The sequence below is a fragment of the Aggregatibacter kilianii genome, assembly GCF_003130255.1.
In the GTDB taxonomy this organism is placed as follows: Bacteria; Pseudomonadota; Gammaproteobacteria; order Enterobacterales; family Pasteurellaceae; genus Aggregatibacter; species Aggregatibacter kilianii.
Window position 1 is genome coordinate 115,343 of record NZ_NRCN01000002.1, and the last position, 115,343, is coordinate 230,685.

103 protein-coding genes, 3 tRNA genes and 2 riboswitches (2 of these 108 running past the window's edge) are annotated in these 115,343 nt (G+C 43.4%); of the genes, 60 read left to right on the top strand and 46 right to left on the bottom strand.

Annotated elements, in window-relative coordinates:
• The 11 genes from DK428_RS10275 to tilS form a co-directional block, all read left to right on the top strand.
• Nucleotides 1-944, top strand: partial view of a hypothetical protein gene (locus DK428_RS10275; RefSeq protein WP_109092235.1) — the 3' end only. Its footprint begins 6,757 nt before the window's first position; only the last 944 of its 7,701 coding nucleotides appear in the window; its start codon lies beyond the left edge, outside the window; the stop codon is at nt 942-944.
• A gap of 71 nt (nt 945-1,015) precedes the next feature.
• Complete coding sequence (locus tag DK428_RS10280; RefSeq protein WP_109092236.1) at nt 1,016-2,662, top strand: hypothetical protein; 1,647 nt, start codon at nt 1,016-1,018, stop codon at nt 2,660-2,662.
• Complete coding sequence (locus DK428_RS10285; RefSeq protein WP_109092237.1) at nt 2,659-4,635, top strand: phage tail protein; 1,977 nt, start codon at nt 2,659-2,661, stop codon at nt 4,633-4,635. The genes DK428_RS10280 and DK428_RS10285 overlap by 4 nt, the downstream gene beginning before the upstream one ends.
• 14 nt (nt 4,636-4,649) lie before the next feature.
• Nucleotides 4,650-4,973: a hypothetical protein gene (locus tag DK428_RS10290; protein ID WP_109092238.1), complete on the top strand. Its 324-nt coding sequence runs from the start codon at nt 4,650-4,652 to the stop codon at nt 4,971-4,973.
• Between the two features lie 46 nt (nt 4,974-5,019).
• A complete protein-coding gene (locus DK428_RS11895) occupies nt 5,020-5,373 on the top strand; it encodes a phage holin family protein (RefSeq protein WP_425266345.1) in 354 nt (117 codons plus the stop codon).
• Complete coding sequence (locus DK428_RS10300; protein WP_109092240.1) at nt 5,354-5,773, top strand: hypothetical protein; 420 nt, start codon at nt 5,354-5,356, stop codon at nt 5,771-5,773. Before DK428_RS11895 ends, DK428_RS10300 begins: the two co-directional genes overlap by 20 nt.
• A gap of 267 nt (nt 5,774-6,040) precedes the next feature.
• The gene (locus DK428_RS10305) at nt 6,041-6,739 is read left to right on the top strand and encodes a hypothetical protein (protein ID WP_109092241.1); all 699 of its coding nucleotides are present in this window, start codon (nt 6,041-6,043) and stop codon (nt 6,737-6,739) included.
• Complete coding sequence (locus DK428_RS11610) at nt 6,736-6,987, top strand: hypothetical protein (RefSeq protein ID WP_157952207.1); 252 nt, start codon at nt 6,736-6,738, stop codon at nt 6,985-6,987. Before DK428_RS10305 ends, DK428_RS11610 begins: the two co-directional genes overlap by 4 nt.
• 829 nt (nt 6,988-7,816) lie before the next feature.
• Complete coding sequence (gene accA / locus DK428_RS10315) at nt 7,817-8,770, top strand: acetyl-CoA carboxylase carboxyl transferase subunit alpha (protein ID WP_005700199.1); 954 nt, start codon at nt 7,817-7,819, stop codon at nt 8,768-8,770.
• Nucleotides 8,771-8,833: 63 nt separating this feature from the next.
• Nucleotides 8,834-9,691: a pyridoxal kinase PdxY gene (gene pdxY, locus DK428_RS10320; protein WP_109063823.1), complete on the top strand. Its 858-nt coding sequence runs from the start codon at nt 8,834-8,836 to the stop codon at nt 9,689-9,691.
• 44 nt (nt 9,692-9,735) lie between these two features.
• Nucleotides 9,736-11,046: a tRNA lysidine(34) synthetase TilS gene (gene tilS / locus DK428_RS10325; RefSeq protein WP_109063824.1), complete on the top strand. Its 1,311-nt coding sequence runs from the start codon at nt 9,736-9,738 to the stop codon at nt 11,044-11,046.
• A 52-nt stretch (nt 11,047-11,098) separates the two neighbouring features.
• Here the strand turns inward: tilS and DK428_RS10330 are convergent, their stop codons facing one another.
• Complete coding sequence (locus DK428_RS10330) at nt 11,099-12,430, bottom strand: NCS2 family permease (RefSeq protein WP_109063825.1); 1,332 nt, start codon at nt 12,428-12,430, stop codon at nt 11,099-11,101.
• Nucleotides 12,431-12,667: 237 nt separating this feature from the next.
• On the opposite strand from DK428_RS10330, the gene galE reads away from it, so the two are divergent.
• The 4 genes from galE (at nt 12,668) to adk (ending at nt 16,106) form a co-directional block, all read left to right on the top strand.
• Complete coding sequence (gene galE / locus DK428_RS10335) at nt 12,668-13,684, top strand: UDP-glucose 4-epimerase GalE (protein ID WP_109063826.1); 1,017 nt, start codon at nt 12,668-12,670, stop codon at nt 13,682-13,684.
• Nucleotides 13,685-13,689: 5 nt separating this feature from the next.
• Entirely contained in the window at nt 13,690-14,031 is a 342-nt protein-coding gene (hypA, locus tag DK428_RS10340) for a hydrogenase maturation nickel metallochaperone HypA (protein ID WP_005700194.1), read from the top strand.
• Nucleotides 14,032-14,034: 3 nt separating this feature from the next.
• Nucleotides 14,035-15,309 carry an MFS transporter gene (locus DK428_RS10345; protein WP_109063827.1) on the top strand — a complete coding sequence of 425 codons (1,275 nt, stop codon included), beginning with the start codon at nt 14,035-14,037 and terminating at the stop codon, nt 15,307-15,309.
• Between the two features lie 152 nt (nt 15,310-15,461).
• Nucleotides 15,462-16,106: an adenylate kinase gene (gene adk, locus DK428_RS10350; protein WP_109063828.1), complete on the top strand. Its 645-nt coding sequence runs from the start codon at nt 15,462-15,464 to the stop codon at nt 16,104-16,106.
• Between the two features lie 100 nt (nt 16,107-16,206).
• Here adk and DK428_RS10355 read toward each other — a convergent pair.
• The 6 genes from DK428_RS10355 to gloB all read right to left on the bottom strand — a co-directional run bounded on the left by DK428_RS10355 (nt 16,207) and on the right by gloB (nt 20,321).
• Nucleotides 16,207-16,281, bottom strand: a tRNA-Gln gene (locus DK428_RS10355).
• Nucleotides 16,282-16,309: 28 nt separating this feature from the next.
• Nucleotides 16,310-16,394, bottom strand: a tRNA-Leu gene (locus DK428_RS10360).
• Nucleotides 16,395-16,398: 4 nt separating this feature from the next.
• A tRNA-Met gene (locus DK428_RS10365) sits at nt 16,399-16,475 on the bottom strand.
• Nucleotides 16,476-16,713: 238 nt separating this feature from the next.
• Nucleotides 16,714-17,937 (bottom strand): ROK family transcriptional regulator, encoded by a 1,224-nt coding sequence (locus tag DK428_RS10370; RefSeq protein ID WP_109063829.1) that lies wholly within the window; start codon nt 17,935-17,937, stop codon nt 16,714-16,716.
• 62 nt (nt 17,938-17,999) lie between these two features.
• On the bottom strand, nt 18,000-19,304 hold the full coding sequence (gene hemA, locus DK428_RS10375) for a glutamyl-tRNA reductase (RefSeq protein WP_109063830.1): 1,305 nt from the start codon (nt 19,302-19,304) through the stop codon (nt 18,000-18,002).
• A gap of 315 nt (nt 19,305-19,619) precedes the next feature.
• Nucleotides 19,620-20,321, bottom strand: a complete 702-nt coding sequence (gene gloB, locus DK428_RS10380) for a hydroxyacylglutathione hydrolase (protein WP_109063831.1) — start codon at nt 20,319-20,321, stop codon at nt 19,620-19,622.
• Between the two features lie 20 nt (nt 20,322-20,341).
• Between gloB and DK428_RS10385 the strand changes: the two genes are divergently transcribed.
• Nucleotides 20,342-21,037: a methyltransferase domain-containing protein gene (locus DK428_RS10385; RefSeq protein ID WP_109063925.1), complete on the top strand. Its 696-nt coding sequence runs from the start codon at nt 20,342-20,344 to the stop codon at nt 21,035-21,037.
• Between the two features lie 93 nt (nt 21,038-21,130).
• On the opposite strand, the gene DK428_RS10390 is transcribed toward DK428_RS10385, so the two are convergent.
• Nucleotides 21,131-21,469, bottom strand: a complete 339-nt coding sequence (locus tag DK428_RS10390) for a YegP family protein (protein WP_109063832.1) — start codon at nt 21,467-21,469, stop codon at nt 21,131-21,133.
• Between the two features lie 202 nt (nt 21,470-21,671).
• On the opposite strand from DK428_RS10390, the gene manA reads away from it, so the two are divergent.
• From manA to DK428_RS10440, 10 genes are all read left to right on the top strand, one after another.
• Entirely contained in the window at nt 21,672-22,874 is a 1,203-nt protein-coding gene (gene manA, locus DK428_RS10395) for a mannose-6-phosphate isomerase, class I (protein ID WP_109063833.1), read from the top strand.
• A 97-nt stretch (nt 22,875-22,971) separates the two neighbouring features.
• Entirely contained in the window at nt 22,972-24,735 is a 1,764-nt protein-coding gene (gene ycaO / locus DK428_RS10400) for a 30S ribosomal protein S12 methylthiotransferase accessory factor YcaO (protein WP_109063834.1), read from the top strand.
• Nucleotides 24,736-24,903: 168 nt separating this feature from the next.
• Nucleotides 24,904-25,212 carry a YceK/YidQ family lipoprotein gene (locus tag DK428_RS10405; protein ID WP_109063835.1) on the top strand — a complete coding sequence of 103 codons (309 nt, stop codon included), beginning with the start codon at nt 24,904-24,906 and terminating at the stop codon, nt 25,210-25,212.
• Nucleotides 25,213-25,350: 138 nt separating this feature from the next.
• A complete protein-coding gene (locus tag DK428_RS10410) occupies nt 25,351-25,758 on the top strand; it encodes a Z-ring associated ZapG family protein (protein WP_005702690.1) in 408 nt (135 codons plus the stop codon).
• 177 nt (nt 25,759-25,935) lie between these two features.
• Nucleotides 25,936-26,598 (top strand): Bax inhibitor-1 family protein, encoded by a 663-nt coding sequence (locus tag DK428_RS10415; RefSeq protein WP_005702689.1) that lies wholly within the window; start codon nt 25,936-25,938, stop codon nt 26,596-26,598.
• Between the two features lie 85 nt (nt 26,599-26,683).
• Entirely contained in the window at nt 26,684-27,013 is a 330-nt protein-coding gene (locus DK428_RS10420) for a TusE/DsrC/DsvC family sulfur relay protein (protein WP_109063836.1), read from the top strand.
• A gap of 109 nt (nt 27,014-27,122) precedes the next feature.
• The gene (afeA, locus tag DK428_RS10425) at nt 27,123-28,004 is read left to right on the top strand and encodes an iron ABC transporter substrate-binding protein AfeA (protein WP_109059386.1); all 882 of its coding nucleotides are present in this window, start codon (nt 27,123-27,125) and stop codon (nt 28,002-28,004) included.
• The gene (gene afeB, locus DK428_RS10430) at nt 28,004-28,894 is read left to right on the top strand and encodes an ironABC transporter ATP-binding protein AfeB (protein ID WP_109063838.1); all 891 of its coding nucleotides are present in this window, start codon (nt 28,004-28,006) and stop codon (nt 28,892-28,894) included. Before afeA ends, afeB begins: the two co-directional genes overlap by 1 nt.
• A complete protein-coding gene (gene afeC, locus DK428_RS10435) occupies nt 28,894-29,751 on the top strand; it encodes an iron ABC transporter permease subunit AfeC (RefSeq protein WP_005703695.1) in 858 nt (285 codons plus the stop codon). Before afeB ends, afeC begins: the two co-directional genes overlap by 1 nt.
• The gene (locus DK428_RS10440; protein ID WP_109063839.1) at nt 29,748-30,596 is read left to right on the top strand and encodes a metal ABC transporter permease; all 849 of its coding nucleotides are present in this window, start codon (nt 29,748-29,750) and stop codon (nt 30,594-30,596) included. Before afeC ends, DK428_RS10440 begins: the two co-directional genes overlap by 4 nt.
• On the opposite strand, the gene DK428_RS10445 is transcribed toward DK428_RS10440, so the two are convergent.
• A complete protein-coding gene (locus DK428_RS10445) occupies nt 30,571-30,843 on the bottom strand; it encodes an acylphosphatase (protein WP_109063840.1) in 273 nt (90 codons plus the stop codon). The two genes, DK428_RS10440 and DK428_RS10445, sit on opposite strands and share 26 nt — an antisense overlap.
• A 154-nt stretch (nt 30,844-30,997) precedes the next feature.
• Between DK428_RS10445 and DK428_RS10450 the strand changes: the two genes are divergently transcribed.
• From DK428_RS10450 to yccS, 4 genes are all read left to right on the top strand, one after another.
• Nucleotides 30,998-31,669 (top strand): curli polymerization inhibitor CsgI-related protein, encoded by a 672-nt coding sequence (locus DK428_RS10450; RefSeq protein WP_109063841.1) that lies wholly within the window; start codon nt 30,998-31,000, stop codon nt 31,667-31,669.
• Between the two features lie 73 nt (nt 31,670-31,742).
• Nucleotides 31,743-32,201 carry a methylglyoxal synthase gene (gene mgsA / locus DK428_RS10455; protein WP_050693439.1) on the top strand — a complete coding sequence of 153 codons (459 nt, stop codon included), beginning with the start codon at nt 31,743-31,745 and terminating at the stop codon, nt 32,199-32,201.
• Between the two features lie 2 nt (nt 32,202-32,203).
• Nucleotides 32,204-32,665, top strand: a complete 462-nt coding sequence (locus DK428_RS10460) for a YccF domain-containing protein (RefSeq protein WP_109063842.1) — start codon at nt 32,204-32,206, stop codon at nt 32,663-32,665.
• A 22-nt stretch (nt 32,666-32,687) separates the two neighbouring features.
• The gene (yccS, locus tag DK428_RS10465) at nt 32,688-34,829 is read left to right on the top strand and encodes a YccS family putative transporter (protein WP_109063843.1); all 2,142 of its coding nucleotides are present in this window, start codon (nt 32,688-32,690) and stop codon (nt 34,827-34,829) included.
• Here yccS and smrB read toward each other — a convergent pair.
• A complete protein-coding gene (gene smrB / locus DK428_RS10470; protein ID WP_109063844.1) occupies nt 34,826-35,332 on the bottom strand; it encodes an endonuclease SmrB in 507 nt (168 codons plus the stop codon). The two genes, yccS and smrB, sit on opposite strands and share 4 nt — an antisense overlap.
• A gap of 64 nt (nt 35,333-35,396) precedes the next feature.
• On the opposite strand from smrB, the gene prmB reads away from it, so the two are divergent.
• On the top strand, nt 35,397-36,347 hold the full coding sequence (prmB, locus tag DK428_RS10475) for a 50S ribosomal protein L3 N(5)-glutamine methyltransferase (RefSeq protein ID WP_109063845.1): 951 nt from the start codon (nt 35,397-35,399) through the stop codon (nt 36,345-36,347).
• A 55-nt stretch (nt 36,348-36,402) separates the two neighbouring features.
• Here prmB and DK428_RS10480 read toward each other — a convergent pair whose 3' ends face one another.
• Nucleotides 36,403-37,428 (bottom strand): family 20 glycosylhydrolase, encoded by a 1,026-nt coding sequence (locus DK428_RS10480; RefSeq protein ID WP_204352436.1) that lies wholly within the window; start codon nt 37,426-37,428, stop codon nt 36,403-36,405.
• Between the two features lie 537 nt (nt 37,429-37,965).
• Nucleotides 37,966-38,010: riboswitch (PreQ1 riboswitch) on the top strand.
• Between the two features lie 103 nt (nt 38,011-38,113).
• Between DK428_RS10480 and queD the strand changes: the two genes are divergently transcribed.
• From queD to rnb, 5 genes are all read left to right on the top strand, one after another.
• Complete coding sequence (gene queD, locus DK428_RS10485; RefSeq protein WP_050693434.1) at nt 38,114-38,539, top strand: 6-carboxytetrahydropterin synthase QueD; 426 nt, start codon at nt 38,114-38,116, stop codon at nt 38,537-38,539.
• A gap of 5 nt (nt 38,540-38,544) precedes the next feature.
• Entirely contained in the window at nt 38,545-39,174 is a 630-nt protein-coding gene (locus DK428_RS10490; RefSeq protein ID WP_109063846.1) for a 7-carboxy-7-deazaguanine synthase QueE, read from the top strand.
• Between the two features lie 224 nt (nt 39,175-39,398).
• Nucleotides 39,399-40,154 (top strand): Nif3-like dinuclear metal center hexameric protein, encoded by a 756-nt coding sequence (locus DK428_RS10495; RefSeq protein WP_109063847.1) that lies wholly within the window; start codon nt 39,399-39,401, stop codon nt 40,152-40,154.
• A gap of 89 nt (nt 40,155-40,243) precedes the next feature.
• Nucleotides 40,244-41,032 carry an enoyl-ACP reductase FabI gene (locus DK428_RS10500; protein ID WP_005703676.1) on the top strand — a complete coding sequence of 263 codons (789 nt, stop codon included), beginning with the start codon at nt 40,244-40,246 and terminating at the stop codon, nt 41,030-41,032.
• A 125-nt stretch (nt 41,033-41,157) separates the two neighbouring features.
• Nucleotides 41,158-43,137 (top strand): exoribonuclease II, encoded by a 1,980-nt coding sequence (rnb, locus tag DK428_RS10505; protein ID WP_109082687.1) that lies wholly within the window; start codon nt 41,158-41,160, stop codon nt 43,135-43,137.
• A gap of 130 nt (nt 43,138-43,267) precedes the next feature.
• Here the strand turns inward: rnb and DK428_RS10510 are convergent, their stop codons facing one another.
• Nucleotides 43,268-43,750 (bottom strand): Dps family protein, encoded by a 483-nt coding sequence (locus DK428_RS10510; RefSeq protein WP_109063850.1) that lies wholly within the window; start codon nt 43,748-43,750, stop codon nt 43,268-43,270.
• A 201-nt stretch (nt 43,751-43,951) separates the two neighbouring features.
• On the opposite strand from DK428_RS10510, the gene DK428_RS10515 reads away from it, so the two are divergent.
• From DK428_RS10515 to DK428_RS10535, 5 genes are all read left to right on the top strand, one after another.
• Complete coding sequence (locus DK428_RS10515) at nt 43,952-45,115, top strand: EmrA/EmrK family multidrug efflux transporter periplasmic adaptor subunit (protein WP_109063851.1); 1,164 nt, start codon at nt 43,952-43,954, stop codon at nt 45,113-45,115.
• An 8-nt stretch (nt 45,116-45,123) separates the two neighbouring features.
• Nucleotides 45,124-46,641, top strand: a complete 1,518-nt coding sequence (locus tag DK428_RS10520) for a DHA2 family efflux MFS transporter permease subunit (RefSeq protein ID WP_109063852.1) — start codon at nt 45,124-45,126, stop codon at nt 46,639-46,641.
• Nucleotides 46,642-46,707: 66 nt separating this feature from the next.
• Nucleotides 46,708-46,809: riboswitch (TPP riboswitch) on the top strand.
• An 87-nt stretch (nt 46,810-46,896) separates the two neighbouring features.
• Nucleotides 46,897-47,952, top strand: a complete 1,056-nt coding sequence (locus DK428_RS10525; RefSeq protein ID WP_109063853.1) for an ABC transporter substrate-binding protein — start codon at nt 46,897-46,899, stop codon at nt 47,950-47,952.
• A 153-nt stretch (nt 47,953-48,105) separates the two neighbouring features.
• Complete coding sequence (locus DK428_RS10530) at nt 48,106-48,384, top strand: helix-turn-helix domain-containing protein (protein ID WP_109063854.1); 279 nt, start codon at nt 48,106-48,108, stop codon at nt 48,382-48,384.
• The gene (locus tag DK428_RS10535) at nt 48,384-49,664 is read left to right on the top strand and encodes a type II toxin-antitoxin system HipA family toxin (RefSeq protein ID WP_109063855.1); all 1,281 of its coding nucleotides are present in this window, start codon (nt 48,384-48,386) and stop codon (nt 49,662-49,664) included. The genes DK428_RS10530 and DK428_RS10535 overlap by 1 nt, the downstream gene beginning before the upstream one ends.
• Nucleotides 49,665-49,696: 32 nt before the next feature.
• On the opposite strand, the gene DK428_RS10540 is transcribed toward DK428_RS10535, so the two are convergent.
• From DK428_RS10540 to DK428_RS10565, 6 genes are all read right to left on the bottom strand, one after another.
• A complete protein-coding gene (locus DK428_RS10540) occupies nt 49,697-50,164 on the bottom strand; it encodes an HpaII family restriction endonuclease (protein ID WP_239493764.1) in 468 nt (155 codons plus the stop codon).
• Between the two features lie 177 nt (nt 50,165-50,341).
• Nucleotides 50,342-51,109 carry an HNH endonuclease gene (locus tag DK428_RS10545; protein ID WP_109063856.1) on the bottom strand — a complete coding sequence of 256 codons (768 nt, stop codon included), beginning with the start codon at nt 51,107-51,109 and terminating at the stop codon, nt 50,342-50,344.
• A gap of 67 nt (nt 51,110-51,176) precedes the next feature.
• The gene (locus tag DK428_RS10550; RefSeq protein ID WP_109090016.1) at nt 51,177-54,041 is read right to left on the bottom strand and encodes a valine--tRNA ligase; all 2,865 of its coding nucleotides are present in this window, start codon (nt 54,039-54,041) and stop codon (nt 51,177-51,179) included.
• A gap of 87 nt (nt 54,042-54,128) precedes the next feature.
• The gene (locus tag DK428_RS10555; protein WP_109063858.1) at nt 54,129-54,455 is read right to left on the bottom strand and encodes a YceK/YidQ family lipoprotein; all 327 of its coding nucleotides are present in this window, start codon (nt 54,453-54,455) and stop codon (nt 54,129-54,131) included.
• A 75-nt stretch (nt 54,456-54,530) separates the two neighbouring features.
• Nucleotides 54,531-54,845, bottom strand: coding sequence for a N(4)-acetylcytidine aminohydrolase (gene yqfB, locus DK428_RS10560; protein ID WP_109063859.1), 315 nt, complete (start codon nt 54,843-54,845; stop codon nt 54,531-54,533).
• 169 nt (nt 54,846-55,014) lie between these two features.
• Nucleotides 55,015-55,461, bottom strand: coding sequence for a DNA polymerase III subunit chi (locus DK428_RS10565; RefSeq protein WP_109063860.1), 447 nt, complete (start codon nt 55,459-55,461; stop codon nt 55,015-55,017).
• A gap of 216 nt (nt 55,462-55,677) precedes the next feature.
• Between DK428_RS10565 and fumC the strand changes: the two genes are divergently transcribed.
• On the top strand, nt 55,678-57,072 hold the full coding sequence (gene fumC, locus DK428_RS10570; RefSeq protein ID WP_109063861.1) for a class II fumarate hydratase: 1,395 nt from the start codon (nt 55,678-55,680) through the stop codon (nt 57,070-57,072).
• 90 nt (nt 57,073-57,162) lie between these two features.
• Nucleotides 57,163-57,771, top strand: a complete 609-nt coding sequence (locus tag DK428_RS10575) for a hypothetical protein (RefSeq protein WP_109063862.1) — start codon at nt 57,163-57,165, stop codon at nt 57,769-57,771.
• A gap of 39 nt (nt 57,772-57,810) precedes the next feature.
• Here the strand turns inward: DK428_RS10575 and ycfP are convergent, their stop codons facing one another.
• The 3 genes from ycfP to nfsA are packed head-to-tail and all read right to left on the bottom strand — an operon-like array spanning nt 57,811 to nt 60,006.
• Nucleotides 57,811-58,350 (bottom strand): alpha/beta hydrolase YcfP, encoded by a 540-nt coding sequence (gene ycfP / locus DK428_RS10580; RefSeq protein ID WP_050693986.1) that lies wholly within the window; start codon nt 58,348-58,350, stop codon nt 57,811-57,813.
• Nucleotides 58,347-59,264 (bottom strand): RimK family alpha-L-glutamate ligase, encoded by a 918-nt coding sequence (locus DK428_RS10585; protein ID WP_109090017.1) that lies wholly within the window; start codon nt 59,262-59,264, stop codon nt 58,347-58,349. The genes ycfP and DK428_RS10585 overlap by 4 nt, the downstream gene beginning before the upstream one ends.
• A gap of 7 nt (nt 59,265-59,271) precedes the next feature.
• Complete coding sequence (nfsA, locus tag DK428_RS10590) at nt 59,272-60,006, bottom strand: oxygen-insensitive NADPH nitroreductase (protein ID WP_109063864.1); 735 nt, start codon at nt 60,004-60,006, stop codon at nt 59,272-59,274.
• Between the two features lie 126 nt (nt 60,007-60,132).
• Between nfsA and DK428_RS10595 the strand changes: the two genes are divergently transcribed.
• Entirely contained in the window at nt 60,133-60,393 is a 261-nt protein-coding gene (locus tag DK428_RS10595; protein WP_050693989.1) for a GrxA family glutaredoxin, read from the top strand.
• Between the two features lie 80 nt (nt 60,394-60,473).
• On the opposite strand, the gene DK428_RS11720 is transcribed toward DK428_RS10595, so the two are convergent.
• The 14 genes from DK428_RS11720 to DK428_RS10665 form a co-directional block, all read right to left on the bottom strand.
• Nucleotides 60,474-61,871 carry a hypothetical protein gene (locus tag DK428_RS11720; RefSeq protein ID WP_204352435.1) on the bottom strand — a complete coding sequence of 466 codons (1,398 nt, stop codon included), beginning with the start codon at nt 61,869-61,871 and terminating at the stop codon, nt 60,474-60,476.
• 50 nt (nt 61,872-61,921) lie between these two features.
• Nucleotides 61,922-63,421: a vWA domain-containing protein gene (locus DK428_RS10605; RefSeq protein WP_109063865.1), complete on the bottom strand. Its 1,500-nt coding sequence runs from the start codon at nt 63,419-63,421 to the stop codon at nt 61,922-61,924.
• A gap of 50 nt (nt 63,422-63,471) precedes the next feature.
• The gene (locus DK428_RS10610; protein WP_109063866.1) at nt 63,472-64,968 is read right to left on the bottom strand and encodes a vWA domain-containing protein; all 1,497 of its coding nucleotides are present in this window, start codon (nt 64,966-64,968) and stop codon (nt 63,472-63,474) included.
• Between the two features lie 42 nt (nt 64,969-65,010).
• Complete coding sequence (locus tag DK428_RS10615) at nt 65,011-66,294, bottom strand: vWA domain-containing protein (protein ID WP_109063867.1); 1,284 nt, start codon at nt 66,292-66,294, stop codon at nt 65,011-65,013.
• A 100-nt stretch (nt 66,295-66,394) separates the two neighbouring features.
• Nucleotides 66,395-66,883: a hypothetical protein gene (locus tag DK428_RS10620; RefSeq protein WP_109063868.1), complete on the bottom strand. Its 489-nt coding sequence runs from the start codon at nt 66,881-66,883 to the stop codon at nt 66,395-66,397.
• Between the two features lie 9 nt (nt 66,884-66,892).
• On the bottom strand, nt 66,893-67,606 hold the full coding sequence (locus DK428_RS10625) for a hypothetical protein (protein WP_109063869.1): 714 nt from the start codon (nt 67,604-67,606) through the stop codon (nt 66,893-66,895).
• A gap of 33 nt (nt 67,607-67,639) precedes the next feature.
• Nucleotides 67,640-69,250, bottom strand: a complete 1,611-nt coding sequence (locus DK428_RS10630; protein ID WP_109063870.1) for an SUMF1/EgtB/PvdO family nonheme iron enzyme — start codon at nt 69,248-69,250, stop codon at nt 67,640-67,642.
• Complete coding sequence (locus DK428_RS10635) at nt 69,243-70,469, bottom strand: ABC transporter permease (RefSeq protein ID WP_109063871.1); 1,227 nt, start codon at nt 70,467-70,469, stop codon at nt 69,243-69,245. The genes DK428_RS10630 and DK428_RS10635 overlap by 8 nt, the downstream gene beginning before the upstream one ends.
• The gene (locus DK428_RS10640; protein WP_109063872.1) at nt 70,456-71,181 is read right to left on the bottom strand and encodes an ABC transporter ATP-binding protein; all 726 of its coding nucleotides are present in this window, start codon (nt 71,179-71,181) and stop codon (nt 70,456-70,458) included. Before DK428_RS10640 ends, DK428_RS10635 begins: the two co-directional genes overlap by 14 nt.
• A gap of 30 nt (nt 71,182-71,211) precedes the next feature.
• Complete coding sequence (locus DK428_RS10645) at nt 71,212-73,197, bottom strand: vWA domain-containing protein (protein WP_109063873.1); 1,986 nt, start codon at nt 73,195-73,197, stop codon at nt 71,212-71,214.
• Nucleotides 73,194-74,186: a hypothetical protein gene (locus tag DK428_RS10650; protein WP_109063874.1), complete on the bottom strand. Its 993-nt coding sequence runs from the start codon at nt 74,184-74,186 to the stop codon at nt 73,194-73,196. Before DK428_RS10650 ends, DK428_RS10645 begins: the two co-directional genes overlap by 4 nt.
• A 15-nt stretch (nt 74,187-74,201) precedes the next feature.
• Nucleotides 74,202-76,883 (bottom strand): putative virulence factor, encoded by a 2,682-nt coding sequence (locus tag DK428_RS10655; protein WP_239493765.1) that lies wholly within the window; start codon nt 76,881-76,883, stop codon nt 74,202-74,204.
• A complete protein-coding gene (locus tag DK428_RS10660; RefSeq protein ID WP_109063876.1) occupies nt 76,880-79,927 on the bottom strand; it encodes a virulence factor SrfB in 3,048 nt (1,015 codons plus the stop codon). Before DK428_RS10660 ends, DK428_RS10655 begins: the two co-directional genes overlap by 4 nt.
• A gap of 29 nt (nt 79,928-79,956) precedes the next feature.
• Nucleotides 79,957-81,654, bottom strand: a complete 1,698-nt coding sequence (locus DK428_RS10665; protein ID WP_109063877.1) for an SrfA family protein — start codon at nt 81,652-81,654, stop codon at nt 79,957-79,959.
• Between the two features lie 766 nt (nt 81,655-82,420).
• Here DK428_RS10665 and DK428_RS10670 point away from each other — a divergent pair.
• Nucleotides 82,421-83,635, top strand: a complete 1,215-nt coding sequence (locus tag DK428_RS10670) for an aromatic amino acid transporter (RefSeq protein ID WP_109090018.1) — start codon at nt 82,421-82,423, stop codon at nt 83,633-83,635.
• A 183-nt stretch (nt 83,636-83,818) separates the two neighbouring features.
• Here DK428_RS10670 and DK428_RS10675 read toward each other — a convergent pair whose 3' ends face one another.
• The 4 genes from DK428_RS10675 to DK428_RS10690 all read right to left on the bottom strand — a co-directional run bounded on the left by DK428_RS10675 (nt 83,819) and on the right by DK428_RS10690 (nt 90,485).
• Nucleotides 83,819-84,427: a DUF4112 domain-containing protein gene (locus tag DK428_RS10675; RefSeq protein WP_109063879.1), complete on the bottom strand. Its 609-nt coding sequence runs from the start codon at nt 84,425-84,427 to the stop codon at nt 83,819-83,821.
• A 63-nt stretch (nt 84,428-84,490) separates the two neighbouring features.
• Nucleotides 84,491-86,101 (bottom strand): HsdM family class I SAM-dependent methyltransferase, encoded by a 1,611-nt coding sequence (locus tag DK428_RS10680; RefSeq protein ID WP_109063880.1) that lies wholly within the window; start codon nt 86,099-86,101, stop codon nt 84,491-84,493.
• Between the two features lie 48 nt (nt 86,102-86,149).
• Nucleotides 86,150-87,352, bottom strand: coding sequence for a restriction endonuclease subunit S (locus DK428_RS10685; RefSeq protein ID WP_109063881.1), 1,203 nt, complete (start codon nt 87,350-87,352; stop codon nt 86,150-86,152).
• A gap of 127 nt (nt 87,353-87,479) precedes the next feature.
• Nucleotides 87,480-90,485: a type I restriction endonuclease subunit R gene (locus DK428_RS10690; protein WP_109063882.1), complete on the bottom strand. Its 3,006-nt coding sequence runs from the start codon at nt 90,483-90,485 to the stop codon at nt 87,480-87,482.
• A gap of 352 nt (nt 90,486-90,837) precedes the next feature.
• Here DK428_RS10690 and DK428_RS10695 point away from each other — a divergent pair, with 352 nt between their 5' ends.
• Nucleotides 90,838-91,299 carry a PTS sugar transporter subunit IIA gene (locus tag DK428_RS10695; RefSeq protein WP_109063883.1) on the top strand — a complete coding sequence of 154 codons (462 nt, stop codon included), beginning with the start codon at nt 90,838-90,840 and terminating at the stop codon, nt 91,297-91,299.
• Nucleotides 91,300-91,419: 120 nt separating this feature from the next.
• Here the strand turns inward: DK428_RS10695 and DK428_RS10700 are convergent, their stop codons facing one another.
• On the bottom strand, nt 91,420-91,755 hold the full coding sequence (locus DK428_RS10700) for a DUF496 family protein (RefSeq protein ID WP_050694006.1): 336 nt from the start codon (nt 91,753-91,755) through the stop codon (nt 91,420-91,422).
• 197 nt (nt 91,756-91,952) lie between these two features.
• Here DK428_RS10700 and serC point away from each other — a divergent pair, with 197 nt between their 5' ends.
• The 3 genes from serC to aroA all read left to right on the top strand — a co-directional run bounded on the left by serC (nt 91,953) and on the right by aroA (nt 95,549).
• On the top strand, nt 91,953-93,035 hold the full coding sequence (gene serC, locus DK428_RS10705; RefSeq protein ID WP_109063884.1) for a 3-phosphoserine/phosphohydroxythreonine transaminase: 1,083 nt from the start codon (nt 91,953-91,955) through the stop codon (nt 93,033-93,035).
• A gap of 80 nt (nt 93,036-93,115) precedes the next feature.
• The gene (hisC, locus tag DK428_RS10710) at nt 93,116-94,213 is read left to right on the top strand and encodes a histidinol-phosphate transaminase (protein ID WP_109063885.1); all 1,098 of its coding nucleotides are present in this window, start codon (nt 93,116-93,118) and stop codon (nt 94,211-94,213) included.
• Nucleotides 94,214-94,223: 10 nt separating this feature from the next.
• The gene (gene aroA / locus DK428_RS10715; protein WP_109063886.1) at nt 94,224-95,549 is read left to right on the top strand and encodes a 3-phosphoshikimate 1-carboxyvinyltransferase; all 1,326 of its coding nucleotides are present in this window, start codon (nt 94,224-94,226) and stop codon (nt 95,547-95,549) included.
• 162 nt (nt 95,550-95,711) lie between these two features.
• Here the strand turns inward: aroA and galM are convergent, their stop codons facing one another.
• The 3 genes from galM to galT all read right to left on the bottom strand — a co-directional run bounded on the left by galM (nt 95,712) and on the right by galT (nt 99,005).
• Nucleotides 95,712-96,743, bottom strand: a complete 1,032-nt coding sequence (gene galM, locus DK428_RS10720) for a galactose-1-epimerase (RefSeq protein ID WP_109063887.1) — start codon at nt 96,741-96,743, stop codon at nt 95,712-95,714.
• Nucleotides 96,737-97,891, bottom strand: coding sequence for a galactokinase (gene galK / locus DK428_RS10725; RefSeq protein ID WP_109063888.1), 1,155 nt, complete (start codon nt 97,889-97,891; stop codon nt 96,737-96,739). Before galK ends, galM begins: the two co-directional genes overlap by 7 nt.
• 70 nt (nt 97,892-97,961) lie before the next feature.
• Entirely contained in the window at nt 97,962-99,005 is a 1,044-nt protein-coding gene (galT, locus tag DK428_RS10730) for a galactose-1-phosphate uridylyltransferase (RefSeq protein ID WP_109063889.1), read from the bottom strand.
• A 252-nt stretch (nt 99,006-99,257) separates the two neighbouring features.
• Between galT and DK428_RS10735 the strand changes: the two genes are divergently transcribed.
• From DK428_RS10735 to mglC, 4 genes are all read left to right on the top strand, one after another.
• Nucleotides 99,258-100,283, top strand: coding sequence for a substrate-binding domain-containing protein (locus DK428_RS10735; protein WP_109063890.1), 1,026 nt, complete (start codon nt 99,258-99,260; stop codon nt 100,281-100,283).
• Between the two features lie 209 nt (nt 100,284-100,492).
• Nucleotides 100,493-101,485, top strand: a complete 993-nt coding sequence (gene mglB / locus DK428_RS10740; protein WP_012771653.1) for a galactose/glucose ABC transporter substrate-binding protein MglB — start codon at nt 100,493-100,495, stop codon at nt 101,483-101,485.
• Nucleotides 101,486-101,558: 73 nt separating this feature from the next.
• Entirely contained in the window at nt 101,559-103,097 is a 1,539-nt protein-coding gene (gene mglA / locus DK428_RS10745; protein ID WP_109063891.1) for a galactose/methyl galactoside ABC transporter ATP-binding protein MglA, read from the top strand.
• An 18-nt stretch (nt 103,098-103,115) separates the two neighbouring features.
• Nucleotides 103,116-104,126, top strand: coding sequence for a galactose/methyl galactoside ABC transporter permease MglC (gene mglC / locus DK428_RS10750; protein WP_109063892.1), 1,011 nt, complete (start codon nt 103,116-103,118; stop codon nt 104,124-104,126).
• A gap of 213 nt (nt 104,127-104,339) precedes the next feature.
• Here the strand turns inward: mglC and DK428_RS10755 are convergent, their stop codons facing one another.
• Together DK428_RS10755 and fabB are read right to left on the bottom strand one after the other, a co-directional pair.
• Complete coding sequence (locus DK428_RS10755; protein ID WP_109063893.1) at nt 104,340-106,190, bottom strand: ATP-binding protein; 1,851 nt, start codon at nt 106,188-106,190, stop codon at nt 104,340-104,342.
• 143 nt (nt 106,191-106,333) lie between these two features.
• On the bottom strand, nt 106,334-107,554 hold the full coding sequence (gene fabB / locus DK428_RS10760) for a beta-ketoacyl-ACP synthase I (RefSeq protein ID WP_109063894.1): 1,221 nt from the start codon (nt 107,552-107,554) through the stop codon (nt 106,334-106,336).
• A 169-nt stretch (nt 107,555-107,723) separates the two neighbouring features.
• Between fabB and mnmC the strand changes: the two genes are divergently transcribed.
• A complete protein-coding gene (gene mnmC / locus DK428_RS10765) occupies nt 107,724-109,742 on the top strand; it encodes a bifunctional tRNA (5-methylaminomethyl-2-thiouridine)(34)-methyltransferase MnmC2/FAD-dependent 5-carboxymethylaminomethyl-2-thiouridine(34) oxidoreductase MnmC1 (RefSeq protein ID WP_109063895.1) in 2,019 nt (672 codons plus the stop codon).
• A gap of 108 nt (nt 109,743-109,850) precedes the next feature.
• Here mnmC and grpE read toward each other — a convergent pair whose 3' ends face one another.
• Nucleotides 109,851-110,426: a nucleotide exchange factor GrpE gene (grpE, locus tag DK428_RS10770; RefSeq protein ID WP_109063896.1), complete on the bottom strand. Its 576-nt coding sequence runs from the start codon at nt 110,424-110,426 to the stop codon at nt 109,851-109,853.
• A 131-nt stretch (nt 110,427-110,557) separates the two neighbouring features.
• On the opposite strand from grpE, the gene DK428_RS10775 reads away from it, so the two are divergent.
• The 6 genes from DK428_RS10775 to DK428_RS10800 all read left to right on the top strand — a co-directional run.
• Complete coding sequence (locus tag DK428_RS10775) at nt 110,558-111,475, top strand: NAD(+) kinase (RefSeq protein ID WP_109063897.1); 918 nt, start codon at nt 110,558-110,560, stop codon at nt 111,473-111,475.
• 73 nt (nt 111,476-111,548) lie between these two features.
• Complete coding sequence (recN, locus tag DK428_RS10780) at nt 111,549-113,225, top strand: DNA repair protein RecN (protein WP_109063898.1); 1,677 nt, start codon at nt 111,549-111,551, stop codon at nt 113,223-113,225.
• A 228-nt stretch (nt 113,226-113,453) separates the two neighbouring features.
• Nucleotides 113,454-114,215 (top strand): beta-methylgalactoside transporter, encoded by a 762-nt coding sequence (locus DK428_RS10785; RefSeq protein WP_109063899.1) that lies wholly within the window; start codon nt 113,454-113,456, stop codon nt 114,213-114,215.
• Nucleotides 114,216-114,221: 6 nt separating this feature from the next.
• Entirely contained in the window at nt 114,222-114,773 is a 552-nt protein-coding gene (locus DK428_RS10790; RefSeq protein WP_109063900.1) for a septation protein A, read from the top strand.
• A 4-nt stretch (nt 114,774-114,777) separates the two neighbouring features.
• On the top strand, nt 114,778-115,239 hold the full coding sequence (gene yciA, locus DK428_RS10795; RefSeq protein WP_109063901.1) for an acyl-CoA thioester hydrolase YciA: 462 nt from the start codon (nt 114,778-114,780) through the stop codon (nt 115,237-115,239).
• Nucleotides 115,240-115,257: 18 nt separating this feature from the next.
• Nucleotides 115,258-115,343: the beginning of a YciI family protein gene (locus DK428_RS10800; protein WP_109063902.1), read on the top strand. It continues 211 nt past the right edge of the window; the window shows 86 of its 297 coding nt (coding positions 1-86); its start codon is at nt 115,258-115,260; its stop codon lies beyond the right edge, outside the window.

Consider the following 115,343-nt stretch of genomic DNA (forward strand, 5'->3'; position numbering starts at 1 on the left):
GCGTGATTCAGTATGGTGTAATTAGCAACAATATCGAGGGCATCTTCTCTGGCCGAAACCGCACAGAGGGCGCGCTCAACTGGACGGTGGACAAATACTTCCATCTGAATGCGATGCACGCGACGACAAAACTGTCCCGCATCATGGCGACTGCGGCAGCTATCGAGGACTTCCGTAACGGGAAAATCAATAAAGTCAGCCGCGAGCACCACTTAAAAATATTCGGTATTACTCAACAGGAGATTGATACTGCGTTCGAATTCTTAGCCGGCAAAGATGTAAATACCATGTTCGACGACGCATTCATGGAGCGTGCTACCCCTCAACAACAAGAAGCAGTGAACAAGCTCCGTAACGCTATCACCGAGTATGTTGACCTATACACACTCGACCCGAGCGAGATTTCTGACCCACTTATCGCCTCGAATCCGTGGTTTATGTTACTGACAAACCTCAAACGGTTTGCCTACGCATACCACCACACCATTCTCCGCGGGCAGTGGCAGGAGGTAAAAGCGCGCTTCGGTGAAAAAACCGGGCTCGCTAAAGTACCGCATATACTGGAGCCAGTCTTTATGACCGCACTATTCAGCCTACCGTTGGCGCTCGCCTCTATCTGGCTGCGTGAGTGGTTCCGTGACGGTGACATTGACAAAGGTAATCCATTCGATAAGGACCTAAGCGCGCTTAGCTGGGATGTAATCCAAAAATCAGGCTTACTCGGTGTTGGGGACATTGTCAATAACGCCGCTAACGCGACCGAGTACGGCACACCTTGGTGGCTGTCTGCAACGCCATCTGCTGCGGTGGTGTATAAAGCCGGCAGCCAGCTCGCTGACGAAAAATACGGGCAGGCGTTTAAGACTGTTGTACCACTCTACGGCAAAGTGCACCTATATACTCCGGATAAATGGGCAATGTTCGACGATAACGGCGAAGATTAATGGAATAACTCCGAAAGTTATAATATAATTAGACTATCCCAGCCCCACGCCACCTCTTACTGGGATAACTGATGAAACTGACCTACGACAAATGGGGCGGGACTGCGCCACGGCTAGACAAACGGGTTCTACCCGCCGGTTTCGCGACCGAGAGCTTTAATACACGGCCTGACCCGTACTCACTTAAACCGTGGCTACGCGAACAGCTAACCACAAGCCGCGTGAAACCGACAGCGAAACAAATCTACCGCTATCATAACGGACAGTGGTTCGAAACCGACCGCACTGAAACCCGTTTTGTGTCTGCGCCGATCATCAACGACCCAAACCACGAAGTAGTGTACTGTGACCATGAGGGAGTTAAGTTCACCCGTAACGACGTTGCTATCGGTCAGCCTCCGTACCCGTCAAATGGGCGCTTAATTGGTGTCCCCCAACCAGCAAAACCGGGGATTAAAAACAACAACCCACCTCCTGCTAGCGCCGACATACAGGCAATGGATATTGCCTACGTCGTGACGTTTGTTAATGAATTCGGCCGCGAAGGCCCAGCATCACAGGCGTCGTCCATCGTTACTACCGACAGTAAAAAGGTCAATATCACTATCACCCGTCCCGCGCTACCGACCGGGGCCTACGCTCTAGGTAACGGCTCGAAATGGCGGCTTTACCGCACCAATACGGCAAGCGACGGCGCAGGCATCTATCAATATGCCGGCGAAGCACCGATTACTAACAGCACGATGAATGACACCCTGCTCGCTGACGAGGTGCTTGAACAGCTATCCACTGCCGACTGGTTCGCGCCGGCTGACACCAACAAAACCCTATGGCCATCCGGGCCACTAAAAGGGCTTGTAAACGTTGCGAACTCGTTCCTTGCCGGATTCACCGGGCGCACACTGTGTTTTTCTGTGCCCGGCGTTCCGCACGCGTGGCCGCCTGCCTACCAGATAGTTGTCGAGTACGACATTGTCGGGCTCGCCGCTGTAGGTTCAGAGGTCGTTGTCCTTACTAAAGGCCATCCGTATGTGGTCTCCGGTTCTGCGCCGGGGAACTTAACCGCGACTAAACTCCCTGACCCACAGGCATGTATCAGTGCACAATCCATTGTCGCGTTCGAGGATAAGGTTATCTATGCTACCCCTGACGGCTTATGCGCTGTCACCGGCCAGCGGTCTGAGTTGCTGACATCCGACATTTTCGATGAGCGGTCGTGGAACGCCATTAAACCGACTACTATCCTTGCCGGCTACTATGAGGGGGCGTACATCGCAAAAAGTGATGTGACAACCTTCATTTATCTTCCCGGTGCCGGTACTAACAGCTATCGGACAATTAACTTCCGCCCCGTGGCGATGTTCAACGAGCTCGAAAGCGACACCTTGTTTTACCACGAGGGTGACGGCGTCATTAAGGCTTTCAATAAAGGTGGAGGCGCTTACCGCTACGTGTGGAAATCCGGGGTCGCCCGCAACCAGAAGAAGAACTGTTTTACGTGGGGCTGTGTGTACGCGTCCGATTACCCTGTTGAGATTACATTGACGAGTTCCTTTGATGGTGCACACGAGCGTAGCGAGACGTACACTGCCCGTAGTTCTGCACCATTCAGACTCAAGGGCGGTTATCTGGCGAACGAGTTCGTGCTCGGCATCACCGGCGATAAGACTGTGCACTCTGTTGAGTTCGCCAACAGCCTTGAGGAGCTCAGTCTATGACAATGATTAATCGCAATCAAACCGCTATCCCGTCAGTACCGACCTCCGTTAACGCTGACGTGCGTAACTTCCTACTGGCGATACGTAACTCAGTCGTCGTACTACAAGGTGGCGGTAACCAGAATGCGGCGCTTGACCGCGCGGTAACACTCCGCGAAGTGAAAGAGGGTAAGTTACAGCTGGCGGCGAGCAGTGTCGGTAAAGCTATTCAGGAACTGAAAAAGAACGGCGACGACTCTGTCAAAGGTCTCGGCGAAGACCCGGATAAGACAAAACGAATTGTCGAGGCCCCTACTGCACCGACACAGTTCAATGTTGACGTCGGTCTTACGACTGCGACTCTCACATGGGACTACCCTGCCTACCGCGGGCACGCGTTTACAGAAGTGTACCGCCAAGCGACGGCACTTACTGCAGATGGGCGCCCTGTAAACGGTCCGTCGTTCGCGGCAGCTAACCACATCCGCGGTTATGCAGTAGGGTCTGCTTACACTGACTCAGTAGACTATTACACCGGTTACTACTACTGGATTCGACACGTGAATGAGGACGGCGCTGTCGGCCCTCTTAGTTCAACTGATGGTGTGTTCGTGAAGTCATCACGAACAATAAAAGATGAGTTGCGAGAGCAGAATCTGAGCTACATTGAGCCGGTGGATAAGGTCCCAAGTAAAGGTACAAACGGCCAGATTGTCTACGACACCGTTAACCAACGACTACTGTCGTGGGACGGGAGTAAGTTCGCCCCACTTACGGGCAGTATCGCTGACGGCTCCGTAGGTATTGCGTCTTTCGCCAAGAATATCACCCCTGTCCAGCTCGTGAGCGGTGTCCCAAGCAGTCGTCAGGCGTCAGATGTGGTGATGGACACTACGTCAGGTAAGCTGTATCGATGGGATGGTCGCGGGTACACGGCAGCCGTCAATGCGTCCGACGTCATAGGGCAACTCACTGCTGGGCAGATTGCCGCCGGCGCCATCGGCACATCACAACTTGCAGCGGGGGCGATTACTGCGGACAAGTTGGCTATTGGTAGCGGAGTGAACTTGTTACCTAACCCAATCTTAGCCAACCGCGCTGCGGGATGGTTTACAGACGACGGTACAAAAGGCTCGTGGGTGGTGAACCGCGAGTACCTGACAAAATCCCCTAACAACTGGCAACCGAAAGACGCCCTACCAACTGAGTGCGTCGTCAAAATGACCTTAACAGGGGCTGGGCCAACAAACTTCTGGTGTGATGCGGCAGCAATCAACGTGAATGTGACCCCCGGTGAATGGTATATGTTAAGTGGTTATTACCGCGGGTATCAGTCCACATGTCAAATGCTAGTTGAAAAGTACTCCGAAAACCACGCGTCGTACCAAGGGTTAATCGCAAGCACACAGCTTGCCGGTGATGTCGGTAGCGGTAATCCGAGCGGATCGTTCGTCAACGGCTTCCGTAATGCGCCACGGTACTTTGTCAAGTTTCGCGCACCTGATACCGGATGTGTGTCTATTCACGTGAGGATGTTATCCGCGGCGCGGAGTGGTGCCCACATGTTCTTTGGACGCCCACAACTCGAGAAATGTTCTGAACACGCTACTCAACCCGGTGCATGGTCTAACGGCGGGGTAACCGAAATCCATGGCGGTAGCATTATCGCCGATACTATCACTACCGGGAAGATCGCAGCGGGGGTTATCGGCGCGCGGGAACTGGCGGCTGGGTCGATTACCGCCGAGAAGGTTCGAGCAGGTGCAATTACCGCTGACAAGATGGCTGTTAGTAAGCTCTCTGCCGTAAGCTCTAACCTTGGTGATATTACCGGGGGCAGCCTCAATATTAACAATCGCTTTAAGGTGGCGAGCGACGGAACACTGACAATGCGCTCAAGCACGTCAAATGTCGGTATGGTCGTGACAAATGAATCCATCATCGTATACGACGAAGCTGGTCGTGTGCGGGTGAGAATCGGTAAACTCAAATAACATAGGAAAAACGTATGAAGTATTTTGAAATTGAACTTGAAGACGAACAGACTGAAACCATGACTCGTGCACACGCGGTTAGTGGCATAAACGTGGACTTTTGCAATAAATACATGTCGGTTGAAATCAGCCACTGGACTAGTGCAAAAGCGTTGAAAGGTAGCAAAAAACCCGTGTCATGGTCCAGTTACACCTTCTATGGTGAGCAGCCACGCGGTGTTGTGTTAGAGGACTACGCCCTCGAAAAAGTTCGTGAGGCATCTGAATGCGTTGTTGACGGCAACATCATCATGAACCCATTAAAAGGTGTAGCAATCAGTGACACCGGAGAAGAGTAACCTCGTCTCGGCGGGTGTCGACTGGTTAGGCGCGGCGGTAGCGATAGTGTTCGCCGGCCTCGGCGGAGTTGTTCGGTACCTGTCAGACAACCAGGCGCGGGGCGAGAGTTTTTCCCCGCCTATGGCATTGTCCCAGTTCTTTATTGGGGCATACGCTGGGGCACTAGCTACCTTCTACCTACTCACTCGTGAAGTGGAGTACACCGTGTTGTTATGCGTGGCAGGTGGTGTAGGTTATGGGTCTGCGTCGGCGCTCCAGGCTATCTCACGGGTCGTAGTGCGGCACCTTGGCGGTAGTCTGGGCAAGCGAATAGGCCCGGCAGAAGATGTTGAGGACGAACAACCGGAGACACCGGCGAATGATAAGGGAGGAAAGCGCCGTGCGAAGAAAAGAAAGTAGAGACAAAGCTAAGCATGTGTGTAAGCTGCTAGCATACCTCGACCAGTTTTTTGTGGTGGTCGCTTTTATCGGATGCGTCGGGCTAATAAATGTCATCTCGGAACAAGGGCTGACTATTAAAGGTCTGGCGCAGGAGAACACGGCGGCGCTTTCGCTCGCCGACCAGCGCATGAAGCGGATTGAAGCGTTGCATACGGCTATTGACCAGCAGAACGAACGAATTTCACTACTACTTGACGACCAGCGAAGACAGCGGGGGGAGAACAATGCAAAAATTGACGCAATCGGGAAAATTATTAGAGCTAACAAACGCTGTGATAGCAGCGGGGTTTTGCGCGCTACTCTTAACCAGTTGCGCACCGAAAACAGCTACGAACCTGAACGCCACGACAGCGAGTAAGGCACAAAAGCGCGATGCACAATTACTAGGGCAGCTTGTTGTACCGGCTAAACCTCGACTAAAAGGTGATGACTACCCTGACGTGGTTGAATACGCGGTTGCAGTGACACGCTCGTTGGACCAGTGCATTAGCAGTGTGCGTGAGACACGTAAGTTGCTCATCCGTACGAGTGTAGACATCGACAATAGTGCTACCACTGAGCGTGGAGGGCGCCGCGGCGGGGGCAGAACTCCCAGTGACAAGAGATAACTAACAGGAGAAAATGAATGAGAAAACCTTTAGGCATTAGAAACAACAATCCAGGTAATATCGAGTGGGGTAGCCCGTGGCAGGGGCTCAAGAAAAGAGGGCCTAAGAGCGGGCGCTTTGCTGAGTTCGAGTCACCGGTCTACGGTATTCGTGCACTTGCCGTGTTACTGATTACGTACTACGACAAACGCAAAGCTAGAGACGGTAGTAAGATTGACACTATTCGCGAGGTCATCGAGCGTTGGGCTCCACCAAGTGAGAATGACACCGGTGCGTATGCGAAACAGGTAGCTAAATTACTGAAAATGACACCGTCTACGCGAATTAACATGCACGACTATGACACTATCCGTGGTATTGTTTGCGGAATCATTCGCCACGAGAATGGCCCTGGCCCGCTGAATAACGATAATACGTGGTATGATGACTCTGTCATTGATGAAGGTTTACGTCGCGCTGGGGTGGTTAAACCCGGTAAAAGCGTCGGACGAGTGCCGGTAACGAAAGAAGCTGTCGGGGCAACCACATCTGCTGCTGTTGGCGCGGGTCAGATTGCTGACGCCTTGCCGCAGGTACAAGACGCGATGACCGGTGCACAGGAACAGATTTCGAGCGGGTCTATTGTGCAGATTGTACTAGGCGTGCTGGCAATCGGCCTCGCTGCGTACATTGCCTATGCTCAGATTAAGAAACATCAGGACGGGGTCATCACATGATTGTTCGTTTGATTCTTTGGGTCAAAAGCCGTGGGTACATGCTACTCGCGGTGTTGACTGTCCTGCTCGGGGCCTATGGTCTCGGACACCGGTCGGCATCAAAGGCGGCGGAGGCACGCCGGGTGCGTGAAGAACGTGACACCCTCCGCGAGGCAGTGAACGTGAAGAAAAAGGTAAAACATGAAACGGTTAAAATGTCTCCTAATGACGCTCGCCGTCAGCTTGAGCGTGACTGGATGCGTAAATGATGGAACGAAGCAAAAAGTCGCATTTTGTGATGTCGCTACGCCGATTCTGATAGAAAAGTCGGACATACTATCGCCAGAAACGGCGAAGGAGATTCTCTCTCATAATCTCACCGGGCGCGAACTGTGTAGATGGTAACTGTCTCTGACGACGGTTCTTCTGTCGGTATCGTGCGGCTAGCTTGGACTACTCAACCGCCACAGAACGGTATTCAGCGGCTCTAGGAGATAATTGAGTGGGAATAACTTATTAAAAAAGCCTTGAATTTTCAGGGCTTTTTTATTTCTATAAAATACCTTTTTCAAGAATAGAAAAATAACGGTTCCAACATCTGTCAGAATAAATATCGAAATTAAGATTAACTAGAAATGAAACTTAGGATTGGGTGGTGAACTAAGCAGAATTGGTCTTAACAGTAAGCGGTATACTGCGTCGCATCCCTGCGGGTTTCTACCTAGTCCACCATTGACTGATGATGGTTTGTAGTTTGCGACATAAAACTCATACCAAAAGCGTTTTATACCTTTAGCCGCTTATTTCAGGAGACCAATCCTGACTTTCAAACATCTTACTTTAAAAGCAACTACATCATAAAATCGTTTTAGCCGATTGTCAATCTGCGCTTTAACATATATTTTGTTAATTTTTTTCATAGTTTATTTTTTGAATAATAACAATAAATTACTGTGATTACAGAGTGTTACCTGGTGTAACCAGATGAATTTTTATGACTTTTATAAAAAAAACACATAAAATAATCGGTCTAATTGCACCGCCTTTGAAATCTTGTTAAAGTGCGGTACAAATTTTTCACAAAATTAGGAATCACACATGAGTCAAGAATACTTAGATTTTGAATTACCCATTGCCGAACTCGAAGCGAAAATTGAATCCTTACGCTCCGTAGTTGACCAAGATAACGAAATTAATCTTGATGATGAAATTGCCCGCTTACAGAAAAAAAGTATTGAATTAACAGAAAAAACCTTTGCAAATTTAGATGCGTGGCAAGTTTCAAAAATGTCCCGCCATCCAAACCGTCCTTATACTCTTGACTATATTGAACATATTTTTACCGAATTTGAAGAACTTGCCGGCGATCGCGCCTTTGCCGATGATAAAGCCATTGTCGGCGGTTTGGCCCGTTTAGATGGCAAACCGGTAATGGTTATCGGCCACCAAAAAGGTCGCACGGTAAAAGACAAAGTGAAACGCAACTTTGGTATGCCGGCACCGGAAGGTTATCGCAAAGCGTTGCGCTTAATGCAAATGGCTGAACGTTTCAAATTGCCGATTATTACCTTTATCGATACCCCGGGAGCTTATCCGGGTGTGGGTGCGGAAGAACGCGGCCAATCTGAGGCAATCGCCCGCAACTTGCGTGAAATGTCCATGTTAAAAGTACCTGTAATCTGTACCGTGATCGGCGAAGGCGGTTCCGGTGGGGCATTGGCTATTGGTGTGGGCGATAAAGTCAATATGTTGCAATATTCCACCTACTCCGTTATTTCGCCTGAAGGCTGTGCATCTATTTTATGGAAAAGTGCCGACAAAGCATCAACCGCAGCCGAAGTTATGGGTTTAACTGCCACGCGCTTAAAAGAATTAGGCCTGATTGATAATATCATTACCGAACCACTAGGCGGTGCTCATCGCAATTATGCAGAAATGGCACAAAATCTGAAAAAACGTCTGCTTGCTGATTTAGAAGATCTGGAAGTCTTAGATGCCGAAAATCTGTTGGATCGTCGTTATCAACGTTTAATGAGCTACGGTTACGTATAGAAAATAATAAAAAAATAAACCGTATTTGCTGTTTTTAAAGGGATTTAAAAGGAGAAAATAACAATGAAAAACGTACTTTCAATTCAGTCTCATGTGGTTTACGGCTATGCCGGTAATAAGTCGGCAACATTCCCAATGCAGCTCCTTGGTGTAGATGTTTGGGCATTAAATACCGTGCAATTTTCTAATCATACGCAATACGGCAAATGGACGGGAATCGTCATTCCGAAAGAACAAATTGCAGAAATTGTGCGTGGCATTGATGAAATTGATGCGTTGAAAAGATGTGATGCGGTAGTTTCCGGCTATTTAGGCTCTGCAGAACAAATCGATGAAATCATCAAAGCCGTGCATAAAATTAAAGCCATCAATCCTAACGCGCTTTATTTATGCGATCCTGTTATGGGTCATCCGGATAAAGGTTGTATCGTTGCCGATGGTGTGCGCGAAGGCTTAATTAACATCGTATCGGAAGCTGATATCATTATGCCGAACTTGGTGGAGCTACGTGAATTAAGCGGTTTACCGGTAGAAAATTTTGAACAGGCACTGACTGCCGTTCAAGCCATCTTGGCGAAAGGTCCGAAAAAAGTGTTAGTGAAACATTTGAGCAAAGTAGGCAAAGACGCGTCTCAATTTGAAATGCTACTGGCAACCTCTCAAGGTGTATGGCATCTTTCCCGTCCATTACACCCGTTTGATCGTGAGCCGGTAGGCGTGGGCGATTTAACCGCCGGTTTATTCTTAGCCAATTTGCTGAACGGAAAATCAGATGTGGACGCTTTTGAGCACATGGCAAACGCAGTCAATGAAGTCATGCAAACCACGTTAGAACGTGGCGAATATGAATTACAAATCATTGCCGCCAGAGATCACATCATCAATCCGCGTAGCCACTACAAAGCACAAAAAATCGCGTAACGCTCAACTTCCTCCCGTGGAACGGGAGGAAATTTTATCCGCCTATGCTTCTTGAACAATTCTCACAGAGACTCCGACAACTCGCCCCGAACCAAACACAATTTCTTATCGGTTTCAGTGGAGGACTGGATTCCACTGCACTCCTCGCCTTATTCGCAAAACTCCGTGAAAATCAACCGCACTTTCAGTTGCGCGCCATTCATATTCATCACGGGCTAAGTTCAAACGCCGATGCTTGGGCAACTCATTGTGAAAATCTCTGCCAACAATTCCAAATACCGTTGTTGATCCAACGGGTCAACGTGAATATGGCGAACGGCATTGAAGCCGGTGCCCGTCAGGCGCGTTATGAAGCCATTGCACAACATATTTTGCCCCAAGAGTGGTTGGCCACAGCACATCATCTGCAAGATCAGACGGAAACTTTTTTTCTTGCCTTAAAACGCGGTAGCGGGTTGCAAGGCTTAAGCGCAATGCAAGCCCAAAGCACGGTTTACAACGTACCAATTTTTCGTCCGCTGTTATCTTTTAGTCGTCAGCAACTGCTCAATTTTGTGCAACAACAGGGAATCACGTGGATCGAAGATGAAAGCAACGCCGACAATCAATACGATCGCAATTTCTTACGCAATCAAATTCTGCCCGATCTACGTCAACGTTGGGGGCATTTTGATTCGGCCGTGCAACGTTGTGCACAACATTGTTACGAACAACAGCAACTGTTAAATGAATTACTGGCAGAGGAATATCAAAAAAACGTTGATAAAACTGACCGCACTTTTAAAGTGCAACACTTTGCCGATTATTCGGCAATTAAACAACGTGCCCTGTTGCGCTTGTGGCTACAAGAATGCGGCGTTGCCATGCCGTCATTAGTGCAATTAGAACACCTAATTTCCGATGTGGTTTTTGCCAAGCCTGATACACAGCCACAATTTCGATTAGAAAATAACATTGTACGTCGGTATCAACACAAGCTGTTTCTCACACCGATTTTTGCCGATATTTCATCAAACGATATTGAAGCGGAATTGGATAAACCCATAGCGTTGCCCGATAATCTTGGAACGCTTCAGTTGCACAAAACACCGCAGAAAATGACCGCACTTTGGCATGATGAAAACGGCAACATATATAAAGAAACCTTAGCGTTACCGTTAGAGGGAATGAAAGTTTGGATTCGTTTCGGTTATTCGGGCAAAGTGAAATTAACCCCAAAGGGTATGAATCAGGATATTAAAAAAGTGTGGCAGAATTTGAACGTTCCGCCTTGGCAGCGCCAACGGATTCCGCTGATTTTCTACGATGATAAGTTGCAAAGTGCGGTCGGTTTTTTTATCGTTTCCCAAGATTAAGGCAAACAAAAAGGCGCATACTCATGCGCCTTTGTTGTCTTTATCAAATGACTTAAATCGCCCAACCACAAGCGTAGAATGCCACTAAAACAACGGCAATCACCACTGTGCCGACATTTAAGCGTTTTGCATCGCCACTCACAATTCGACCGATAACTAACGTTGCAAAACCTAACATAATACCGGTGACAATATTGGCGGTTAATACGATGAACACCGCGCAAATTAAACCGCTGATAGCGCCGACAATATCATCAAAGTTTAACTTGCTCACGTTACTTAACATGAGTAACCCCACATACATCAACGCCGGTGCGGTAGCGTAATTTGGGACTAAAAAGGCTAACGGTTGGAAGAACAACATTAACAGGAACAATACGCCGACCACGATAGCGGTAATGCCAGTTTTGCCGCCTGCGGCAGTGCCCGCGGCAGATTCAATATAAACTGCGGCGGGCGCCGTGCCGAAAATACCGGAAAATAAGCTGCTTATGGAATCGGAGGTCAAGGCTTTTCCGCCATTGATAATTTGACCGCTTTTATCTAACAAACCTGCCTGGCCTGCCACCGCACGAATGGTGCCGGTAGCGTCAAAAACAGCAGTCATCACGAGGGCGAATACGACAGGTAAAATTGCCGGTTGTAACGCGCCAAGCACATCTAATTTTAAGAATAAGGATTCATCACCAAACGATGGCATTTTAAAAATTTTACCGTCAAAAGTCACATTCGGATCAAAAATTAAACCAATAATGGTAATGGCAATAATTACCCATAAAATACCACCTTTAACTTTTCTTTTTTCCAACCCAATAATCAACGCTAAACCAATTAATGACATCATGACAGGAAATGCGGTGAAGTTACCTAATTTCACCGGCAAACCATTTTGATTGCCAACCACTAAGCCTACGCCATTGGCGGCGATTAAAAGCAAGAACAAACCAATACCGATGCCCGCACCATGTGCAATACCTATCGGTAAATTACGCAAAATCCAAGCACGAATCCCCGTCGCGGAAATCAGAGTGAAAAAAACACCCATTAAAAAGACCGCACCTAACGCCACCGGAATACTCACTTTTTGCCCAATAACCAAACTAAAAGCAGTAAACGCAGTAAGGGAAATGGCACAACCAATTGCCATCGGCGCATTTGCCCAAAAGCCGATTAAAATGGAGCCAAGGCCCGCAACCAAACAGGTGGCGATAAAGACGGATTCCGCCGGAAATCCCGCCGCACTTAACATATTCGGCACGACAATAACGGAATACACCATGGCAAGAAAAGTGGTTAAACCGGCAACAATTTCTTTGCGCACGGTGGAGTCGCGTTTAGTCAACTCAAAACGTTGTTCTAACGCACTGGATTGTGAAGATGACATGAAAATTACCTTTAAAATGAAGGGAAGATTAAGGAGGCCGTATTTTACCGAAAGCAGGCGAGAAGTAAACGTTTGCGCAAATATTTTGCATAAAATTTACGTTATTTCGAAACGTTCGCAAACCAGTGTAGTCCAAAAGACTTGTATGCCTTGGATAGGGATAATTTTTTTCTGATTAAAATCAATCGGTGCTATACTGACGGGCAATTTAATCTTCATTATTTAAAAGGAAATAGAATGACTATTTTAGTAACAGGCGGTGCCGGCTATATCGGTTCACACACAGTCGTTGAATTATTAAATGCGGGCAAAGAAGTGGTAGTTTTAGACAACCTTTGCAACTCCTCACCGAAATCGTTAGAGCGGGTTAAAGAAATTACCGGAAAGACTGTGAAATTTTATGAAGGGGATGTATTGGATCGTGCATTGTTACAAAAAATCTTTGCCGAAAATACCATTCATTCCGTCATTCATTTCGCCGGCTTAAAAGCAGTTGGAGAAAGTGTGCAAAAACCTGCCGAATATTATTTAAACAACGTCACCGGCTCCCTCGTCTTGGTACAAGAAATGAAAAAAGCCGGCGTGTGGAATTTTGTATTCAGCTCTTCCGCCACCGTTTATGGCGATCCTGAAATTATTCCAATTACAGAAAGCTGCAAAGTAGGCGGCACTACCAACCCGTATGGCACATCTAAGTTTATGGTAGAACAAATCCTGCGTGACATTGCCAAAGCGGAGCCAAAATTCAGCATGACCATTTTACGCTATTTCAATCCCGTGGGCGCGCATGCAAGCGGCTTAATCGGCGAGGATCCAAATGGTATTCCGAATAATCTCTTACCTTACATCAGCCAAGTGGCAATCGGCAAGTTACCACAACTTTCCATCTTTGGTAGCGATTATGACACCCATGACGGCACAGGTGTGCGCGATTATATTCACGTTGTGGATTTGGCTATCGGTCACTTAAAAGCGCTGGATCGCCATCAAGACGATGCCGGTTTGCACATTTATAACTTAGGCACCGGTGTGGGTTATTCCGTGTTGGATATGGTAAACGCCTTTGAACAGGCGAACGATATTCAAATTCCGTATAAATTGGTTGATCGTCGTCCGGGCGACATTGCCACTTGTTATTCCGATCCGAGTTTAGCGGCGAAAGAATTAGGCTGGAAAGCGGAACGAGGATTAACAGAAATGATGAAAGATACATGGAATTGGCAAAAAAATAACCCGAAAGGTTATAGAGATTAATCGCCATGCACGAGCTCTCTTTGTGCCAAAACATCATCGAAATTGTTGAGCAACAATGCAAACAGCATAATGTCAACAAAGTGACCGACCTCTGGCTTGAGGTCGGCGCACTTTCTTGCATTGAACCGAGCGCCTTGGAATTTAGTTTTGAAATGACCGCTAAAGGCACTCCTGCCGAAAATTGCAAACTGCATTTAATTCCTATCCCGGCTAAGGCTTGGTGTTGGAATTGCAAACAATTCGTTGAAATTCAAGCCAATAACAGTACTTGCCCAAATTGCGGCGGTGTACATTTGCAACGCCAAAGTGGCGATGAACTACGAATCAAAGAAATTGCCGTTGAATAACCTATGACAACTCCAGCCTCTAACCCAACCCTTGCAAGCCAAATTTTCAGCCGTAACATGCTGATTTGTGTTTTTACCGGCTTTAGCTCAGGTCTCCCTCTATTTGTTTTATTGCAAATGTTGCCGGTATGGCTGACGGATAAAGGGCTTTCCGTTGAACTGATCGGCGTAGTGACGGGGGTCACCCTCCCCTACGGTTTAAAATTTTTATGGGCCCCCTTATTGGATCGCTATTTTCCAAACTTTCTAGGGCGGCGGCGGAGCTGGTTGCTTATTTCACAAATCATTTTACTGATTTTGCTCTATGCCATTAGCCAATTCGATCCAAGTTCACAATTAACTATTGTGGCGAATATCGCTTTTCTCATTGCTTTCTTCTCAGCAACCCAAGATATTGTACTTGATGCCTATCGACGTGAAATTTTAACGGATAAAGAACTTGGCTTGGGCAACACCATCCACATTAATGCTTATCGTGTCGCGGGCTTAATCCCCGGTGGGCTGTCTCTTTATCTCGCCACCCGCCTCCCTTGGGAAAGGGTTTTTTTATTGACCGCACTTTGTATGCTATTCGGTTTGTTTATGACCTTATTTCTCGCCAAAGAACCGAAAATTGCTGTTCAAGATCGCGACAAACCATTCTATCTTGCCTTTTGGATCCCGCTTCAGGAGTTCTTTCAGCGCAAAGGTGTGGCACAAGCCTTGGGCTTTTTGCTTTTCCTATTTTTATATAAATTTGGTGATTCTTTCGCTACCACGCTACAAACCAAATTTATCTATGATATGGGCTTTAGCAAAGATGACATCGCCATCGTAGTAAAAAGTACGTCACTCTGGGCCAGCATTTCCGCCGGACTCGTAGGTGGCGTAATCATGATAAAACTCGGCATTAACCGTGCGCTGTGGGTCTTTGGTTTCGTACAATTAATCACCATCGGCGGATTTGTTTGGTTGGCAGGATTCGGACATTTTGCACAAATTACCGCGGTCGAACTGTGGAAACTCGGCTTCGTGATTGCCGCCGAATACATCGGTGTGGGCTTGGGAACTGCCGCTTTCGTCGCGTTCATGGCACGGGAAACCAATCCGCTTTACACCGCTACCCAATTGGCGCTGTTCACCAGTCTTTCCGCGTTACCAAGCAAGGGATTCGGTATGTTGTCGGGCTATTTGGTCAAAGCGGTGGGTTACTATAATTTCTTCTGGATCTGTTTATTACTTGCTGTACCCGGAATGCTTTGTTTATTCTGGGTAGCTCCGTGGAATGAGAAAGAATAACTCTCCGGCTAGAAGGTTGACTTTTCAGGGGAATTAGGCAACCATACACGGCGATTTATAAAACATCTTCAAAACTCACCGCACTTTCTTACCATTCAACAAAAAGTGCGGTCATTTTTGAAACTGTTTTTTCATTTAAAAAAGAGGACAATATGAAAATTATTCTATTAGGCGCGCCGGGTGCAGGAAAAGGCACACAAGCACAATTCATCATGAATAAATTTGCCATCCCGCAAATTTCTACCGGCGATATGTTACGTTCCGCCATTAAAGCCGGTACCGAATTAGGCAAACAAGCCAAAACCTTAATGGATGCAGGTCAGCTCGTACCGGATGATTTAATCATTTCTCTTGTGAAAGAACGCGTAGCACAACCTGACTGCGCCAAAGGCTTCTTGCTTGACGGTTTCCCTCGCACCATTCCGCAAGCGGACGCATTGAAATCTGCCGGCATTGCTATTGATTATGTGTTGGAATTTGATGTGCCTGATGAAGTAATTGTAGAACGCATGAGCGGTCGTCGTGTACACCAACCATCCGGCCGTTCTTACCATGTTATTTACAACCCACCGAAAGTGGAAGGTAAAGATGATGTCACCGGTGAAGATTTAATCATCCGTGCCGATGACAAACCGGAAACTGTGTTAGATCGCTTGAAAGTCTATCACAGCACCACCAAACCATTAGTGGATTACTACCAAGCAGAAGCCAAAGCGAGCAACACCCAATATTTCCGCTTAGACGGCACCCAAAAAGTAGAAGATGTCAGCAAAGAATTAGATAAAATTTTAGCTTAATCAACAAGAAATAAAAAAAGGCCATTCCCAAAGGAATGGCTTTTTTGTCATTAAAAAAACAAGGAAAAACAAAAAAATTTAATTTTATTAATAGGGAATATGGCTGGGGTACTAGGATTCGAACCTAGGAATGCCGAGATCAAAACCCGGTGCCTTACCGCTTGGCGATACCCCAACTACTATATTGATATCAATGAAATGAATGGTGCGGGACGAGGGACTTGAACCCACACACCTCGCGGCGCCGGAACCTAAATCCGGTGCGTCTACCAATTTCGCCAGTCCCGCAATATGGTGGCTATGACGGGATTCGAACCTGTGACCCCAACATTATGAGTGTTGTGCTCTAACCAACTGAGCTACATAGCCATTTATTTGCAATCATCTCATTGACTTTGCGGAGCGTATTATGCGGATATCGACCCTACTCGTCAACCATTTTTTTATTAAAATAAATATTTTCGGAACATTCGAATAGAGATTAAACAAATCGTATTAATTTTATTCACAAGCTCGCATAGAAACCTACTCATTCCTTTGGATCTGTTGATAAAGCCAATATTCAAAAAACATTGTTTTTTGACCGCACTTTACAGCCTGAGTGTTTTTATTCCTCAATCAAACGACGCAACAAACTGCCGTCATACAATGCACGCTTAACCAAAGCAAAGGCACCGATGACATCTTCATTGTCTAATTCGGATGCTTCTAACGGCGTATTTTGCACAAATGCAGGTAATGCGTGACTTTCTAAAGTGCGACGAATCGCAGCAAATAACACGTTTTTCGCTCGGGTAATTTCACCGGAAATCACAATTTTTTCCGGATTAAACATATTTACGCTCATCGCCAACACACGCCCGATTTGCACGCCAACATGTTCAATTAACTCCGTTGCCACCGCGTCTTGTTTATTGCTGGCTTTACAAATCGCTTCAATATCATGAGCCTCTAAAGAAAGCCATTTGCTTTGATAGCCATCTTCCAATAACTCCGACATTTTATTTTCAATTGCAGAATTACTGACAACCGTTTCCAAACAGCCCACATTACCGCACATACAACGCTTGCCTAATGGATCTACCTGAATATGTCCGATTTCACCCACATTATTCTTATAGCCCAAAAAAACTTCATGGTTAATCACAATTCCCGCACCAACGCCTCGGTGAATACGCAACAACAAAGAATCATAACAATCTTTTGTCACGCCAAAATAATGCTCGGCAAGGGCTAAACTGCGCACATCATGGCCAATAAATGTTGGTAAGTTAAAACGTGCCGTAATATGATTGGCCAAATCCCAAGGCTCATTGAGCTCAAAATGCGGTACTTGTTCAATCATATTACTTTTCATGTCCACAAATCCCGGCACAGTAATCCCGATAGCAATGAATTCGCTACTCCGTTTTTGATTAGCTTGAATGAACGCTTCTAAATGTTGGAATAAAAACGCTTCAAATTCTTTCGGAGACTGATGGACAGGTAAATCAAACACCTCTTTTTTGAGTAGCTTGGTGGATAAATCCATAATCGCTAAAGTTAAGTGTTCACGTCCTAAGCTGATTAAAACGGCACGGAAAGCTTTATATTCAGCTACGATAGAGGTTGCGCGACGACCGCCGGTGGACTCTTGTTGTTCCACTTCTTTAATCAAACCACGTGCCAGCAAATGACGGGTAATTTTAGTCACACTTGCCGGTGCAAGTTGACTGGTTTCTGAAATTTGAATACGAGAAATAGGTCCTTGTTGATCGATAAGTTTATAGACCACCGCACTATTCATCTGTTTCACTAAATCAACATTTGCGATTTGATGATTTTCTCGCATTTTATTCTCCCACAAAATATGAATTGAACTATTTTAAAGCGGATTTCATAAATAGGAAATAGCTATTCCTGCTCCATGCCAAGAGCTTTGGAAAACATTTGTAAACCGGTAGCATTGCCGTTTTTTACCATCGTCTGCATGGCTTGCGTCGGCGAATGAATTAACTTATTCATTAGTTTATAGCTTAATTCTTGCACCACCAGTTCGGCATCTTCACCCTGTTGTATTGCGTTCAAGGCTCTTTCCAATAAAACTTGTCGGGTTTGATCGGCATTTTCACGGTATTTGCGAATCAAATTAGAAAATTGATGCAATTTTAACCACTCAAAGAAATCCTGACATTCCTGCCGAATAATCTCTTTTGCTTGCTCGGAAGCCTGTTCCCGCCGACTTAAGTTATGTTGGATAATATTTTGCAAATCATCCACAGTGTAATGATAAACGCTGTCTAATTCCGCCGCACTTTCTTCAATATCACGGGGCACCGCAATATCCACCAACAACATCGGTTTATAATCCCGCTGTTGTTGTGCCATTTCCACCATTGTTTGCGTAATGAGCACGGTTGGACTACCCGTTGAACTAATCACGATATCCGCTTGATTCAATCCTTCTTGCAACCGTTCCAGACCAATCGCCTGAACATTTTGCGGCCGCTCTAATTTGTCCAATAAGGTCTCCGCACGGGCTAAAGTGCGGTTAGCAATAACAATGTTTTTTACACCATGGCGCAACAAATGGCGGCTAACCAATTCAATCGTCTCACCTGCGCCCACTAACAAAATCGTTAGCTCGCGTAAAGACTCAAAAATCTGACGCGCCAAGCTACACGCAGCATAAGCAACGGACACTGCACTTTCGCCGATATTGGTCTCAGTGCGTACCCGCTTCGCCGTCGCAAAGGTTTTTTGGAATAAACGGGAGAGTTCGCCGGAAATGGACTGATGTTCGTCTTGATAATACTCTTCACTCATTTGATAGGCTTGTTTCACCTGCCCTAAAATTTGCGGTTCGCCTAAAATTAGCGAATCCAAGCCACAAGCTACTTCCATCAAATGATTTACCGCCGGCAGATTTTCATGAATATAAATACAACGATTAAGCTCAGCTAAATCCAACTGATGGATCGTCGAAAACCATTGCACTGCCTGTGTAATCCAACTTTGTGCTTCTTGCGGTGAAACACGTTTATTGTGTAAATAGACTTCTGTTCTATTGCAAGTGGACAAAATAACCGCACTTTCCGCCAATTCGGTTTGCTGAATATTACGCAAGGCAAAAGCGCGCTTTTCGTCAGAAAACGCAACTTTTTCCCGTAACGCGACAGAAGCGGTTTTGTGATTGATACCCAGAACTAAAATCGTCATAAAAAATACATGAAAAAATCACCGCACTTTCTCTTTAAAATACAAATGCGGCGAAATTTGTCCCACAGAAAAATAAAAGATAGAAATTTAAACGGGCATATTCTAGCTGAATTGCCAACTTTTGGGCAAATTGATGTAAGAAAAAAGCCATTAATCTGCAATTTTATTGCGTACCATCAAATAAGTGGGCACGGTCAAAACAGAAAAGCCGATTAACACGGTGATTGGTTATAAAAAATTCACTAATCTATTAAGGCATTTTGAGGTTGGTATTTGCCTCTTATCCGCCCTAAATTTTTATTTACCCTCAATTCGCTAAAACTTATCTTTTGCCTGGCGTAATTGGGTAAATTGCGCCAAGTTGGTTGCCGTTAAAAATGGATTAATTTGTTTTTCCAAGCCTATCGTGGTCGGTAGGCTTGGTTTATTTTCAGCACGTAACTGCGCCACCAAAACGCGATGATTTTCCACCGCACTTTTGTTTGCCCAAACGTTTTGCACAAACGCTAAATTGCTTAACGTATATTCATGCCCCGGGCAAACAATGGTGTCCTCAGGCAACGCCGCGAAACGCTGCATGGTGGCGAACATTTGCGCGTAATCACCGGTAAACACCCGTCCGCAACCGGCGGAAAATAAGGCATCACCGCAAAACAAATGCCCATCCACCCAATGACTCACATGCTGCGCCGTATGCCCCCCGCTGGGTAGCACTTGAATTTGGTAATGTTCGGTGATAAGGTCGCCTTCATTAATCACCTGCGTCAGCCCACAAGCAGTACACTCTGCCGGACCATAAATCGGTACTTGCGGGAAACGTTGTTTAAACGCCGCAACACCGTCCGTGTGATCCGCATGGTTGTGCGTGAGCAACAATGCTTCAACGGAAAAATGTTGTTCTTCCAACAAGTGAAATAGCTTGTCGGTTTCGGGCAAATCAACAATGAGCAACGGTAAATTTTCCCGTGCATAAAGCCAAATATAATTATCGTTTAACGCAGGAATCGGAATTAACATAGGACCTCGGAGTTACCATGATGTGGCGTGCTAAATATGAAAAGTCACTGGCGATGCCCACCGGTTGGCAACAACTGCCAAATGGGCGCGCTTATTGTAACGCATTAAACGCTTATTTTGCCCCTTGGTTTACAAAAATTTGTGGTTATCAGATTCTGAAAATTGGCGGGCTTAGCGCAGAAATTCAATGTGATTTGCCCTTGCGCCACCAAATTAGCCTCAGTGAAAAAATAACGGAAAATTTGACCGCACTTTTAGACGATCATCATTCTATTGTGCAAGCCAAGCTCACCGAACTCCCCTTTATTCAACAGCAGTTGGATGCTTGTGTGCTGACTAACACGCTGAATTTTGTCCAAGATCCCCATCAAGTTTTGCGCGAAACCCACCGCGTTCTCACCGATGACGGCTATTTGTTTCTCAGTCTGTTTAATCCGCTTAACGGCCTATTTTTTAAATCAAAAACGGGAGACTTCCCTTCACGTCATTATTGTATTTGGCGGATCATTGATTGGTTGGAATTATTAAACTTTGATATTTTGGAACAGCGGAATTTGGCGCTATCCCATCAAACCACCGGTTGGTTTGCCCCGTTAACGGTTATCGTGGCGCAAAAACGCACCTACCCATTAACGCTTAATCCGCAAAAAGTGCGGTCAAAAATCCCAGCGTTTTTACAACCGGCAGAAGCGTTGAAACAAGCGGAAGATCTTTAGAAGAATAAGAAAACCTGTTTTCTAATTAACACTCTGTTTTAGATAAAAAAAATCGGCACCGAAGTGCCGATAGTCTCAATTTATTACTGTATGTTATGCGGTAAGATCCCGAATATCTTCGCTAGACGCGTTATTCATCACGGATTCCATACCTTTTTGTGCCGCCGCCTGTGAGGAATAATATTGGCTACGACCGATTTCTTGGTGGTTGGCCGCTTTCAATACGAAATACGGTTGATCGCTTTTGGTAGTGCGAAACTCAAAGTTTTTCTCATCTACACCGTTTTTCTGCACAGAAGCAATACCATTTTGCGCAGAAGCTTTGGTTTTATAAAGCTCGCTGGTTAAAATGACTTGCCCGTTAGTGGCGATCAAGTTGAACATAAATTGACCGTCTTTTGCTATTTTTAATTCATAATGTCCTTGTGCCATTTTTATTCCTCCTAGGGTTAATTCAATGGTGTTAACCGTCTAAAATTTAATTCGACAAAGGAGAAAAATACCTTGCAAAATAGGAATTTTAGACATCGTTAAATGTATAAAAAAAGAACGTTTATAGCAACAGTCAAGAGTGAAAATGTGCTAAAATGCGCGCCCAATATAACGCGACAAAACACTGACGGAGGAAATTAACATGGCCGGTATTTATCAACTGAAAGGCTGTATTCAACCTTATGTTTGGGGTGGAAAACATTATATTGCGAACTTGCTAAATGTCACAAATGCTCAAGAACCATACGCTGAATATTGGTTAGGCGCACACACCTCAGCCCCGTCACAATTACTTATCACCAACGGTGAAATATCATTACTTGATTTTTTACACAAAAATCCCACCGCACTTGGTACACAAAGCCGTCAATTGTTTGGTGATAATTTGCCTTATTTGCTGAAAATTTTAGATGTTGCCAATCCCCTTTCCATTCAGTTGCACCCAACCAAAGAACAAGCTGAAATCGGCTTTGCGCAAGAAAATGCCGCCGGCATCCCGTTAAATGATCCGAAGCGCACCTATAAGGACGATAACCATAAGCCGGAAATGATGATTGCTTTGTCCGATTTTTGGCTTTTACATGCTTTTAAAACCAAAGCCAAAATTCTCGACACCCTACGCCAACGCCCGTCACTTGCGGATCTGGCAACAAAATTGGCCTCGCAGAATTTAGCGGATTTTTATGCTGACATTATGTTGGCAACACAAGAGCAATTAGCACAATGGCTCTTGCCGATTATTGATGACCAACAGGAGGCTTACGAGCAAAATCAACTTGCCATGCAGGATCCTGACTACTGGGTGCTTTACACATTGCACGCCATGAAGATTTCCCGAGACAAGTTAGATGCGGGGTTAATGAGTTTTTACTTGTTCAATATTGTGAATTTGCAGGTTGGCGAAGGTATTTTCCAAGCGGCCGGCGTGCCACACGCTTATTTACGCGGACAAAATCTTGAACTAATGGCCTGTTCCGACAATGTCATTCGTGGCGGTCTAACGCCAAAACACGTTGATATCGAACAATTGCTAAAAATCATCGATTACAGTGAAATTGTCCCTCAGATTATCGCGCCGGCACCTAAAAATCAGGTTTACACCTACCCGACGCCCATTGCCGATTTTGCCTTGAGCAATATGCCTTACGCAAAAAACACCGAGATTTCCGACCGCACTTTAAACGGCACGATTCTCTTAGTGATGGCGGGCGAAATCACATTGGAAGCCACACAACAAAAATTCACTTTGAAACAAGGACAAGCGGCGTTTATTGAAGCTGATACAGACTATCGCGTGCATGGCATGCAAGAAGGTTATGCCGTGCTCGCCGGGCTGCCGCTTTAAATTCAGTTTATCTTCCCCTCGCCCATTTACGGAAGAGGGGAAAAATTCATATTTTTATTGGTTATTCAAGAAAAAAGACGTCAAAAAAAGGAACATTATGACCAAACAAACCTTTATTCCCGGCAAAGATGCCGCCCTTGAGGAAAGTATTGAAAAATTTCAGCAAAAACTGACCGCACTTGGCTTTAACATTGAAGAAGCCTCGTGGTTAAATCCCGTGCCAAACGTGTGGTCGGTACATATTCGTGACAAAGACTCCCCGCAATGTTTCACCAACGGCAAGGGTGCCAGTAAAAAAGCGGCATTAGCTTCCGCATTAGGCGAATATTTTGAGCGTCTTTCCACCAACTATTTCTGGACGGATTTCTATTTAGGGCAAGATATTGCCAACAGCGATTTTGTGCACTATCCGAACGAAAAATGGTTCCCTATTGAAGATGAAGCCCTATTGCCCCGTGGTATTTTAGACGATCATTTATTTGAACATTTCGATCCGAATCAGGAGCTAACTCCTGAACTTTTAGTGGATTTGCAATCGGGCAACTATGAGCGAGGTATTGTCGCGCTGCCTTATGTACGCCAATCGGATCAACAGACGGTGTATATTCCGCAAAATATTATCTCTAACCTCTATGTTTCCAACGGTATGTCTGCCGGCAACAGCCAATTTGAAGCCCGTGTACAGGGATTGTCGGAAGTGTTTGAGCGCTATGTGAAAAATAAAATCATCGCAGAAGCGATCAGTCTGCCGTTAATTCCGCAAGACGTGATGGCGCGTTATCCTTCCATTCAAGCCTCTATCGACAAACTGGAACAGGAAGGTTTCCCGATTTTGGCGTATGACGCCTCTCTTGGCGGTAAATATCCGGTGATTTGTGTCATTTTGCTCAACCCGACCAATGGCACTTGCTTTGCCTCTTTCGGTGCACACCCAAAATTCCAAGTGGCATTAGAGCGCACCGTCACCGAATTATTACAAGGTCGCAGCCTAAAAGAGTTGGACGTTTTCGCCCCGCCATCATTCAACAACGATGATGTGGCCGAACACGCCAATTTGGAAACCCACTTTATTGATTCCAGCGGTTTAATTTCTTGGGATTTATTCAAAGACACACCGGATTACGAGTTCGCCGATTGGAACTTCTCGGGCAAAGATACCCATGAAGAATATGATAATCTCATGACGATTCTCCGCGAGGAAAGCAAAGAGGTTTACATCATGGATTATAACCACTTAGGTGTTTACGCTTGTCGCATCATCGTGCCGGGCATGTCCGATATTTATCCGGCGGACGACTTAATTTACGCCAACAGTAACATGGGCATGGACTGGCGCGAAATCCTGCTAGATTTACCGCACTTCCACCACGACCAAGAAACCTATCAAGAACTGTTGGAGGAACTGGATGAACAAGGCGTTGACGATGCCACCCGCGTACGCGAATTTATCGGCATCGTGGCACCGAAAGCCAGCGGTTGGACGACCTTGCGCATCGGTGAATTAAAATCCATGCTTTATCTCGCTTTAGGCGACTTGGCAATGGCGTTAGACTGGGCGAACTGGACATACAACATGAATAGCTCCGTATTCACCGCCGAACGCGCCAACTATTATCGTTGCTTAATCAGCAGCCTTGAATTATTTATGGACAGCAAACGCACGCCACAACAATACCGCATGGTATTCGAAAAAATGTACGGCAAAGACGCGGTGGAATTTGCGTGGGGTGCGATTCAAGGTGGAAATCCGTTCTATAACCTGCCAGCCAGCGACGAAACTCTCGCTAACTTTAGTGAACATCAAAAATTATTAGCAGCCTATGCTAAATTGCAAAAGGCAAAACGTGAAAATTGGCAGTAAAGTGCGGTCATTTTTTTCAGCGTTTTTATCAGGGTGAAGCAATTCACCCTTTTTATTTCTGTTAAGGGAATGTAGAAAAACCCATCAACTTATTGAATTAAAAAGGAAAAATACTATAATCGCAAACCTACACAACGCCTCACATATTCAATAACCTAGGAAAATTTTATGAAAAAAATACTTGCAACAATATCAATAACACTATTATTAAATGCTTGTTCCACTCTTGAAACCTTAGATAAACCTAAATTTTACAGTGGTACACGAACGGATATTGAGGCGCTTAATGATCGTTCTCGATCTCACGGAACATCGGCTGATTTAGCAGATGCATTCATAAAACCGTTGTATTTACTAGATTTACCATTTAGCTTTGTAGCCGATACTGCCTTTTTACCAATTAAAACCATTCAAGTTTTAGCTAGTGGCGATGAAGAAGATAAAACTCAACGTTCGGATGTGCCACCTCATCAATAACCCAAAATGACCGTTTAAAAACGAAGTTGTCATTTTTTTATGAAAAATTTTCGTTCTGTGATCTAACACATAGAAATACAAAAACGTTCAAGCTATGATCTAACCAATTGTTTCACATAAATTTAGAGGAGGTTATTTATGCAAAGTTGGACAACTGAAATGTGGCAAGCTGCGTTAATCGGTTTAGTGGTTGGTTTTGTTATCGGTTATTTTTTATTGCGGTTAACCAAAGAGTCCGCCAAAAAACAAGTGAAAACCGAAGCGGAATTACGCGCCGCAAAAGAACAGTTGGAAAATCAAAAACAACAATTGGAGAAACATTTTTCGGAAAGTGCCGATTTGTTGAAATCCCTTGCGCAGGATTATCAAAAACTGTATCAACACCTTGCACAATCCTCTAATCGGTTATTACCGGAACTCACTGACAAGGCATTGTTCCAACATAATTTATTGGATGACAAAGGGAATCCGTTGCCGACAAATTCAGACGACCAGCCGAAAGACTATTCCGAAGGATCTTCAGGGATTTTCAAGGCAGAAAAATAGTTGCTCCATCTTCGCGCAAACATAGAAAGTGCGGTCAGAAAAACAATCATTTTTTTGACCGCACTTTTATTCCTCTATCTAAAAATATTTATGCGGAATAATTGACATTTAGTGTCCTAGCCCTTACCTTACACAAAGGTTTCAACCTATTATTTTCTTTACACTAAAGGAGCTTTTATGCAATCTCGTATTATTGTTGACAGCAGAGAAGAATCGTTACTTAGTACGCACAAAGTACTGCGCAACACGTATTTCTTATTGGCGTTAACATTAGCATTTTCCGCCGTGGTGGCTTATGTTTCTATGGCAATGGATTTACCTCGCCCGGGGTTAATCGTTCTGCTTGTGGGTTTCTATGGTTTGCTTTTCTTAACGAACGCCTTGGCGAATAGTGGGTTAGGTATTTTGGCTGCGTTTGCATTCACCGGCTTCTTGGGTTACACCATTGGGCCAATTTTGAATATGTATGTAAGCGCGGGTTTGGGTGATGCTATCGTGTTAGCGTTAGCCGGTACGGCAATTACCTTCTTTGCTTGTTCCGCTTATGTGTTGACCACCAAGAAAGACATGTCTTTCTTATCCGGTACAATGTTGGCGTTATTCGTTGTATTGTTAGTTGGCATGGTAGCGAGTTTCTTCTTCCACTTCCCGGCACTTTATGTGGGTATCAGCGCGCTATTCATCGTATTCTCCACCATGGGGATTTTGTATGAAACCAGCAACATTATCCACGGCGGAGAAACCAACTATATTCGCGCGACCGTAAGTTTATTCGTGTCTATCTATAACCTGTTTATCAGCTTATTAAACTTGCTTTCATTCTTCTCTTCTAGAGATTAATTATTAATTTGATAGATAAATTCAACGCCCCTTCTTTGGGGCGTTTTTGTATAATCAAACCCATGAAAACAATAAGGTTATCACGATGTTGAGTGTAAATAATAAGCAAATTGAAACTGATGCGTCAGGCTATTTATTAAATATTAATGATTGGACCCCGGATGTGGCATTGGCTATTGCAACATTAGAAAATTTAGAACTCACCGAAGCGCATTGGGAAATTATCCATTTTGTGCGGGATTTTTATCAAGAATATAAAACCTCTCCTGCTATTCGAATGCTAGTAAAAGCCACTGCACAAAAACTGGGTGAAGACAAAGGGAATAGCCGTTATTTACAGCGTCTGTTTCCTGAAGGTCCTGCCAAACAGGCCTCCAAACTGGCAGGACTGCCAAAACCGGCAAAATGTTTATAAAATTCAAACATTTTATTTGATAATCATTTGCATTTAAAAACAAAAAGCATATAATGCCTTCGCAACTTATGTTGTTATTCTATAATTTAAAAAACTAAGGAGAAAAATCATGCGTTTACTCGCAACCCTCATCAGCGTACTGGCATTAAGTTTAAGTAGTAGCTTGGCTTATGCAAAATTCAAAGTAGTTACCACCTTCACCATCATTCAAGACATGGCGCAAAATATCGCCGGTGATGCTGCTACCGTAGAGTCCATCACCAAGCCCGGAGCGGAAATTCATGATTATGAACCGACACCAAAAGATATTGTGAAAGCCCAATCTGCCGACTTAGTATTATGGAACGGTTTAAATCTTGAACGTTGGTTTGAAAAATTCTTCCAAAATGTGAAAGATAAACCGGCAGTTGTTGTTACCGACGGCATTGAGCCGATATCCATTCATGAAGGTCCTTATACCGGCAACCCGAATCCGCACGCTTGGATGTCTCCTTCCAATGCATTGATTTACATTGAAAACATTAAAAATGCGTTGGTCAAATACGATCCGCAAAATAAAGAAACGTACGAAAAAAACGCCGCACTTTATGCACAAAAAATCAAAGAGTTGGATAAACCGTTACGTGAAAAATTAGCTCAAGTGCCGGAAACCCAACGTTGGCTGGTTACCAGTGAAGGCGCATTTAGCTATCTCACCCGCGACTACGGTTTTAAAGAAGCTTACTTATGGCCGATTAATGCCGAACAACAAGGTACACCACAACAGGTTCGTAAAGTCATTGAAACCGTAAAAGCCCACAATATTCCGGTAGTTTTCAGTGAAAGTACCATTTCACCAAAACCGGCAAAACAAGTGGCGAAAGAAACCGGTGCTAAATACGGTGGCGTGCTTTATGTTGATTCGCTTTCCAATAAAAAGGGCCCGGTACCGACTTATGTCGATTTGTTAAATACCACCGTTTCCACTATCGCAAAAGGATTTGAAAAATAATGTCATCTAATATTGCCTCGATCTGTGTTGAAGACGTGACCGTTCGCTATAACAACGGTCACACCGCCATCCACGATGTCACCTTTCACTTAGAAGGCGGCACCACTTGCGCTCTTGTGGGTGTAAATGGAAGCGGAAAATCAACCCTATTTAAAAGTCTAATGGGGTTGATTAATCCACAACGAGGCAATATTAAGTTGTGTCATTTGCCGATTAAACAGGCGTTAAAACAAAACCTTGTCTCTTATGTCCCGCAATCGGAAGAAGTGGACTGGCAATTTCCGGTATCTGTTTATGATGTGGTGCTCATGGGACGTTACGGCTATATGAATTTCCTGCGCCGCCCAAGTGAAACCGACAAACAAAAAGTGCGGGAAGCCATGCAACGGGTGAACATTGAGCACCTTGCCCATCGTCAAATCGGCGAGCTTTCCGGTGGACAGAAAAAGCGCGTATTTTTAGCTCGTGCGCTTGCTCAACAAAGTAAGATTATTTTACTGGATGAACCTTTTACCGGCGTTGATGTGCAAACAGAAAATGCCATTGTCGATTTACTCGGGCAATTACGTAGCGAAGGCCATCTCATTTTGGTCTCTACCCATAACTTGGGTGCTGTACCGGATTTTTGTGATCAGGTGGTGATGATTAATCGTACCGTAATTGCAGCCGGCTCAACGGACACGACCTTCAACCAACATAATTTGGAACTGGCCTTTGGTGGCGTATTGCGCCACATTAAGTTGCTCGGTTCAGACCTACACGATGACGAAGATCCGCGAGCAGTGACAGTGCTTACCGATGATGAACGGGCGGCGGTGTTCTATGGTAAAACCAAAGTCGATCCACCTGCGCCGATTGTGAAACACTGTAAATCAGAGGAAAAACCATAATGTTAGATCTCTTACTGGAACCTTTTTCCTATGATTATATGGTGAAAGCCATCTTGCTCAGTTCCGCAGTAGGTGGCGTATGTGCTTTTTTATCTGCCTATTTGATGCTAAAAGGTTGGTCGCTCATTGGCGATGCCCTTTCCCATTCCGTTGTTCCCGGTGTTGCCATCGCTTATGCGCTTTCCCTGCCTTATGCATTAGGCGCTTTCTTCTCCGGCATTTTAGCTGCTGTGTCCATTTTATGGGTAAAATCCATTACCAAACTACGTGAAGATGCGGTCATCGGCTTTATTTTTACCACATTTTTTGCTCTCGGCTTGCTGATCATTTCCCTCAACCCGACTTCTGTCAATGTGCAAGATATTGTGTTAGGTAACATCCTGGGCATTGCGGATGAAGATATTATTCAAGTGGCGATTATCATCGGTATTAGTCTGATTTTATTACTCATTTTTTGGAAAGATCTGTTATTAATTTTCTTTGATGAAGTCCATGCCACTTCCGTAGGCCTCACACCGATTTATTACAAAGTGCTGTTTTTTACTTTACTCAGCGCTTGTGTCGTTGCCGCCTTACAAACCGTCGGCGCTATTTTGGTTATCGCTATGGTCATCACACCGGGCGCAACCGCTTATTTACTTACCGATCGATTTAAAACCCTTGCTATCATCGCGACTATCCTAGGTATCCTTTCCAGCGCCATTGGGGTTTATATCAGCTATTTCTTAGATGGTGCGACCGGTGCCGTCATTGTCTGTATTCAGACCGCACTTTTCCTATTGGCCTTCATTTTCTCACCAAAATACGGCTTATTACGTCAACGTAAACCGATTACGCAAGAAGAGGTGCAACAATGACCGCCATTTATCAGTGGTTCACCGAGCCTTTCGCCTATCCGTTTATGCAAAACGCATTAATCACAGCGTTATTAGTCTCCATTATTTGCGCCATGCTATCTTGCTATTTAGTGTTGAAAGGCTGGTCGTTGATGGGAGATGCGATTTCTCATGCCGTTCTACCGGGCATTGTGGTGGCCTTCTGGTTAAGTTTGCCTTTAGCTCTCGGCGCTTTTGTCGCGGGATTGCTCTGTTCTGTCTGCGTGGGATATTTAAAAGAAAATAGCCGCATCAAAGAAGATACCGCCATGGGTATTGTCTTTTCAGGGATGTTTGCTCTTGGGATTGTATTGTTTACCAAAATTGAAACGGATCAACATTTAACCCATATCTTATTTGGTAACTTGCTTGGCGTGAGCGATGCAGAAATGCTTCAAACACTGGTCATAAGTGCGGTCATTTTTCTGGTTGTTTTTTTGCGTCGAAAAGATTTTTTACTTTATTGTTTTGATGCTACGCAAGCCAAAATCGTTGGTCTATCACCTCGACTCTTGCATTACAGCTTACTGATCCTCCTCGCCTTAACCATCGTCAGTGCAATGCAAGTTGTTGGGGTTATTTTAGTCGTTGCTATGTTAATTTCACCGGGCATTACGGCATTTATTTTAACCAAACGTTTTGATTACATGATTACCATTGCATTGGTGACCTCAATCAGCACAAGTATTTTAGGCACGATTATCAGTTATCATATTGACGGCGCAACCGGTCCTTGTATCATCTTGCTCCAAGCAGCAGTATTCTTAATTGCGCTTGTGTATAGCAAAATAAAACTCAGATTTAATGTAGCACCTGAAACTCGGTAAATTCCCGTTCGCTAAGGTAATCTTCCACAAAAACTTGCGTTACCTTAGCGGTACGCGGCCCGTGATGCAACCATGCAGAAAAGGTTTCAATTTGCTCCTCGGAACCACAAGCTATCACCTCCACAGAGCCATCCCATAAATTTCGCACAAGACCTAACACACCGATTTTTTGTGCTTCGTTCCAAGTAAAATAACGAAATCCAACACCTTGTACCCGACCATAAACAAGAAAGCGTTTTTTCTGCATTTTTGTCTCCTTAATGTTGTACAAAAGCAAAAAATCCCGATTAATCTGAATTTTCTGTTTTCATTTTGCCTAATTTGGAATAGCATACAGGCTACGCTTTATGCTATAAAGTGTCATCTAATTTTAATTAATGTCCTTCAAAACAGGAGTAAATATGAAATTTCGTTTCGCTGCATTAGCTGCAACACTTTTAGCCAGTACTGCGAGCTTTGCAGGTGTGGTAACAGGTTCATCAAACATTGATTTCTTAGCCATTGACGGCCAAAAACCGAGCAAATCCCTCTTAAAAGAAACCCGCTCTTTCAATATCAACGATATGCAAAAACACCAAGTGGTGGTACGTGTATCCGAAATTGTTCAAATGGGTTCTGACCGCTCTTTATTTGAATCAGATCCAATTGTGGTGACCTTCCAAGGTTCAAATGAAGACATCGCGATTTCTGCTCCGCGTTTGCAAAATGAACGCGACATTAATGCTTTCAAAAAATCCCCTGTTATCAGCGTAAAAACCCAATCAGGCGCGAATGTTGCTAATCAACAAGAATATTTAAAGCAGGAAGGTTTCTTCCCGGCAACGAGCTTAATCAAAGACTTAGGTGAATATAATGCCTCCGGCGCACCAGCCGCCGTACCGGCATTCGCAAGTGCAACCGCAGCACCTGCCGCAGCTGTTGTTGCCGGTGGTGCAGCAAGCGGTAAAGTTAATAAAGGTAAAGTGACTTTACAAGGTGGAAACGTCGCAGAACAAATGTTGCAATATTGGTATCAACAAGCCGATAAAGAAACACAAGCGCGTTTCATTGATTGGGCTAAAAAACAAAAATAATCGGTGATCTATTCCGTTACATTTATTTGCAAAAAGTGAGCCCGCCCGCTCACTTTTTATTTTAGGAGCAATTATGCAAACAACCTATCGCACATTACCGGCAAGTAAGCACATCGCATTAGTGGCTCATGACCACTGTAAAGCAGACCTCATAAACTGGTGTAAAACCCACCGCACTTTATTGGCCAATCACACTCTATATGGCACCGGCACCACCGGTAATCTCATTCATAGGGAAACTAGCTTAACGGTAAACAGTTTGCTCAGCGGGCCTATGGGTGGTGATCAACAATTGGGCGGATTAATCGCTGAAAATAAAATTGATTTGATGGTTTTCTTTTGGGATCCCATGAATGCGGTGCCACATGATCCCGATGTGAAAGCGCTTATGCGAATCGCAACGGTGTGGAATATTCCGGTGGCGATGAATATTGCCAGTGCGGATTTTTTAATCACCTCGCCATTATTTAATAGTAACAGCGATATCCGTATTCCCGACTATCAAGGTTATTTAGCTGAACGTTTGAAATAGTGATGCTTATGAACTTAAGTTTAATTTTAAATATTCTGAGCTTTGTCCTCGGGGGCTTTATAACGACATTAGGTTGGTTATTTGCTACCGTCATGAGTGCTGCATTGATTATCACGCTTCCCTACACCCGTAGTTGTTGGGAAATTTGTAAAATGTCGTTGCTCCCCTTCGGCAATGATTTGATTCATGTTAAATATTTAGAACCCAAAAGTGCGGTGGGAAATTCCATTGGATCGTTGCTGAATATTATTTGGTTTGTGTTTTTCGGTTGGTGGCTGTTTATCTTCCATATTCTTTGTGGCATTTCCCAATGCCTTACGATTATCGGCATCCCGACCGGGTTGGCTCATTTCAACATTGCCAGAATCGCATTATTTCCGGTGGGGCAACGGGTCATCCCTAAAGACATGGCAGAGCTAATTCGTCAACGAAACGCAACACAATACGATCGTTTTTATAAATAGTGCAGAAGAGCTAAGGTTAAGCATGAATCATTGGTTTAATGCAAAAGTCATCGCCTCCATTCCTATCTTTATTGCCGTGAATCTGGCAATGATTGCCATTTGGTATTTCAACATTTCCGAGCAAAGTATGCCGCTAGTGTTGGGTATTATCGCCGGTGGTTTGGTGGATTTGGATAACCGCTTAACCGGCCGAATTAAAAATGTGTTTTACACGCTTCTCGCCTTTTCTATTTCTTCTATCAGCGTTCAACTCAGCATTAATCACAACTGGCAATTTATGCTGTTAATGACGGCGATGACCTTTGCCTTTACAATGATCGGCGCTATTGGCCAACGTTATAGTACTATCGCGTTCGGCACCTTGGTTGTGGCGTTATACACGACATTAACCTATTTGCCTGAAACCGTTTGGTATATGAATCCGCTGATGATTTTGTGCGGAACATTGCTGTATAGCGTAACAACCCTATGTGTGCATTTATTTTTCCCTAACCGCCCCGTCCAGGAAAGCGTAGCAAAATCGTTTATTGCGTTAGCAAATTACCTTAATGCGAAATCCACCTTTTTCGATCCTGACGATATCGATCAGATTGAGAATAAGCATATCACCATGGCAATGAAAAACAGCGAGCTCATTAATGCGTTTAATGACGCCAGAACCGCTCTGTTTTATCGTATTCGGGGGCAACATCGTCACAGTCGTACCACGAAAATGATTCGCTATTATTTCTCCGCACAAGATATTCACGAGCGAATCAGTTCAAGCCATTTTAATTATCAAATGCTGGCTGAACACTTAAAAAATACCGATTTGATTTTCCGCATTCAACGCCTACTGGAGCTACAAGCACAGGCGTGTCGTGATATTGCGCTCAGCTTGCAACAAAACAAAACCTATCGTTACGACTCCCGCGTGGAAAAAGCCATTAATGGCTTAAACCAATCTTTTGAGCTTTACTACAACACACACGGCACAGAAAACGAGATCCTGATTAATATCCAAACCTTGTTGGATAATTTAAAAAGCGTGGACTATCAATTACGCCATATCGATCAAGAAATAAACGAGCTTGAACAAACCGACACGGCTCAAATTTATACGGAACAAATTACCGGCCTGAAAAATATTTTATTCACCATTCGTAGCCATTTTAATTTTAATTCACAACTGTTCCGCCATGCCGTACGTTTATCTATTGTGGTTTTTATTTGTTGTACGATCGGTGAGTTTTTACCGTTAGATCGCGGTTATTGGGTATTACTCACTGCAGTATTTGTTTGTCAGCCTAACTACACCGCCACCAAATTGCGACTTAAGCAACGAATCCTCGGTACTATTCTTGGTGTAGTGTTCGGTTCTTTACTCCCCTATGCCAACCCAACCTTAGAATTACAATTAGGGCTCATTGTCCTCACTAGCACCCTATTCTTCTTTTTCCGTACCAATAATTACAGTTTTTCCACCTTTTTCATTACGTTACAGGTAATTTTCAGTTTTGACGTGATGGGATTCGATGTGGAACAAGCGCTATATTCACGGGTGATTGACACGCTCATTGGCGCCACCATTTCATGGTTTGCCGTTTCTTATTTGTGGCCGGATTGGAAATATTTACAATTGGAGAAAGTGAGTCGTCAAGCGATAAAAAGCAATGCCAAATATTTGTTGCATATCGTCAGTCAACTACAATTTGGTAAAGGAGATAATTTAAAATATCGCATTGCCCGCCGTTATGCCCATGAATATGCGGCGGCATTAAGCGCGACAATATCCAACATGAACCACGAACCAAAAAAATACCAAGCACATTTGCAGGCGGGGTTTGAATTATTAAAAATTAATTATTCTTTGCTTAGTTACATTTCCACCCTCGGCGCTTATCGCAGCAAAATGAAGCGACAGCAACAAAGCACATTCTTTTTAGCCGAATTTTACCCGGCGGCGAAGAAAATTATTTATATTTTGGAACATATTGAACAGTTGCCACCGGCAATTTTTGACAAGCTACAACAAGCGATTGAAACCGCCTTAAAAGAGGCGCAAAACCACTTAGCGCAAAAAGATAAAGCCACGCAACAATCGTCCCATATTCCCATGCAACAGCTCAACATGATAAATCAGATTTTGCCCTCGCTTTATCGTGCGATTCGGCAGTTTGACTAAACATCAATTAACATCAAAATTGCCGCATCACCGCCCCACGCTTTTGGGGCTTGGTGCAAGGCGCGTACTTTAGGGTGTTGTACCAACCAACGAGGAATTTGACGCTTTAAGGTGTAAGTGCCGTATCCCGTCATCACACTGGCACAATAAATATGCTCTTTCTCACAAGTCTGAATTAATGCCGCCAATTCCAGCTTCGCCTGCTCGCGGGTTAAGCCGTGTAGATCCAAAAAAATCTCGGGCGAAAAATCCCCTCGCCGCAATTGTTTCAATAAATGGGAGTCTTCATTTTCACGCAAATATTTGACCGCACTTTCATCGTTTAACAGCGGTTCATATTCATCAGAAAAATAAAACAGCGTGTCCTGTTGTTCACGCATATCCTTCAAGGTAATTTGAGCTTTCTTTTTATTCTGCCGAGGCGACAAAAACGTATCTTGTTTTAACTTTTTAACGCCTTTCATTTCGGCGCGAAAAAGAGAAATGTCGTCTTCATCCAACATTTTCGCTTTCCTATTTCAAATATGATATAACTAGCCCCAATTTTAACATTGATAAGAGAAAATCATGAACGAAATTACCTTTAATCAGGAATTGATTGACGATATTTATTCCTCCAGCGTACAAAACGACCTACACAGCATTAAAGATTTTCTACGCTGGACTTACACTGTTTTCAACCGTGCCGATATTTTCTACGGACATGGCTATGACAACCCTTGGGATGAAGCACAACAACTCGTGCTGGCAACCTTACACCTACCGCCAGATTTTCCAAGCGAATTGTACGATGCCCGTTTAACCATGGCGGAAAAATCAGAATTAATTCGTTTAGTCATGATTCGTTTGGAAAAACGCGTCCCTATTGCTTATTTAATTCATCGTGCATGGTTCTGCGGTTTAGAATTTTATGTGGACGAGCGGGTCATCATTCCACGCTCACCGATTGGCGGTCTCATTCAACAGCGCTTTGCAGGACTCTTAAACTACGAACCAAAACGAATTTTAGACATGTGCACCGGTAGTGGTTGCATTGCCATCGCTTGCGCCGAACAATTCCCACAAGCTGATGTAGATGCGGTTGATTTGTCTATTGATGCACTCAATGTGGCGGAAATGAATATCGAACGCCACAATCTGAGCCACCGTGTTTTCCCGATTCAATCGGATTTGTTCTCTCATTTATTGGAAGAACAATACGATCTCATCGTTGCTAATCCGCCTTATGTCGATTTGGAAGACCTCTCCGATATGCCGGAAGAATTTCATTATGAGCCGGAAATGGCACTTGGTTCGGGCAATGACGGCCTGGACATTACCAAAGAAATTTTACGCATGGCACCTAAGTATCTCGCCGACAACGGTCTATTGATTTGCGAAGTCGGCAACAGCATGGTGCATTTAATGGAACAATACCCCGATGTCCCATTCCATTGGTTGAATCTCCCTAATGGTGGCCTCGGCGTGTTTGCCCTCACCAAAACTGAATTAATGGCACATCAAGCTGCATTTGCTTAATTGATAAAAAAAGTGCGGTCAGTTTGAAAAATGTTTTTTAAACCGACCGCACTTTTTATTTAATCTCACTATTCGTCTTTTGAATCACCGCCTCCAGTAAGCCTTTTGTATTTTTCTGAATGGCTTCACTTTTCAAGGCCTTGACATCTTCCCCCCAAATAGACAAGGCTGCACCGGCAATTTTATGGGTGTCTTGCACTTTATTTTCCGTATTTTGCCCATCCCAAACACTAAGATCCCAATGATTTAAAACGTCTTTTTGAGCAAAGCTCGCATCATGAGAAAGTGTTGAAGAGGTTTTAGGATTTATATAAAGATAATAAGAATTATAATTTAAAACGGTAAAACCTTTTTCGACCAATTCCGGCAAACTCACCCGCAAATGACGACGTCGATTTGCCTCGCCTTCATCTTCCGTATCACCGTCATAACTCCAGTAGGTAATTTCAATGTCAGAGTTTAATTGATCAACGGTATTTTTAATTAAACCATCGTTCCAAATTCGGGTTTTTAATCCTTTTTCTCTTAAAAAATCAGCCAATTTATTGGCATAGGTAATAAATTCATGATTACTATTTTCATCATAACCAAACTCATCACCGCCAATATGAAAATGCTTGGTACTATCGCTAAAGGCATGAATTACCTCAGCTAATAAAGATTGCATGAAGGCAATACTATCCGGATTGGTAATGTTAATTTCCTCATCATTTTGTGGTGATTTTAACGATTGAAGATAATTTTTTCCTTTTTCTTTTTTTAATAACGTAAAAATCGCCGTCATGTGATTCGGGCTATCTAATTCGGGAATTAGCTCAACGCCTTTTAATTTTGCATATGCTTTAATATCATCAAGCTGTTGGTAACTCAAAAATGGCTTATTGGTGTAAGGATTAATATAAATTCCTCTTTTATCTTGAATCGCATTTTCCACACGCTGATTCAGCAACCGACTTTCTAAAGCATAATTTTCGTGATCGGAAAAATGTAAATGCAGAAATGTCCCGCCCGACTGGCTAATAGTATCAATAAAAGATTTAATAACTTCAGGCGGATAAAAGTGCCTTGCAATATCCAGCATTAATCCGCTTTCTTTTAAAGCTGTTTTTTGCATAGATAGTGCATTGATATTGGAGGTATCAGAAGATGTCTTTACATCGGCAAGACTATTTAACGGGTTCAACAAAAGCAAAGATGGGAGTAAAAAGATAGTTTTTTTTATATTTTTCATAAAAGCCTCAAAAAAGGAAAGAATGCAATAAAACACCTTAATTTTTCACCGCACTTTAATTTATTTTAATATTATTTAGCTGACATAAAAATCTAATTTATTCAATGATAACTGCAGACCAAGTTTGCAAGATGGTCGCTTTACACCATAACTAAAAAGCGTACAGCCTTCGATAAAATGAAAAGAATTGTCAAGATATTGATATTTTTCATGGGGTGAGATGAGTGCCACACTTATACCCCCTCAAAATATTGCGAATCCTACAACCAACGCCCCTCCATGCGCAAGCGATTTATCATGTATCAAATAAAAAATTCATTGTGTTATCAACGCAATATAAATAAATCACATAAAAGCCACCGTGCATTGTATAATACGCCCGATTTTCAATTTGTAGTTCGCAAACCTCCTACATAAAAAAACTAGGTATCACATGACATTTCCTCTTTTCTTTCCAACCACCTCTGTGATTGCCGATGATATTTTATGTTGGCGGACGGTTTAGATCATTATTAACCACATTAACAGGCTGATTATGTTTAAAGTTTCTAAAGAATTTAGTTTTGATATGGCTCATTTGTTGGATGGGCATGACGGGAAATGCCAAAATCTGCACGGGCATACGTATAAATTACAAGTTGAAGTGTGCGGTAATTTATATGCAAGCGGTGCCAAACAGGGCATGGTGATTGATTTTAGCGATCTCAAAAGCATTGTAAAACGTGCCGTTTTAGACCCTATGGATCATGCTTTCATTTACGATCAAACCAGCGAGCGGGAAAGCAAAATCGCCACATTGTTACAACAGCTGGATTCCAAAACCTTTGGTGTACCGTTTCGCACGACGGCCGAGCAGCTGGCACAGTTTATTTATCGTCGTTTGAAAGACGAAGAAAATCTGCCGGTTTCTGCCATCCGTTTATGGGAAACCCCAACGTCATTTTGTGAATATGAGGAATAAGTACAGTGCAAAAAATTGACGTTTTTACGCCTTCTTACAATATCGTTGAGATTTTTGAGAGCCTACAAGGTGAAGGGTTTAACACCGGTATGCTAAGCATTTTTGTACGTTTCGGTAAATGTAACCTCGCCTGTCCTTGGTGCGACACTAATTACAATCAATTTGAACGCATGACTTTAGCGCAAATCATGGAAGAAGTGCGGTCATTTTCCGCAAAGAATATTATTATCACCGGTGGCGAGCCGACCATTGTGCCGAATATTGAGCTTCTGCTGGATCAAATGAAATCGGAGGGCTATTTTCTTGCCATTGAGACGAACGGCTTGAAACCGATTCCCACACAAATTGACTATATCGCCACCAGTCCGAAACGGTTATATCAACATAAATATGAACAGCGTTGTATTGAATTTGCCGATGAAGTACGCATTGTTGCAGACGGCGATGTCCGTGATTTTTGTGCGTTAATTGAAGAGAACATTCAGGCGACTCGCTACTACCTTTCCCCTTGTGAAATCAACGGTAAAATGAATTTGCTGGAAACCATTACCCAATTAGGTTTATTAAACCAACGCCCCAACAAGCCCAAGTGGTTATTAAGTGTACAAACGCATAAATTAATTGGCATAGCATAAATTTCTTGTCGAAAAAACTTAAATTTAGCTTGATCGTTATATATTAAATTGTATAATGAAGTCGTTTTTATTTAAGATAGTCGTCATTCTTAAACACAGTGGCCGGTGCAAAAACTCCCCCACGTCTTTGTTAAAAGATCTTCGCATCGGCCATTTTTTTCTTCTTATTCCACGCTAAAGCCATTATTATTACGCCATTCTTTTTCTTTATTCAGAGAACGTTTATGCAAAATTTAGCCCTAGAAAATCTGCTTAATCAAAAGCTCAATAGCGATACTATTAACGACTACGCACCAAATGGCTTACAAGTGGAAGGCAAAGCCGAAGTAAAAAAAATCATCACCGGCGTCACCGCCAGCCAAGCCCTAATTGATTATGCCGTTGAGCAAAAAGCCGATGCATTGCTCGTTCATCATGGTTATTTTTGGAAGAGCGAAAATCCTTGTATCCGCGGCATGAAAGGCAAGCGAATCAAAACCTTATTAGTCAATGAGATCAATTTATATGGCTATCATTTGCCTTTAGATGTTCACCCCGAACTCGGCAACAGCGCCCTACTTGCCCGCTTACTTGGCATTGAAAATCTTCAACCGTTAGAACAAAACGCCGTCAGCATTCCGGTGTGGGGCACCTTAAAAGAACCGTTAACCGCCGAACAATTTGCCGAACGCATTGAACGTGTGTTAAACCGCAAGCCGTTAATTTGCACGGAAAACGGACCGCACTTTATTAGTAAAGTCGGTATTTGTACCGGCGGCGGACAGGGATATATCGATCTTGCCGCAGCACAAAATTGTGACGCTTTTATCACAGGTGAAGTCTCTGAACAAACCATTCACTCCGCCAGAGAGCAAGGGATTCATTTCTTTGCTGCCGGGCACCATGCCACCGAACGTTACGGCATTAAGGCGCTCGGCGAATGGTTGGCTAAAGAACACGGTTTTGACGTGGAATTTAAGGATATAGATAATCCGGCTTAACTGGTTAAACCAAAAACCGCCACATTGCTCAAGACCGGCAAAACAAGTATAATCTTGCCACTTTTTAACTCAAACAATTAGGAATAACTATGGGTTTCTTAACAGGTAAACGTATTTTAGTCACAGGTCTCGCCAGCAACCGCTCTATCGCTTACGGTATCGCTAAGGCCATGAAAGAACAAGGTGCAGAATTAGCCTTCACTTATTTAAATGAAAAATTACAACCGCGTGTTGAAGAATTTGCCAAAGAATTTGGCGCAAACATCGTTCTTCCGTTAGACGTTGCCACCGATGAAAGCATTCAAAACTGCTTTGCAGAATTAAGCAAACACTGGGATAAATTTGATGGTTTCGTACACGCCATCGCATTCGCACCGGGCGATCAATTAGACGGCGACTATGTGAATGCGGCAACCCGTGAAGGTTATCGCATTGCCCACGACATCAGCGCATACAGTTTTGTAGCAATGGCGCAAGCAGCACGTCCATATTTGAATCCTAACGCGGCATTATTAACCCTTTCTTACTTAGGTGCAGAACGTGCTATTCCAAACTATAACGTGATGTGTTTAGCCAAAGCCTCTCTTGAAGCGGCAACCCGTGTGATGGCAGCAGATTTAGGCAAAGACGGCATTCGCGTGAACGCCATTTCCGCAGGCCCGATTCGTACCTTAGCGGCTTCCGGTATTAAAAACTTCAAGAAAATGTTGGCAACCTTCGAGAAAACCGCTGCATTACGCCGTACCGTGACCATTGAAGATGTGGGCAACTCCGCAGCGTTCTTATGCTCTGATTTAGCCTCCGGGATCACCGGTGAAATCGTCCATGTTGATGCAGGCTTCAGCATCACCGCCATGGGCGAGTTAGGCGAAGAATAATTTTTTCTTCCTTTATTTTATCGGCAGGTTTTTTAACCTGCCTTTTCTATTTGTAAGGCGGATTTTAATCCGCCATTTTATGACGGCTTTGGCGGACTCCACTCTGCCCTACGATAAGAATAATTATGTTCCAAGATAATCCATTACTCGCACAACTCAAACAACAAATTCACGATAGCAAAGAACGCGTGGAAGGCATAGTAAAAAGCACCGATAAGGCTTATGGCTTTTTGGAATGCGACAAAAAAAGCTATTTCATCTCCCCTGTCGCTATGAAAAAAGTGATGCACGGCGACAAAATCAGCGCCACTATCGAAAAACAAGGCGATAAAGAACAAGCGGAACCGGAAGCCTTAATCGAGCCGATGCTTACCCGTTTTATCGCGAAAGTGCGGTTCAATAAAGACAAGAAATTGCAGGTGCTTGTTGATCACCCTAACATTAATCAGCCCATTGGCGCCGCGCAAAGCAAAGCCGTCAAAGAAGAATTACAGGAAGGCGATTGGGTTGTGGCAACCTTAAAAACCCACCCTTTGCGCGACGATCGTTTTTTCTATGCGCAAATCACTCAATTTATTTGCCACGCTGATGATGAACTGGCACCTTGGTGGGTGACCCTTGCGCGTCACGAACAACCGCGTGAACCGGTACAAGGACAAGATCACTATGAAATGCAGGATCAAGAAACGCGCGAAAATCTGACCGCACTTCACTTCGTCACTATCGACTCTAAAACCACGCAGGACATGGACGACGCCTTGTATATTGAGCCTATTGCCTCAAACGGTGAACAAACCGGCTGGCAATTAGTGGTGGCAATTGCCGATCCAACTGCTTATATCGCTCTGCATTCACAAATCGAAAAAGACGCCAAACAACGTTGTTTCACCAATTATCTACCCGGCTTCAATATTCCGATGTTGCCACGGGAACTTTCTGATGAGCTTTGTTCCTTAAAACCTCATGAAACCCGTCCGGCATTGGTTTGCTACATTCAAACAGACTTACAGGGCAACATCAGTGCACCGGCAAAATTTGTGTTAGCCGATGTGCAATCAAAAGATAAATTGACGTACAACCAAGTTTCCGATTACTTAGAAGGCAAAGACAATGCTTGGCAGCCGGAAAATCCGGAAACGGCACAGCAAATTCAGCGGTTGCATCAATTCACCCTAACCAGAACGCAATGGCGCAAAACCCACGCACTGCTTTTTAAAGAAAAACCGGATTATTCTTTCGTGCTGGCAGAAAATGGCAAAGTACAAGATATTAAGGCGGAGTATCGCCGTATTGCCAACCAAATCGTGGAAGAATCCATGATTATCGCGAATATCTGCGCCGCCCAATTTTTACATGAAAACCTGCAATGCGGTATTTTCAACACGCACAGCGGATTCGATAAAAAATTCTTGGAAAACGCCCACAATTTCTTGTTAGCCAATTTAGCCAATGATGAAAACAAAGCGGACTTACAAACCCGTTATGCGCTAGAAAATCTTGCAACCTTAAACGGCTATTGCCAAATGCGCCATGATATAGAACCGATTGAAGGGGATTATTTGGAATTCCGCCTGCGCCGTTTCCTCACTTTCGCAGAATTTAAAGCAGAATTGGCACCGCACTTTGGTTTAGGCTTAAAGGGCTACGCCACATGGACATCGCCAATCCGCAAATATTCCGATATGGTAAACCATCGCTTAATCAAAGCCTATTTAGCCAACCGCGATTTTGCCAAACCGGAAGAAACGGTACTTGCCCGTTTGCAAGAAGCTCGTCGCCAAAATCGTTTGGTGGAACGTGATATTGCCGATTGGCTATATTGTCGTTATTTGGCGGATAAGGTGGAAAGCAAAGTCGAATTTGAAGCCGAAGTACAAGACGTCACCCGCGGCGGCTTGCGTGTCATGCTGTTGGAAAACGGAGCCTCCATGTTTATTCCGGCCTCCACACTCCATGACAACCGAGAGGAAATCACCATAAATAATGATGAAATAGCCTTCTACATTAAAGATCAGCGCCAATATAAAATCGGCGATCTTATCCGTGTGCAACTAACCGAGGTAAAAGAAACCACGCGAAGTATTATCGGAACCGTCTTAAAATAACGCCAAAGTGCGGTTGAATTTTGGGATGTTTTATTCTTTAAAATACAATAAAAAAATTCACCGCACTTTTAACAAAAAAATCCTGCCCTAACATACGTTAAAGCAGGATTTTCTTTTGGATTAGGATTAATTAACCGCGGCAGCTTTGGCAAGCAGCTTGGAACATCCAGATCAATTTTTCTTGTTCTTTGATGTAGTCACTCATTTGTGATGAGGTACCTTCATCATCAGCATCAGATGCCAAGCTTAAAATTTCACGTTGTTGGCCAAGTAATACTTTAAAACCGTCCAATATGCCTTTTAAGCAATCTGCCGCCGTGCTAACCGCAATCTCTTCTTTAATACGAGATTGGCTTAAATATTGACTAAATCCGTTTGCCGGCGTGTGACCTAATGTTAAGATGCGCTCGGCAATTTCATCAACTTTTTCTACAAGATCCGTGTAAATTTCTTCAAATTTTGCGTGAAGTTCAAAAAAGTTAACACCTTTAATGTTCCAGTGATAACCACGTACATTGGTGTAGAAAACTTGATAAGTGGCTAATAATTCATTTAACTTGGTTGCTAATACTTCTGATTGTGCTTTATCTAAACCGATAGATGTTTTTGACATAATATTTCTCCTCTAGGATTGTGATTTATGTTTGATTGAAAATAAAACGAGTAAAACAAATGCCGTGTTTCTCGTTTTTTGTTGGCGTAAGTATAGAAAAAAGCAGATAATAGCGGAAATTGTTACATTCAATAGAATTGATAGTTTATACATATAGAATAATCAAAATTCCAACAACAAAACCTATCAAAGGGACACTCCATGGAAAATAACGCTGAAACAGAATTAGCCTCCGAGCAAAAAACAAAACGCAAAAAAGCATTCGGCATTTTCTTTTTCATCCTAATCATCACTACTGCACTTACTGCTTTATATTGGTTCTTTTTTCTTAAAGATTATCAAAGCACGGAAGATGCCTATGTCAATGGCAATCAAATAATGATTTCATCACAAGTCGCAGGCAATGTGCGTCAAATTAATGTTGAAAATATGGATTTTGTGCATGCGGGAGATGTGTTACTTGAGTTGGATGATACGGATTACCAACTGAGTTTCAGCCAAGCACAAAACACATTAGCCGGTGCGGTACGCCAAATTTCGCAGCTTGGCTACACCGTTAAACAACTGGAAGCAACTGTTCAAGCCAACCAAACGGCGTTGACGAAAGCACAAGGCGATTTAGCGCGCCGTGAACAGTTAGGGAAAAGCGGAGCGATTGATAAAGAATCGCTACAACACGCCAGAGAAGCGGTAATGACAGCGGAAGCCAACTTAAAAGCCGTTAAAAACCAACTTGCTGCTAATAAATCCTTATTAATGAATGTACCACTGAAAGAACAGCCGGAAATTCAAAAAGCCATCAGTTCCGTAAAACAGGCGTGGCTCAATTTACAACGCACTAAAATCACCAGCCCGATTGATGGCTATGTGGCACGCCGAAGCACGCAAGTGGGACAAAAAGTCGCCGTGGGGAGTGCTCTGATGGCGGTCATTGCCAACGACCAAATGTGGGTGGATGCCAATTTTAAAGAAACCCAACTCAAAGATATGCGAATTGGGCAACCCGTGAAGTTATCTTTTGATTTATACGGCCATGATGTGAAATTTGATGGCAAAATAGAAGGTATCGAAATGGGCACCGGTAGCGCATTTTCTGTGTTACCCGCACAAAATGCCACTGGCAACTGGATCAAAGTGGTACAACGTGTCCCTGTTCGCATTAGTTTGGATCCGCAACAAATTACCCGCTACCCGCTACGCATTGGCTTATCCACCTTAGTGGAAGTCAATATTGCCGATACAAAGGGAGAAATGTTATCGCAGCAAAAACGTACGGCGCCACTTTATGCTACCAACACGCTCAGCTATGATGAAAGTGCGGTGGAAAATTTGATCGAAAAAATTATTCGCGATAACACAAACTAGGATTTGGCATGATGCAAAAACCGGTTGAAGGTGTCGCTCTCGGCATAATGACATTAGCACTATCACTTGCCACCTTTATGCAAGTGTTAGATTCAACTATTGCTAATGTTGCCATCCCAACAATTTCAGGTGATCTTGGTGCCTCATCAAGCCAAGGCACTTGGGTTATCACCTCATTTGGTGTAGCAAATGCCATATCTATTCCCATCACAGGTTGGCTCGCCAAACGTTTTGGCGAAGTAAAATTGTTTTTAATTGCCACCGCACTTTTTATTTTCGCCTCTTGGTTATGCGGCATTTCCCATAGCTTGGAAATGCTCATTGTGTGTCGTGTGTTCCAAGGCTTGGCGGCAGGTCCGATTATTCCGCTGTCACAGAGTTTACTACTCAATAACTACCCACCGGAAAAACGGGGCATGGCATTGGCATTTTGGGCGATGACTGTCGTTGTCGCGCCGATTTTCGGGCCCATTCTCGGCGGTTGGATCAGTGATAATTTACATTGGGGTTGGATCTTCTTTATTAACGTCCCCGTGGGTATCATTATTATTGGTGCCAGTTGGAAAATTTTGATGCCTCGGGAAAGTAAAATTCAACATAACCCAATTGATATAGTTGGATTAGTGCTATTAGTACTTGGTGTCGGTTGTTTACAATTAATGTTAGATCAAGGGCGTGAACAAGATTGGTTCAACTCCGCTGAAATCATCATTCTTGCCGTCATTTCCGCCGTGACGTTAATCGCACTCGTCATTTGGGAACTCACGGACGACAACCCTGTGGTGGATATTTCCCTGTTCAAGCAACGCAATTTCAGCGTCGGCTGTCTGTCCACCAGCCTTGCCTTTTTGGTTTATCTGGGGTCTGTGGTGCTCATTCCCTTGCTGTTGCAACAAGTTTATGGTTATACCGCCACTTGGGCAGGTTTAGCATCAGCACCTGTGGGCTTATTCCCGATTTTATTATCACCATTAATCGGTAAATACGGCTATAAAATCGATATGCGAATTTTAGTCACCGTCAGCTTCATTGTTTATGCCATTACATTCTACTGGCGCGCCGTCACGTTTGAACCGGGAATGTCCTTCGCCGATGTGGCATTACCGCAACTTGTGCAAGGCCTGGCTGCAGCTTGTTTCTTTATGCCGTTAACCTCAATCACCCTCTCCAATTTACCGGCTGATAAAATGGCCTCCGCCTCCAGTTTATTTAACTTTTTGCGTACCTTGGCAGGATCTATTGGAACATCATTAACCACTTTCTTATGGTACAACCGCGAAGCCGTACACCATAGCCAACTGACTGAAATCGTGACAAATTACAATCCAATCGTCCAACAATACTATCAAACAATGGAACGTTTCGGCATAAGTGAAGAACAAACTTCCTCCATGCTTGCCCGTAATATCACATCGCAAGGTTTTATCATCGGTGCCAATGAAATTTTCTGGTTATCTGCCATTATGTTTTTAGTGTTGTTCATTTTGGTCTGGTTTGCCAAACCACCTTTCGGAAGCCGTCAATAAAGTGCGGTCAAAAAAGAAATATTTTTCATTTTTATTTACAAATCAATTACAAACACCTATAGTAATGCCCGTTAGTCGGGGTGCTCCGTTATTCAAATAGCGGAGCTGAGAAATACCCGTGAACCTGATACAGTTAGCACTGACGTAGGAAACTAATGCACTTCACTCTGCTTTTCAATGGGTTTATTTCAAGCCCGTTTTCCCCGTTTAGATGTTGACTGGTTTTGTTTTTCAATCTAACCGAGGATTAAATCAATGACCAATCTTTCTAAAAATTATTCACCACTAAAAACATCCTTAAAAACGACCGCACTTTGCTTGCTTCCGATGCTGTTTTATACGCACAATGCCCAAGCGGAAGGCAAACTCACCGTTTATTGCAGCGTACAAAATGTGACCTGCGAAAAAGTCACGAAACGCTTTGCCGAAAAATACAATGTCGATGCACAATTTGTACGAAACAGCACCGGCACCGTGCTCGGTAAAATCAAAGCAGAAAAAGAGAATCCACAGGCGGATGTGTGGTTTGGCGGTACTTTTGAGCCGCACTTACAAGCCGCCGACCAAGGTTTACTCGCGACGTACCGCTCGCCATTACAAAAAAACATCATGCCGCAATTTAAGAAATTAATGGATAAACGAGGCGATTACACGTCGATCATTTATTTAATGGAAGTTGCCATCGGCGTGAATACGGAAAAATTAAAACAGCTCAATATTCCGGAGCCGAAATGTTTTGCCGATTTGCTCAAACCGGAATTCAAAAATCAAATTCAATATGCCGATCCTCGCGTGTCCGGTACGGGCTATTCTCTTCTGACGACATTAGTGCAGCTTTGGGGCGAAGAAAAAGCGTTTGATTACTTGAAAAAACTCAACGCTAACGTGGCACAATATTCTAAAAGCGGCTTAGCCACCGGTAACTTAGCCACCGGCGAAGTGGGCGTTGATATTGCCTTTATGCACGGCTATGTACGTGAAAAAGGCAAAGGCGCGCCGGTAAAAGGCATTTTGCCTTGTGAAGGCGTAGGCTACACATTAGGATCGGTAAGCATCATCAAAGGCGCACGCAATCTTGAAAATGCTAAACGCTTCGTGGACTTCGTCCTTGACACCGAAGCGCAAGAAATCCCATGGAGAGAATCCGACTCTTACCAACTTCCAACGAATATCTATGCAAAAGTGTCACCTAAATCTAGCGATCCAACCAAATTAAATTTATTGGATATTGACTTCATCCGCTTTGGCGCTGACGCAGAAAGCAAACGCTTAATTGAGCGTTGGGTTGAAACAGTCAAAGGAGAAAAATAGCAGAGAGAAAAGTGCGGTGGAAATTTTAATCGTTTACAGCTTATATTACATAGAATATAAATCATAAATTATACTTTACAAGATATAAAACAAACTTTATACTTCATAGCGTATAAAATAATTTCTATACGCTATAGCGTATGAGGAGTCACAATGGTTATCACCACCGCAAAAATGCTTTCTCATGTCATTCGGGAATTTCGCTATCAAGGCGATCTGTCACAAACTGATGTTGCTAAACTCGCCGGAACGACCCAAGCTAGAATTTCAGCGTTTGAGAATGAGCCGGAGCGTACTAAATTAGAAACACTATTTAAAATTCTGGCTGGACTAGAACTAGAGCTTATTGTGCAACCACGCAAAAAGTCATCTGATACTGCCCATTCAATCAAAGAGCCAACAGCAACATACGATGACGATGAGGCATGGTGATGAGTAACTCGATTCTAAACGTTGCTATGAATGGTTTGTTAGTCGGTGAATGGCGAAAACTCACCAGTGGCGCAACCGAATTTCAGTATGCGGAAAAATGGCTTGAATCTGTTCGCTCACGCCCTATTTCATTGTCACTGCCCTTGTCGCATAAAATTTATCGAGGAGATTCCGTTTACAATTTCTTCGATAATCTCCTTCCAGACAACGAGCAGATTCGTTCACGCATTCAACAACGTTTCCAAACCTCTACGAAATCCCCATTTGATTTACTTTCGGCAATTGGACAGGATTGTATCGGCGCAATTCAGCTTTATCAGGGAGAAAGCCACTCAGTACGCCAAATTTATGCAGAACCGCTAAATGACAAAGAGGTGGAAAACGTGCTGAAAAACTACCGCACTTTTCCTCTCGGCATGGAAGAAAGCGAGGATTTCCGAATTTCTTTAGCCGGCGCTCAGGAAAAAACAGCGCTCCTTTATTATCAGAATCAATGGCAGCGCCCTTTGCATTCCACCGCGACCAGCCATATTTTTAAACTCCCGATTGGTATGGTGGCACAAGGGCAACTTGATCTTTCCGGTAGCTGTGAAAATGAATGGCTTTGCTTGAATATTATGAAAGCCTTCGGTTTGCCGGTTCCTCGAAGCCAAATTCAGTATTTCGGTGAAATGAAAGTGCTGATTGTGGAGCGCTTCGATCGCCGTTGGTCTGAAAATAGAAGTTGGCTAATTCGTTTACCACAGGAAGATATGTGCCAAGCACTCAACATTGCCCCTGCGCGAAAATATGAAAATGACGGCGGGCCGAGTATTCTTCAAATTATGTCGCTTCTCAACGGTTCATCCAACACCCAAGCAGATCGCAAGCAGTTTTTTAAAGCGCAAATTATTTTTTGGTTACTTTGTGCTATTGACGGCCATGGCAAAAATTTCAGTTTATTTTTGGAACAAGAGAATCGCTATCGTCTAACGCCTTTTTATGACGTGATGTCCGCCTATCCGCTCATCAAACACAACGGACTACAAAAGCAAAAAGTCAAAATGGCAATGGCGTGGCACGGAGAAAATAAACATTATTTATGGGATAAAATACAGCTCCGCCACATTTTCAACACCGCCAAACTCACAGGCTTGGCAAAGGAAACCGTAGAAGGCATTTTGCATGAGATCAGAACTCTATATCCAAGAGTAAGTGAAATAAATACCCATGGATTGCCTGATGAAATTGTCGAGCCTATTTTAATGGGATTAGAAATGCAGATGAAAAAGATAAGTTAAAAAAGTGCGGTGGAAATTCACCGCACTTTTTACTATAAGAATCTAATTTGTATATTTAACTTAATAAAAAACTCGCTATTTCTTTCATAAATATAACCAAAATCATGTCTTGACGAACTCGGTGTATCAAATTTTGTATTATGGTATAAATAGTCTTCAAAAGAATTCTTACTATAAATATGATAACAAAGAATTTCTCCATCCTCTTTTACTACCAAATATCCGCCTATTGCATCATATTTCCCTAACCAAACATCATCGGGACGCATACCTAAAGCGACATCATTAAGAAAGTGTTTTACTTTATATTCATAATAATTATGGTTACAGGATAAATTATAATTTAAGGGATTTAATCTACTAATATGCTCCGTCACATCATCTATTTTATTTAGTTTAGAAGAATAGTAAACCAATATCATCTCAGCAAAAATATCAGGTAACTTGGTATCTATTAATGTAAGATTATTAGAAAATCTTACAATTTTCAACTTTAACAAATTCTAATTTACCGCCTTGAGAAAAAATTTCTTTTACTCTATCCATTATTCCATCAAGAGAATTAATACATTCAATATTATTTCCAAGGCTCTTTATTTTAAAAATAAAACTAGTATTTATACCATCATTAAAAAATATCAATCCCGATCTAATAACTCTATACATCTAATAACTTTCTATCCTTTAAAAATATTTTCTCTATGAAATTGTAAAAAATCTAAACTTGGTATAAGCCGTTCTGGCAAAATAATTTCTTTATTTTCATAAGACTTAAACCACTGCATAGTATTTTCTGAGGAATAGAGTTGATGAGATAAGGTAACTCTAAAATTTTCATCTAACGTAAACAATCCTCTATCAAAGGCTTTATCATGAAGGGCGTTAAGACACAATCCATTTTGTGGATTCAAGCGATTTTCCACATCATCTTTCCAAGGCTTAATATGACTCGCAATTAATAGTTCAGGAATTTCAATACCAGTGATACAACAACGATAATTATAAGCAGCTAAAACACTATCTCTAAAAAAAGATTGGTTCATGCGCACATTTACTTCTCTTTTTTCTTCTTTCCCATGGAAAAGATTATATCCCGACATTAATGATGCGTCCGGTACTTTCTGCTCTTTATTTAAGAATTGATTGACAACATGCTGATACACTTCATCAAGTAGGTTCCACCTACCTTCAAATTCTAGCCAGACATTTCTATCTAATTGGCTTGCGTTAGATAAACCACCAATATTTTTTTCACGTAACGTCTTATCAAAACTCCCTAAATTACCGATCTTCATTGTTAATGCTGATGGCGTTCGTCCTATTAAGGCAGCATATTCTTTAATTAAAGGATGAAACTTATTAACCTTGCTAAAAGGAATCGTAAAATAGAGATAAAGTGCAACAATGACTTCATCTCTCGTCCAGTTTTTACGTTTGTCATTCATTTGATTCTCCAAGTATAAAAAAACAGCTAACCCATTTTCATAGATTAGCTGCTTTTAATATCAAAAACTACAACGCCTCAATCGCCTTATACTGCTCACGAATTTTTTCTAATCCGGATTGGTATTCGGCTTGTTTTTCGCGTTCTTTGGCGATAACCGCTTCCGGGGCTTTAGCGACGAAGGCTTCGTTGCTGAGTTTGCTTTCAATACGTTTAACTTCGTTTTGATATTTTTCAATCTCTTTAGTTAAACGGGCAAGCTCGGCTTCTTTGTTGATAAAGCCAGCCATCGGTACGAGGATTTCGGTATTACCGACTAACTTCGCTACAGCTAACGGCGCTTGTTCGCCCTCTTTAAGCACGCTGACATTGTCTAACTTCGCCATGGCTTGTAAAAGTGCGGTCTGTTTTTCCAGTATTTTTTGCTCGTCGGCTGGAATATTACGGAATAACAGATCGAGGCCTTTACTTGGCGCAATGTTACTCTCAGCACGAATGTTACGCACGGAAACAATCACTTCTTTGAGCCAGTTAATATCGGTTTCAGCCTCAGCATCAAACGCATTTTCTTCCACGCGAGGGAAAGATTGCAACATAATGCTGTCCGCGGTGATACCCATAAAACCTTTCACTTTTTGCCAAATTTCTTCGGTTATAAATGGCATGAGCGGGTGAGCTAAACGCAACAATTTTTCCAACACCTGAACCAAGGTTTGGCTTGTTGCACGAATTTGCGCAGCGCTGCCGTTGGCAAATACCGGTTTGGTAAGTTCTAAATACCAGTCGCAGAATTGGTTCCAAGTGAATTCATAAATCGCATTGGCACAAAGGTCGAAACGGTATTGGCTTAATGCGCTACGGAACGTTTCTACTGTGCGATTGAATTCTGATTGAATCCAACGGTCTGCCACGGAAAATTCAATTTCGCCTTGGCTTAAATCTAATTTTTCATTCGTAAGAACGAAACGGCTTGCATTCCACAATTTATTACAGAAGTTGCGATAGCCTTCTAGGCGTTTCATATCCCAGTTGATATCACGACCGTTTGAAGCCAATGCAGCTAGTGTAAAGCGCAATGCGTCTGTGCCATGCGCTGCAATACCTTCTGCAAACTCTTTGCGGGTCGCTTTGGCAATTTTCTCTGCCAATTGCGGCTGCATCATGTTACCGGTGCGTTTTTCAAGTAAATCTTCAAGGCTAATACCATCGATCATATCGATTGGATCAAGCACGTTGCCCTTCGATTTCGACATTTTTTGACCTTGCTCATCACGGATTAAACCCGTTACGTACACCGTTTTGAATGGCACTTGCGGTTTTCCGTTTTCATCTTTCACAAAGTGCATCGTAAACATAATCATACGGGCAACCCAGAAGAAGATGATGTCGAAGCCTGTGATTAACACATCCGTTGGGTGGAACATTTTGAGTTCTTTGGTTTGCTCCGGCCAACCTAAGGTGGAGAACGTCCACAAGCCTGATGAGAACCAGGTGTCTAACACATCTTCATCTTGTTTAAGTTCAACCGCAGAATCTAAGTTATATTTTGACCGCACTTCTTCTTTGTTGCGTGCAACATAAACGTTGCCTTCTGCGTCATACCACGCCGGAATACGGTGTCCCCACCAAAGTTGGCGAGAGATACACCAATCTTGAATATCACGCATCCAAGAGAAATAAAGGTTTTCGTATTGTTTCGGCACGAATTGGATTTCGCCGTCTTCCACCGCTTTAATCGCCACATCAGCCAGCGGTTTCACGCTGACATACCATTGGTCGGTTAACATCGGCTCAATTGGCACGCCACCACGGTCACCATAAGGGACTTTGAGATCGTGCGGTTTGATTTCGTCTAATAAACCCAGCGCTTCAAAATCTGCCACGATTTTCTTACGTGCAGCAAAACGCTCTAAACCACGGAAATCAGCTGGAATTGTCGCTTCATAACCTGCAAGTGGTTTGCCGTCTGTGCCGATAATTTCCGCTTCATCACGAATATCCGCATTTAAGGTTAACACGTTAACCATCGGCAAGCTGTGACGTTTACCGACTTCGTAGTCGTTGAAGTCATGGGCAGGGGTAATTTTCACCACACCGGTACCGAATTCACGATCCACATATTCATCAGCAATAATTGGAATTTCACGGTTAGCCAACGGCAGAACCACGGTTTTACCGATTAAAGATTGATAACGATCATCTTCCGGATGCACCGCCACCGCCGTATCGCCCAACATAGTTTCCGGACGGGTGGTTGCCACCACTAAATAATCTTTACCATCTGCCGTTTTTGCACCGTTTGCTAACGGATAACGGAAATGCCAAAGGGAACCTTTGCTCTCTTTGTTTTCCACTTCTAAATCGGAAATCGCAGTGTGAAGTTTTGGATCCCAGTTCACCAAGCGTTTGCCACGGTAAATCAAACCTTCTTCGTGCAAGCGAACAAACACTTCTTTTACCGCGTTAGATAAACCATCGTCCATAGTGAAACGCTCACGTTCCCAGTCGATGGAGTTACCTAAACGGCGCATTTGTTGGCTAATTGTGCCACCTGAATAAGCTTTCCAGTCCCAAATTTTGTTGATAAACGCTTCACGACCATAATCGTGGCGAGTTTTGCCTTCTTCTGCGGCAATTTTACGCTCCACCACCATTTGGGTTGCGATACCCGCATGGTCTGTCCCCGCTTGCCATAAGGTGTTATGCCCTTCCATACGGTTAAAACGGATTAAGGTATCCATTAAGGTTTGCTGGAAAGCATGCCCCATGTGCAAAGAACCTGTGACGTTCGGCGGCGGAATCGCAATGCAATAGCTCGGCACGTTTTCATTTTCAGACGGTTTAAAATAACCGCTCTCTTCCCAATGTTGATAAAGGGCTTGTTCTACCGCAGACGGATTAAAACGGTCTGCCATTTCGAATTTTTGTGTCATTTATTTTTCTCTTGCTTTAGTAGGGTGAGTATAAACACACCGTTATATTAAATACTTGGCACGTTTATACACGCACCCAACAACTGATTAATTTTCTTCTTTCTTTTTTATCCAAGGATGCTTGTTATTCGGATCGCCATATTGTCCGCATGATGCTCTTACTTCTTCATCCGATGAATAGTAACGAGGAATATTGATAGGTAATAATGCTGTATCAACAAAAAAAGACACAGGCCAATCAATTAAATAGAATGGACGGGTCATGTGTTTAAACCCAACACCATCATAAAAATTGCCAGTAACCATATTGTAATCGTATCGAGTTCCAATATAAGGGCAAGGATCCTTCAGTGTAGTTAAGGTTCCACATCCATAAAGAAACATACTTAATAATACAAGAACGATTTTTTTCATTTTAATTTTCCGCTCACAAAGTTCTGTTGAAATCCCAAATTGATTGGGACCTGTAAATGTACCTTACAAATTTATTCATTTATTAAATTGTAGTATAAACTCAATCACATAAAATCGTTCTTCACTTGGATAAATCCCCCGAATCACTTCTTTCAATTCATCCAATCCCATATTCTCCTGCTTGGCATGCTGTTCCGTCAGTTCATCAAGAGTAATCGGCGACACGCTTAACACTTCAATGGTGCAGAAATATTGATTATCTTCAAACCGTCCCACTCGCAGAATATCGCCCAGTTTAAAATGGCTTTCGGATTTGTCCCGAATAGTGATGGTTTTTCGCCCGGCGAGAATATCGGCTTCAAAGCGTTGATAAAAAGTGATGTCGTTCATAAAAGTGCGGTCAATTTTTTAAGTGTTTTTTGTAATCCACCCCCTCTTTGGCAAAGAGGGGTTAGGGGAGATTCGGCAGAAGTTATATCAACCTCATAAAGAAATTCAAGCTTGTAATCAAATCTCCCCCTGCCCCTCTTTTCTAAAGAGGGGAGTTTTTTTTATATCGTTATACCTGCTCCGTACTCAACGTCCAGCCTAACTGTCTCAACTGTTTATAACGCTCACGCGCCAAGGCTTTTGGTTGCTCTTCCACAGGAACAAAATCGATAATTTGGTTAAAACTATTAATATATTCCGGCAGTTGCGGTTGCAGATTAATCAGCAAATCACGACTTTGTGCATTGCGTTTGCCCGTCCAACTAATTTCAATGGGCGTGGCATACGTAGTGGCTTCGCCGGAAAGGTTGTGTGGGACGAACTCATCGGGTTCCCGTTGCCACAGAGCCTCGTCAATTTTCAACGCCTGCGCCTCACTTTCGCACACCAACAACACTCGCTTGCCAAGTCGCCATGCAGAGGCGGCAAGATCACACGCCAAACTTTCCATAGCGGATAAATTTGGTCGGACGGGCGAGGTGTCGGTAAGTAAGTAAAATTGCGCGTTTTTTGGCATAAAAAAGTTCAAAAATTGAGAATTTTAACCGCAAGATTTTAGCGGAAATCAGCCCAAATAGAAAATGTTAATTTCCGAAACATTTTGCAAACCGACCGCACTTTATGATCTAAGTCACAAAACTGTTTTTCTGTTTATGATTTCAGTTCATAGATTGGTTTGCCGGTGTTAGAATCCGACTAACTTTTCATTAATAATCAATAAGAGGTAATTACAATGGCATTTCGCATTGAAAAAGACACGATGGGTGAAGTTCAAGTTCCTGCAGATAAATACTGGGCTGCGCAAACCGAACGTTCTCGTAATAATTTTAAAATCGGACCGGCAGCTTCTATGCCTCATGAAATTATCGAAGCCTTTGGTTATTTGAAAAAAGCAGCAGCATTTGCCAACCATGATTTAGGCGTGTTACCTGCTGAAAAACGTGATTTGATCGCACAAGCCTGCGATGAAATTTTAGCAAATAAATTAGACGATCAATTCCCGTTGGTGATTTGGCAAACCGGTTCCGGTACACAATCCAACATGAACGTGAACGAAGTGGTGGCAAACCGCGCGCACGTTTTACATGGTGGCAAATTAGGAGAAAAATCTTTCGTTCACCCAAATGATGATGTGAACAAATCCCAATCTTCTAACGATACCTTCCCAACCGCTATGCATATTGCAGCATACAAAAAAGTGGTTGAACACACTATTCCTTGTGTAGAACGCTTACAAAAAACCTTTGCGGCAAAATCTGAAGCATTCAAAGATGTGGTGAAAATCGGTCGTACGCACTTAATGGATGCGACGCCATTAACATTAGGTCAAGAATTCTCTGCTTATGCGGCACAATTGGACTTCGGTTTGCGTGCGTTAAAACACACTCTTCCGCATTTAAGTCAGTTAGCCCTTGGCGGCACAGCGGTAGGTACCGGTTTGAACACGCCAAAAGGTTATGATGTGAAAGTGGCGGAATATATTGCAAAATTCACCGGACATCCTTTTGTGACCGCAGAAAATAAATTTGAAGCCTTAGCCGCGCATGATGCCATTGTGGAAACCCACGGCGCATTGCGTCAGCTTGCTATGAGCTTGTTCAAAATTGCTAACGACATTCGTTTATTGGCATCCGGTCCGCGTTCCGGTATCGGTGAAATTTTAATCCCTGAAAATGAACCGGGTTCTTCCATCATGCCGGGCAAAGTCAATCCGACCCAATGCGAAGCGTTAACTATGGTGTGTGCGCAAGTATTCGGTAACGATACTACTATTGCTTTCGTTGGCTCACAAGGCCACTTCCAATTAAACGTGTTCAATCCGGTTATGGTGGCAAATTTCTTACAATCTGCGCAATTATTGGGTGATGCTTGCGTATCCTTTGATGAACACTGTGCAGTCGGCATCGAACCGAACTACCCTCGCATTAAACAACAATTGGAAAATTCATTGATGTTAGTGACCGCACTTAATACATATATCGGTTATGAAAATGCGGCAAAAATTGCGAAAACCGCACACAAAAACGGGACAACCTTACGCGAAGAAGCCATTAATCTTGGCTTGGTGTCAGCCGAAGACTTCGACAAATGGGTGCGCCCTGAAGACATGGTGGGCAGCTTAAAATAAGCCTCCCAAAAGCAAAATGAAAAAGACGAGATCGCTTTCTCGTCTTTTTTGTTATAATCGCCCACATAACATTTTTCTGACGGATTGTTTATGAAACTGAAATCATTACTGTTTATTTTAAGTTTACTACCGACCGCACTTTCCGCGCAGTGGGTGAATGTGGGGAATGCCGATTATAACTGGGGACCGTTTTTGGTGTATTCCATCAATTTGGCGACAGAAAATGGCGAATACAAAGAAAACCAACTCCCGATGATGCTTTCGTTCAAATATGAAAAACCTGTTGAAGGCAAAAATTTTGCCATTAGCTTAATTAAAGAAATGGAACACTTGAAAGCAGATAAAGCCAAAATGGATTTGTGGCTAAAAGCAATGCAAGAGATTTTCCCCGATTTCTCGCCAAATGCCGTATTGCGCTATATTGCTTTGCCCGACAAAGGTTATTTCATTTTGAATGATTCCATTTTGGATCATGAGTTTGAACCGGAATTTAGCCAAATGCTTATCAACATCTGGTTATCGCCGGAAAGTAATTTCATCAAATTACAACCGCAATTATTAGGCAAAGAAAAAGGGGCAACTTCGCCGAATGAGTTTAAAACCGAGCCGGAAATTGATCCGATGGGTGAAGATGATGCCAGCCCTCAACTGCCACCGAATTTCCCGCTGAATACGTTAGATCCTGAGGCGGGCGGTTAACAAAAAAGAGTCGTATTTAACGACTCTTTTTTATTGAGGTTACGCCTCTTTAAAGGCTTTAATTTGTTGCAAATGCTGGGAAATCTGCTTGAATTTGTGGGTTTCTACGGCATCCCAAATCACGTCATAATAAGGCGATAGAACCTTGGCACTGCGTTGGGAATCTAAAACACCGTCTTCCACGGACAAAAACACCAAACAATGGGCTTTATTTTTCAAACGGAAATTTTCCACGCACTTGGTCGCAATGTCTTCATATTCTTCCGGACGATCGATTTTGCCACCCATATTTTCCTGCGGGAATAAATTCGGGTTAAAAATCGCTTGTTTAATGCCACACAAAAAACCAATGCGTTCCGCCCAATAACCGCCAAGCCCTACGCCACAAATTAACGGTTTCTCATCTTTCGATTCGGATACCAATTTATGCACTTCTTTTAAAAGAAATTGCATATCATGACGCGGGTGCAATGTGCTGTAATTAATAAAACGCACATCATCATCGATGAATTTCAGCTGCAATACTTTTTCGTGATTGCCCGGGCTACTGGAATCAAAACCGTGTAAATAAATAATCATTTTATTACTCCAACCTGATTACGAATCTTTTGTTCTAAATGTAAGATCATCTGCAAGGCAATATCAATACCACTGGTTTTCTCGATCATTTCAAGCCCCGGACTGGCATTGACTTCCAATACCAACGGGCCATTGGCTGAACGGATTAAATCCACGCCTGCCACGTCCAAGCCTAACACTTTCGTTGCGTTTAAGGCAATGTGTTTTTCTTGTTCGGTTAATACAACTTTTTCTGTAGTGGCACCACGGTGACAATTAGCACGAAATTCACCATTTTGCCCGATGCGTTGCATGGTTGCGATAATGCGGTTGCCCACCACAAAGCAACGTAAATCGGCGCCTTGGGCTTCCGCAATAAATTCCTGCGCTAATGCCGGCACATTCGCCTGCTTCAATGTTTCTAAAATACTGACCGCACTTTGTGGCCGTTCCGCCAAAATCACGCCAATACCTTGCGAGCCGCTTAGGGTTTTCAAGATAGTTGGCACACCGATGTGTTGCACCGCACGATTGGCATCCACTTCCATACCGGCAAGTATAGAATCCGGCACGGCAATGTCGTGTTGCAACAACATTTGCAAGCTCAGCCATTTATCTCGCGCATTGCAAAAGGCTTCTACATTATTCAAGCAAGGTACACCCAAGGCTTGAAAATAGTGCAATACACGACAGCCCATGAGCATACTGCCTGTGCCAAAGCGGGGTAACACGGCATCATATTGCGGCAATAATTGCGCTTCACTTTCCACATCCGCCTGATAATACAAAGCAAAGTGCGGTGGATTTTTACGGAGTTTTATCAAACAACGATTCGGATCGAGAATATCCATTTGATGGCCGTTTTCTTCCGCCGCCTGTTTTAAACGCCGACAGCTATACAAACGCGGTTCACGGCACAACATTAATAGTTTCATTGATATATTACTTTTTAATAAAACCTTGTTGCTGCAAATAAGCCAATACTTTCGGGCGAATCGGCTTATCCAAACTCTTAATCACATTACGCGACCAATCCATGTCGATATTACTACGCTGACGGTAATATTCCGCCACGGTTTGGTTATATTCGTCCAATTTGGTGGTATCCAACGGTTGGTAGGCATTTTCAAAGAATAAGGTTTCTTTTGGTAACCGTGGTTTACTCGGCGGTTCTTGATCAGGATAGCCCAAGCACATGCCGACCATTGGTAAGCAATGTTCCGGCAAGTTTAACAATTTGCCGACAGCTTCCATTTCATTACGCAAAGAACCGATATACACTCCGCCAAGCCCTAAACTTTCCGCCGCCAACAACACGTTTTGCGACATAATACCGGTATCCACCGCGCCGATGAGCAACACTTCCGCATAATCTAACTGCGCGGTTGGGCAAATTTGTTTATGTTTATGAAAATCCACACAAAATACCCAAAACTCCGGTGCGCTTTTCACATATTCCTGATTAGAGCTATACACCATCATCTGCTCACGCAACGCAGGATCGGTAATACGCACAATAGAAACGCATTGCAAATGGTTAGAGGTGGACGCAAAACGGGCCGCATTGACTAATTGCTCAATGACCTTCTCTTCTATTGGTTCAGGCGTGAAACAACGAATAGAACGATGGGATAATATGCAATCTAAAGTGAAAGACGTATATTTTTTTTCAGACATAAAATTTCCTCATACGACGGCGTTAAAATTCGCTGTATTTTACACCAACCGCCTCAAAATCACTTTATTCTTTTTCGTGCACGCCGTAAAATCAGCGCGTTTATTTACTACACAAAAGGAAAAATGATGTTTGTGACAATTTATGGCCGCCTAAGCTGCCCATACTGCGTACGCGCTAAAGCCTTAGCGGAAAAATTAAAAACTTCGGTGGATAATTTTGATTATCGCTATATCGACATTATCGAGCAAGGTCTAAGCAAAGACGATATTGCCAAAATTATCGGCAAACCGGTACAAACCGTGCCGCAAATTTTAGTTGATGAAAAACACATTGGCGGCTGTACTGACTTCCAAGCCTTCGTGCGTGAACAATTTGGCATTGACTAATTTTTCAGTGTGATAAAACAAAAAGTGCGGTTAAAAAAACAAATAAATTTTTAACCGCACTTTTTTATTTCACCAATTTATCAGTTAGGCACCGTCACATCGGCAATCAATTTCAAATCCGGGTTCACATAAACCACACGGAAATCATCACCTTGTTTTACCACTTCCAGCATTTTGATTTTGTGTTGGCAATCCCGAATCGGCTTGCGATAAGCGTAGGTTCGCATTCTGTCATTGAGCTTAATTTGTAGCTCAAATCCATGACCGCTATCAAGCATTTTACACATATAACCGCCCGGCACTTGGTGCGCACCGAATTGTTCTACGGTGAAAACATAACTGCCGTTTGGCATTTGGTTACGACTCTTCGCCACAATATTTTCCACCGGCGAGGTGAAATTCCGTTTTTTGCTGCCGCAACCTACACCATTCATATCCACGTCAAGCACAGCATAGCCATTAGAACATTTATTGGCGTGGGCGTTTAACGTATTTAATTGTAAGTCCAAATCCTCGCCATTATGCCATGCCAAAGAAGCCCGGAAATCACCGTTCGGGTTACCACCGGAGGCTTTGACTTTTTCCGCAATGCTATTATCAATTTTCGGCTTAGGCGGCTTTTTCTCTTCTTTTGGTTTTTCCTTCATCGGCTCAGGCTTTTTCACCTCTTTTTTCGGTTCCGATTTTGGCATTTCTTTCACCGGTTCGGGTTTTGGTGCTGCTTTCACCGGTTCAGGTTTAGGCGCTTCTTTCACCGGTTCAGGTTTAGGCGCTTCTTTCACAGGCTCCGGTTTAGGTTCCTCCTTCATCGGCTCGGGCTTTGGCTCTTCTTTTATAGGCTCGGGTTTTGGTTCTTCTTTCGGCGGTTCCGTTTTTGGCTCCGGTTTGGCAATTTCAATTTTTACCGGCACTGTCGGTTCCGCTTTAATCGGCTCCGGACGGAAATAGAACCACCATGCTAACCCGCCTAACAACAATAACAATAATAATGGCAACAACCACAGCCACCAACGGGGCTTTTTCACCAGAGGTGCAGGCGGCACAACAGGCATCGGCTTTTTGCCCAAGCCCCAACCGATAATCACAGGTTGCTTGTTCACCACATAAATGTGGATAGAATCATGTTGCGCCGCCTCGACTAAGCTTTCCAATAAAGTCGCTTGTTCGGTGGTAATCGTGCCTTTTTGTAACAAATCCGTACGCAATTTATCCACTGCGTCCAAACGTTGAGATATCAGCGTTTCAGCTTGTTTGCGGGTTGCTTGTTCCCGTTCGGTATTGCCTAACAAATATGGTTGTCCTTGCAACTCGGAATACCATTCCACCACATTACCATTGACTTCAGGACGTGCAAACATAGAAGCCGTACTGGGCGGTAGGTGCCGATTTAACAGACTGACAATTTCATCATAATGGCCAAATAACTCGACAGCAGTCGGATTTTGCTGTTCCAAATTGACTCGTGCAAGACGTTGCATAATCTCTCCAACTTCAAAAACGCGGTGAAAAACGACCGCACTTTATCACATTATTTACACTCTTCTTTTTCCACCATCGGCTTAATAGCTTGGTTAATCATGCTGGTGACTTGTGCCTTGCTATTGGCGGTAAACACTTTGCCTTTGGTCGCGGTGGCCAAACAATTTGCGGCTTTAGTGCCCCCAATATCCACTACGTTAATTTTCAATTTCGGTTTATTTTTCGCGATTTGACGGGCGAGGCCGCATACGTCGTGTTTTACTCCGTTACAGAAATCATCACCATCACTTAACACTAAAATAAACGCCTCACGCTTAACACCATCAACCATTGATGCCGCTTGCTGTAAACCACTATAGAGCGCGGTGCCAGTGCCCTGATCACTGTCTTTCGGTTGCAATGCATTGATTTGGGCTTTTAGTGCTTTCCGCTTACCTGGGCCGAACATGCCATGATTTCTGGCTCCTGGACACACTTTTAAACTCACCAATCCAATATCAATATTCGGATCAATCTTATCAATGATTGCCGCAGCAGATTTCTTCGCCGTACTAATACGGTTTGGCTCACGGCGCATATAATCGAAATCTGCGTCGGAGGAATACTGCGAATCAATAAAACGTTGAATAGACGCCGGACTTTCCAACAATGAAAACAACATCGACAAGGAATCATCAAATACAATCACCATTTGCGGACGTTGAGCCGGGGTGATGGTTTTGGTGCAATATTTCGGTTTTTCCGGTTTAGGTGGCTCCTTCACTTTCAACGGCTCCTCAACCTTCGGTGGTTCTTCGACTTTTGGCGGTTCTTCCACTTTTGGAGGTTCCTCTACTTTTGGCGGTTCCTCTACTTTTGGCTCTTCCGGCTCCGGAATAAACTCAAGCCGCTGTGGCTCGGGCTTCGATTCCTCTTTTGGCGGTTCCGGTTTCGGTTCTTCTTTTGGTGGCTCCGGTTTGGAAATTTCAACTTTTACAGGCTCCATTGGTTGAGATTGAACCGGCTCAGGGCGGAAGAACAACCACCACGCCAAACCACCTAGTAATAGCAATAATAACGGTAACAACCACAGCCACCCGCGGGATTTACTTGGTACAGGCACAACAGGTGGTGGGACTGGAATCGGCTTTTTACCCAAGCCCCAACCGGTAATCACGGGTTGTTTGTTGACGATATAAATTTGGATGGAATCATGCTGTGCCGCATCAACCATGCGCTCCAATAAAGTCGCTTGTTCTGCACTGATACTGCCCTTTTGCAACAACTCCGCACGCAGTTTATCTACCGTAGCCAAACGCTGTGAAATCAAGCCCTCAGCCTGTTTTCTAGCCTGCTGTTCCCGTTCGGAGTTACCTAACAAATATGGTTGTCCTTGTAACTCCGAATACCACTCCACTAACTCGCCATGCACGTCAGGTCGCGCCAACATAGTGGCTGTGCTTGGTGGAAGATGACGAAGTAAAATTGTCGTGACCTCATCATAATGGCCAAACAACTCCACGGCTGCGCTATTTTGTTGATCTAAATTAACTCTTGCTAAGCGTTGCATAATCTCTCCAACCTCAAAAATACGATGAAATATGACCGCACTTTATCACATTATTTACACTCTTCTTTTTCCACCATTGGTTTAATGGCTTGGTTAATCATATTAGTAACTTGTGCTTTACTGTTAGCGGTGAACACTTTGCCTTTGGTCTCCGTTGCCAAACAGTTTGCGGCTTTCGCACCACCAATATCGACGACATTAATTTTCAGTTTTGGTTTTTGTTTGGCTAATTCTTGTGCTATAGCACACACATTAGTATTACCTTTATCACAACTTTCCTCACCATCGCTCAACACTAAAATAAAAGCATCACGTTTAACGCCATCTACCATGGCTGCGGCTTGTCGCAAACCGCCATGAAGCGCCGTACCTATATTCTCCTCGCCCTCTTTCGGAAACAATCCTCTAATTTGAGCTTTTAGTGCTTTACGCTTACTCGGACCGAACATACCATGATTTCTGGCTCCAGGGCATCTTCTTAAACTTACCAATCCAATATCAATATTAGGATCAATCTTATCAATAATATCTGTAGCCGCTTTTTTTGCTGTAGTAAGACGACGTGGTTCACGGAACATATGTGCTTTTTCCTCTTCCGAGATTATCTCATTATTACGCCAACGATCCCAAAATGCGTTAATTACTGCACTGCTTTCATTTAAACTAGCCAACATAGATAAGGAATCATCAAATACAATTACCATTTGCGGACGTTGAGCCGGCGTAATAGTTTTAGTGCAATATTTTGGTTTTTCCTGTTTAGGAGGTTCTTCCACTTTCGGAGGATCCTCAACCTTTGGAGATTCCTCCACTTTTGGTGGTTCCTCCACTTTCGGTGGTTCTTCTACTTTCGATGGTTCTTCCGGCTCAGGAATAAACTCAAGCTGTTGAGGTTCCGGCTTCGGTTCCTCTTTTGGTAGTTCCGGTTTTGGTTCTTCTTTCGGTGGCTCCGGTTTAGAAATTTCAATTTTCACCGGTTCTATCGGTTCAGGCTGAATAGGCTCAGCGCGGAAGAACAACCACCATGCCAAACCACCTAGTAATAGCAATAATAATAGTAACAACCACAGCCACACGCGGGATTTACTTGGTACAGGCACAACTGATGGCGGAACAGGAATCGGCTTTTTGCCTAAGCCCCAACCTGTTATTACGGGCTGTTTATTCACCACATAAATTTGAATGGAATCATGCTGTGCTGCATCAACTAAGCGAGCTAATAATGTAGCGCGCTCTACGCTGATGCCACCTTTTTGTAATAGCTCTGCACATAACTTATCTACTGCCGTCAAACGTTGTGAAATGAGTGCCTCTGATTGTTTTCGGAGATGTTGATCGCGCTCCGAATTACCTAATAAATATGGCTGACCTTGTAGCTCAGAATACCATTCCACGATATTCCCACTTACTTCTGGACGCGCAAACATAGCCGCTGTACTCGGCGGCAGATGATGGCGTAAAATCGTCATGATGTCATCGTAGTGATGAAATAACTCAACGGCTGCTATATTTTGTTGTTCTAAATTGATTCTTGTTAGGCGTTGCATAACTTCTCCAAAGTCAAAAACGCAGTAAAAAACGACCGCACTTTATTCGCAAATTTCTTGTTGTACCGGCTTCATGGCTTGTTTAATCGCATCGGTTAATTTTTCTTGGCTGGTCATGTCATGATCAAAAATCTGCCCGCCTGTCGCGGTTGCCAAGCAGTCTGTGACATTCCAGGGGGAATTGATACTCACAATATTCACTTTCAATTTTGGCCGTTCTTTTGCCACATTTTCCATTAATGCACAGATTTTTCGTTCGGTGCAATCGCCGTTACCTTCGGTAATCAACACAATCAAGGCTTCCCGCTTTTTACCATCAAGCAATGTTAAGGCTTTTTCAATGCCCTCATAAATAGGCGTGCCCGGTACTCGATGGTCACGCACCGTCATATTTTGTACTTTATTTTTTAATTCCGTACGTTGTGCACCGGTAAAAATACCATGGTTAATCGCAGCCGATACATCAGGCGATTTGCTGACGCAACTTTGTAGTTCAATCAAGCCGATATCTACGGCATTCGGAACATCATTAATCAAGTGCGTCACTGCCTCCTTGGCAGCTACAGAGCGATTCGGTTGACGATCCATATAATCAATTTCGGATTGTGGCAGGATTTGTTGTTGCAATTTTTCATCAAATGCATTGATCGCGGCTTTACTTTCCAACAAAGTATATTTCATACCGGTAGCGTTATTAAAAACAATCGCTAACTGTGGAATATCCGCTGGCTTCTCCACTTTTCGGCAATTTTTCGGCACAATTGACTCAATTTTTACAGTTTTAGTAACAGGCGACATTAAAAACAACCACCCAAGAATGGCCAAAATAGTGAAAGTGGAAAGTAATAGCGGCAATAACCAACGATGGGGTGTTTTTGTCTCTGTCACTGGCGGTGTCTGCTCAGCAGTGATATCTTTTTTCTGCCCCCAACCGATAATCACAGGTTGTTGGTTGACGCTGTAAATTTGAATATCGTGTTGTTTTACGATATGTGTGAATTGTTTTAAATAATCAGCAATAGTGGGTTCAATCGCCTCTTTTTGCAATAACTCGGATACCAATGCATCAATGGAAGTCAAACGTTGCACAACAAGCGCGTTGGCTTCTGCATAGTGGCTTGAATGGACGTCTAATAATTGTGGTTGCCCTTGCAATTCGGAATACCATTCCACCATATTGCCCTTCACTTCAGGGCGCGCCAATATGCTTGCCGTGCTAGGTGGCAAATAGCGATTTAATATCGCTACGATGTCATCGTAATGGTGAAATAACTCGATCGCTTCCCGGTTGTATTGATCCAAACCAACCCGTGCCAGACGTTGCATAGTATTCCTTAAAAAACATCCCCAAAAATCACCGCACTTTGAGGATCACAAAAAGTAAAAAGAGGGCCACCAACATCGTTGGTAGCCCTCAGTATTCGCATTATAAGCCTAATGCTTTTTGTAGATTAGATAACTTGCGTTGTAATTGTTCTAATTCCGCTTGTTTTTCCATTTCAGAACCGCTGCTGTTATTGACGGCTTTCATTTGTTTCTCTACTTCGGCAATTTCCGCCTGCAAATCTTGTCTGCCTTTGGCTTTTTGTTTTAACTCGGCTGTGAGTTTACCCACAGACTGGTCGAGTTTAGCCTGTTGCGCTTTTTTCTGTGCAATAGATTGGTTAACAGATTTTTGTTGCGCTTTAATATCGGCATAAATTTTATTAAATTTGGCATTTTCTGTCTTCGCGTCTAACACCAATTTTTCTTTTTGTTCAATACGCTTGTCATAACTGCCCGAAAACTGACAGGTCGCTTTACTGAACATATTGAGTTCAACACTCGGATCGCACTCTTCCGGCGTGTTGGTGCAGGCAGAAAGCAACACGGCAGCACCTAAAAGTGCGGTGGTTTTTAGCAATGTTTTTTTCATAGCATCTCCTTAGCCGACATTTAACGCATTACGTTGTTGTGATACAACAGCAACTTGTTTTTCCAAGGCGGTAATCTGTTTTTGATATTGCGCGATTTGCGAGTCTAATTTCGCCACGTTCATACCGCTGCCACGCTCTTTCTTCGCCACTTCTTTCCAATCTCTCTCGCTTTCTTTCATTTTTTTCAACTTTTCATTTAAGTAAGCGATGTTACCATCTATTTCTTTCAACTGACGTTTGGCTTCGTCTTTTTGAATGCTGTTATCTTTTAACTTACGATTCAAATTCGCCAACGTTTGTTGATTTTGGGTCAACACGGTTTTCGCAGAATTCGCCAAAGTTCTGGCTTCTTGGGTGTTTTTGTTTAAATCTTTCAAATAAGCATTTAAACGTTCTTCTTTATTGGCGTAACTGGTACGTTGTTGTTCCAAATAATAGTTACCGCCCATTAAGATACCGCAACCGGCCACCGCAGCCACCGCAGAACATAGCGCGGCATTATCGGTTCCGCTTAATAAACACGCCCCCACACCTGCAGCCGCACCGGCTGCACAGGCAGTTAATCCGGATTTACTAAAGAATTCTGCTTGATTGCCAGAGGTTAAACGCTTGTCCACATTAGAAGAACCGAGATTGGACATACTTTCACAACCGGCTAAAGCCAATGTTGCGGATAAAGTCAAAACACCGACAATAGATTTTTTAGATTGAAAATTAAACATAAGATGCTTCCTTTTTTATTTTAGTGAGGTGGGTTATTTTACTTGACGGCAACGTTTTAACCAAGCGTCACGGTCAACTTTTCCATCTTTATTATATTGGGATAATTGTTCCCAATAAGATTGAATAAACTGTGCGGCATTATTTTTTTCACGATTTTGTAAGCGTTGTTTAGTCGCCTCCACTTGTTTCTCGATCATCGCCACATTATATAAAGTTGCATTATCAACTAAGGTATCTGCGTAATATTTTAAGGTGAATTTCAACGCATTTTCCGCTTTCAATTTTTTCTCATTGAGATTATTGATTTGATCGTCGGTACACAAACCTTCTTTCGGTGCACCGTCACAGGTTTGTTTGATATTTTCCGCCAAACTCAACGCGTTTTGGTAAGTATTATCCAAATCGACCACATTGCTACACAAGAATCCGCCCAAGCGTAATGAGGCTTGAATAGCCGAATCACGCTGTTCATCACGGGCTTGGTTGGCTTGCCGCAAAGTGTCGTTTAATTTTTTCAGTTCTTTTTCCAACTGTTCCTTGGCAATGGTTTGATTTTGCACGTCTTGTGCCAATTTTTCCAATTGCCCAACCACATTGGAACCCGCGCCGTGCTTATCATCTTTGTTATCATCACGACCCAGCTTAGCCCATTCTTCTTTCAAGTCTTTAATTCGTTGTGCGGAGGTTAATACGGGTGCTACCATCGCCACGCGAAAACCGATATCTTTAGCTTTGTCCGCATTGCCATTGTGATATAAAGGACGCTCAATACGATAAGCATTAGTTAAACTTTCTGCCGAATTTAAATAACTGCCGCCACGCACGGTGACACCACCACTTTGCCCGTGGTAATGATCTAAACGGTTGAGTTTGAAAGCATCAAACATCATTTCTGCAGCATTACCCAAAGTGTCAAACAGGCCTAGCGGATTGCCCTCCAACTGCCCGGTGAGCTGAATTTTGCCGTTAGCATTTTTGTTGCTCCATACATATTTCTCCGCGCCATCTTTCATTGGGAAAAGCGGTTCACGAAATTCGGAAGAAGACACCGCCGCACCACCGCGCGCCGCGTACTCCCATTCCGCATTGGTCGGTAAACGGACAAACCCTTTTGTGCCGTCTTCACTTGGTAATTTATCTGCCGCATTTTTTAGCAACCATTCATTATATTTGCGGGTAAATTCCACGGCATCAAACCAACTCACTTCTGTCATCGGCAAACGCCCTTTCATGTTGGCTGACGGGCATTGTTCGTTCATTACCGATTGATATTGCAACTGTGACACTTCATATTTGGCCATTAAAAAATACCGGCCCTGAGACTTGTCGCCAAAACTGCCGGCAATGGCATTTGGGGTAGAATGTTCGGCAATTTGGTCGGCAGAATTGTCACTGCCCAAAATGATGCTTTTTTCTTCCAACGGCGAATGGGTTTCCGTTTTTACCATGCGAAAAACCATACTGCCTTCACAAGGCATAGGTAACATCACATCGCCTTCCAAAGGTTTTGGATTATAAAATTTCTCTTCCCATGGAGCCGCATAAGCAGACTGCGCTACCAATTGCGTCAAAAGTGCGGTGGAAAAAATAGCTATTTTTGTCTTACGCCGTGGCTGTTGCATTTTTGGGGTTATTTTAGACATCTCGTAAACTCTCCGCCGGTTGGATTTTCACCGCTTGTCGCGCACCGATTCCTGCCACAATGGCAGCGAGGCATAAGGCGATCGCAAAAGCGATGAATAAATGAATAAAATTCAAGCTACTGATAAAAATATCGTTGGATAAATTCTGACCTAATACGAAATTAAATACCTGACTGCCTGATAAGAATAAGAAATATGACAGTACAAAAGCGAAACTGCTCAAACACAGCGCTTGCATAATTAAATATAAAATCACCGCGCCGCTTTGAAAACCGAATAGACGTAGCAGTGCAATTTCTTTCCGCTTACGATCGATATTGGCTAAGAACGCACCTATCAGCGATAATACACAACCCAACACCGCTGTCGCTGCAATGACCATAAAAATCACGTTGAGCACACCGTCAATGGCTTTGACGTTTTCAATAGCTTTGGCTTCTGTTGAGGTTTCAATATTTTTCTGCCGTAATTTTAACGCCAAAGGTGCTACATCATCTAAGCTATTAGCATAAATGCGGGCGCGGGCGAAGTGTTCCCGCTGTTGCGGACGGTCAGGATCCTGTTGATTGGCAAAAATAGCGGTTTGGTAACCATCCCGAAAATCCTCCATTGCCAATAAGGTGTCCAACTGCACAAAGGCACCCGAACGGGCAAAACGGGTTTCAGGCACAATACCTTCCACCGCCAATTGGCTAATGGCTTTTTCCACCTGATTATTTTGCGAACGGGTGACCACCAAATTGATTTTATCGCCTTGTTTTACATTTAATTTCTCTGCGGTTAAGGCACTTAATAACACACCATTGGGTTTACTTAGTGCTTGTTCCGTTAAAGGATCGTTAACGGCTGTCGGAATCACTTCCACATCCTGCACAAATTTCTTACCACCATTTTGATTGGCAGACAAATCGGCAATGGTATTTAAAGAACGGGTCAACGGCACCACAAAACGGGTTTCCGGCTGTTGTTGTAACCAATCAAACCAGTTCTTATCTAAATTGAGATTGCCGATAATTTTAATTTCAAGATTGCGCGGATCATTAATTAACTGATGGCGTAACTGGGAAACTACGCCGAATTTCAAGCTGAAAAGCAACAATAACGGCGCAATTACCGCAATAAGAGACGCAATGATGCAAAAAGACACTTTGCGATCGTAATACAAATCCCGCAACGCTAATTTGCCCAGGAACATATAAGACAGATTAACTTGCTGCATGATGCGTTTCCTTCGGTAAAAACACCGCTTGCGCCGGTGTGGATAAATCTGCATACAGACTTGGCAAATGATTATTTTCCACCAAATCCCAATCATGGGTAACTAAAAGCGCCGTAATTTTTTGCTCTTCCGCCAATTTAATCATTAATGAAAATAAGATTTGTGCATTATTCGGATCAAGCGCGGCGGTAGGCTCATCTGCCAATAACAGACTTGGTTTGTGAATCACCGAACGAATAAAAGAAACCCGCTGCCGCTCTCCAATAGAAAGCTGACGCGGGTATTTAGTAAGCAATGATTGAATATTTAAGGCATCCGTTAAATACAAAAACCAGTCTTTATCCATGGTGCTATTTAACATTGAACAAGGCAATTCAATATTCTGTTGTACCGACAGAAAAGGCAATAAGCCTCCCGTTTGCAACATGAAACCTAACTTTCCTGCCCGTAGCTTAGAAAGTGCGGTCTGATTTTTTTGTAAAATTAACGGTTGCAAATCCACTACATCACCGGCATCCCCTAATTGATAGCGAACCAAACGATCGGGCTGCAAAATCAACCCGATCATTTCCAATAAGGTACTTTTGCCACAACCACTGGCACCTTGAATGGCCAAAATCTCGCCATCCTGCAATTCAAGTTTAGGCAACAACACATTAAATTGTTGGCTCCCCTGCCCACGCCGAATCGCCATTTCTTCAATAAATAACACCGCACTTTTCCTGTTATGTAAATGAATAAATTATGGTAACGCCTCAAGCGGTACAGGATAAACGTAATCGCGTGGATCGCTGCCTTCCGATAAAGAAATCCAGCGGGATTGGTCCTCGTTAAACACGCGGTAATGACGTAACTTGCTGTTTAAATCACGAATAAATTTTTCTTGCTCTAGGGCACTCATACCTTTCCAAATTTGTTCGTCCAATCCGGTGACTTGGCTTTTATACGGTATGCCGTCCAAATATTCTCCTAACAAGCCTAACTCGCCCAGTTTGGTGGAGTTTTCTTGTTTTAATTTATTCGGGTCTTGTCCCATTGCCGCGGCAACAGAACGTAATTGGGCAAACATCGAATCCGGTGAAATTAACCCTTCATTCGCGGCATCGGCAATTTTCTTCACTACATCGCTTAAATCGCTTAATTGCGCTTTAGTCATCAACACGCGGGCTTCTGCTGTCGGAATCGTTGGTTTAAGGAAATCCTTATCGCTAATCCAAGCTTTAAATACCGGCGGCGCTTTGGCGCCATTTTTATCACCTAAATAAGCCAACTGCATTGCTTTGCCCAATAATTCCGCATCTTGCTCAATTTCAGTTTTGGCTTTTTCTTGCTTAGGCTCATCAACGATCGTGCCTGCTGCATTTTCCCCTTGGTATGCCAATTTCACTTGCGATGTCAAGGCACGAGCCAAAGCACCTACTTTTTCACCAAACTCATTCACATCACCGGCATTCACCGCATAATACAAGGGCTTGTTCAAGTAGTTATTGAAAGATAAATCGCTATATTGGGTTTTCGCCTGTTCGTGATTTTTTACCCCAGCCGGAGTTTTTAAGTGCAAGGTATAAATCGCCACGCCACGATGTTGTGCTTCTAAGCGCAATTGTTTTGCGTCCATTCCGGTGGAGGATAATGGATTATTACCGTCTAATGCCCCCGCATCGGTCACCAACACAATGTAGCGACCACCGAAATTGTTCCAGTTAATTTCATTTAATGCCTGTGAAATACCGGCAAATGAATCTTCGCTAAACTCTTTACTGGATACTTTCGCCTGTTTTAATTCAACAGCTTTTTGCAAGAAATCTTGCGTATCTTTCACCGTACTTGGGTCAACAAACATTTTAGAGACGTATTCCAATCCCGGCACCGCCTTGGTGCTGGAACGGAAACCGACCAAACCAAACTTAACCTGTTTGCCTAGGTTTTCTTTTTCAATTTGTTCGGAAACTTGTTTAATCACATCACGGGTACGATTGATGTAAGGATCCATGGAAATACTGGCATCCACCACAAATACCACCGCAGCACTGAACCCGGTCAACACTTGCGGTTCACTTTTCGGATCAGACTTATTGGTTTTCGGATCGGTTTTTGATTGTGTTGCCTGTTGAACCACAGGATCCGTTTTACTCACAGACGCCACTTCCAAAATACGCTCATAGAAACCTTGTGAGTTCATGACTTCTTCACCTTGCAAAATCGGCAAAAGATAGAAATTCTTTTGGAAATCAATAAACTCTTTTGGCTCTTGAGCAACAATTTGTGGTGGTGTTTTATTATTGGCTAAGTCGGCACGAATCGGCTCCAAGATTTTCTTCGCATCATCGGCATTCACCACGGTTTCAATGTCTTCCTTGTTCTTAAAGAACAATAACGGTTGGCGATCGACCGGGTTGGTAAAAGCCAAAGTCATCTGCATATTCCAAGCGACCGTACAATCGGCATCCAACCAACCCACGGTTTTACCAAAGCTGTCCGGCCCTACTTTTAACCATTCTTTACCATTTGTCGTTTGGCGCTGATACACATAAAAACGGGAAAAAGCAGGCTGTTTTTTACCTGCCGTTGCACCCGCGTTATCCACCAATTGGCAACTTGGCGTGCTTAACACCCGTTGATAAAGTGTTTTTTTACCTTCCTGTTTTAACGGCTCATCCGCCAATGCGGCATTTGCCATAAATCCCATTAATAAAGCAATTGAGGTGACTTTAAAAGACTTCATCATTTTTTCAATTCCGCTAAACGTTGTTTTGCCTCGGCTAAATTCGGGTTAGCCTCCAATGCGGTTTCATACCAATAAATGGCTGTGCCTTTGTCGGCTTTGAAACAACTGCTGTTGGCATTTTCTTCATATTCTTTTGCGTATGCCAAAGCAATATCGGCATTTCCGCTCTGAGCCTGATTCGCATATAAACGCTGTGCTATGGCACATTTGTTTTCTGCTTTGGCCTGATTAATCACGGCCAAAATGCGCTGGCTGTCAGGTTTGGTTTTTAGACAATTTTGAATAAAGGCTAATTCATCATTTTTATTTTGGCTTAAACTACATTCATCGGCGGACTGCGCTTTTTCTTCCGTTTTATTTTTATTCAAGAAGTAATAAGCTGCTGCACCGGCGATGGCCAATAAAAGAAGCAATAAAATAATCAAACCAAGTTTGCTTTTCTTTTTCGGAGCCGGTTGAGGCGGAGGTACAACCTCCGGTTCTTCCACCACCGGTTCAATAATAATTTCTTCCTCCGGCGGCAATTTGATCTCGTCAATAATCGGTTCAGGCTCAAGATCGGGAATATTCACCAAAACTTGGTCATCTACATGATTCACGGTGTTATCAATAGAGCGCACATCATCCGCACGTGCTGTATTGCCGCTGGCAGAAGAGGCTAACACGTCATTGGAAAGTTTTAACACGCCCATATCTTTTGTATTGGCATCGCGCACCATCATACGATATTGCATGGTGCTGCTTTGTTGTACCAAAGCATCAATTAACCAAGGGCCAAGTACGCCACTTAGCACGTTATCTTGTAAGGTTAATTGCTCACTGACTTTCAACCAAACGGGCTCAATATTCCAATGCTGTCCTTCGGCAAAATAGTAGGAATCCTGACTCCGTTGCACACTGATTTCAATATTTTCAACGCCGCCTTTCCAGTTACCGGCGGTGAATTCCGCATATCCCGGACGTACGGCTTTCAATTCAATTCTTAACATAACTTATCCTTCGGTTTATTCCGCCACCGCTGAGTTTCTGAAGACATTTAAAATTTCACCTAATCGCGCATTTTGTACCGCGTCAATTTCACGTCCGGCACTGTGTCCTGCATTGCTTTGGGTGAATTCCATAAAGGCAATAAACCAGTCGGTGAGATAATTTTTGGTGTAATCTCCGGTGTAATTGCTCAATTTTGGTAAATTATTGATTTTTTCCACTTCAGCGATTTCAAAAATCTGTCCATCGCGCACACGACTAGCCGGACGCTCCGCCACAGGCATTTGATCAAATCCAAGCCAAGCAAGGAAATCAGCAATTTCAGTGGTCACGGAGAATACTTGACGTTCCACAATCTGATCACGCTTACTGGCGCCCACTTCGTTACGATTAATCACTTTGGTTAAGCGATTTAATAAATTAAGACGGTTCGCACCGGTAATCAATTCGCCAACAATGCCTTCAATACATTGTGCCGAGAACGGATAAAATCGTGTATTGCGCGGATCCATAGAAATACCGCGTAAATGCTCAATCCATGCTTTAAACACCGCTTGGGCAAAACGGGATTCCGGCAATTTCTCTTCCGAAACGTTTGGATTTTTGACCGCACTTTGTGGCTCATCAAACAAATCAAAGCTGTCATCAAAGCCAAAACCGGAAGCAAACGCATTGGATTTATTTACCTCCTCGGAATCTTTGGCAGAAGGCGATAACAAATCATCATCATTGTCGGCAAAATATAAAGAATGAATGGTTTCTTCCGGTAATTGAAGGCTACGTAAAAACTCACCCACAATTAATGCGCTTTTTTGTAATTCGCCAATGACCAATTTAGCCAACTGTTGTTTACGTTGCACTTCTTCCGCACCATCGCTTTGATACCAACTGGCAAAACGGTTTTCGATGATATGTTGAATCGCATGATTTAACTGTTCTGCAATACGCTTTTGCTTCACTTGCGGCATCGCCACTGTTTTTAAATAATCGCTGATCCGTTGCATCCCACCGTCATTTAATAATATCATGCCATCCCAAGCCTCTTGAGGATTGGCAATGTGTTTTTGAATATCCGGATCATCGGCAAATGTGCGACGTAACAAATCCAATTGCGCACTTTCATTTGGACGCACGCGTAATTCCTGCCCGTCTTCCACATCTAAGAAAGACACTTTAAAGCCCGGTTTACGCACTAAGAAAGTATTGTTAAACGGTTTGCCGTTCGACCAATCATTTAACCATGGATAATTACCAAAACGCTCCAAAATGGTTTGTTTCAACAACCCGCCGGAACCCCAGCTGATTTTCAACATATTTTCATCTTTGGTCAGATCAGCACTAATTCGTTTATCAAACATAGTAATCGCCCATAACAAACCCGGTTTCCGTTGTGAGCGGGCCTCCGGCGTATCGCCTTGGGTTTTATTAATCCAGCGTTCAAGCACAGGGCCTACGCTGTTAACATCGGATTGTTTATCGGATGGCGTACACACGATCAATAAATTCATTTCTTGGCTGTCAGTGTAACGCTCAAACAAATACGCCACTTTGCCACGCAAAATTAACTGGGAAACCGGATTGCCTTCCTGAATTTCTTTAAGACTTGAAATCGCCAAACGGCCGCGATAGCCCGGGAAGTCAAGTAAATCAACACTTTCCACTGCCGGTACACGGGTTGGGTTCATCAACGGAAACACAAGTTCAGCAGTAAGTGCGGTCAATTGTGCGAGAGAAATTTTTACCGGTTCGCCAATATTGTCTTCCGAAAAATAAGGGCGCACCTCAAGCAATTCGTCTTTATCCGTATTCAATCGCTCCAACATATCCACGTTCATAATACTATCCGCTTGGGATAGCTCGCCGTTGACTTCTTTTACCACTGCGGTTAGCGGCGCATAAACACGATCTGCATTGCCTAAAGCGGCCAAAGTGTGAGCAAACTGCACATAAATCGCACTTAAATCCGCTTCCTCTCCCCATAAAATAGAGAACAATTGAGCACGATCATTAATGCTCAAATAAGGGGCAATTAAAGTAGCCTTCGCCCAATACCCTCCTTGCAACATGGCTAAGGATTTTCCGAAGCTTTCCGTGGCGTAATCTTGCAAATCCACTACATCATCTTCCGTTACACCGGCTACACGCTGCGCCGACATTTTTGCCGTCATACGTCTTAATAGCGCATTGACGTTTTGTTGATCCAGTTTGTAATCAACTTTTTCCTTATCAAAATCATTGAAATAAGAATTCACCAATAATTTGGCAATTTCAATTTCATGGAACAATCGAAGTTCGAGCGGATAGCCTTGAATACCGCCCTTTGCCGTACGACTAAAACGGGTCACCAAACCGGTGGCTTCTTTACCGCCACCCGGTGGGTTAACATGCTTAATAAAGTCTAATTTACGACCATCAAAAAGCGTTTCTAAATTACCGTTGGCATCAGCCGCCAACGCTGAAATTAAAAAGGATTTACCCGCTTGGGATAAGCCAAAAAAGCCTGTTGTCATCGGACGCTCGGACACTGCACCAAGACGTTTGGCGGTATTACGCAAGCGGCGTAATTCCAAAATGAGTCCATCGGCTTCGTTATTTAAACGGGCGACATTCGGACGAACCTGACTAACCCAATCAATCGCCTGTTGGGAACCATCAAAAATATTTTGCCATGCTTGCGCTAATTGATTTTCTACACTCATCTTTTCACACATCCACTATCTAACCAATATTGAGTTTCGCCTAAACCTGCATCAACCATTGTATTTAAGGTCAATTTAATGTCTTCGTTACGACGACAGGAACGTCCATCAGAGGCGGAAACGGATTTAATGTAAAAATTCTCCGCACTTTCTTGGCTATTGCTTGAACTGCTCTTATTTTTCACACCAAGCACCACTTTTAAAACCGTGCCATCAATGGCTAAACGGCGCTTAATATCATCGTTTTCAATGGTCAATAAATAAATCGGCGATGCTACCCAGCGTTCTACGTTTAGCTGGCGGAAACCAATACGCATTGCGCCACGTACTTCAAATTCCGTATCCGGGAAATCGTAATCTTCATTATCCAAATCAATTTCAGAATAATATAAGTTACTGTCTTTAATCACGTTGTTGTTATCCAACAAACCGATATAACGAATAGTAGAATAAGAATGCATGGATGCCGCACGGAAATAGAAATTCGGCAAACGCATATTATTACTTAAGAAACACAGCATAGCGCCTACTGCTGCTGTGGTTTTCGGATCATCAATGCGCCCTTGTTTATGGAACGGGTACCAGTTGCCGGTACGATAATGATGCAACGGCATAATCCGCCCCACAGGCAATGGCAAGCGGCTACGGAAGAAACTTTGTACCCCCGGCAGGCGGGAAGGACGGCCGGTTAACAACAACACGTCACATTGGTACAAATTGATGATTTCACATAAGGCATTAAAAGTTTTACAAATATCAAAATGCCCACGAATGAATAATTTATGAATAGCTGCCAAATCCACATGAATCGGCAAATCTAAAATATTGAAGTTTGGATTGCCTAATTCACGGGCAATCGGTGTATTAATATAATTCAATACATTTTCTGTCGGCTCGTCCACCTGCGCCAATAAACTACGGAAAGTTGCACCGGCTAAGGTGTTTTCCGTACTAAACGGATCAAATTCTTCATATTCTTTCAAAATACGCAAACCGATCGGACTGAACACTTGCAAGGTCAGTTGTTGACGTAACAATGCGTCTTGCACTTTTAAGGTTTGGGAGCCGATATATTGTGCCAAAATAGGTTCAGGATCGCGTAAGCCTGCTTGTTTTAAACCGTTACTTAGCGCAGGGACAACAATATCGCGAATCATGTCCAACAAAATGTCATCACCGGCCACCTTGAAACCGTCTCGGAACAGTTGTTCCGGCTCGATATAAGCATTACTGCTATTGGTGTTGCTGTTTTCGCCGTAATCCATTTTGTATTTATTAATCACCAAATCCGTGGTGCCACCACCAATATCCACACTGGCAATGGTAATGGATTTATCTTTTGCCAATTTATCCGGGCGGGATAAGGCAGCAAAAAATTCTTCCGGGCGACCGCCGTAATTATTTTGAGTCTCGTTAAACAAATACACGATTTGTCCGCAAGTCGCTTCATCCCACTGAATATGCACTTCCGGCAACATCGGCCAATATTTTTGACGCCCTTCTTCGGTAGCGAAATCAACATTATCGTCCGATTTATCCCATCCCAAACTCTTCCAAACTAAGCCAATAGCTTGATACATAGCATTTTTGAAAATTTCCCGTTCCGGTTTCGGCATTGCCGGCGGAATGGTCAGAATAATAGAACGCAAGAAACGCGGCGTACGGGAATGCTCTAATTTAGCACGTTGTGCCGGACTGTTAATTTGCATTAATGCATGCATTAACACTTCCGACAACATAAATGTCATCAAAGAACTACGGGAATATTTCGGTTGGAACACCGGCATTTTACGCTCGAATTCTTCTTCAACATCATCACGTAAAATATGTAAGGCTTCGCCGTACTCGTTGATTAAGCCGGAAAGTGGCTCGGCAGTGGCGTAAGGCTCGTGATCGGTTTTCACATAAGCAGAATTGAAACGCCACATTTGTTCGTACTTATCCAAATCCCACAAATAGCGTTTCGGGCTGGATAACCCGGTGGAACCTTCATTACCGTTACGACGACTTGCCAAGCGCCCCGCTTCTTTACCTACGCGCGCAATGGTTGGCCATTGGAAGGCATCACGACGTCCACTTTGTAGCGACCAATGATCTTTACCGAAAAAGGCCTGCGCAAATTCCACACGGCTTTCAAAGGGTTCGGTGTAAATCCGTTCCGGATTGGTTAAATCCCGCAATTCCAGTTCATACCGTTTTTTCAAGCCGTCTTTTTCTTGCACATGGTCTTCAATCAGAATGCCGCAAGTACGGGAGTTTCCCACATCCAACACCATATCCACCGGAATCGCTTTCATGATGTCATCGGTTTTATTGGAGACCACTTTAATTCTTGGCAACGCCACTTCGCTACCCAAAATCGCCAAAATATTCAGATAATGCCCTTGGTGCGCTTTACGTTCGACTTCTTGCACTAAGTCTTCCGGATGAATTTTCAAACGATTCGCTTCCGGCGCCAATTCTTTAAATAATTCCAATAACCAATTATTTACCCAATTGAAATCCAAGAACCAAGACATTTGATCGGATTGATGCGCCAAGCCGAATAACACGCCGGAACGCACATCCTCGTGAGTAGGCGCCAAATAAGCGGTGTCTTGGCTATTTGGGAAAATTTTTGTATCGAAAGCAAAAGTCACTCGATGAGTATGCCCATCAGGATCCGCGCCTTCCGCCAATTCCACAATGCGCACCCGAGCCCAGTTATATGGACCTTCATCAAAACGATCGGGCGGCACGGTTCTCAACACAGGAATCGGCAACCAAACACCGTCAAATAATTTAAAAGATTGCTCTACGCTAATTTCTTGCTCGGTACGCACCAAAATGCCAGGACGACTTGGATCACAAAAACCTTCGCCGTTTTTATCGGCAATCAGACGACGCAACGGTCCATTAACCGCCGAGGAAACGAAATTGCCATTGCCTTTTTCACGCCACTCTTTGGCTTTCCAATTAATTGTCAACGCAAAATCAATGAATTGCACACCGCTATTCATGACTAACGAAAGTTCTTTACCAAAATTATGTAACTCAGGAAACATGTGCTATCTCTCTTTCATCTCATTAATGCTTATTTCTTGATAGTAATCGGGAACCGATTATCACCGTAAGAACCGTCACAATCGGCCGAAGTGCTATTTGGTTTACAGCTGATTTCCGGCAGTTGATATGTGGTTCCATCGCTACAGTTCGCCATCTTTTTATTGGAAATAGTCAATCCGCTACCGCTCACGCTGGCGTTTACATCCCCTACACATTTTACCCCGTCACCGCGTTGTAACGTGACCTGTCCTTTACCTTTATCGTCAAAGTTATAGCTCAAGCGCATCGGCTTGCCGGTGGTTTTATCTTGAATACCACCGCCTGCGTTCCATGCGCCGTTTAAGAAGTCAACTTTGCCTTCTTTTAGACTATTTGCCGGAATTTGCAGTTTTTGCTGAGCGCTGTTTACGCTTGGGTCAACCCCTTTTGCATCGACGCCTTTCGGGTCAATGCTTTTAGGATCAGTGCCTTTAGGGTCATTCGGATTTGTGTTGTTATCCCCTTTCTTATCGACAGGATTGTTTGGATCAACCGCGTTTTTATCCTTTTCATTTAATTTTGGATCCACCGGTGGCAAAGTCGGATCATTCGGGTTAATCTGGTTTTTCTCCAACTCATCTTTGCCTAAGGCTTTTGGATCTTGTGGAGTGGTCAAATCAGCTTTGTTATCCACATTAACATCGGCTTTTGCCGCCGTATTATCGTTCAACGTTGTGTTATCAACCCCATTGACATTATCTACACCTACCGTGTTATCGGTTGTTTTTACTTCAGTCTCTTTGTTTAACTGCCCTAACAAATTATGATCAGAAACCACCGTGCCGTTTGAATCAATCCATTGCCCGTTCACATAACGATACGATGTGCCGTTGAGGTTAACAATTCGTTCTTTTTTATCATCAACTACCGGCTCTTTCTTATCGTCCTTCTTATCCTCTTTCTTCTCTTCTAATGTTTTATCTTCTGAAAGTGCGGTGGATTTTTTCTCTGTTTTTTGCACTTCATGCTTCGCCAGCGGATCCAATTCAATTTTCTTGTTAGAAAAATTAAAACAGTCAAACCAATAACACAATAGCAACGCAAGCAACAATAACAACGGAAGCAACCACCACAACCAAGACATTTTTTTCTTCGTCGGCTCAGGTTTAGCTTCAGGAATTGGTGTAGCGGCCACTAAAGGGGCGGCAGGTTTTAAACTTAAGAATGGATCACCATGTAAATTGGTATTTTTTTCAATAAAGCCCCAGAAGGTAATTACCGGACGGTTATTCACCAAATAGACGTGTTCAGGGTTTGGGAAACGCAAGGCTTTGAGGTTTTCGACCGAAGCCGGATTATTCGGCTCCGCCCACAATAGACGGGAAAAGAGTAATTGATCGCCTTTTAAATTGGCTTGTTTGCTCATTTCTAAGCCTAAATCCGCCATATTTTTTTCAAATACTTTTAATTCGGCAAGTGCTTGTTGGCGCTCCTCTTCGGTGGCGGAAGACCAAGGAATAATCATATATTTGCCATCGGCGCGTTCCGATTCAAACGGCACATACCAATCGATTTTACTGCCTTGATCATTGCGTTGCGGAATAGCCAAATAATCGGAAAATATTCGGCCACGCTTTAAGCGAATCGTATCGCGTAATTGAGATGCCACAGAATAAACGGCCTGGCCGTCTTGCCCTAAAGCGGTATAGTCTTTTATATCGCCGGTTCTTAAAAGAGTGCTTAACATACACTTGTCCTCAAGTTGAAAATCGCTACTTATCAAAGCGTTAACTACGCGGAATTTTACCCCAAAAATACATAAAAACCTATTAATCCAAGTAAAAATATCGGTTATTAGACAGAGTACACCTAACGACGCAGGCGGATTACAAGCAAAAATGCAACGTAAAATTAAATACCGTTTCATTTTTACTCTAAACCTCTTTAAATTTCCCGCATAGGAACGTCTATGTTGCTCATTTTGTAATCCATGCACAATATCATGCTGCCACTTTCTATCAAGTCATATTAATGTTTCGTGGTATCTAATTCTTCTTACGTATAAGGCGGCAGATTGAAGCTAAACGGTGCATTGCTTTGTACGAAAAAACAGCGAACACTCCTCTACCATGAACATCCTTTCCCCGAAATGGCTACCGTTTTCTTGAATAACTTCAACTGTAAACTATTCGTTACATCAAATTCCAGCCCGCAAGTTTTCTTGTGACACATAAGGCGAAAATTCGCGTGGATTTTCCACCACACTTTTAGGATCGGAGACCATGATTCTGCGGCGTGACGTTAATGTATGGTATATAAAGAGCTTAAAAATAGTTAGGTAATAACATAAAGCACTTTAAGACAAGGAATCTGGCGGTAAATAGACTCAGTCTCAGCCATAAATTTCAGATAAAATTAACATTTTGTGACTTATATCACGATCTTTATTTTACAGACTGTAAAATTTAAAATACAATCATTGTCAATTTTTAAATACACACTAAGGAACAATAATGAACAAAACAGTGGGAAGTACGCTGCTAGTCGCAGGTACAATGATTGGCGCGGGTATGTTGGCTATGCCGCTCACCTCCGCCGGTATCGGCTTTAGCGCCACCTTGCTTTTATTATTAGGCTTGTGGGCATTATTAACATTTACCGCATTACTTTTTGTTGAACTTTACCAAACTGCACCAAGCGACGCAGGCATCGGCACCTTGGCCGAACAATATTTCGGTCGACCGGGATGCATCATTTCCACCGCTGTATTAATCATCTTTTTATACGCCTTAATCGCCGCCTATATCAGCGGAGGCGGCTCATTATTGGCCGATACTCTGCCTACGATTATCGATGATGAAACTACCGGCAAAACCGCCGTATTAATTTTCACCGTTTTCTTCGGCGCTTTTATTGTCATCGGCACACACAGCGTGGATAAAATCAACCGCTTGCTGTTTTTCACCATGATCACTACGTTCATCGTAGTATTGGGGCTCATGTTACCGGCAATCAAATTGGATAACCTCATGGCCATGCCGATTGATAACGCCCTGATTATTTCCGCCAGTCCGGTATTTTTCACCGCCTTCGGCTTCCATGGTTCCATTCCAAGCTTGAACAAATACTTAGACGGTAACGTAAAAGCCCTTCGCATAGCCATTTTGGTCGGTTCCGGCATCACCCTATTCGCCTACATCTTGTGGCAACTTTCCACCCACGGTTTGCTCACACAAAATGAATTTTTGCAAATTCTACAAAAGGATCCGACCTTAAACGGTTTGGTCACCGCCACCTTAACCATTACGCAAAGCAACATCATGGCAAATGCGGTGAAAATCTTCTCAACGTTGGCGTTAATTACTTCATTTTTAGGCGTGGGAATCGGTTTGTTAGAATGTATCGAAGACTTATTAAAACGTTCCTTTAACATCAACGCAGGTCGTTTCTCCCTTGGTTTAATGACCTTCATCCCGCCTATCGTCTTCGCCTTGTTCTACCCGAAAGGTTTCATCCTTGCCTTAGGCTATGCCGGTCAAATGTTCGCCTTCTACGCCGTAGTTCTTCCGGTCTCTCTCGTGTGGAAGGCGCGTAAAATTCATCCGAACCTACCGTATAAAGTTTGGGGCGGTAATTTGACACTTTTCATCGTGTTAGTGTTAGGTGTTATTATCACCTCCATTCCATTTGCCATTCGAGCAGGTTATCTACCGTTTGTGGTGGGATAAAAACACTAAAAAAAATGACCGCACTTTATTGAAGTGCGGTCATTTTTTTGTGCGTTTATTTACATCAATTTGATGGAGAACAGGTTCACAGTTAGATCAAATAAACAGCGGTATGGACGCTTGGGTTATTTTTCACCATGTCTAATCAAGGCAGAATAAATCCCGCCTTCCAATTTCCTTAGCTTAGAAAAAACCAATCACTGCGTTAAACAAATAGGTAACACCACCCCAAGCCCATTTTGTTAACGCTACTGCAGCCCATCCCATCAGAATTAGCATAATCAGACCAAAGAAATCTGGCAGGTGTAGATAAATCCATGCGGCAACAGGATGGCGCCAAAAGGCAGATTTTTCCTGTTTCTTTTCAAGACCGGCGTGCATGAACGGGCGTTCCAAATGCAAGGTACTATCTATGCCATACTCGCTCCGAACGTGCTCATTAATAATTTTCATGGTGCGATAAGTCGGTTGTAGGAAGATGTCAATAAGTGTGCCCAACACCGGAATCATACCCAATAACATATCGGCAAAAGCTAAATACACCGCCGGTCGCATTTTATGTTCCGGTACGCCTAACTCCTTGCCCATGCGGAAGGCTTTTAAAGTCAGCAATAAGCCGGCAATGTCACCGATGAAGGGAATGAGCGAAAGGATAGCATCGAGGCCAACCCCTTGTTTAGTAAAGGGAATACAGAAGAGACAATCCATCGTGTTAGCATATTTAGCCAAATGACGTTCACGACGGATGATTTCCTGCCTTTCAAAAGGAATAAGAGTATTGTTATTTTTCATTGTGTTCTTAATATTGGTTCTATGTAGATTATTTTAATGCGCGCAGATTAAGTACTTGTAGATTTATTGCTTTCTATCGTTAAATCTCAACAACTGCAGATTTTCTTTAATCTCTTTTTCCAATTCGGCAGATTCGGTGAAGAGTTTGTCCAAATCCGCCGAAAATCCCGCCATTTTCTGCGCAAATTCATCGGCGGAAATATCCACATAATCAATCTTTACCTCGAAATACTGCCCCGCCGACAGGCTGTAATTCTTCGCTTTTATTTCATCGTAGCTGACCACCACGCTGAAATCTTCTACTGCCTGTTTGTGCGTGAAAGTATTGCAGATTTTTTGTTCTTCTGCGCGGGAGAGTACGGTTTTTTGGTTTTTGCCGTCTTTGATTTTTTCGCCCAAGCCCGATGCGTCGATTAATACCACTTTGTCTTTATTGGATTTATCGATAAACAGAATAGAAACGTTGGTTCCCGTCGTGGCGAAAATATTGGAAGGCATGGAAACCACGCCGGCGAGCATTTTGTTTTCCACCAAATATTCGCGGATTTTTTTGTCGATGCCCGATTGGGCAGTGATAAAGCCCGTCGGCAACACAATCGCCGCTTTGCCGTTTTCTTTCAGGCTAAACAGGATATGCTGGATAAAAAGCTGGTAGATTTCCATCTTATCCGTATCTTTCGCCTTGATTTTCGGGATTCCGGCAAAAAAGCGTTCGCGGTTTTCCTCGCCTTCCAATTGGTCGCGAAAATCGCTGAAATCCAATTTAAACGGCGGATTGGAAACGATGAAATCAAATTTTTTCAGACGACCTGAAGCGTCTTTATGGGCGGGCGACAAAATCGTATTGCCCTGAACCACATTATTCAAAGAATGCACCAAATTGTTCAAAATCAGATTCAGCCGCAAAAGATTGGACGATTTTTGCGAAATATCCTGCGTATAAATCATACATTTGTCTTCGCCGATGGCATGGGCAACATTCATCAGCAGCGTTCCCGAACCAGCCGACGGGTCGTAAACGTCCACGCTGCGGATTTGCCCGCGCACCGCCTCCGGCACCAAAATATCCGCCATAATCCGCGCCACCGCATGCGGCGTGTAGTATTCGGCATATTTGCCGCCGGAATTGCTGTTGTAGTCTTTAATCAGGTATTCAAAAATTGTCGCAAAAAAATCGAATTTTTGGGCAAAAATCGCCTCGAAACTAAAACCCGCCAGCTTGGAAATCAGCGCTCGGCAGAAATCATCGCGGCGACCTTCGTCAGTAATGTATTGACTGATACGCTCGAACAACACAATTTTCGCCCCGCCTTCGGTTTTCACCGAAAACAGCTCCGCATTCTGCGCGGCAATATCGGTGAGCGTATCGTCAAAGAGTTTGGCAAAGTCCGCGCCATTTTGTCGCTCCGATAAATATTTGATGGAATGCTCGGGCTTCAAAACGGCCGTTTTTCCCTCAATATCCATATTGACGAACTCGATTGGTTCGTCTGGCTTTTCTTTGCGAATTTGTTTAACTTCGAAATCGTATTTGTCGTTTAAAAATTTATACAAAAAAGCCTGACTGATGATTTTAAACTCGTTGCCATCGTTGCCTAAGCCATAGTTGGCGCAAATGGTTTTTAAGCTGTCAATCAAGGCTTTGGTTTGTTCGGTAAAGTGTTGTTCGGTCATTTTTTATCTCGTTCTTTTTATTGTATCGCTCGGATTATTGAAACCGGCTTATTCCGCTACGGATACCTGCCCGTTCATCAGCATGGGCAGTAGGAAATCGCGTAGTTGGGTTAGTTGGTGGTTTTGTTTTTGAGTTATTAGCATTTTTTGAAAAATAGGAGTAACAATTTTTTCCAATTTTTCTAATAATGGTTGAGAAGGAATACAAATATATGCTTGTTTTAAATGGTCTTGAGTAATATGTCCCATCGTCGTTTTTCTTAAATCAGCAATCATTTTAAAATGCTTCAAATAGTTTAATAATTCAAAATAAAAAAAGTATTTTGGATATTCGGAAGAAGTTACTTTAAAAATATGTTGATTTAAAGCCCCTTTACCTTGAGACCAAATTTTGATTTCTAAAGTCGCAGACCAAGAAAATAAAATATCCCCATCATCAATAATTGCTTCTTTTGGGATATTTGTTTTAGCTCTTTCAGTATTTGAAGAAACACCTTCATTCATTTCTCTAATTTTAATAACTGGCAAAAAATCATCGAGTTCATTTTCAGGACGATATTTTTGCAAAGCTAATCCGTTAAAATACTTCGCTATTTTCCATAAACTCTTCACCTCCCACCCCTTCGGAATTTTCCGTTTCAAGGTTTCGTCAAACACCATTTCGCCGCCTGAGGATTTGTAGGGCTTGCCGTTGGCGTCGGGAAAATCGAACTGCACAAACCAGTAGTCGTACAGGATTTTTGCCATCTCTTCCAAGCGCGCGTTGATTTGTTTGTTCAGGGCAATTTTTTTGTCCAAAGTAGATAGGACGGCGGCGATGGATTGTTGGGTTTTGAGGTCAAAAACTGGAATTTTAAATTCCATAATTTGTGCTTTATCGCCCCGTGGCATCTTTGTACCCTTTGCACCTTTCATTGCATGGATAAAAAAATCATCACGAAACAAAGCATAAAATAAGAAATGACTATCTGTTTCTGCATTAGCACGAATCGCCAAAACATCAGCAGAACAACCCCCATCAAATTGGGCATACCAAATTTTTTTTAGATATGGTCGTATATTGGCTAATAAAATATCGCCCTTTTTAAATGCAGTTACTTTTCCACCTTGAATCGGTAAAGATGCTGCACACTCTATTCCTTGCTTATTTTGCAAGATATTATCTGTTGAAATATATTGGTTAAGCGAAATTTCACATACATCAATTTTATTATTTACATATGTTGCATAATTCTTTAATGCACTATTCATATTGATTTTATCTCTCAAAACTCTTCAAATGCCGTCTGAAAAAACATTTCAAAATCCGACCGCACTTTTTATTGTCCACGTCTGGACGTATGCAATACGCCCGTAAAGGCTACCTGAAACCACTTCCTTAAATCCGCCCGCTTTCTTTTAAGTATTCCCGCACCAATAGGCGGTTGATGGCTTGGATGTCTGCGGGTTGAACAGGAAATTGCTGTTCCGTTCTAAAGCGTTTTAATACGATGCCTTGCATTTGTTTTTCAAAGTAATTTTGGTTGTCCAAAATCTGCTCCATATCCAGCACTTTTTGGTCGGCATCGGTTTTTACACCGTTTAGTGCGTTAAAGACTTTGAGTTTGTCGCCGTAGAGGGCGGCGTTTTCCATAAGCCGCTTGTGAAGGCGGGCATATTTGGCGTCGCCGCCGTATTTATGCCGCAAAAGGTCGTTTTGTCGATTCAGCTCTTTGATTTGAGCATAAACGGTTTCGAGTGTGTCAATATTTGCCCTCATTTCTTCTTGCCCAACTTCGGCGAGGTTCTTTTTCTTGAAGATGCGTTCCAGTTCTTCGCGCAGGCTGATGTATTCGGGGTCTTCTTGGTCGAAGTTGCCCGCCAGCCCTTCGCGTACTTTGCGCATGATGTCTTTTAAATCGTCGGCAAGTTTGAGTTCGGCTTCGCCGATTTTGACGAACTGGAAGTAAACGTCTTCCAATGCTTCATTGAGCAAATGGGCGGCGTCGCCTTGCTGCAATTTTTCGGCAAGGTTTAAGGTATCCAAGCGGGCGGCGGTTTCGCGGTACAGGAGATTGAGTTTGTCAAAATCCAGATGCGCGAGAAATTCGTGGCTGCCTTGCAGACGCAGGACGTTGTACAGCTCTTTGGCGGTTTGCAGGGCTTTTTTTAGGGCAAGAAGCTGTTTTTTATCTTCTATTTGGCTGATTTGGCGGCAAAACTCTTCGGCGTTTTCGGTATCGAAATCAAACAGGGCGTTTTTAATGTCTGCAATTTCCTGTTCGGTTTCTTCTGCCGTTTTGAAAAGCTGGCTGTAGCTGCCGATTTCGTCGCCCAATTCGTTCGAAAGTTCGTCCCAATAGGCGCGGTTGGTTTTGTCAAATTCGCGTTCAATGTCGGCAAAATCGACAACATAGCCGTAACGGTAAGATTTGTAGGTGCGGTTGACGCGGGTCAGGGTTTGTAAAAGGTTATGGGCTTTGATTAGTCTGCCTAGGTAAAGTTTTTTCAGGCGCGGCGCGTCAAAGCCGGTCAAAAGCATGTTGTACACAAACAGGATGTCGGTTTTGCCTGCTTTGAAGTCTTTAACCCATTGGTCGCGTTCGTCTTTAGTGCCGACATCGTGCAATATCAGCGCGGCGGTGAGATTGTGGTCTGAGGTCGTCTGAAAATGGTCAAAAAGCTGGCGTGCCTGTTCTGCGCTGTCGCAAACGACCATGGCGCCGAGGCTGTCGTCTTGGTTGGTTTTTCTGAATTTGGCGAAGTCGTCCAAGATGTAATCAAGCATCGGGCGGACGAAGTGCGGATGGGCGTAGATTTCTTTGCGGTCAAAGCTGCCTTTTTCGACTTCAAGCTGCGCCAATGCAGCCTGCAATTGAGCTTTGTATTGGCTGCTGATGGCCTCGCGAATCAGGCGCAGGGTGTAGCCGTCGGCAATGGAGGCGTTGTAATAGTATTTGTGGATGTAGTCGCCGAAGAGCTCGCGGGTGTTGACGTTGCCTGCGGTTACGCCGATAAGCGGCGTGCCGGTCAACCCGATTTTGACGGCGTTTACGTCGGACTGGTTGAGGTTGGCAAGAAACGAGCCTTTGGGGTTGTAGCTGCGGTGTACTTCATCAAGAAAATAAACGCGCTGGATGGCGAGGTCGTAGTCGTTACGGGCGACGACATTGGGGTCGTCTTTGAATTTTTGGATGTTAACAACGGTGATTTCCGCTTTACCTGCGTGATTATGCAGGGTTTGGGCGGATTTGATGTCGGCAGCAAAGGCTTCGCGGCTGTCGATGGTATGGACGATTAAGTCGCGGGCGGTAAATTCCCGCTGCGCCTGTTTCAATAAATCGAGCCTGTCCACTATGAAATAGAATTTCGGCACGATGCCCTGTTTGGCGTAATAGTGCGTCAGGTAGCGGGTGTTGTAATAAGCAAGCGCGGTTTTGCCGGAGCCTTGGGTGTGCCAAATTACGCCTTTTTTACCGCCGTTTGCCAAATGTTTTTCAATGGCGAGGGTGGCAAATAGCTGCGGATAGCGCATGATGTGTTTTTGCAGCGCGCCTTGGTTACTTTTAACGTACGTCAGCCCGTGTTGCAGGATAAAGGCGAGGCGCTCGCGGCAAAGCAGCGAAGTCAGGATGCGGTTGGTCGGTGTTTCGGGCGATTTATTGCTGATAAATTCGGGACTGTGTTTGATAACGGGCAGGTTGTTGTCTTGTAGGACGTTGTTTTCGAGGTCGTCTGAAAGCGTGTTCAATAACTCAGCAAGGTTTAATTTATGCTCTTCGCGGAAGTAGTTGAACACGGGCTTGCCGTAAGCAGACGAAGCGTAAAACGCGCCTTGCGCCGGCTCGGTTGCGCCGTCGTCGTATTCCATGTTGTTGGAAAAAATCATGAATTGTGTGATGTTGATAAAACGGCGGAATTTGGGATTTTTCGCACGTTTGCCCATGCGCTCCCGCTCTTCGCCGATTCCGCCTTTGTTGTTAGGCTTTTTGACTTCGATAAAGACTAAAGGCATGCCGTTTACCAGCAGGGTAATGTCGGGGCGGAATTCTTCGTCGCCATTGATGCAGGGCAATTCGGTTACAACATGGAAACTGTTGTTATCAAAATTTTGGAAGTCGATCAGCTTCTTGCCGCCGGATTGATTGGTGAGGCGTTCGTAAAATTTTTGCCCCAAGTCTTCGTTATCCAGCTCAATAGTGATGTCGGTCAGCAAACGGTGTGCATCGTCCGGCGATAAATCGGGATTGATGCGACAGAGGCTTTCTATAAAGATTTCGGGAAATATGTTAGTTGGTTTGTCCCAATTTTCGTTTTTGAGCGAGAGGTAATCGTAGCCCAACCGCATCAGGTGTAAGACTGCAGGGATTTTGACGCGGGAGTTTTCGTTGTGGGTTTGGGACATGATGTTTCCTATCTAGTTGAGTTCCTTTGTGGCGGATATTATATAGATTTCAAAGGTAAAATCACCTAAGATTTCCCTGTTTCTAGCACATACAAAGAGGCTTTCTTATAATAAAAAAGTCGCCTGAAATACTTATCAATAATTTCAGACGACATTATTTTTAATTTTGGGAAGATATGAGTAAACTTTTACTATCCGTCATACACATTTTTCCATGCCTATGTAGATAATGTTTATCTAATAATTCTTGTTGTATCTATTACAAATCTGAACGGAGTTAACAAGATAGTAAATTTATGTAGTCGATTTTTTCTAATACCACAAGAGAAGTCATCTTTCAAAGGAGTCGTTCATGTTAAAAGAATCGCTTATCGAAAACAATTCCATCAAACTCAATCAATCCGCTACCAACTGGGAAGATGCCATTAAAATCGGCACTGACGCATTGGTTGCTTCAGGCGCCATTGAGTCGCGTTATTACGACAATATCATAGCCAAAGTAAAAGAACTCGGTCCTTACATCGTGTTAGCACCCGGCCTTGCCATGCCTCATTCTCGCCCGGAGGATGGCGTGATTAAAACCGCTTTCGGTTTAACCACCTTAAGCGAACCGGTGGATTTCAACGGTGAATTGGTTTCAGTGTTAGTCACCTTGGCCGGTAGCGATTCCGACACTCACATCGAAGGGATTGTTGAAATCACACAAATTTTTGATGATCCGGAAAGCGATGACGGCGTAAACATCCAAAAATTCCTCGACTGCAAAACCAAAGAAGAAGTGCTTGCCGTGATTGATACTGCTCTCAATGCTTAATCGTCTGTGATAAAAAACATTTCATTTTTTTACCGCACTTTGATTAAGAAAATGAATATACGGTATTTTAGGGATCAAAAACGGCAGCCAAGGCTGCCGTCAGTTTCTAAAATCATTGCGTTAGCCTTTTTTGCCGCTTTCGCTATGAGATTTCGTTTGGGATTTCATTCTGCTACTGATTTCGCGACGTTGTTTGGATAATTCGGCATTGCGAATAATATAATCGTCAACACGATTTTCGTAATCGTCCCGCATGTTTTCAATGATGGCACGCACATCTCGAATCGTCATGTCGTCACGAATATATTGATCTAAGTTTTCTAACAACAAAGCCCGTTTTTGGTTATCACGAATTTTACGATTATTATCGTCCATATCGCGTAACAGTTTATTTTTTAAGCGATACATACGCACATACTCCAAAACATCCTGAAAAGATTTGTTGACATTGTCCATCGATTTGCTCCCTTATTTTAAAAAATGAATAGCGATAATGTAGCCTTTTTTCCCTATTTCGTCAAAGTATTCACGCATTTTCCGGTGCATTCTCCCATCTCGCGGCAAATGTAAAAAATTTCCGCAAAAAGCATTGATTAGAAAACAGCGAGGTGATAAAACTCTAGCTATAATTTATTTAATAAAAGGAAATATATATGGCAAACGTATTTAATTTCAGTGCCGGTCCGGCAATGATGCCTAAAGCGGTTTTGGAACAAGCACAACAAGAATTATTAAATTGGCAGGGACAAGGCACCTCCGTCATGGAAGTGAGTCACCGCGGCAAATTGTTTATGGAATTAATCGCCCAATCTCAAGCGGATTTTCGCAAACTCTATAACATTCCTGATAACTACCAAGTTCTTTTCCTACAAGGCGGCGCGCGCGGGCAATTTGCGGCGATTCCGATGAATTTATTGCGTGAAAATGGCAAGGCGTTGTATTTAAACAGCGGTCACTGGTCAGCCACGGCGGCGAAAGAAGCCCGTTTCTTCGGTGAAATCGATGAAATCAATATCTTAGAACCGGGTGATGAACTCAAAGTAAAATCCCTCGATTTTAGCGACATCGCCGAACAATATGATTATGTTCACTACTGCCCGAACGAAACGATCAGCGGCGTGGAAATTTTTGATGTGCCGAACGTGGGCAACGCTGTATTGGTGGGTGACTTCTCCTCGACTATTCTTTCCCGCAAAATAGACATCAACAAATTCGGCTTAATTTATGCAGGCGCTCAAAAAAATCTTGGACCGGCGGGAATCACCCTCGTTATTGTGCGTGATGATTTAATCGGCAAAGCACGCAAAGCTACACCGTCTATTTGGAATTACGAAACGCAAAAAAACAGCGATTCCATGATCAATACGCCACCAACGTTTGCGTGGTATTTATGTGCCTTAGTGTTCAAACATTTATTGTCTATCGGTGGTTTGCCGGAAATCGAACAACGCAATCAGGCAAAAGCCAAATTGTTGTACGATTATTTAGACGGTAGCGATTTCTACCACAATAACGTGGCGAAAGCCAACCGTTCTTTAATGAATGTGACATTCAACACCGGCAATGATGAATTGAACGCTAAATTTGTCGCTGAAGCCACCGCGGCGGGACTACAAGCATTAAAAGGCCACAAAGTGCTAGGCGGTATGCGTGCTTCCATTTATAACGCCATGCCGATTGAAGGCGTACAAGCATTGATTCAATTCATGCAAAAATTCGCGGAAGAAAACGCGTAACCCTCTAAAAAGTGCGGTTGAAATTCATTGTAAAAAATCTACCGCACTTTTATTTTCCTTCATCACCACTCGGAGCAACCATGCAGTACCTCGATCGCGCCAATGAAGGCGTTAAAACACTTTTGCCCTATCAAGCCGGCAAACCTATTGAAGAACTTGAACGCGAATTGGGCATTGATAACATCATCAAGCTCGCTTCTAATGAAAACCCCTTCGGTTTACCGCCAAGCGCAAAAAACGCCATTCAGGCGCAATTAGACAACCTTAATCTTTACCCCGATTCCAACGGATTTTATTTCAAACAGGCAGTTGCCGAAAAATTCGGGTTACAGCCGGAACAAATCACCCTTGGCAACGGCTCCAATGATTTAATTGAACTCATTGCCCACACCTTTGCTTCCGACCAGGACGAAATCATTTATTCCCAATATGGCTTCATTATTTATCCGCTGATTAGCCAAGCCTTGAATGCCAAACGTGTAGAAATTCCGGCGAAAAATTACGGCAATGATTTGACTGCTTTTCTGAAAGCGATCACGCCAAAAACAAAATTAATTTACATTGCTAATCCGAACAACCCGACGGGCACCTTCTCAAGTGCGGTAGAAATTGCCGACTTTTTGGCCCAAGTGCCTCCGCAAGTGATCGTGGCGCTGGACGAAGCCTATGTGGAATTTACCGAGCCGAGCGAACGCGTGGATTCTTTCGGCTTGTTGGCAAAATATCCGAACCTTATTGTGTGCCGAACCCTCTCCAAAGCCTATGGATTAGCCGGTTTGCGGATCGGTTATGCGGTCTCCTCTACGGAAATTGCGGGCTTGTTAAATCGTGTACGTCAACCGTTTAACTGCAACAGCCTGGCACTTGCCGCGGCCACTGCCACCATTCAAGATGACGAATTTGTCGCAAAAGTAGCGGAAAATAACCGCGTCGGTTTACAATTATTGCAACATTTCTTTGATGAAAAAGGTTTGCGTTATGTGCCGTCCAAGGGCAACTTCGTGATGTTGGATTTACAACAACCTGCCGCACCGATTTATCAAGCACTGTTACGCAAAGGTGTGATCGTGCGCCCGCTTGCCGGATATGGTTTGCCGAACCATTTGCGCATCAGCATCGGCTTGCCGGAAGAAAATCAGCGTTTTTTAACCGCACTTAGCGAAATCTTAGGCTTATAACGGACGACTTATGCAACACGCCATTTCTATTACCCTTAACCCGATCCGCCACATTGAAGGCACGATCAACCTGCCCGGCTCGAAAAGTCTGTCCAACCGAGCGTTATTGTTGGCAGCATTGGCACATGGGACGACCAAAGTCACTAATTTGTTGGACAGCGACGACATCCGCCACATGCTTAACGCCTTAAAACAGCTTGGCGTGCAATATTCCCTATCTGACGATAAATCCGTCTGCGAAGTGCAGGGCTTAGGTGGTGCCTTCCAATGGCATGACGGTTTAGCGTTATTTTTAGGTAACGCAGGCACCGCCATGCGTCCATTGGCAGCGGCACTTTGTTTGGCGCGTGAAGGCGCTTCCGCACAAAATGAAGTGATTTTAACCGGCGAGCCGCGCATGAAAGAGCGCCCGATTCAGCACTTAGTAGATGCATTGTTGCAAGCGGGCGCAGACATTCGTTATTTAGAAAACGAGGGGTACCCGCCGATTGCCATTCGTAACACTAGCTTACGTAGTGGCACGATTAAAATCGACGGCTCCATTTCATCACAATTTTTGACCGCACTTTTAATGGCAGCCCCCCTTGCAGAAGGCGACAGTGAAATTGAAATTGTTGGCGATTTGGTTTCCAAACCCTACATCGACATCACCCTTAACATGATGAAAATCTTCGGTGTGGAAGTTGAAAACCAAAACTATCAACGCTTTCTCGTGAAAGGTAAACAATCTTACCAATCACCCGGCTCGTTTTTGGTGGAAGGCGATGCCTCTTCCGCCTCTTATTTCTTAGCGGCAGGCGCCATTAAAGGCAAAGTGAAAGTCACGGGCATCGGCAAAAACAGCATTCAAGGCGACCGTTTATTTGCTGACGTATTAGAAAAAATGGGGGCAAAAATCACCTGGGGCGAGGATTTCATTGAGGCGGAACAAGCCCCGTTACACGGTGTGGATATGGACATGAACCATATTCCCGATGCAGCCATGGCCATTGCCACTACTGCGTTGTTTGCCGAAGGGGAAACCGTGATTCGTAACATTTACAACTGGCGGGTGAAAGAAACGGATCGCTTAACCGCCATGGCAACCGAACTGCGCAAAGTGGGCGCTGACGTGGAAGAAGGCGAAGATTTTATTCGTATTCAACCCTTAAAATTAACGGATTTCAAGGCAGCAGAAATTGAAACCTATAACGATCACCGCATGGCGATGTGTTTCGCCTTAGTGGCGCTATCCGACACGCCGGTAACGATTTTGGATCCGAACTGCACGGCCAAAACCTTCCCGACATTCTTCAAGGAATTTTTAGCTATTGCGCAACAATCAAACGCGGTCTAAAAAACCGACATTGTGTAACAGTTGCACAAAGCTGAAATTGCGGTCACTGAGCTTGTCGAAGTGTAAGTAATTTCAGCTTCTCCGATACACAATACCGTAAAAAACGTGAAAAAAATGCACCGCACTTTTAACCAATCCGTGCGGTACATTTTTTAGAACGCATTAGTTTTTAAAACGATACTCCGTCCATTGATAATATTCCTCATCGTCTTTCACAATGCCTCCGTAATTTTGCCATTCCGGGTGATTTGGTGTGTCCGGTAAGCATTGAGTTTCCAAGGCAACGCCACTGTAATCAGCGTATTGTGTGCCCTTTCGAGTGGGTGTGCCGGCGAGGAAGTTACCGGTGTAAACCTGTAATGCGGCTTGTGAAGTCAGCACCTCCAAATGCAAATCGTCATTTGGTGAACTCAACAAGACACAAGGTTTTTGCCAGGCCTTGTTCACAATAAAAGAATGATCATAACCTTTGGTGGCTAGCTGTTCGCCTTGCATAAAATCTTGTTGAATCGGCTTGGCAACGCGAAAATCAAAACTTGTGCCGACAACGTGTTTTAACGGCGAATTTGGAATGCCTTCGCTATCTACCGGCAAATAGAAATCTGCATTCAGGCGCAAGCGGTGATGACGAACATCTGTCCCTTCGTCAGCGTTTTCTAAATTGAAATAAGCGTGGTTAGTTAAATTCAATGCCGTATCCTGATCGCTTTTCCCTGCATACTCAATTTTTACCGAATTCTCTTCCGTTAATGTGTAAGCCACCGTCACATCCACATTGCCGGGAAAGCCTTGATCGCCGTCGGCGGAATGCAAGGAAAAACACACGAAATTTTCACCGCACTTTTCTAGTGCCCAACGGTGTTTATCAAAGCCGTTTACACCGCCATGAAGTTGGTGCTTTCCTTGATTGGCGGTTAAGATCACGGTTTTATCATTAAGCGTAAATTGGGCATTGGCAATACGGTTGGCATAGCGTCCGACACTTGCGCCTAAATAGGCTTGCTGAACGGGATACTCTTCCAATTTGCAACCCAGCAAGACTTCACGTAATACACCCTTGACCGGCACTCGGCAAGACGTCCACATCGCTCCCCAATCGGTAAACCGCACTCGCATTCCTTGCGCATTTTGCAAGGTGAAAAGATTAAATGGCAAGCCGTCCGGCGCAGTACCTTGAACATGATGTTCTAGCATACGTGTGCTCCTTGCGAAGCGGTGCAAACATAGAAGTCTTCTTTCAAGCCCGTTTGTTTTTCGTAATTGTCTGCCACGATTTTACGTACGGCTTCCACTTTATCGTGTGGCGCAAGAGCAACAATACAACCGCCGAAACCACCTCCGGTCATGCGTGCACCGCCCCGTTTACCGATGACCAACTGCGCCAATTCCACTAAATAGTCAATTTGTGGCACTGTGATTTCAAAATCATCTCGCATGGAATCGTGCGACTGCCCCATTAATTCGCCAAGACGGGTTAAGTCGTTATGTTTCAAGGCCTCTACCGCGTCCAACACACGTTGATTTTCCGTGACCACATGGCGCGCACGTTTTGCGACCAGCGGATCAAGTGCGGTCAATTCTGCTTCTTTTTCTTTAAATTGTGCCACAGACACATCACGCAAGGCTTTCACGCCGAAAAACGCCGCTGCACGCTCACATTGCTGACGACGGGTGTTGTATTCGCCGGTGACCAAATCATGCGGCACATTAGAGTTCACGATAATTACCGCCACATCGTGCGGCACTGGTGTTGGTTGGGTTTCAAGACTGCGGCAGTCAATCATCAACAAATGATCTTGTTGTCCGAGCGCAGAAATCAGCTGATCCATATTGCCGCAGTTGGCACCAACAAATTTGTTTTCCGCTTTTTGTCCGATAAGCGCAATCTCCGTATGGCTTAAAGGCAAATCGCTCAGCTGCTGACAGAATTTTCCTGTTGCCACTTCTAACGCAGCAGAAGAACTCAAGCCGGAAGAATGCGGCACGTTACCGGAAATCACCAAATCCGCCCCTTGTTTGAAATCAGGGCAGCGTTCTTGAATAAATTTCACCACACCACGCACATAGTTCGCCCATTTTTGTTCACTTTGTGGGATGTCTTTATCTAATGAAAACTCATCAGACAGATCCAAATCGGCGGCATACACATTCCAAACATGATCGTTGCGTTTCGCACCGGCAATCGCCGTACCATAGTTAATGGCGCATGGCATCACAAAGCCATCGTTGTAGTCAGTATGTTCGCCGATGATATTAACGCGACCGGGAGCATACACGGTCAACTCAGGTTGTTGATTATATTTTTGGTTGAAAATGTGTTGGGATTTTTGGATTGGGGTCATGTTTGTGTCCTTTATCTTCAAGTATTGCTCAATCAGCTCCCCTCTTTTGTAAAGAGGGGAATTGGGCGCATTATTTCAGTTTATAGTGAATTTCACTCAACGCACGCAGTCTTTCTGCTGCTTGCTCAGCGGTTAAATCACGTTGGCTTTCGCCGAGCATTTCGTAACCCACCATAAACTTGCGCACAGTGGCGGAGCGTAAAAGCGGCGGATAGAAATGAGCGTGCAGTTGCCAATGTTCATTTTCTTCGCCGTTAAACGGTGCAGCGTGGAAACCCATGGAATACGGGAAAGAGGTTTCAAATAAGTTGTCATATTTGGTCGTGAGTTTTTTCAATATCACCGCCAAATCTTTCGCTTGAGCGTCACTTAATTCCGTTAAGCGTTTAACCTGTGCTTTTGGCAACAACAAGGTTTCAAACGGCCAAACCGCCCAATACGGCACCACGGCAACCCAATGTTCTGTCTCCACAACGATACGTTCCTTGCGGGCCAATTCTTGTTGAACGTAATCCACTAACAGCACGGAACCGTATTTTTCATAGTATTCCCGTTGTGCTTTATCTTCTCTCGCCACTTCATTCGGCAGGAAACTGTTTGCCCAGATTTGTCCGTGTGGATGTGGGTTAGAACAGCCCATCGCGGCGCCTTTATTTTCAAAGATTTGTACCCATTGGTATTTTTGACCAAGCTCACGGAGTTGTTCTTGCCAGACTTTAATGACTTCTTCGATCTCAAGTGCGGTCAATAATGGCAACGTTTTACTATGGTCGGGTGAAAAACAAATCACGCGACTTTCCCCGCGCGCTTGCGAGCTTTGGAATAACGGATTGTCATTCTGCTGCGGTGCTGGCGTGTCTTCTAACAGCGCGGAGAAGTCATTTTTAAACACATAAGGTTTGTGATAATCGGGATTAGGCTCACCGGTAATGCGTTTATTACGCGGGCAAAGATAGCAATTCGGATCATGACTTGGCTTTTGTTCTTCGCTCACTTTTTCTTGTTGCCCTTGCCATGGACGTTTAGCGCGATGAGGAGAAACCAAAACCCATTGGTCAATCAACGGGTTATATCTGCGATGTGGGTGTTCGGTAGGGTCAAAAACAGTTGTCATAATGTACCTCTGTTCAGTTGTATTTAATTTATGAAAACGATTACAAAAAATATGACATAAAATACCACATTGAGCAAAATAAACTGTTAACAAGATCACAAAAACAGATTTTATTCGTGCTTTATACTAAAAACCTTCTATAAATATAAAAAATTTGTGACGAACCCGGCAATTTTAAAAGTAAGCGTTTTCAAATAACATTATTTAAGATTATGATTTGGTAAATTTCAATTGAAAATCAAAAGGTGTTTTATGGCCACGGTAACGATTCGAGATGTCGCAAAACAGGCCGGCGTATCGGTTGCAACAGTATCCAGAGTGCTAAATAACCATCCGTCCACGAGAGAAGACACCCGTCTTGCGGTGCTTAGTGCTGTTGAGCAACTGGATTACCGCCCTAATGCTAACGCCCAAGCGTTAGCTTCTCAAAACTCCGATACTTTAGGTGTCGTGGTGACGGATGTAACGGACGCATTTTTTGCTATTTTAGTAAAATCGGTGGATCACGTTGCCATGGAACACGGCAAAAATATTTTGATCGGCATGGGATATCATCAGGCAGAAAAAGAGAAAGAAGCCATTGATACGCTACTGCGCAAACGTTGTAATTGTTTAGTGGTGCATTCCAAGGCCCTAGATGATCAAACCTTGGCGGCTTACTTAGAAAGTGTGCCCGGCATGGTGATTATTAATCGTTGTATTAAAGACTATGAATCCCGTTGTGTGAGTTTAGATAACCAAAAAGGCACCTACATCGCCACTACCACCTTAATAAAGGCGGGACATCGGCATATTGCTTATATCGGTTCTAATCATCAAATTAATGATGAAGCGGATCGTAAACAAGGCTATTTAGATGCCCTCACAAAACATCACATCCCTGTTGCTGAAAACGCTATCGTACATAGCTCACCGGATTTTGAAGGTGGCGAAGAAGCCATGATTAATCTGTTGAGTTATGACGATAATTTAACTGCTGTTGTCACCTACAATGACTCTATGGCTGCAGGGGCTTTATCCGTGCTAAATGAAAATAACATAAAAGTGCCAAAACAATTTTCTATTATTGGCTTTGACGATATGCCTATCGCCCGTTATTTGGTGCCTAAATTAACAACCATTCGCTACCCTATTGATTTAATGGCAAACTATGCGGCCAAATTAGCTCTTAGTCTGGTAGATAAAACGATTTCTTTGCCGATTAACCCGCAGTTTAATCCGACGTTGGTCAGACGTTTTTCTGTGGAAAACGCCTATCACAGCAGTGAAAAGAGCTAAAATTGTATTATTTTTGTGCTAAAGATGTAATCGTTTTCATAAATGTGAATATGATCACAGTCTTGAGTCGAAAAAAACTGTATCCTACGCGCAATTACCTGAGTAGCGATTGCAGTGTAAAAAGGTAAGAATTGATAATAATTCTTTAAAAATTATCACCTTAAATACCTCTATCCAATTTTAATATAGTTAAATGGAGACTATGCATTATGAAAAAAACAGTTTTAAGTGCAGTTGCTTTAGCAGTCGCTTTGGGCGCAGGCATCAGCGCCGCACAAGCAGAAACCCGTATTGGTGTAACCATTTACAAATATGACGATAACTTTATGTCTTTAATGCGTAAAGAAATTCAAAAAGGTGCAGATCAATTAAAAGACGTGAAACTGTTGATGAATGACTCCCAAAACGCGCAGTCTATTCAAAACGACCAAGTTGACGTGTTACTTTCCAAAGGCGTAAAAGCCCTTGCGATTAACTTAGTTGACCCATCTGCAGCTCCAACCATCATCGGCAAAGCCAAACCGGATAATATTCCTGTTGTTTTCTTCAATAAAGATCCTGGCGCAAAAGCTATCGCATCTTATGATAACGCTTACTTTGTAGGTACCGATCCGAAAGAATCCGGTATTATCCAAGGTGACTTAATTGCAAAACAATGGAAAGCAATGCCGGCATTAGACTTAAACAAAGACGGTAAAATCCAGTATGTTTTATTAAAAGGCGAACCGGGCCACCCGGATGCGGAAGCGCGTACAAAATATGTGGTAGAACAATTACACGCTCAAGGCATTCAAACCGAACAACTCTTCATTGATACCGGTATGTGGGATGCAGCATTGGCGAAAGATAAAGTGGATGCTTGGTTATCCAGCTCTAAAGCGAATGACATTGAAGTGATCATTTCTAACAACGACGGTATGGCATTAGGCGCATTAGAAGCAACCAAAGCACACGGTAAAAAATTACCGATTTTCGGTGTTGACGCCCTACCTGAAGCATTACAACTGATCAAGAAAGGCGACCTTGCCGGTACTGTGTTAAATGACGGTGTAAACCAAGGTAAAGCGGTTGTTGAGTTATCTAACAACTTGGCAAACGGCAAACCGGCTACCGAAGGCACAAAATGGGAACTTAAAGATCGTGTTGTACGCGTTCCTTATGTTGGTGTAGATAAAGATAACTTATCAGAATTCTTAAAATAAATTTGTTTTATTAATGTAAGGGGAAGCGTAGGACAGAACTTATGTCCCTTCCCCTTTATTTATGAGGTTGGATATGACAGCGCAAATTCAAAGTCAAAGCGGAAGCCAAAATCAAGACGGCGAAGTCCTGCTTACCATGACTAATGTCAGCAAGTCCTTTCCGGGCGTAAAAGCCTTAGATCACGCAAACTTAAGCGTCCGTTCGCATTCTGTACACGCATTGATGGGGGAAAACGGTGCGGGTAAATCCACGTTGTTAAAATGCTTATTCGGCATTTACGCTAAAGACGAAGGTGAAATCTTGTTTTTAGGCAAACCCGTGAATTTTAAAACCTCAAAAGAAGCCTTAGAAAACGGTATTTCCATGGTGCACCAAGAGCTTAACCTCGTGCGTCAAACCAGCGTGATGGATAACCTATGGCTTGGTCGTTACCCGCTTAAAGGGCCTTTTGTGGATCACGCAAAAATGTACCGTGATACCAAAGCCATTTTTGATGAATTGGACATTGACGTTGATCCAAGAGAAAAAGTGGCCAAACTTTCCGTTTCACAAATGCAGATGATCGAAATTGCGAAAGCGTTTTCTTATGACGCTAAAATCGTGATTATGGATGAACCGACATCCTCACTCTCCGAAAAAGAAGTGGAGCATCTGTTTAAAATTATTCAAAAATTAAAAGATCGCGGTTGCGGTATTATTTACATTTCTCACAAAATGGATGAAATCTTCAAAATTTGTGACGAAATCACCATTCTACGCGATGGCAAATGGATCAATACCGTACCGGTGAAAACCTCCACCATGGAACAAATCGTGTCCATGATGGTAGGCCGTGAACTCACCCAACGCTTCCCGGAAAAAACGAATGTGCCGAAGGAAGTGATTTTAAAGGTGGAAAATCTGACTGCACTTAATCAACCTTCTATCCAAGATGTCAGTTTTGATTTACGTAAAGGCGAAATTCTCGGTATTGCCGGTTTAGTAGGAGCCAAACGTACTGATGTAGTGGAAGCGATTTTTGGTGTGCGTGAAGTGAAAAACGGCACCATTAAACTGAATGGAAAAACAGTGAAAAATCACACCGCACTTGAAGCCATTAACAATAGTTTTGCCTTAGTGACTGAAGAACGTCGCTCCACCGGGATTTATTCCAACTTGAGCATTGAATTCAACTCATTAATTTCCAACATGAAATCCTATCTCACACCATGGAAATTATTGAGCAACAAAAAAATGCGTAGCGACACACAATGGGTTATCGATTCAATGAATGTGAAAACCCCGTCACACAAAACCTCCATTGGTTCACTTTCCGGCGGGAACCAACAAAAAGTGATTATCGGTCGTTGGTTACTCACCCAACCGGAAATCTTAATGCTCGATGAACCGACCCGTGGGATTGATATCGGTGCGAAATTTGAAATTTACCAATTAATTCAGGAACTGGCGAAAAAGGATAAAGGTATCATCATGATTTCCTCCGAAATGCCTGAACTCCTTGGGGTAACCGACCGTATTCTCGTGATGAGTAACGGTAAAGTTGCCGGTATCGTTGAAACTGCAAAAACCTCTCAAGAAGAAATTTTGCAACTCGCCGCAAAATATTTATAAATAATAAAGGAACAAATTATGAGTGCCTTAGAAAAAAATAAATCATTCGATTTCCTAAAACAAAATGCGATTTATTTTGTGTTGTTGATTTTACTTGGCATCATCATCGCACAAGATCCGACATTTCTTAACTTGGTTAACTTCAGTAACATTCTGACCCAATCCTCCGTGCGTTTAATTATCGCCCTTGGGGTTGCAGGCTTATTGGTGACACAAGGTACCGACTTGTCTGCCGGTCGTCAGGTCGGTCTCGCCGCGGTAATCTCTGCGACCATGTTACAATCCATGGAAAACATGAACCGTGTTTTCCCTGATCTCGGTGAAATTCCAATTCCGGTGGTGATCCTCGCCGTTTGTGCCGTCGGCGCTGTCATCGGCTTAGTCAACGGTTTGGTTATCGCTTACTTAAGAGTAACACCGTTTATCGCTACTATGGGCACCATGATCATCGTGTACGGTTTCAACTCCCTTTACTACGATGCCGTGGGCGGTTCTCCAATTGCCGGTTTCAGCGAAAACTTCTCTACCTTCGCTCAAGGCTTTATTCGTCTAGGATCGTTTAAGCTCTCTTACATCACTATTTATGCGGCAATTTGTGCTTTCTTCGTCTGGGTCATGTGGAATAAAACCCGTTTCGGTAAAAATATCTTTGCTATCGGCGGCAACCCTGAAGCAGCCAAAGTGTCCGGCGTAAACGTCGCACGCAACCTTGTTGTTATCTACATCATCGCAGGTATGTTCTATGCTTTCGGTGGAATGTTAGAAGCCGGACGTATCGGTTCCGCCACCAACAACCTCGGTTTCATGTATGAATTGGATGCTATTGCAGCTTGCGTAGTGGGTGGCGTATCCTTTGCCGGCGGTGTGGGAACGGTTGTCGGCGTTATCACCGGGGTAATTATCTTCACCGTAATCAACTACGGCTTAACTTACATCGGCGTTAACCCTTACTGGCAATATATCATCAAAGGTAGCATCATCATTCTTGCTGTGGCTATCGACTCCTTGAAATACGCGAAGAAAAAATAATCTTCCGATTCATAAAAAATTGAAAAACAGCATAAAAAACGACCGCACTTTATTAAGTGCGGTCGTTATTTTTTGTCATTTGAAAATCTCTTTGAGAACTTACCGATGATGTTTAGTCATCTGATGGTTCAAGCTTCCACGCTTAGACCACAAGGGTACGAATAAAGTTGTCCCTACAAAAAAAGCCTGGATACGGTCACAAAACAGCGATTTCTATTTACATTCACTTAACCATACCCGCAATTTATCTACCTCGCCTTGCCATTCAGTCGCCAACAGATTCACCCAGGTTGCGATATTATCCTGCCATTGTTCTGTATCGGCGTTTTGTGCCTGCGAGGCAATTTCCTGTAAGCGTTTTAAGCCAACGGAAGCCAAGGCGCCTTTGATTTTATGGGCTGAGGAAAGTACATTGCTTTGCTGTTTGGGATCTTGCAAATAGGCTTGGTAGGCTTGTTGTAATTCAATAATATACCCATCCATAGTCTGTTCAAATAATGTTAGGTTATTTTGCACAAAATTCACGCCTAACATTTCCACCAGTTCGCCCAGCATTTTCGTATCAAAATCGGAAGATACTTGCAGCTGTTTGGTTTCAGTAAGCTCAAACTTGGTAATTTCTTCACCGAAATAATCAAACAGACACTGATTCAATTCGTCCAAAGAAAGCGGTTTATGGATGACATCATCCATACCTTGCGCCAAATATTCCTCTTTTTTCTGCACCACATTAGCTGTCAATGCAATTAACGGCGGGAGGAAATCATAGGTGCCGTTTTCATAGTTTTGGCGCAGGTAGGTGGCAATATCAAAACCTGACATATCGGGCAATTGAATATCCAAAAACACCAAATCGTAATAGTTTTGCTCAAATTTTTCGATGGCCTGCGCGCCGGTCATGGCGACATCAATTTGATAACCCAATTTTTCCAACAAGGATTTTGCCACCACCACATTGACTTCAATATCTTCCACCAACAAGATATTCAGCTTTAATGGTAACTTGCTGTTTTCATCCGATGGAGGTAAAGCTTCTTCCGCCTTAAACGTCAACAGGAAGGTAGAACCATGGCCGATCGCGCTGGTAACGGTTAAATCGCCCCCCATTAGCTGTGCGATAGTTTTAGAAATCGACAACCCAATGCCACTACCCAGGGATTTATTGCGATTAGAATTAACCTGATAATACAGCTCAAAGATTTTTTCTAAATCCGCTTCATCAATACCAATGCCGGTATCCGTTACCCGAATGGCAAATTCATTGTCGGTGGTTTGTTCAACGGATAACGTTACGCTACCTTGTTGCGTAAATTTCACCGCATTGGTAATCAAGTTCCATAAGATCTGATTAAGCCGAACACCGTCCAACATCAGCCAGTTTGGCAAGGTTGACGGGCAATTCAAATGAAATTCAAGGCGTTTTTCTTCCGCCATTAATAAGGCGAAATTGCTAATATCATTAAGCAAAGCGTAAAAATCCGTCTCTTTTCGATGTAATTCGATTCGGCGGGCGTCAATTTTTTCCAAATCAATAATGTCGCTGAAAATATGTGACAGTGAAACGGCACTACTATTGATAGTTTTTAAATAATTCTGTTGGTGTTCGGTGGGTTGTTCTTCCAATAAAATTCGGCTTAAGCCAATAATACCGTTTAACGGCGTGCGCAACTCATGACTGATGGTCGTCATCAACGTGGTTTTGTCGCGGTTAATTTTTTCTACTTTGTCTAAAGCCGCGGACAAGCGCTTTTCCGCCAAAAGACGCTCTTCGATTTCTTTTTGCAAATTCTCAACGGAATGGGACAACGCCAAACGGGAGTGCTCCAATTTTTCCACTAATAAGGTAAAAAAATAAATCACGAAAGGCGCGGAAATCATACCGAACACGATAGAACGGAAAAGATCCTGCCAATAAATTTTTCCAACGAAAATGACACTTAAGATAATTTGTGTGCAAAGCGCCAACACGGCCAACACAGTGACACCCAAAACGGAAAAACGAATTTTCCCTAGACGAATCACCCAATCCACATAACGACGGGCAAAATGTTTGATATTTTTCATAGCATTCCGTGACAAAAGAAAAATGATGGCTATTGTACCTTAATTGTACAGCCCTAGCGGGAAAGTTTTGCAAAGACAAAAAAGTGCGGTCGAAAAACACATTGAATTTCGACCGCACTTCTAAGAGAAATTAACCTGAAGGATTAACCGTTGTAACGTTTAAAGACTAAAGTCGCGTTAGTTCCGCCAAAACCGAAGCTATTGGACATCACGGTTTGTAAACCGGCGTTTTCTTTCGTTTCAGTCACGATGTTGCAACCAACGGCTTGCTCGTCCAACGTTTCGATGTTAATGCTCGGTGCGATAAAATCGTTATCTAACATTAACAAGGTATAAATGGCTTCGTGCGCACCGGCAGCCCCTAAAGAATGACCTGTCATAGACTTGGTGGAAGAAATCGCCGGGATTTTATCGCCGAATACGTTTTTAATCGCGCCCAATTCTTTCACATCACCTACCGGAGTCGATGTACCGTGCACGTTAATGTAGTCGATTGGTGTGTCAATGTTTGCCATGGCTTGTTTCATGCAACGTTCCGCACCTTCACCGCTTGGCGCCACCATGTCATAACCATCGGAAGTTGCACCATAACCGACGATTTCCGCATAAATTTTCGCGCCGCGCGCCAACGCGTGCTCTAATTCTTCTACGACAACCACTGCGCCGCCGCCGGCAATCACGAAACCGTCACGGTTTGCATCGTACGCACGGGAGGCTTTGGTTGGGGTTTCATTGTATTTGGTAGACACTGCGCCCATCGCGTCAAATTCGGTAGCGCATTCCCAAGATAATTCTTCTGCACCGCCGGCAAACACAATGTCTTGTTTACCTAATTGGATTAATTCTAACGCGTTGCCGATACAGTGTGCTGAAGTAGCACAAGCGGAACTGATACTGTAACTTACACCCTTGATTTTGTATGGTGTCGCCAAACACGCAGATACGCTGGAGGCCATGGTTTTGGTTACCGCATAAGGACCAACCGCTTTCACACCGCGCGGACCACGCACAGCATCACAAGCCACTAACTGGTTGTGAGCAGAACCTGTGCCGGCGCCAATCACCAAACCGGTACGTTCGTTAGACACTTGTTCTTCGGTTAAACCAGAATCTTCAATGGCTTCTTTCATAGAAAGGTAAGCATAAGCGGCGGCATCTCCCATGAAACGATATACTTTACGATCGATTAACTCGCTTGGATTTAATTTAACGGTACCTGCCACATGGCTACGCATTTTCATATCAATAAATTCAGGCACGATTTCAATACCGGATTTACCTGTTTTTAATGAAGTCAATACTTCTTCTTTGTTGTTACCAATACTGGAAATAATACCTAATCCTGTAATTACTGCTCTTTTCATTCGTTATTCCTTAATGGGTTGGAAAATTGATTTCGACTTACATTTGTTAGCTGAACGCAATTTACTATGAAATCAAAATATTGCAAGCATTAATTATAACGTTAGACCAGTTAGGCAAAATCGGCGTATCATATTAGACACAGAAAACTAACCAAAGGAATCACGCTCAATGCGCTTAGTGACTCATGCCGACATTCATTTCAATCAAGAAAATACGCCAATTTCCGACCAATTTGATGACGTTTATTTTTCTAACCAAGACGGTTTGGAGGAAAGCCGTTATGTTTTCCAACAGGGCAATCAACTGTGGCAACGTTGGCAGAAACATGAACAAGCGTATTTTATTATTGCCGAAACGGGCTTTGGTACCGGGCTAAATTTTTTGGCTGTCACCACGCTGTTTCGTGAGTTTCGACAACAATTTCCACAGGCAACATTACAACGCCTATTTTTTATTTCCTTTGAAAAATATCCGCTAACCACAGAAGCCCTATCGCGTGCTCATCAACATTATCCGCAATTTGCCTCTCTCTCCGCACAATTACAGCAGCATTGGTTGGATCCCATTGAAGGTTGCTATCGTTTTCATTTTGAGGAAACCACGCTCGATCTTTGGTTTGGTGATATTCACGACAATTTGCCACAGCTCGGCGATTATATGCGTGACAAAATCGATGCGTGGTTTTTAGACGGATTTGCCCCGAGTAAAAATCCTGATATGTGGAATGACGCGCTTTATACGCAAATGTATCGTTACACCAAACCGCAAGGCACATTCGCGACATTTACCGCCGCAAGCGCGGTGCGCAAAGGCTTGGAAAATGCCGGTTTCAGCGTTCAAAAGCGCAAAGGTTACGGCAAAAAACGGGAATGCTTGGTGGGCGAAAAAACACTTGAAAAACCGACCGCACTTTTCACCCCATGGTATTTGCCACAACCTGCCCAATTTGAAGGCGTGGCAGATGTTGCCATTGTGGGTGGCGGCATAGCCTCCTTATTTACCGCATTCGCCTTAATGCAACGTAGCGCGAACGTCACCCTTTATTTAGAAGAACCACAGCCGGCGATGAACGCCTCCGGCAACAAACAAGGCGCGTTTTATCCGCAACTGAGCGACGATGACGAACGCAACATTCGCTTTTACATACAGGCTTTCGCTTACGGCTTACAACAATTACGTAACGCCGAAAACCTCATTGAATTTGAACATGAATTTTGTGGTGTGGCACTGTGCGGATATAACGAAAAAAGTGCGGTTAAATTACAGAAAGTTTCACAACTTCAGCTGCCTGAAAGCCTTTATCAACGCCTAAGCCAAGCAGAATTAAGCGCTAAAGTCGGTCTCCCGTTACCTTGTGGTGGCGGATTTATTCCACAAGGCGGATGGCTTGCACCACAACAATTTGTGCAGAATCTGTTTGCTTATTTGCAGCGACACGGGCTCATCATAAAAACATCGCAAAAAGTGACCGCACTTTCCCCTCACAAAAACGGCTGGCTGGTGACAAATGCTGAAAACGACGCGTTCTATCATCAAATCGTCGTCCTCGCCAACGGTCATCAACTGCATGAATTTCCTCAAACGCAGTCGCTACCGCTTTATGCTGTGCGTGGGCAAGTCAGCCAGATTCCCACGTCAGAGCATCTGCTGAAACTGAAATCCGTACTCTGTTACGACGGCTACCTCACCCCTGCCGATCAGGCTAAAACCAGCCATTGCATTGGCGCCAGCCATGTGCATGATTGCGCTGATCGCACCTTTAGCGAGCAGGAACAGCGGGAAAATCAGGAAAAAATCCAAAAGAACCTAGAGGGTATGCCTTGGGTGAAAGAGGTGGATACGTCTGCCAATCTGGCGCGAATCGGCGTGCGTTGCGCCGTGCGCGATCGTATCCCGATGATGGGCAATGTGCCGAATTTTGAACAGCAATGCGTGGATTATAAAAATCTGTTTAACTTACGCCGTCGTAAACAACCAATTCCCTCCGCCGCTGTATTTCCGAATTTATATCTCATCGGTGCACTCGGCTCACGCGGTTTAACCTCCGCCCCGATATTGGGTGAAACTTTAGCTTCGCTTATCTATAACGAACCGTTGCCGCTGAGCGAAGACTTAATTCACCACCTATCCGCAAGTCGTAGTTGGACGCGTAAATTGCTGAAAGGGACGTCTATCACTGAACTTTAAGCAAAAAGGAGACGTTTAAAACGTCTCCTTTTTGCTTTACTCTTAAAGTGCGGTCAGATTTTAAAACGTTTTTAAAAACGACCGCACTTTGCTCTGCGTTGGTTTAACTTACGCCGCCACCATCACCATTGCCGGGCGAATCACGCGACCGTTTAGCAAGTAGCCTTTTTGTAACACAGTGGTAATTTGGTTGCTTTCAAAACCATCTGTCGATTGCATAGAAATGGCTTGGTGTAAATCCGGATTGAAGGTCTCGCCGACAGCTCCCACAGGCTCTACGCCGAAACGGGCTACCGTTGCCAATAGTTCTTTTAAGGTGAGTTCAACACCGTCAAATAAGGCTTTGACGCTTTCATCTTCAGCATTTCTGGGCGTTGCGAGCGCGCGTTCTAAGTTATCAATAGTGTTTAAAACGTCTTTGGCGAACTTTTCTAACGCGAATTTGTGGGCTTTTTCCACATCTTGTTCAGTACGACGACGAATATTGTCAATTTCAGCACGGGTGCGTAATAACAAGTCCTGTTCTTTTTTAGCGGTTTCCGCTAATTGTGCTTCCAGTTCTTGTACTCGGGCAATAGCTTCTTCTAGTGGATCTTCAGTTTGGTTTTGTTCTTGAATGGGTTCTTCTTGTTGAATTTCCTGTTCTAATTCCGGGTTGTTATCTGTTTTTTGCTCGTCTGCCATTGTCATTCTCCATTAAATAAAAGTTGGACGATTATAACAAAAAATCTTACCCCCTGCACTTGCTGGCAAGTCAGGGTGATTGGGTGTAATATAGTGCCCAATTTATTGAATTCAAGTAACGACAAAGAAATATGAATACGCCAAATACGGCCAAACCCCAAACCTTACATACATCATTTCAAACCATTGGACTTGTGGGAAAACCGCGCCATGACATTAACCTGCAAATGCACAAAAACCTATTTTTTTGGTTGTTGGAGCATGGTTATCACGTTTTAGTTGAACAGGACATCGGCAAAAAAATCGAGCTTCCGCCCAAACATTTGGCTTCGTTAGAAGAAATTGGCGAATCCGCTCAGTTGGCCATTGTAATTGGCGGTGATGGCAATATGTTGGGACGTGCGCGTATTTTGGCGAAATATAATATTCCACTAATTGGCATTAACCGTGGCAATTTAGGTTTTTTGACGGATATTGATCCTAAAAATACGTATTCCCAATTGCAAGCTTGTTTGAAAAACGGTGAATTTTTTGTAGAGGAACGTTTTTTACTTAATGCCTGTATCGAGCGAAGCGGTGAAATCATTGCAAGTGGCATTGCCGTTAACGAGGCGGTAATTCACCCGGCCAAAATTGCCCACATGATTGATTTTCATGTGCATATCAACGATCAATTTGCTTTTTCCCAACGTTCCGATGGATTAATTATTGCAACGCCTACCGGTTCAACGGCATATTCCCTTTCTGCCGGCGGCCCTATTCTGACACCACAACTGAACGCCATTGCGTTGGTGCCGATGTTTCCGCACACATTGTCTTCACGCCCGTTGGTGGTGGATGGTAACAGCAAAATTTCCATTCGCTTTGCAGAATACAACACCTCAAAATTGGAATTAGGTTGTGATAGCCAAGTCGCCCTTCCATTTGGGCCTGATGATATTGTGCATATTCAAAAATGTGATTATCCGCTCCGTTTACTGCACCTCAAAAGTTACAATTATTACAAGGTGTTAAGTACAAAATTAGGCTGGTTACGTCACTTTTCTTAAAAATCAACAAAGCCTATTTACTGTACATTAAAACAGTAATATACTGACAAACATACAGTAAAGAGGATTACTTATGTTGACCCAACTCACAATTAATAATTTTGCTATCGTTCGTCATTTAAACATTGAATTAATGCAGGGAATGTCCGTAATTACCGGTGAAACCGGCGCGGGAAAATCCATTGCTATTGATGCCTTAGGGCTATGTCTCGGCCAGCGTACGGAAATTTCCATGTTACGCGAAGGACAAGAGCGCGCCGATATTTGCGCCACCTTTCATATCAACAAAAACAATCCTGCCTATCAATTCCTGCAGGAACAAGAACTGCAAGACGCCGATAATCCGGAAGAATGTATTTTACGGCGTATCATTAACAGTGACGGACGGTCAAAAGCCTTTATTAACGGCATTCCTGTTTCTGCTGCGCAACTAAAAGATATTGGGCAACATCTGATTCAAATTAACGGCCAGCACGCCTCCCAATTGTTATTAAAAAACGAATATCAACTCCAGCTCGTTGATAATTTTTGTCACCACACCGTACTTTTGCAGCAAATGAGCGCCGACTATCAAATATGGCGAAACCTGCAACATCAAGTGAAAACCTTCCAACAAAAATGCGCGGAAAATGAAGCTCGAAAACAGCTTTTACAATATCAAGTCAGTGAACTGGATGAGTTTAATTTAAAAGAGAATGAATACGCGGAATTAGAAGAAGATCACACCCGCTTATCCAACAGCGAAGAGCTTACCCAACTTTCACAGTCGGTCTTGCAATTGTTAAGTGAGAATGAAACGGTGAGTGTGGATTCCTTACTCTATCGCACTACACAACATTTAAACGAATTGTGTGAATTGGATAATCGTTATGCCGAGGTGCAAAATCTGCTACATGAGGCCTTAATTCAAGTACAAGAAGCTACCAATGAAATACAATCGCTAAGCAGTCATATTGAACAAGATCCTGCATTATTAGCCGAAATCGAACAGCGCATGGGTACAGCGGTACAACTGGCACGCAAACATAATATTAAACCGCAAGATTTAGTAGAATTTCATCGTCAGCTAAAGCAGGAATTAGCCCAATTAGTGAATTTTTCTGAAAGTGAAGAAGAATTGATCGCGCAAGAACAGATTGCCCGTGAAAAAATGTTGGAAACAGCAACCGCACTTCATCAAAGTCGTCAAGTCGGTGCACAAAAATTAGCACAATTGGTTACAAGATCCAGTAAACAGTTGGCCATGGAACACGCAGAATTTTTTATTGAGCTACATAGTGACTATGACAAGATCGGCGCAAATGGTGCGGACAATGCGATTTTCACATTGCAAAGTAACTTAGGGCAAACCGCACAACCACTCGCCAAAATTGCTTCCGGCGGTGAGCTTTCCCGTATTGCATTGGCTATTCAAGTGCAAGCCTCCAATCAAACGGCAATTCCAACGTTAATTTTTGATGAAATCGATGTAGGCATCAGTGGCGCCACGGCGAATGTGGTGGGTAAGCTATTAAGAAAACTCAGCGAAAAATGCCAAGTCATTTGTGTCACCCACTTACCACAAGTTGCCTGTCACGGAACACATCATTTCTCCGTAGAAAAATCTACCGTCGATCACAAAACGGAAACAAAAATGACCGCACTTTCAGCTCAACAAAGGGTTAACGCCTTGGCTAAACTGTTAGGCGGTAGCAAAATTACCGACGCCGTATTGGCCAATGCAAAGGAAATGTTAGATGCGGCAGCTTAATCGCCACACGGAATAAAGATAGAGAAAAGTGCGGTGAAATAAAGCAATAGATTTTGAACATTGCTTATGCCGATAGCGCTATGAAAAAACACTAATTTACGGGTAAATTTGTGACTAAAAATTTGAGGTGCTTTTTCTTGTGATGGGTCGATATGCAGATTTTTTATGCTTTTAGTCCTAAAGACAGTATAATTGGGCACTTATTTTATCTTAAGTTGAGTAAATGAAATGCCAATAAATTTTACCCAAATTATTAAAGACAGCTGGAATTTTATTCAAAATGAAAAGCTAATCCTCATAAAACTGATCGGGCTTTATGTTGCCGCCTCTTTTTTAATTGTACTTTTACAATCTGTCCTCCTGCCGGAACAAATCGCCTCAATTGTACTGAATCAAAATGGGTTGCCAAAAAATATTCCCGATGAGTTAATTAGTAACATCATCGTATTTTTCTTAAGCAAACAATTTCTGAATTTGTTCATTGGCGCGTGGTGTTTAGTAACGATTCACCAAGTGAGCCTACGAGCTTTCATGTCCTTGACGAGCAGTTTTGTCACTACGTTAAAACGGATTTTGGGAACAATCCTCCTTAGTTTGTTTATTTTTATTCCTTTGATGATTGGCTTAACGGGAGTTTTTCTCGCCAATCAACAAAACATATCCCCTTCGCCTCTCGCCATGTTTGCCATGATTATCGGTATCGCATTGTACATTCGCTTATGCCTGGCCCCGATTCATTATTTACTGACCGAAAACTCGCTTTTTGAAAGTTGGAAAACCATTTGGCACGCCGGCAAAGGACGTCTTTCCGTTTTATTTATTTTTTGTCTGCTTATTTATGTTGTTATCCCGATGATAGAAAATATCTTGGTAGGTTTATCCATTAACGCATTTGTAGAGATAATCATGATGGTTTTACTTGGATTTATTAATGTCTTTGCCTTGATCATCAGTTATCGTTTTTATACCCTATTCGTTAGCAAAGCTTAATTCTTTATGAAACAATTACTTGAATTTATTCCCCTAATCCTCTTTTTTGCGGTTTACAAATTAGTTGGTATTCGTGAAGCCGCAATCACATTAGTGATTGCGACTATAGTGCAATTCATTATTTTAAAAATGAAATACGGCAAAATTGAAACCCAGCAAAAATTCGTGGCCGGTGCGGTTGTCTTTTTCGGTACACTCACCGCCTATTTCAACGATCTTGAATTCTTAAAATGGAAAGTCACTATTATTTATGCCCTATTTGCGTTAGTTTTGTTGATCGCACAATTCGGCTTCAAAAAATTATTGATTCAACAATTACTTGGCAAAGAAATTGCATTACCTGAACAAGTTTGGAAGAATCTAAACCTTGGTTGGAGCGGCTTTTTCATTTTATGCATGTTGGTCAATATTTATATCAGCCGATATTTATCGAACGATATTTGGGTAGATTTCAAATCTTTCGGTATTATCGGGATGACATTTGTTGCCACCATCATCACCGGCCTTTATATTTATCGCTATTTACCGAAAAGCGAACAAGAACAAAACAAGGAATAATCTTATGTCGCATCAATTAGTAGATACTCAAACCAGACAACAACCACAGGGCACACTATTGCTAAGAACCTTAGCCATGCCGTCAGACACCAACGCCAATGGTGATATTTTTGGTGGTTGGATTATGTCACAAATGGACATGGGTGGCGCCATTTTAGCAAAAGAAATCGCCCATGGTCGTGTTGTGACCGTGGCGGTAGAAAGCATGAATTTTATTCGCCCGGTGACCGTAGGCGATGTGGTATGTTGCTATGGACAATGTTTACACATTGGACGTAGCTCAATTAAAGTTAAAGTGGAAGTTTGGGTGAAAAAAGTTTCCAGCGAACCGATTGGCGAGCGTTATTGTGTAACTGACGCAGAATTCACCTTCGTTGCGGTTGATCAATTTGGCAAACCGCGAACCATTCCGCGTGAAAATAATCACGAATTAGAAGCTGTATTTCCCCCTATTCACACTCAATGATCAGAAGAGGACTCACAAATGTACTATGTTATTTTTGCACAAGACAAACCAAACACCTTGGCTCAACGTTTAGCCGTACGTGAACAACATCTCGCACGTTTAAA

What these genes read in the sequence shown, in the direction of transcription:
- smrB (WP_109063844.1), bottom strand. Translation starts at nt 35,332, where the DNA reads ATGTTGGATGAAGACGACATTTCTCTTTTTCGCGCCGAAATGAAAGGC.
- DK428_RS10660 (WP_109063876.1), bottom strand. Translation starts at nt 79,927, where the DNA reads ATGTTTCCTGAGTTACATAATTTTGGTAAAGAACTTTCGTTAGTCATG.
- manA (WP_109063833.1), top strand. Translation starts at nt 21,672, where the DNA reads ATGGCCGGTATTTATCAACTGAAAGGCTGTATTCAACCTTATGTTTGG.
- DK428_RS10620 (WP_109063868.1), bottom strand. Translation starts at nt 66,883, where the DNA reads ATGAAAAAAACATTGCTAAAAACCACCGCACTTTTAGGTGCTGCCGTG.
- mgsA (WP_050693439.1), top strand. Translation starts at nt 31,743, where the DNA reads ATGCAAACAACCTATCGCACATTACCGGCAAGTAAGCACATCGCATTA.
- DK428_RS10415 (WP_005702689.1), top strand. Translation starts at nt 25,936, where the DNA reads ATGCAATCTCGTATTATTGTTGACAGCAGAGAAGAATCGTTACTTAGT.
- DK428_RS10480 (WP_204352436.1), bottom strand. Translation starts at nt 37,428, where the DNA reads ATGCTGGATATTGCAAGGCACTTTTATCCGCCTGAAGTTATTAAATCT.
- DK428_RS10700 (WP_050694006.1), bottom strand. Translation starts at nt 91,755, where the DNA reads ATGGACAATGTCAACAAATCTTTTCAGGATGTTTTGGAGTATGTGCGT.
- DK428_RS11720 (WP_204352435.1), bottom strand. Translation starts at nt 61,871, where the DNA reads ATGCAACGTCTTGCACGAGTCAATTTGGAACAGCAAAATCCGACTGCT.
- gloB (WP_109063831.1), bottom strand. Translation starts at nt 20,321, where the DNA reads ATGTTAATTCCGATTCCTGCGTTAAACGATAATTATATTTGGCTTTAT.
- DK428_RS10605 (WP_109063865.1), bottom strand. Translation starts at nt 63,421, where the DNA reads ATGCAACGCTTAGCAAGAGTTAATTTAGATCAACAAAATAGCGCAGCC.
- fumC (WP_109063861.1), top strand. Translation starts at nt 55,678, where the DNA reads ATGGCATTTCGCATTGAAAAAGACACGATGGGTGAAGTTCAAGTTCCT.
- DK428_RS10445 (WP_109063840.1), bottom strand. Translation starts at nt 30,843, where the DNA reads ATGCAGAAAAAACGCTTTCTTGTTTATGGTCGGGTACAAGGTGTTGGA.
- tilS (WP_109063824.1), top strand. Translation starts at nt 9,736, where the DNA reads ATGCTTCTTGAACAATTCTCACAGAGACTCCGACAACTCGCCCCGAAC.
- pdxY (WP_109063823.1), top strand. Translation starts at nt 8,834, where the DNA reads ATGAAAAACGTACTTTCAATTCAGTCTCATGTGGTTTACGGCTATGCC.
- galK (WP_109063888.1), bottom strand. Translation starts at nt 97,891, where the DNA reads ATGACCCCAATCCAAAAATCCCAACACATTTTCAACCAAAAATATAAT.
- serC (WP_109063884.1), top strand. Translation starts at nt 91,953, where the DNA reads ATGGCAAACGTATTTAATTTCAGTGCCGGTCCGGCAATGATGCCTAAA.
- afeB (WP_109063838.1), top strand. Translation starts at nt 28,004, where the DNA reads ATGTCATCTAATATTGCCTCGATCTGTGTTGAAGACGTGACCGTTCGC.
- DK428_RS10450 (WP_109063841.1), top strand. Translation starts at nt 30,998, where the DNA reads ATGAAATTTCGTTTCGCTGCATTAGCTGCAACACTTTTAGCCAGTACT.
- DK428_RS11610 (WP_157952207.1), top strand. Translation starts at nt 6,736, where the DNA reads ATGATTGTTCGTTTGATTCTTTGGGTCAAAAGCCGTGGGTACATGCTA.
- mglA (WP_109063891.1), top strand. Translation starts at nt 101,559, where the DNA reads ATGACAGCGCAAATTCAAAGTCAAAGCGGAAGCCAAAATCAAGACGGC.
- DK428_RS10510 (WP_109063850.1), bottom strand. Translation starts at nt 43,750, where the DNA reads ATGTCAAAAACATCTATCGGTTTAGATAAAGCACAATCAGAAGTATTA.
- DK428_RS10515 (WP_109063851.1), top strand. Translation starts at nt 43,952, where the DNA reads ATGGAAAATAACGCTGAAACAGAATTAGCCTCCGAGCAAAAAACAAAA.
- DK428_RS10610 (WP_109063866.1), bottom strand. Translation starts at nt 64,968, where the DNA reads ATGCAACGCCTAACAAGAATCAATTTAGAACAACAAAATATAGCAGCC.
- ycaO (WP_109063834.1), top strand. Translation starts at nt 22,972, where the DNA reads ATGACCAAACAAACCTTTATTCCCGGCAAAGATGCCGCCCTTGAGGAA.
- hypA (WP_005700194.1), top strand. Translation starts at nt 13,690, where the DNA reads ATGCACGAGCTCTCTTTGTGCCAAAACATCATCGAAATTGTTGAGCAA.
- DK428_RS10685 (WP_109063881.1), bottom strand. Translation starts at nt 87,352, where the DNA reads ATGAATAGTGCATTAAAGAATTATGCAACATATGTAAATAATAAAATT.
- DK428_RS10420 (WP_109063836.1), top strand. Translation starts at nt 26,684, where the DNA reads ATGTTGAGTGTAAATAATAAGCAAATTGAAACTGATGCGTCAGGCTAT.
- DK428_RS10550 (WP_109090016.1), bottom strand. Translation starts at nt 54,041, where the DNA reads ATGACACAAAAATTCGAAATGGCAGACCGTTTTAATCCGTCTGCGGTA.
- DK428_RS10755 (WP_109063893.1), bottom strand. Translation starts at nt 106,190, where the DNA reads ATGAAAAATATCAAACATTTTGCCCGTCGTTATGTGGATTGGGTGATT.
- mnmC (WP_109063895.1), top strand. Translation starts at nt 107,724, where the DNA reads ATGCGCTTAGTGACTCATGCCGACATTCATTTCAATCAAGAAAATACG.
- DK428_RS10545 (WP_109063856.1), bottom strand. Translation starts at nt 51,109, where the DNA reads ATGAATGACAAACGTAAAAACTGGACGAGAGATGAAGTCATTGTTGCA.
- nfsA (WP_109063864.1), bottom strand. Translation starts at nt 60,006, where the DNA reads ATGTCTGAAAAAAAATATACGTCTTTCACTTTAGATTGCATATTATCC.
- DK428_RS10680 (WP_109063880.1), bottom strand. Translation starts at nt 86,101, where the DNA reads ATGACCGAACAACACTTTACCGAACAAACCAAAGCCTTGATTGACAGC.
- DK428_RS10650 (WP_109063874.1), bottom strand. Translation starts at nt 74,186, where the DNA reads ATGTTAAGAATTGAATTGAAAGCCGTACGTCCGGGATATGCGGAATTC.
- DK428_RS10665 (WP_109063877.1), bottom strand. Translation starts at nt 81,654, where the DNA reads ATGTTAAGCACTCTTTTAAGAACCGGCGATATAAAAGACTATACCGCT.
- DK428_RS10645 (WP_109063873.1), bottom strand. Translation starts at nt 73,197, where the DNA reads ATGATGAAGTCTTTTAAAGTCACCTCAATTGCTTTATTAATGGGATTT.
- DK428_RS10555 (WP_109063858.1), bottom strand. Translation starts at nt 54,455, where the DNA reads ATGAAAAAAATCGTTCTTGTATTATTAAGTATGTTTCTTTATGGATGT.
- DK428_RS10285 (WP_109092237.1), top strand. Translation starts at nt 2,659, where the DNA reads ATGACAATGATTAATCGCAATCAAACCGCTATCCCGTCAGTACCGACC.
- DK428_RS10305 (WP_109092241.1), top strand. Translation starts at nt 6,041, where the DNA reads ATGAGAAAACCTTTAGGCATTAGAAACAACAATCCAGGTAATATCGAG.
- DK428_RS10345 (WP_109063827.1), top strand. Translation starts at nt 14,035, where the DNA reads ATGACAACTCCAGCCTCTAACCCAACCCTTGCAAGCCAAATTTTCAGC.
- DK428_RS10405 (WP_109063835.1), top strand. Translation starts at nt 24,904, where the DNA reads ATGAAAAAAATACTTGCAACAATATCAATAACACTATTATTAAATGCT.
- DK428_RS10290 (WP_109092238.1), top strand. Translation starts at nt 4,650, where the DNA reads ATGAAGTATTTTGAAATTGAACTTGAAGACGAACAGACTGAAACCATG.
- DK428_RS10690 (WP_109063882.1), bottom strand. Translation starts at nt 90,485, where the DNA reads ATGTCCCAAACCCACAACGAAAACTCCCGCGTCAAAATCCCTGCAGTC.
- mglB (WP_012771653.1), top strand. Translation starts at nt 100,493, where the DNA reads ATGAAAAAAACAGTTTTAAGTGCAGTTGCTTTAGCAGTCGCTTTGGGC.
- DK428_RS10675 (WP_109063879.1), bottom strand. Translation starts at nt 84,427, where the DNA reads ATGAAAAATAACAATACTCTTATTCCTTTTGAAAGGCAGGAAATCATC.
- DK428_RS10575 (WP_109063862.1), top strand. Translation starts at nt 57,163, where the DNA reads ATGAAACTGAAATCATTACTGTTTATTTTAAGTTTACTACCGACCGCA.
- DK428_RS10330 (WP_109063825.1), bottom strand. Translation starts at nt 12,430, where the DNA reads ATGTCATCTTCACAATCCAGTGCGTTAGAACAACGTTTTGAGTTGACT.
- accA (WP_005700199.1), top strand. Translation starts at nt 7,817, where the DNA reads ATGAGTCAAGAATACTTAGATTTTGAATTACCCATTGCCGAACTCGAA.
- DK428_RS10585 (WP_109090017.1), bottom strand. Translation starts at nt 59,264, where the DNA reads ATGAAACTATTAATGTTGTGCCGTGAACCGCGTTTGTATAGCTGTCGG.
- galE (WP_109063826.1), top strand. Translation starts at nt 12,668, where the DNA reads ATGACTATTTTAGTAACAGGCGGTGCCGGCTATATCGGTTCACACACA.
- DK428_RS10775 (WP_109063897.1), top strand. Translation starts at nt 110,558, where the DNA reads ATGAATACGCCAAATACGGCCAAACCCCAAACCTTACATACATCATTT.
- DK428_RS10785 (WP_109063899.1), top strand. Translation starts at nt 113,454, where the DNA reads ATGCCAATAAATTTTACCCAAATTATTAAAGACAGCTGGAATTTTATT.
- DK428_RS10630 (WP_109063870.1), bottom strand. Translation starts at nt 69,250, where the DNA reads ATGTCTAAAATAACCCCAAAAATGCAACAGCCACGGCGTAAGACAAAA.
- DK428_RS10790 (WP_109063900.1), top strand. Translation starts at nt 114,222, where the DNA reads ATGAAACAATTACTTGAATTTATTCCCCTAATCCTCTTTTTTGCGGTT.
- DK428_RS10500 (WP_005703676.1), top strand. Translation starts at nt 40,244, where the DNA reads ATGGGTTTCTTAACAGGTAAACGTATTTTAGTCACAGGTCTCGCCAGC.
- DK428_RS10440 (WP_109063839.1), top strand. Translation starts at nt 29,748, where the DNA reads ATGACCGCCATTTATCAGTGGTTCACCGAGCCTTTCGCCTATCCGTTT.
- DK428_RS10695 (WP_109063883.1), top strand. Translation starts at nt 90,838, where the DNA reads ATGTTAAAAGAATCGCTTATCGAAAACAATTCCATCAAACTCAATCAA.
- galM (WP_109063887.1), bottom strand. Translation starts at nt 96,743, where the DNA reads ATGCTAGAACATCATGTTCAAGGTACTGCGCCGGACGGCTTGCCATTT.
- DK428_RS10615 (WP_109063867.1), bottom strand. Translation starts at nt 66,294, where the DNA reads ATGCAACGTCTGGCACGGGTTGGTTTGGATCAATACAACCGGGAAGCG.
- DK428_RS10525 (WP_109063853.1), top strand. Translation starts at nt 46,897, where the DNA reads ATGACCAATCTTTCTAAAAATTATTCACCACTAAAAACATCCTTAAAA.
- recN (WP_109063898.1), top strand. Translation starts at nt 111,549, where the DNA reads ATGTTGACCCAACTCACAATTAATAATTTTGCTATCGTTCGTCATTTA.
- rnb (WP_109082687.1), top strand. Translation starts at nt 41,158, where the DNA reads ATGTTCCAAGATAATCCATTACTCGCACAACTCAAACAACAAATTCAC.
- yqfB (WP_109063859.1), bottom strand. Translation starts at nt 54,845, where the DNA reads ATGAACGACATCACTTTTTATCAACGCTTTGAAGCCGATATTCTCGCC.
- DK428_RS10280 (WP_109092236.1), top strand. Translation starts at nt 1,016, where the DNA reads ATGAAACTGACCTACGACAAATGGGGCGGGACTGCGCCACGGCTAGAC.
- hemA (WP_109063830.1), bottom strand. Translation starts at nt 19,304, where the DNA reads ATGACGATTTTAGTTCTGGGTATCAATCACAAAACCGCTTCTGTCGCG.
- fabB (WP_109063894.1), bottom strand. Translation starts at nt 107,554, where the DNA reads ATGAAAAGAGCAGTAATTACAGGATTAGGTATTATTTCCAGTATTGGT.
- DK428_RS10635 (WP_109063871.1), bottom strand. Translation starts at nt 70,469, where the DNA reads ATGCAGCAAGTTAATCTGTCTTATATGTTCCTGGGCAAATTAGCGTTG.
- DK428_RS10655 (WP_239493765.1), bottom strand. Translation starts at nt 76,883, where the DNA reads ATGAGTGTAGAAAATCAATTAGCGCAAGCATGGCAAAATATTTTTGAT.
- aroA (WP_109063886.1), top strand. Translation starts at nt 94,224, where the DNA reads ATGCAACACGCCATTTCTATTACCCTTAACCCGATCCGCCACATTGAA.
- DK428_RS10670 (WP_109090018.1), top strand. Translation starts at nt 82,421, where the DNA reads ATGAACAAAACAGTGGGAAGTACGCTGCTAGTCGCAGGTACAATGATT.
- grpE (WP_109063896.1), bottom strand. Translation starts at nt 110,426, where the DNA reads ATGGCAGACGAGCAAAAAACAGATAACAACCCGGAATTAGAACAGGAA.
- afeA (WP_109059386.1), top strand. Translation starts at nt 27,123, where the DNA reads ATGCGTTTACTCGCAACCCTCATCAGCGTACTGGCATTAAGTTTAAGT.
- afeC (WP_005703695.1), top strand. Translation starts at nt 28,894, where the DNA reads ATGTTAGATCTCTTACTGGAACCTTTTTCCTATGATTATATGGTGAAA.
- DK428_RS10535 (WP_109063855.1), top strand. Translation starts at nt 48,384, where the DNA reads ATGAGTAACTCGATTCTAAACGTTGCTATGAATGGTTTGTTAGTCGGT.
- DK428_RS10530 (WP_109063854.1), top strand. Translation starts at nt 48,106, where the DNA reads ATGGTTATCACCACCGCAAAAATGCTTTCTCATGTCATTCGGGAATTT.
- DK428_RS10370 (WP_109063829.1), bottom strand. Translation starts at nt 17,937, where the DNA reads ATGCGAGAAAATCATCAAATCGCAAATGTTGATTTAGTGAAACAGATG.
- DK428_RS10495 (WP_109063847.1), top strand. Translation starts at nt 39,399, where the DNA reads ATGCAAAATTTAGCCCTAGAAAATCTGCTTAATCAAAAGCTCAATAGC.
- galT (WP_109063889.1), bottom strand. Translation starts at nt 99,005, where the DNA reads ATGACAACTGTTTTTGACCCTACCGAACACCCACATCGCAGATATAAC.
- DK428_RS10565 (WP_109063860.1), bottom strand. Translation starts at nt 55,461, where the DNA reads ATGCCAAAAAACGCGCAATTTTACTTACTTACCGACACCTCGCCCGTC.
- mglC (WP_109063892.1), top strand. Translation starts at nt 103,116, where the DNA reads ATGAGTGCCTTAGAAAAAAATAAATCATTCGATTTCCTAAAACAAAAT.
- DK428_RS10595 (WP_050693989.1), top strand. Translation starts at nt 60,133, where the DNA reads ATGTTTGTGACAATTTATGGCCGCCTAAGCTGCCCATACTGCGTACGC.
- DK428_RS10385 (WP_109063925.1), top strand. Translation starts at nt 20,342, where the DNA reads ATGTGGCGTGCTAAATATGAAAAGTCACTGGCGATGCCCACCGGTTGG.
- adk (WP_109063828.1), top strand. Translation starts at nt 15,462, where the DNA reads ATGAAAATTATTCTATTAGGCGCGCCGGGTGCAGGAAAAGGCACACAA.
- DK428_RS10410 (WP_005702690.1), top strand. Translation starts at nt 25,351, where the DNA reads ATGCAAAGTTGGACAACTGAAATGTGGCAAGCTGCGTTAATCGGTTTA.
- prmB (WP_109063845.1), top strand. Translation starts at nt 35,397, where the DNA reads ATGAACGAAATTACCTTTAATCAGGAATTGATTGACGATATTTATTCC.
- queD (WP_050693434.1), top strand. Translation starts at nt 38,114, where the DNA reads ATGTTTAAAGTTTCTAAAGAATTTAGTTTTGATATGGCTCATTTGTTG.
- ycfP (WP_050693986.1), bottom strand. Translation starts at nt 58,350, where the DNA reads ATGATTATTTATTTACACGGTTTTGATTCCAGTAGCCCGGGCAATCAC.
- DK428_RS10390 (WP_109063832.1), bottom strand. Translation starts at nt 21,469, where the DNA reads ATGGCACAAGGACATTATGAATTAAAAATAGCAAAAGACGGTCAATTT.
- DK428_RS10625 (WP_109063869.1), bottom strand. Translation starts at nt 67,606, where the DNA reads ATGTTTAATTTTCAATCTAAAAAATCTATTGTCGGTGTTTTGACTTTA.
- DK428_RS10520 (WP_109063852.1), top strand. Translation starts at nt 45,124, where the DNA reads ATGATGCAAAAACCGGTTGAAGGTGTCGCTCTCGGCATAATGACATTA.
- hisC (WP_109063885.1), top strand. Translation starts at nt 93,116, where the DNA reads ATGCAGTACCTCGATCGCGCCAATGAAGGCGTTAAAACACTTTTGCCC.
- DK428_RS10735 (WP_109063890.1), top strand. Translation starts at nt 99,258, where the DNA reads ATGGCCACGGTAACGATTCGAGATGTCGCAAAACAGGCCGGCGTATCG.
- DK428_RS10460 (WP_109063842.1), top strand. Translation starts at nt 32,204, where the DNA reads ATGCTTATGAACTTAAGTTTAATTTTAAATATTCTGAGCTTTGTCCTC.
- yciA (WP_109063901.1), top strand. Translation starts at nt 114,778, where the DNA reads ATGTCGCATCAATTAGTAGATACTCAAACCAGACAACAACCACAGGGC.
- yccS (WP_109063843.1), top strand. Translation starts at nt 32,688, where the DNA reads ATGAATCATTGGTTTAATGCAAAAGTCATCGCCTCCATTCCTATCTTT.